Raw genomic sequence first — 89,855 nt, forward strand, 5'->3', positions numbered from 1 at the left:
ACGAGAAGAAGTAGCCGTTGTTGGTGCCGGTCTGGTTGGTGGTCACGGCCGCGTCGGCGGTGCCGGGCAGCATCATGACCGCGGCCGCCGCTATGACGCAGGCACGGCTGACGCGCCGCCAGATGCGGCCGCGTACGCGGCTCTCCGAGCGGGCTAGGGCTTGGTTCATTGCGCGCTTCCTCCTGGTGAAGGCCTGCGGAGGCCGGGCAGCGTGGTACGACCCCATGGGGCTCGCCGGTGGCCGGAGTGACGGCTACCGCGCGCCGGTGTCGCACAACGCGGCGGGGTTGCCGGTCGCAGTGCGGGCGACGACCGGAGGCCCGGGTCACGGTGGGTGCCCGGGGTCGACAGCGCATGAGGTCCGTCGGCGGCGACAGTGTTCGTCCGAGCCCGTCGTGTTGTCAACGATCACCGAAAGATCCCGAAACAGGGATCGCGGTCAAGGCGGTCATTTGGCCTGCACGATGGTCGGACGCTGGTCATTGAGATCATGACCGGCCTGTGAAAGTTTCGGGGGGTCGTGAGCCCGGCCGGCCGCGGAGGCGCGCACGTTTCTCCGCGGCCGGGCGCGGGCTCACGTCCACGCGACCGCCGGGGGACGGGCCCGGCCGCCGGTGTCGCCCCGCGGTCCCTGCGAGGTCAGAAGAGCTTGATCTCCGGAACGGGCAGGTTCAGCTGCCGCGGGCCGTGCCACTTGAGCTTGTCCTTCGGCACCTCACCACCGGCGAGCGGAGTGCTGAGCACCAGCGGGAGGAGCACCTTGCTCTTGGCCAGGTCGACGGTGACGCCGGCCCCGGTGGCCGCCTCGCCGCTGTAGGTCGCGTCGGTGCCGGCGATGACGAGGGCCAGCCGGTGGCCCTTCTTGAAGACGTAGTCCTGCGGCAGGGTCTTCCACTCGACCTTGGCGTACGTCCCGGGCTCCAGCGGGGACGGCTCGCTGAGCGACTCGCGGTTCTGCGCGTCGATCCAGCCGCGGGCGACGATCTCCAGAGGCCGGGTGGCGACGTTCGTGGCCACCTTCTTGTAACAGCCGTCGTCGGCGGCCGTGCTCTCGCCGTGGCAGCTCTCCTCGGTGAGCGTGCTGATGCCCTGGCCGCGCCGCCAGTCCACGCGGGTGTCGTCGCCGAAGTCGACGAGGAGGGCCGTCAGGTTGGAGGTCGGCCTGTCGAGCGCGACGCGCAGGTCCACGACGGGCGTGCCGGACAGGCGCAGGTCCAGCGGCAGCTCGCCGGTGGTGAACGCGACCCTCCCCGGACTGGCCGTGCCGACGTCGGCCACCATCGCGTCCTCGGACTGCCGGACGTCGGTGAAGGCGGCCGTCTGCCCCTTCTTGGCGGGGATGAGACCGAGCGAGCCGTCGGCCGCGGGACGGAAGGGGACCTTGACGGCGAACGGCGCCGGCCAGTCGCGCTGGGTGATCCAGCTCTGCGGGCCGACCTGCACGTCGGCGCGCGGCTCGGCCATGACGCGGTTGCCGACGCCGAGCAGCCAGCGGTCGAACCAGCGGTGCAGCGTGTCGACCCACAGGTCGCGGCGTCCTTCGAAGTCGAACGGATCCACGTGCTGGTACTGGCCGACCCAGATCTTGCGGGGGACGCCCCGCTCGGCCAGGGCCTGCCACCACGCGGAGAAGTTGTCCGGCTTGACGTTGAGGTCGTTGACCGTGTGCACGGCGAAGACGCTGGCGTGCACCTTGGAGGCGTCGCCCAGCGAGCCGGCGATGTAGTCGCGCTCGGCCCAGAAGGCGTTGTAGTCGCCGGTGTCGTCCCCGTCCTCGGCGTCCATGCGCGCCCGCAGGGCGGCGCACTTGGCGTCGGGGTCGGTGTCGACGACGTTGGACAGCCACGACATGTAGTCGTAGTTGTAGACGACGCCGTTGGAGCGCTGGTACTTGTACCAGGAGCTGATCGCCGAGATCGGGACGATCGTCTCCAGTCCCTTGACGCCGGTGGCCGCCACGGCGTTGGCCAGCGTGCCGTCGTAGGACTTGCCGATCATCCCGGCCTTGCCGGTGGTCCAGTCGGCGACGGCGGGCGTGCCGTCCTCCCGGTAGGCGGCGGCGCGGCCGTTCAGCCAGTCGATGACGGCCTTGCCGCCCAGCACGTCGGCTCGCCCGCCGACGTCCGGGCAGCCGTCCGACTTCGTGGTGCCGATCATGTCGACGTTGAGGACGGCGTAACCGCGCGGCACGAAGTAGTTGTCGTAGAACAGCGGGAACCTGGCGAGATCGCCGGCGGCGTCGTAGACCTTCCGCTCGGCCTCGTTACCGCGGCCGGAGTTGTCGTAGTACGGGCTCTCGTCGATGATCACCGGTACTTTGAGGCCCGGGCCCGACTCCTTGGGCCTGATGATGTCCACGCGGACGCGGTCGAGCCTGCCGTCGGAGTCGCTGTCGACGCTCGACTCGACGAACACGTGCTCGCGGACGGCGTCTGCGTAGGAGAAGACCGGTTGGCTCCGCCCCTGCTCCACGGTGATGGCGGGGGTGGCGGTGGTGGCGGTGGCCGCGTTGGCGGGTGTGCTGCCCACCATGACCACGGCGAAGCCGATGAGGGCGGCGCGTATGTGCGGCAAGCGGTGCCTCCAGGAGGTAGGGAAACATCCGCAATCTCCATGAGTGTCCGCATTGTCGACAAGATTCGTTTATGCGATCGACATCGCCTTGGTCCTGCCATGTGACATGGTCTTGGCGCCCCGCATGCCGTCAGGGAAGGCCGTCGGTGGTGCGGGAGACGAGGTCAAGGTAGTCCTCGCGGGTCAGCGTGCGCAGGGTGAACGCCATGCCCTGCTCCGAGGCGAAGCGGTGGGCCTCTTCGGATCCCAGGGGCCGGGAAGGTGCCGCAGAGGCTTGTCGTTCCCGCTCATGATGAAAAGCCCGGACACGGTCGCGTACCGGTAGACGAGGAGGCTCGCCGCCTCACCCGGCGCGGGACCAAGGGGGAGCCGGTCGTGGACCATCGGCCGGCCGGGCCAGACACGTAGCACTCCCTCGTCCCTGACGGAGAGGTTGGGGCCGCCCGGCGGGCCGAGGATCTTGCCGCGACCGGCCCGCCTGCGGTGCCACGCCCGGTGCGCGGGCCGCAGGACGATCAGCAGGGGACTGAAGAAGATCGCCAGCCACTTGACCTCCAGCACGTCCAGCAGGAACCTGCCGATCATGCTCAGCCCGCGCCAGCCGAGCCAGCCGACCGTCGAGGCGAGGGTGGCCATCACCACCAGGCCCGCCGCGCCCGCCGCGTACATGGCGATCTGCCGCTGCTTGGGCGTCAAGCGGGGGGGGGGCGGGCCGGGGACGAAGCGGCTCGAGCCCGGGGCGCGCCCGGCGAGGACCGCCCGCACCTGCGCGGGCGCCGCCTCCAGGGCGCTCACCACCGGTATCCCTGCCCTGGCCGCGAGGGCCGCCACCTCCGTGCTCGGCCACATGCCCGGGATGTCCAGCAGCACCAGCCCGTCGGCGTCCAGCGCCGCGAGCCCGTTGACCTGTTGCGCGGCCTTCTTCCCCTTGCCGTCGAGGATCATGCGGTCGTGCCGGTAGTGGTACAGCGCGGCGGGCGTGACCCGGGATGAACGCCCCGAGGAGGAGTCGGTCACCACCAGCTTCCCGGCCTCCGCGTCCCAGGTCACGACCAGAGGGGGAGCGGGCGAGCCGAAGAGCGTCCCGCCGCCGGGCCGGAGCTCTGCCTGCGGCACTAAAGCAGGATCTTCACGACCGTCCATCGCCACCCCGGCACCATCGGAACGACCTCGGCCCCCGCGACCGACCCTCCTCAAGAATCTACGCCGCCACCCCACCCAGCGCGACCGTCAGACCCGCCGAAGCCCACCGGGCGTGGTGGAGGGGCTCGGACCGCTCGAGCTCGCCGCGCGGGCGGAGGTCGCCTTGAACCTCGTGGGCGGGGAGACCGAGCTGTCCGTCGTCGATCTTCTGGAGCCGCGGGTCAGCATTCGATGACGTTGACGGCCAGGCCGCCGCGGCTGGTCTCCTTGTACTTGTCGAGCATGTCGCGTCCGGTGTCGCGCATGGTCTTGATGGCCTTGTCGAGGGCCACGAAGTGGCGGCCGTCGCCGCGCAGGGCGATGCGGGCGGCGGTGATGGCCTTGATGGAGGCGACCGCGTTGCGCTCGATGCAGGGGATCTGCACCAGGCCGCCGATCGGGTCGCAGGTGAGGCCCAGGTTGTGCTCGATGCCGATCTCGGCGGCGTTCTCGACCTGTTCGGGGGTGCCGCCGAGCGCCTCGGTCAGGCCCGCGGCGGCCATCGAGCAGGCCGAGCCCACCTCGCCCTGGCAGCCGACCTCGGCGCCGGAGATGGAGGCGTTCTCCTTGAAGAGCACGCCGATCGCGCCGGCCGTGAGCAGGAAGCGCACGACCCCGTCGTCGTCGGACTGGGGCGTGAACCGGTCGTAGTACGTCAGCACGGCGGGGATGATGCCGGCGGCGCCGTTGGTCGGGGCGGTGACGACGCGGCCGCCGGCGGCGTTCTCCTCGTTCACGGCGAGGGCGAACAGGGTGACCCAGTCCATCGCCTGGAGGGGGTCCTTCTCGGGGGCCTCGCTCTGCAGGCGCCTGAGCATCTGGTTCGCGCGCCGCTTGACCTTCAGGCCGCCGGGGAGCACGCCCTCCTTGGCGGTGCCCCGGCGCACGCACTCGGACATGACGCTCCAGAGGTTCAGCAGATCTGCTCTGATCTGCGCCTCGGTGCGGCCGAAGGCCTTCTCGTTCTCCAGCATGAGCCCCGAGATCGACAGCCCGGTCTCGGAGCAGTGGCGCAGGAGCTCGGCCCCCGTGGTGAACGGGTACGGCAGCTCGGTGTCGTCCTGCTTGATGCGGTCGGCGCCGGTGGCGTTCTCGTCCACCACGAATCCGCCGCCCACCGAGTAGTAGACCTTCTCGCGGACCGGCTCTCCTTCGGCGGTGAAGGCGGTGAACCGCATGCCGTTGGGGTGGTGCGGCAGCGAGATCTTGCGCTCGAACACCAGGTGCTCGCCGATGACGAACGGGATCTCGCGCGTGCCGTACAGCTGGACGGTGCCGGAGGCGCGCATGCGCGCGAGCCGGTCATCGACGGTGTCCACGTCGACCAGCTCGGGTTTCTCGCCGGACAGGCCGAGCAGCACCGCCTTGTCGCTGCCGTGCCCCTTGCCGGTGAGGCCGAGCGAGCCGTACAGGATGACCTCGACCCGGGCGGTCTTCTCCAGGAGCCCGTCCTGGTGCAGGCCTCGGGCGAACTTGTGGGCGGCCGCCATCGGGCCGCCGGTGTGCGAGCTGGACGGCCCGATGCCGATCTTGAACAGGTCGAAGACGCTGATCGCCATTGATCTTCCGTCCTTGGGAACGTGTCAAGCGGGAAATGCCCGGACGAACGCGGGCTACGCATCTGTGCGCATTCGCGTGCGCCGGCCGGTCGGGCGGCCGGCCGGCGACGGTGGTCGGGACGGACGAGGAAAGGTCAGGAATCGGAGGTCGTGAAGGTGGTGTACTCCTCGGCGGTGAGGAGCTCCTCGGGGGTGCCCTCAACGCGGACGCGGAACAGCCAGCCGTCGCCGTAGGGGTCGGAGTTGACCAGCGAGGGGTCGTCCACGACGGTCTGGTTGACCTCGACGACCTCGCCGGCGACCGGCGCGTAGATGTCACTGACGGACTTGGTGGACTCGACCTCGCCCACGGCGTCGCCCGCCTCGACGGTGCCGCCCGCCTCCGGCAGCTGGACGAAGACCACGTCGCCCAGCGCCTCGGCGGCGAACGCCGTGATGCCCACGGTCACGGTGAGGCCGTCGTCGAGACCGGCCACCCACTCGTGCTCCTTGGTGTAGCTGAGCTCCTCGGGAATGCTGCTCACTTGCTCCTCCGGTAAAAAGGCAGGTCAATCACGTCGACCGGTTCATGGCTACCACGGATGTCGACCGCCAGGCCCTCGGACACGTTGGTGTCCACGTAGGCCATCGCGATCGGCTTGCCGAGAGACTGCGAGGGTGCGCCGCTGGTGACCTCTCCAACGACGGTGCCGTCAGTCAGCAGCACCACAGGGTAGCCGTGGCGCGGCACTCGGCGGCCCCGCGCGACCAGGCCGGTGAGGCGCCGTCGCGGAGGGACGTCCTTGAGCGGCGCGAGCGCCGCGCGGCCGACGAAGTCGCCGGCCTTGTCGAACCGCACGACGCGGCCGAGGCCGGCGTCGAAGGGGGTCAGCCCGGCGTCCAGCTCGTTGCCGTACAGCGGCATGCCGGCCTCCAGGCGCAGGGTGTCGCGGGCGGACAGCCCGGCGGGGCGCAGGCCGTAGGAGTCGCCCGCCTTGGTGAGCTCCTGCCACAGCGGCACGGCGTCGCCGGCGGCGACGAACAGCTCGAAGCCGTCCTCGCCGGTGTAGCCGGTGCGGGCGATGAGCGCCTCGACGCCGGCGACGGTGCCCGGCAGGCCCGCGTAGTACTTCAGCCCGGGCAGGTCGGCGTCGGTGAGGGTGCTGAGGATCTCTTGGGCGTGTGGCCCCTGTACGGCGATCAGCGCGTACTCGGCGGAGCGGTCGCGGACGCCGGCCTGGAATCCCTCGGCGCGCTGGGCGAGTTCGGCGGCCACCAGCTCGTAGTTGGAGGCGTTGGCCACGACGAGGAACTCCTCGGCGGCCAGGCGGTAGACGATCAGGTCGTCGAGGACGCCCCCGTTGGGGGCGCAGATCATGGTGTAGCGGGCCCGGCCGGGCTCCAGTGCCGACAGGTTGCCCACCAGCGCGTAGTCCAGCGCCTCGCCGGCCTGCGGGCCGGTGACGAAGATCTCGCCCATGTGGGAGAGGTCGAACAGCCCGGCGGCCGTGCGCACCGCGTTGTGCTCGGCGGACTCGCTGCCGTAGCGGAGCGGCATCAGCCAGCCGGCGAAGTCGGTGAGCGTCGCGCCGAGGCTCTCGTGCACCTCGCGGAGCGGTGTTGGTCGGGACATGATGCGCACCTCAGACAGGGTTGGATGAGAGCATCCTCCCCCTCTGTCATCGGTGCCTGAGAGTTTCGCCCGGGTTTTACCGGACTTTCACCTTCGGCGAGGCTCCGTGGAGAAGCCTGCTTTCCAGAGATCACCTGGCCCGCGCGGTCCTTTGCCTTGTGAGGTTCGCGGGGAGGACTTGCTCCTTCAGGGGTCCTGACCGGATGTCAGGACGCTCTCCCGCACGGGATCACCGGTGTTCTCGCACACCCTACCAATGCCGGTCGCCCGCCGTCGCGGCGGCGACGAGCGCCTCGAACAGGTGACCTTCCTCGCCCGCCTCGGGGTGCCACTGCACGGCCAGCGCGAAGGGGTGGCCGGTCAGCTCCACGGCCTCCACGGTGCCGTCGTCGCAGGTCGCCGACACGGTGAGGCCGTCGCCGAGCCGGTCGACGGCCTGGTGGTGGTAGTGCGCCGCGTCGATCTCGTCCTCGCCCAGCACCTTGGAAAGGACGGTGCCCGGCGCCGGGCGCACCGGCAGGTGGCCGAACTCGCCCGGCGCGGGGGAGTGGCCGCCGTGGCCGACCACGTCGGGAAGGTGCTGGTGCAAGGTACCGCCGAGGTGGACGTTCAGGACCTGCATGCCCCGGCACACGCCGAGCAGCGGCATCCCCTCTTCCAGCGCGGCGCCGACCAGCTCGAACTCCGCCTCATCACGAAATTGCCGGATATAGCCGGTCTGCTGGTGCGGCCGCTCGCCGTATCTGGCCGGGTCGACGTCGCCGCCTCCCGCCACGATCAGGCCGTCGAGCCGCCCGGCCAGCGGCGCCGGGTCGCCCGCCGGGGGCAGGATGACCGGCTGGCCTCCCGCCCGCACGACGTGCTCGACGTAGGTGTACGGCAGCAGCGCCGCCGGCGTCCGCCAGACCGTGAAGGCGGCGGGCTCGACGTAGCAGGTGATGCCGATGACGGGTCGCGACATGGGCGCCAGGCTACAGCGGGGTCACGTAGGCGCCGGAGATGCCGCCGTCCACCAGGAACTCCGCGCCGGTGATGAAGCTCGCGTCGTCGGAGGCCAGGAACGCGGCGGCGGCGGCGATCTCGGAGGCCTCGGCGAACCGGCCCAGCGGGATGTGCACCAGACGCCGCTGAGCCCGCTCGGGGTCCTTGGCGAACAGCTCACGCAGCAGCGGCGTGTTCACCGGCCCCGGGCACAGCGCGTTGACCCGGATGCCCTCGCGCGCGAACTGCACGCCCAGCTCGCGGGACATCGCGAGCACGCCGCCCTTGGAGGCGGTGTAGGAGATCTGGGAGGTCGCCGAGCCCATCACGGCCACGAACGACGCGGTGTTGATGATCGACCCCTTGCCCTGCCGCCGCATGTACGGGATGGCGTGCTTGCAGCAGAGGTACACGCTGGTCAGGTTGACGTCCTGAACCCGCCGCCAGGCGTCCATGCCCGTGGTCAGGATGGAGTCGTCGTCGGGCGGGGAGATGCCGGCGTTGTTGAAGGCGACGTCGACGCTCCCGTAGGTGTCGAAGGCCGTGCCGAACATCCGGGCGACGTCGTCCTCGCTGGTCACATCGGTGCGGACGAAGATCCCCCCGACCTCTTCCGCGATCTTCGCGCCGCCCTCCTCGTCGAGGTCGGCGCACACGACCTTCGCGCCCTCCTCGGCGAAGCGGCGGGCCGTGGCGAGGCCGATGCCCCCCGCCGCACCCGTGATGACGGCGACGCGGTCGTGCAGACGTTGCATGGTGACGAACTCCCTGAGTGGTGGATTCCCCGATGTCGCCTCCGGCGCCGGAGGAGTCAGTGGGCGATGAAGACGTTCTTGGTCTCGGTGAAGGCGGCGAGCGCGTCCGGGCCCAGCTCGCGGCCGAGTCCCGACTGCTTGAAGCCGCCGAAGGGGGTCCAGTAGCGGACCGACGAGTGCGAGTTGACCGACAGGTTGCCGGCCTCGATGGCGCGGGCCATGCGGAGGGCGCGGCCCACGTCCCGGGTCCAGATCGACCCGGAAAGCCCGTACGCGGTGTCGTTGGCGATCTGGACGGCCTCCGCCTCGCCGTCGAACGGGACGACGCTGACCACGGGCCCGAAGATCTCCTCGGTGAACGCGCGCTCGTCCAGCGAGTCGTGCGTGAGCACCGTCGGCGGGTACCAGAAGCCCTTGCCGGCCGGGCACGTCCCCTGGAAGCGCGGGACGCCGGTCACGAACGAGGCCACCCGTTCACGATGGCCGGCGCTGATCAGCGGCCCCATGTCGGTGCCGGGGTCGCGCGGGTCGCCCACGGTGAGCCCGCCGACCGTCGTGATCAGCCGGTCGAGGAACTCGTCGAACACCGGCCGCTCCACCAGGATGCGCGAGCGCGCGCAGCAGTCCTGGCCGCTGTTGTCGAAGACCGCCGAGGGCGCGGTCGCCGCGGCCCGCTCCAGGTCGGCGTCCGCGAAGACCACGTTGGCGCTCTTGCCGCCGAGCTCCAGCGTGACCCGCTTGACCTGCTCGGCCGCCCTGCCGGCGATGAGCTTGCCCACCTCGGTCGACCCGGTGAAGACGATCTTGTTGACGCCCGGGTGCCGCACGAGCCGGGCCCCCGCGACCTCCCCTGCTCCAGGCAGGACCTGGAGCACCCCCTCGGGGAGGCCCGCTTCGAGAGCCAGCTCGGCCAGCCTCAAAGCCGTCAGCGGAGTCCATTCGGCGGGTTTGACGATGACGGTGTTGCCCGCCGCCAGCGCCGGGGCCGCACCCCAGGTCATGATGACCATGGGGAAGTTCCACGGCACGATCACGCCGACGACCCCGAGCGGCTCGGCGAAGGTGATGTCCACTCCGCCCGGCACCGGGATCTGCTTGCCGTGATTGCGTTCAGGCGCCCCCGCGTAGAAGTGCAGGACGTCGCGGACGTTGCCCGCCTCCCAGCGGGCGTTGCCGATCAGGTGGCCGGCGTTGGCCAGCTCCAGCGAGGCCAGTTCGTCGCCGTGCCTGTCGACCAGGTCGGCGAAGCGACGCAGCAGCCGGGCGCGATCGCCGGGGGAGACCTCCCGCCAGGCGGGGAACGCCTTCCTGGCGCGCTCCACCACGCGGTCGGTCTCGGCCAGGTCGGCGAGCTCGACATCGGCGAGCACGTCCTCGGTGGCAGGGTTGATGATCTTCATTTCACATCCGCTCGAAACCGCGGAACAGCTCCCAGTCGGTGACGGCCGCGTCGAAGGCGGCCAGCTCGACCCGGGCGTTGTTGGCGTAGTGCTCGACGACCTGCTCCCCGAGCGCGTCCCGGGCGATCTTCGACCCCTCCCACAGGACCAGCGCGTCCCGCAGGGTGGTGGGCACGGTCGCGGCGCCGGCGGCGTAGGCGTTGCCAGCGTAGGCCTCCTCCAGCGGCAGCTCGTGCTCGATGCCGTACAGCCCCGCCGCGATGAGGCCCGAGACGGCCAGGTAGGGGTTGACATCGCCGCCGGGCACGCGGTTCTCCACGCGCAGCGACGGCCCGTGCCCGACCAGGCGCAGGGAGCAGGTGCGGTTGTCCACGCCCCATTTGACCGCCGTCGGGGCGAAGCTGCCGGGCACGTAGCGCTTGTAGGAGTTCACGTTGGGCGCGAAGAGCAGCGTCAGCTCGCGCATCGCGGCGAGCTGCCCGGCGATGAAGTGCTCGCCGAGCCGGGACAGCCCGTGCGGCCCGTCGCCGGCCATGACCGGCTCGCCGTCGTCGCCGCGCAGAGAGATGTGGATGTGGCAGGAGTTGCCCTCGCGCTGGTTCGGCTTGGCCATGAAGGTGACCGCCATGCCCTCCTGGGCGGCGATCTCCTTGGCGCCGTTCTTGTAGATCGAGTGGTTGTCGCAGGTGGTGAGCGCCTCGGCGAACCGGAAGGCGATCTCGTGCTGTCCGAGGTTGCACTCGCCCTTGGCCGACTCGACGTACATGCCCGCGCCCTCCATGCCGAGCCTGATGCGGCGCAGCAGGGGCTCGACGCGCGCGCCGCCGAGCAGGGAGTAGTCGACGTTGTACTGGTTCGCCGGGGTCAGGTCGCGGTACGCCTTGGACCAGGCGCTCTCGTAGCTGTCGTTGTAGACGACGAACTCGAGCTCGGTGCCCACGTACGCGGCCCAGCCGCGCTCGGCCAGCCGGGCCGTCTGCCCGCGCAGGATCTGCCGCGGCGAGGCGGCGACGTCGGCGCCGTCCTCCCACACCAGATCGGCCATGAGCATGGCCGTGCCCTCCTGCCACGGCACCTTGCGCAGCGTGGACAGGTCGGGACGCATCACGAAGTCACCGTAGCCCCGGTCCCAGGACGACATGGTGTAACCGCCGACGGTGTTCATGTCGACGTCCACGGCGAGGAGGTAGTTGCATCCTTCCGCGGCGTGGTGCAGGACCTCCTCCAGGAAGTACCGCGCGGACAGCCGCTTGCCCTGGAGGCGTCCCTGCATGTCGGCGACGGCCAGGAGCACGGTGTCGACCCGCCCGGCGGACACCTCTTCACGCAGTCGGTCGACGGTGAGCACCGCGCCTCCTTCTCGCAGAGGTCTGGAAACAGACCATTGGAGGCATGCAAGCACCAGCGGCCGCCCCCCGTCAACGGTCCGACAGCACCCGAGCCGCCGAATGGACTAATCTCGAACCATTGAGGCCGGTTCTGGGGAGGACGTGATGGACGGGCTCGTCGCGCTCCTGCGTCCCGTCCGCGCCGGCAACGCCTTCGAAGAGACCGTCGAACGGCTGCTCCAGGCCATCAAGCTCGGCGTCGTCGCGCCCGGCGACAAGCTCCCCGCCGAGCGCGAACTGGCCGTCCAGCTCGGGATCAGCCGGGTCACGCTGCGCGAGGCCATCCGCGCCCTCCAGGAGGCCGGCTACCTCGACGTGCGGCGCGGCAGGTACGGCGGGGCGTTCGTCGTCTACGAGCCGCCGCGGCCGCGTCAGGGCGACCTGCGCCGGGCCGTCAACCTGATGGGCGCCGGCGAGCTGGACGACGCGCTGACCTTCCGCATGGCGATCGAGTGCGGCGCCGCCCAGGTGCTGGCGGCCACCGACCTGTCCGAGGAGCAGCGCGCGACCCTCCAGCGCAGGCTGGCCGACGTCAACGACGCGGCCCCCGCCGACTACCGGCGGCTGGACACGGCCTTCCACCTGTCCATCGCCGAGCTGACCGGGTCGTCGCTGCTCGCCTCGGCCGCCGCCGACGCGCGGCTGCGGGTCACCGACCTGCTCAACGCCATCCCGGTGCTCGGCCCCAACATCGACCACGCCGCCGCGCAGCACGCAGCGATGGTCGCGGCCATCCTCGCCGGCGACCCCGAGGCCGCGCGGCACGCCGTCGTCGAGCACCTTGACGGCACCGCGGCCCTGCTGCGCGCCTTCCTCGCCTAATGGGAGTTAGCGGGTCGGCGGCTGACCCCCTCCCGCCAGCGGCGACACCGCCGAGGGCACCGGGCCGCCTTTCCGATCGTCTGACAGGGGGAGGGAATCGACGGGACGGATGGCACGGCCCGGTGGATCAACGACCGCGGGGCCGTACGTAGCATCGGTAGTGGGGGATGCCTGTGGAAGTCTGGTTTCACGAACGGATCATCGACACCGGACGGCTGCCGCTCTTCTGCTTCCTGACGGCGCTGATCGTCACGTTCGTCTTCACCCGCGCCAACGTGCGGCTGATCCGGGCCAGGGTCGGCTGGTTCCGCAACGTCAACGTGGGCGACGTCCACGTCCACCACGTCGTGTTCGGCGTGGTCCTCATGCTCTTCGGCGGCGTCGCCGGGCTGGTCACCGCGCAGCTGTCCTCCGGCTGGTACGCGTTCACCGCCGCGGTCTTCGGGGTCGGCGCGGCGCTGGTGCTCGACGAGTTCGCGCTCATCCTGCACCTGCGGGACGTCTACTGGTCGGAGGAGGGACGCACGTCGGTCGACGCGGTCTTCGTGGCGATAGCGGTGACGCTGCTCCTGCTGCTGGGCCTGCGTCCCTTCGGCTGGGAGGTGCCCGAGCCCTCGCCCGCCGGCCGGTGGTCGGCGGGCCTGCTGCTCCTGCTCAACCTGGTGCTCGCCGTGGTCACGCTGCTCAAGGGCAAGATCTGGACCGGGCTGGCCGGGCTGTTCCTGCCGCTCCTGCTGATCGTCGGCGCGGTGCGCCTGGCGCGTCCCGGGTCGCCCTGGGCGCACTGGTTCTTCTCACCCGGCTCCCGCCGGCCGAGGCCGTCCAAGATGGCGAAGGCGGTCCACCGCGAGATCCGCTGGCGACGCCCGGTGATCAGGGCGAAGATCGCCGTCCAGGAGTTCGTCTCGGGTCGCCACGACCTTCCGTCCGTCTGGAGCGGCAGGACCGGCGAGGCGGCAAGGACGGCGGAGGCGGCAAGGACGGCCGAGACGCCCAGGACCGCTGAGACGCCCAGGACCGCTGGGACGTCCACGCCCGGCGAGGCGGCGAAGAGGGGCGAGACGGCGGGGCGGCCGTGGGCGAACCCGTGATCGCGGGCGCGGCGAGCGCGCCGGCGATCATGGGTGCAGGTGGGTCAGCAGGCGCCTGACCTGCTCGGCGTAGTGGTCGGTGAAGGTCGGCGAAGCCGGGTCGGCCTCGCACAGGACGCGCACCAGATGCGGGAAGGCCACCCCCGCGCTCGACACGGCGAACAGCGCCAGGAGCAGGCAGGCGGGGTCGATGTCGGCGGGGAACTCGCCGTCCGCCTGGCGCCGCCGCATGTCCTCCAGATCGCGCCGCAGGTCTTCCGCGAGCTCCGGCGCCACGGCGCCGTCGGTCAGGCCCTCCCACATGAACATCTTGCCGAAATCGCGGTTGCGGGCGTTGACCTGAACGTAGGCCGCGGCCAGATCAGGGAGCGAGGTGGCGGGGTCGGCGAAGGCGCTCTCGGTGTTCTGCCACCGGTTGGTGAGCTCGCGGTAGAGGCCCTCCTTGCCGCCGAAGTAGTACGAGATGAGCTGCTTGTTCACGCCCGCCCTGGCCGCGATCTCGCTCACCCGGGCGCCGGCGAATCCTTTGGCGCCGAACTCCTCGATGGCGGCGCGCACGATGCGCTCTTTGGTGCGCTCGGGGTCGCGCTGCCGCTCGGCGGGGGCACGTCTCATGGGGTCACGCTAGCACTCTCATCCTCGCGGGTGATTTTCTCATCCTTATGGTTGACACAATTAGCCATACGGTTGATAGTCGGTCTTATGAGTCTTCGCATAGCGGTGATCGGCGGTGGCGTCGGCGGCCTCTGCCTGGCACAAGGACTGCACAAGGCGGGCGCCGACGTGACCGTCCACGAACGCGACCGCACCCCCGGCGACCGGCTGCAGGGATACCGCGTCCACATCGACCCCAACGGCGCGCGAGCGCTGCACGACTGCCTGCCCCCGCGGCTCTGGGAGACGTTCGTCGCCACCACCGGCGCGCGCGGGCAAGGCCTGGCCTTCCTCACCGAGCAACTGGAGGAACTGCTGCTGCTGCCGGTGCCGCCCTCAGGCGACCCCGTCGACGACCACCACTCGGTCAGCCGCATCACCCTCAGGCAGATCCTGCTGTCGGGACTCGAGGAGGTGGTGCGGTTCGGCAAGACCTTCGAGCGCTACGAGCGGGAGCCCGGCGGGCGCACCCGCCTGTTCTTCCAGGACGGATCCAGCGACGTGGCCGACATCGTGGTCGGCGCCGACGGCGGCAACTCCAGGGTCAGGAAGCAGTACCTGCCGCACGCCAGGCGCGTCGACACCGGGATCATCGGCATCGCGGGCAAGTTCGCGCTGACGCCGGACACCCGGGACATGATCCATCCCGGCCTGTACCAGCGGGCCAACAGCGTCATCCCGCCGAAGGGCGCGGGCCTGTTCTGCGCGCCGCATGACCTGGGGGAAGGGCCGGAGCCGCCGTACGGCGAGATCGGCGGCACGGACAGGGAAGGCGCCCTGTACGACAACACCGGCAGCTATGTCCTGTGGGCGTTCGCCGCGCGGAACGAGCGCTACCCGAGGAACATGGCCGAACTGCCGGGTGAGGAACTGCGCGGCACCGTGGCGGGCCTGATGAGCACCTGGCACCCGGACCTGCGCAGGCTCGTCACCATGTCCCACCCCGACACCGTCTCGCTGCTGCCGATTCGCACCTCGGTGCCCGTCGGCCCCTGGCCCGCGACCACGATCACGCTGCTCGGCGACGCCGTCCACAGCATGACTCCGATGCGCGGCGTCGGCGCCAACACGGCCCTCCGCGACGCTCACCTTCTCTGCCGCGCGCTGACCGGCGGACGAGACCCGGTCGAGGCGATCGCCGCCTACGAGGCCGAGATGCGCGAGTACGGCTTCGCCGCCGTCCGCGACTCCATGCGCGCGGCCAGGCAGTTCGTCGGCGGCGGCACTCTGGCCAGGCTCGGCTTCAAGACGTTCCTGCGCACCGCCCGCCGCTACCCCGCCTTCAGAAGGAAGGTCTTCTCCTGACCCGCTCCCGTCCTGCGCCTGTCGTCCCGCGCCTTGTGCCGTCCGGCCGCCGTCTCAGGCGTTGGCGCGCCCACGCGCGGCGGCTCGGACGGCCGCCGACCTGCCCGCCGCCATCGGCCACGCATGGACCGTCGATTGCGGGGGAGTGGGCAGGGGCCAACGTTGATCGGGTGAGGAGGCGAAGCACGATGGGATTCATGGACAACTGGAAGCTGCTCAAGCTCAAGGCCCGTGTGAAGCGGGGGTTCGGCGCCGGCACCGGCAACCGCACCATGGCCGCCGAGGCCCGCACCGAGGAAGCCGAGGCCCGGCTGCTGCAGACCCGGGACGAGCTGGAGGAGGTCGCCCGGCAGATCCGCCGCGAATACGGCGTCCGCCGCTGACCGGCCGCCCGCCTTTCGCCCAGCGCTCCGCTCAGACGGGGAGCAGGGCCAGGAACGAGGCGACGACCTGCCGGATGTCCTCGCGGGCCAGATCCACGTCATGGCCTCCGGCGGAGAGGTAGGTCGTCACCGGATGGCCGGAGGCCAGCAGGGCGTTGCTCAGGTCCAAGGTCTGAGTCGGCGGCACGGTGGCGTCCTCATGGCCGTGCAGCAGCAGCACCGGCACCCCGTTGCCCACATGATTGGCCGGGGTCACGTCCGCGGTGGCCTCGTCGCCGGGGGCCGGGGCGTGGCCGAGCAGCCGCGCCCACGGGCTGCCGGCGTCGCGGCCCTCGGGCCAGTCGGCCGCCAGCGGGTCCACCGGAGCGGCGCAGGCGATCACGGCTGCGATGTCGCCGGGCGCGTCGACACCGCGAAGACCCAGGTGAAGGGCAAGATGGGCGCCCGCCGAAGTGCCGGCGACCAGCAGCGGGACGCCCGGACGCTCGGCGCGCACCTTACGCGCCGCCGCCCGCACGTCGTCCAGCTGTGCCGGCCAGGTCGCCTCATGGCTCAGCCGATAACTCGCCGCGAAGACGTCGAGCCCGTGAGCGGAGAGAATCTCGCTCGAACGCTCGCCGGCGTTCCGCTCCATCCACGCTCCGCCGTGCAACCAGATCAGTGCCCGCTTCATGCCGGGATCCTACGGCTCCCGCCAGGGGGCCACGCGTCGCCTGTCAGCAGGGGGCACGCGCCACTTCCCGGCAGGGCGCCACGCGTCGCCTGTCGGCAGCGGGTACGCGCCGCTTCCTGGCAGGGTGCTACGGGTCACCGGCCAGTCTCCGGCCGGCGGGCGGGCGTCAGACGGCGCCGGCGAGGCCTCTGACGGCGAGGCCGGCGCCGAGGAGGACGACCGTCGTCGCGGTGCCGATCGGGGCCAGGCCGGCGATCCGGCCGGCCAGGCCCTTCCGGGTGGCGGCGAGCGTGTCCAGCCGGTTCGCCAGCTTCACGAGCAGCAGCCCGGTGGCCGTGAGCGTGGCCGCCATCCCGAGGCCGTACGCGGCGACCAGGGCGACACCGAACCACGTGCGCCCGAGCGCGGCCGCGCCGAGCAGGACGATCAGCGCCGACGGACTCGGCACCAGGCCGCCCGCCACGCCCAGCCCGATCAGCCCCGCCCGCCCATGCCGGCGCTCGTGACCCCGCGGGTGTCCGTCACCGTGCGAAGGACGGTCGCCGTGCTCAGGACCTTCCCCTTCCCCTTCCCCGTGCCCGGGGCCATCCTCACGCCGGTCCGCGGTCCCATCCCCGGGTCCGTGAACGTGCCCGAAACCGTGCCCGTGCCCGTGCCCGTGGCCGTGGCCGTGGCCGTGGCCATGCCTGTGGCCGTGGCCATGCCTGTGGCCGTGGCCATGCCCGTGGCCATGTCCGTGGGTACCGGGGGTGCGGGTGGCGGACCACAGGAGGCGCAGGCCCACGGCGGCGATGAGGAGTCCGCTGGCCAGACCGAGCCAGGACAGCACCGACTCCCCGGCCACGGAGGAGAGCGCGCTGATCACCAGGCCCACGACCAGCACACCGGCGGTGTGCGTGGCGGTGACCGTGGCGCCGACGACCACCGCGTCGCGCGGGCGGCCCCGTCGTCCGGCCAGGTAGGCGGCCATGACGGTCTTGCCGTGCCCCGGGATCAGCGCGTGCCCGGCGCCGAGCGCGACCGCGAGCAGCACCGCCAGCAGGCCGAGCGGGACGGTGAGCGTCGAGGCGCCGATGAGGCCGGTGAAGGTGCGGTCGAGCCCTGCCAGCCAATCGCCGATCGGCCCCGGAAGGACCGGCCCGCCCAAGGCCGGGGACGCCCCGCCCGGGTTCAGGGCGCCGGGTCCTCCTGAGGACGGCGAACCGGAGCCGGCGGGCGCTTGGCCGCTCTGCCGGGCCGAGCCGGCGGACCGGCCGGCCTGGTCGGCGGGGCCGGCGGGCCGGCCCGCCGGATCGGCGGCGGCGGCGGAGGATCGGCCCGCCGGACCGGTGGCGGCGACGCGCAGCGTGACCGAGCGCTGGTCGAGGGGGGCGGTGAGCAGATCGCCCGGGTAGGCGCGCAGCTGCCGGCTCACGCTGACCGAGGGCACGCCCGGCCGGTCCAGCCCCACTCCCTCGGCCACGGCGGTGATCTCGCGCCAGCCGATGCGATCGCCGAGGAAGGAGTCGGTGAACGCGACCGAGGACGGCGCCGTGACGTCGGCCTGCGCCCACAGGGCGCACGTCAGGCGGCTGGTCCGCAGGCCGCCCTGCCCCGCCTCGTACGCGTAGGAGGCGGCGCCGACCCGCCACGGCACCGCCGTGCCGCCCACCGTGAGCCGCTGGGCGCGGGCCAGGCCCGCGCACGTCTCGGCCGCGTGCGCGGCACGTTCCGCCGGGGAGGCGGCGCCGGAGCGGTCGGTGTCGACCTGCGCCGCGACCTGCAGGGTCGGCAGTTCGGCGTAGTCGACGATGGCCGTGTTCTCGACCCGCCCGGGGGCGATCCTCAGCCCGTCGTAGTGGTTGACGGTGAAGTTCCCGAGCGGGTGGGCCGCCACGACGGCGGCCAGGACAAGGGCGATCATCGGTACCTCGCGAGAACGGGAAGGGCAGGGAAGGAACCTCGCGCCCGGCCTCTCACGAGGGCGGCGTGCCCGGTTCGGGCGGCGTGGCGTGGCGAGGCGGTCATGACGGTCTGGCCAGGGCCGGCAGGGCAGGGGAGAAGCGAGGGTTGACGGACGTGGCTCCGGCGAGCGGGCGGGCGGCGGAGCCGCGGCCGAGCGCGTGCTCGATCGCGCCGCGGTGGTAGCGGGCCAGGGCGTTGCGCCACCCTCGTGCGGTGGCCTTCACGGCGTACGGCAGGGCTTCGCGCGACCTGCCCGCCTTGTGCAGTGCCCAGGCCAGCGCGTCGGCGGCGGCCATGTTCGGGTTCCTCGCGTACTCGGCCTCGGCGTGCCGCACGGCCACGGCGGGAGAACCGTGGTCGGCCTCGAACTCGGCCCAGGTGAGGTCGTCGCGGACCCCGCCGGCGGCCATGAGCCGCCTTTGCGCCTTCAGCAGCGCCCACTGCCCGCCGGGGTCCCTGCCGAGTTTCCGCAGGACCTCGCCGTACTCGACGATGTACTGCGCGAGGGGGAGGCGGGCGACCACGGCGGCGTACCCGTCGGCGGCGCGGTCCGGCCGCCCGGCGAGCGCCTCGGCGCGGGCCTGGCCGGCCAGGGCGGGGACGAAGCCGGGGAAGGCGCGCAACGCCTCCTGGTACATCCGGCCGGCCCGCGGCAGCTCGCCCGCGCGCAGCGCCAGCTCGCCCAGGTAGTAGCGGCAGTAGGCGACGTCCTCGGGGGCGAACGCGTCGCCCAGGGCCGCCTCCAGCAGCCGCCTTGCCTCACGGACGTCCCCGCGCAGCTCGGCGTCGTAGGACGCGCGGGTGAAGGAGGCGACGCCGGGCTTCAGGTCCATCATGCGCCGCACGGCCTCGGTGGCGCCCGCGTAGTCGCCGAGCTGGGTGCGGGCGTCGGCCAGCACGCCATAGGCGGCGGCTCCGTAGGGGTTGGCCGCGACGGCCCGCCGCGCCAGCCGCACCGCGTCCGCGAACTCGTGGCGACCGGCGGCCAGTGCGGCGCGCCCGGTGAGGACGGCGGGGTCGTCCGGGGCCAGGGCGGCCGCCCGGCGCAGCGCCTCCTCGGCCCGCGCGTACGACGACGGGTCGGCGGTGACGCGCGCCTGCTCCACGTACGCGACGCCGAGTGACGCCCACGCCTGGTGGTCGCCGGGGAGCCTCTTCAGCCGTTCTGCCAGGTTCATGACGGCCGCTGCCGCCCCCGCGGGCGTGCGCGGGACCTCGCCGGGCGCGACGGCGGCCGGGGCCTGGCCGGCGGCGACGGGGCCGGTGGGCGAGGCCTGCGCCGAGGGCAGCAGGGTCGCCGCGGCCGTGACCGCCAGGGCCGCCGCGAGGGCGCCCGCCCCCGTGAGGGCCGCCGCGCGCAGGCCGCCGCGGCGGCGATGGCGATCGAGACGGGACATGGTGATTCTCCTGGTCTGTTCACGGGGTGACGGAAGCGGTCCTCGCCGGCTCCGCGGCCCGGGGCCGGCGGCGGGGAGGGGCGGCGAGGCGGCGGGGGGTCGCCGGCCTCGTCGCGAGGGGAGAGGTGCGCGCCTGAGGTCCGGTCAGCGCTGGTTGACCGCGGCCGAGCCGGGCAGCGGGATGTAGGGGAACTTCGCCTGGAACGGCCTGTCGTTGGCGTCGACCTTGTCCCCCGCGGCCAGGGCGTCGACCAGCTTGCCGGTCAGCGCGGCGCCCTCGACGGCCTGGAGCGAGATGTCCACGACGTCGTCGCCGAGGCGGCGGCCGTTGGGGAAGCCCTGCAGGTCGCCGGCGAGCACGCCGAGCCGGTTCGGGGCACGCGTCACAGGGACCGCCATGTTGAGGCGGAGCATCTCCGAGGGCCGGAACGCCCGCGGGTCGGCGTCCTTGTTGAGGATCTGCGAGTTGAGGTCGGCCTTGATGGGGCCGTTGGCCTTGGCGATGCCGGTCAGGAAGATCTCGACCAGGTCGGCGCGCGGCGTCTTCGGAGCCGGGATCTTGTAGATGCCCTCGATGAGCTTGGGCAGCTCGGGGTTGGTGACCCGCTTGACGACCGCCGGGATGCCGGCGTCCTTGTCGGGGGAGATCGAGTTGAAGGTGTCCTTCAGGGCGGCGGGGACGACGACCTCGTTGACCAGCGGGTTGCCCAGCCGCGACACCTGCTTGTACCCGGTCGGGCTCCACTTCTCTGTGGTGGACCAGACGCCGATCACCGGGTTGCGGCCGGCGTCGCCCTTCAGCGCCACCTCGTCCTTGGGCACCTGGATGGCGATGCTGTGGACGTTGTAGCCCCTGGTGGTGTCCTGGCCGACCTCCGACAGGTCGCCGCCGTAGAGCAGGTCGAAGACCCGTAGGTCGAGGAAGAACGCCTCGTCGGCCTGGCCGGCGAAGGTCTGGCCGCCGCCGGGCAGCTTGCGCACCGACTGGGCGCGCAGCGTGCCGTAGTCGGGCATGGACGCGGCGCCGGTGTTGCTCGGCGCGACCACCCCGTCCTTGATCACCGTGGTCCATCCGTCGCGCGCCGTGAACTTCTTGAGCGTGTAGCGCTGGCGGAACAGCAGGTTCTCGTCGTCGAGCGAGGTGACCGGCCCGTTGTTGTACAGGAAGGTGGAGGTGCCGCGACGGTCCTCGTCGCGGAAGGTCCACTGGTAGGTGACGTCCGGCAGTCCGTTGCCGTTGCTGTCGATCTTGATGTTGTAGCGCGACCTGGTGTCGAAGGTGTAGAAGTTCGGCCCGCCGGTCGGCTCCTCGAACGGGATCCAGTTGGCGATGAGCGTGACGGTGTCGGGCTTGTCGGGGCTGACGAAGGCGTACACGTCGGTGTTGTCGTTGCGCGGGTCGCCGGCGATGAGCGGCGCCTCGCGGTGGGAGGACGCGCCGCCGGGCTCGGGGCGCAGGAGGGTGAGCGAGGAAGCGGCCACCACCCCGGCGACCCCCAGTGCCAGCAGGGCTCGCCGGTTGATCCGGAGCTCCATGTCGTCATGATCCTTTCGGCCACCGGTCGCGTCGCGACCGGGCGTTGATCCGTGGGAGAGAGGTCCGGCCGGGTCCTCGTGGGGTATACGGGGCCGTGGCGTCTCCGGATTGGCCGGTTCTCGCCCGGAGTTCCGGGCGGCGGGATGAGGACGGCGTTCTCCTGCGTTGTCGATCCGGGGATGGCCGCCCCGGGGGCTGGAGGTGAAGGTGGAGGACCGGCTCGGACAGCTGATCGGGGACAGGCGTCTTTCACCTGTGCAGAGGCGCATCGCGCATTACCTGAGCGAGAACCTCCACGACGCGATCTTCCTTTCGAGCGTCGAGTTGGCCGAGCGGGCCGGCGTGAGCCAGCCCTCGGTGACCCGGTTCGCCATCGCCCTGGGCTTCGCCGGATATCCGGAGTTCCGTCACGCGCTGCGTCCCCTGGTGCTGGGCGGCGACGGCGACGGCGCCGCCGACCCCGCGCCGTCGCGGGCCGGCGGCGGAGCGGGCACGGGGCGGTCTCTGTTCGAGATGGTCGACAGGGAGATACGCAACCTCGCGGCCGTCCGCGACCGCCTGGCCGGCGGCGTCCCCGCGCCCGGCCGGCCGGCCGACGGGCTTTCCGGGCGCATCCGGGGGCTCGGCACGGCGCTCGCGGCCTGCGAGCCACTGCCCGTGCTCGGGCTCCGCGTGTCCTCCGGGCCGGTCATGACGTTCTCCTACCACGCCCGGCGCATCCACCCCGACGTGCGGCCGCTCGTCCACGGCGGATCCGAGCTGACCGACGGCCTGCACGCGGCGCGCCGCGCGGGGGCCGAGTGGCTGCTGGCCATCGTCCTGCCCCGCTACCCGGCGGAGGCCGTGCACGCCCTCGAGTACGCCGCCAAGCTGGGCCTGCGCACGGCGGTCATCACCGACCGGGCCGAGGTGCCGTTCCCCGCGGACGTGGTGCTGCACGCGCCGGTGGAACCGGCGGGGGAGGAGAGCGTCTGCGACTCCCACGCGGCGCCGCTGACGGTGGCGATGCTCCTGCTGGAGGCCATGGCCGCGGCGGCGCCGCTGCGCACCCGCGCCCGGCTGGAGGAGGACGAGCGCATGAGCGGCCAGACCGGAGTCTTCCTCCAGCCCTGACGCCCGGTCTCCCCGCCGTGACGCGCTTCACGTGCTGACGCCGCGGTTCCCGGGCCGTGACGCGCTCTCCGGTCTGACGCCCCCGGCCCTCCTCAGCCGGCGAGGCGGCGCATGGAGGCGACCGACCATCGGACGGTGACCAGCGCGAGCACGAGCATGAGCGCGAAGGCGAGCGGGATGGAGCCATCGGACAGATCGCCGCGGAACAGCGCCCGCCCGGCCTCCACCGTGTAGTAAAGCGGGTTGAAGGCGGCGATCGCCCGTATCCAGTCCGGCGCCAGGGACATCGGGAGCAGGATGCCGGTCAGCAGGACCAGCGGCAGCGCGAAGAACTGCAGGATCTGCGACATCCCGTTCTCGTCGCGCAGCGCGAGCGCCAGCCCGTAGGACAGGCCGGAGGCGAAGACGCCGATCATCGCCATCAGCACCACCATGATCGCCAGGCCGGGCAGGCTCGGGCGCATGCCCATCATCAGGCCGAGCGCCGCGATCAGCAGGGCTTGGACGACCAGGACGACGACGTCTCTGAGCGTGCGTCCGAGCACGATGGCCGGGCGGCTGGCCGGGCTCACCGCGAGCCGTTCCAGCACGCCCGCGCGGATCTCGTTGATCATGCCGAAACCGACGAAGAGCGACCCGAAGAGCGCGATCATCACCATCGTGCCGGGGGTGAACTGCCGCAGGGTCTCGGCCCTCGGCACGCCCGGAGTGGTGTTGGCCAGCAGCGGGGCGAACAAAAGCATGTACAGCAGCGGTTGCAGGATGCCGAAGAGCGGCCAGATCGGATTGCGGGCGGTGTTCCTGAGTTCGTAGCTCAGGAACAGTGCGGTGTGTCTGAGCATGGCGGGGCTCCGATGGGAGGGGCGAAGGCGGGGGAAGGTCAGGCGGCGTCGCGCAGGGAGCGACCGGTCTTGTGCAGGAAGACGTCGTCGAGGGTCGCGCGGTCAAGGGCGATCGACCGGATGACCAGCGCGCTCTCCTCCAGGACGCGAAGCAGGTGCGGCAGCGCGTGCTCGCCGTCGTCGAGGTAGATGCGCAGCAGGTCGTCGTCCACCCGCACCTCGCGCGTGTACGGCAGCGCCTCGACCGGCCCGCGCGCCCGCCCGGCCTCGGTCTCCGAGGGCAGCCGCAGGGTCACCACGTCCGCGGCGACCTCCCTCTTGAGGTCGGCGGGGGTGCCTTCGGCGACGACGACGCCGTGGTCGACGATGGCGAGCCGGTCGCAAAGCGCGTCCGCCTCGTCGAGGTAGTGGGTGGTGAGCAGCACGCTGGTGCCGGAGGCGCGCAGGAGCCGGATGCGGTCCCACAGGTTGGCGCGGTTGTGCGGATCGAGCCCGGTCGTGGGCTCGTCCAGGAACAGCAACGGCGGCCGGTGGATCAGCCCGAGGGCGATGGCGACGCGGCGTTTCTGGCCGCCCGACAGCGTGCGCGCGGGCCGATCGGCGAACTCGGTGAGATCGAAGGCGGCGAGCGTCTCTTCGACGCGGGCGGCGGTGCCGGCCTTGGAGACGCCGTTCAGGCGGGCGGCGAGGATCAGGTTCGATCTCGGGCTGTTGAGCTCGTCCACGCCGCCCGCCTGGCTGACGTATCCGATGCGCTCGCGGATCTTCCGCGGCTCGGTGGCGAGATCGTGCCCCGCGACCCGGGCGGCGCCGCCGGTCGGGGTGATCAGCGTGGTCAGCATGCGGATCGTGGTGGTCTTGCCCGCGCCGTTCGGCCCGAGAACGCCGTAGATCTCGCCGGTGCGGACGGCGAGGTCGACGCCCTTGACGGCCTCCACGGTCTGTGCGCCCTTGCGGCCGCGAGCGGTGAAGGTCTTGCTCAGGCCTTCTGCCGTGATGATCACGGTGGGGTCCCTTCGATGCGGGAGGGGATGTGCGGTCGCTCCGCGGGGGCCGCGAAGCGGGTGGCCGTCCGCCGCGGTCCGCGAGTGGTCATCCGCGGGCGGGCGGCGGTGGAGATCACGGAAGCTCGTCGCGGTCGACCTTCTCGATGGCCTGCTCGACCCATTCGAGCTGGGCGCGGATCTGCATGCTGCCGAGCAGCACGGTCTCGTCGACGTGGCGGGCCGCGCCGTGGGCCCTCTTGGCGGCCAGGGCGCGCTCGTTCATCGTCAGCAGGGTCTTGAGCTGGTCTCTGCGCGCGGTGAGCGCCGCGGTGAGGTCGGCTTTGGACATGTGGTTCATGAAGGTGAGCGCCACCTGGAAGGGGTCGACGATGGGCTTGAACTGCCACCAGAACTCCTCGAGCAGGCGGTGGAACTCGCGCCTGCCGTCGTCGGTGACGGCGTACACCGTCTGGCCGCCCTTGCCGCTTTCGACGATCTCCAGCAGCCCTTCCTTGGCCATCTGGCCGAGGCCGTGGTAGATCGAGCCGAAGGCGACGTTCGCCCAATGCTGCGCACCCCAGAGCTCGAGCGTCTGACGGACCTTGTAGCCGTGCATGGGGCCGCCGAGGAGCACGCCGAGGATCAATGTGCGAGTAGCGGACATATACAAGTTTGTACTCAAATTTGAGTGGACAGTCAACCGGCGCCCGCCTTCCCTCGGCCGGCGCTCGCACCGGCCGGGCGCTCGCACCGGTCCGGCGCTCTCATTGGCCGGGCGGCCGGTGCCGTGGCCCCGTTGTTCCGCCGTGCGGGGGCCGCGCCTAGGGTGAGGCGCATGACGGCACGACCTGGCGCACTGATCACCGGAGGCTCCCGCGGGGTGGGCGCGGCCATCGCCCGGGCCCTCGCCCCCACGCACGACCTGCTCATCGGCGGGCGCGACGGCACCGCGCTGCGCGCCGTCTGCGACGAGCTGGGCGCGCGGCCATGGCCGGTGGAGCTGACCGACGAGCGGGCCGTGGCCGAGGCGGCGGCCGGCGTCGAGCGCCTCGACCTGCTCGTGCACAGCGCCGGCGTGGCGCGGCTCGGCGCGATCGCCGATGTGCCGACGCGGGCGTGGCGCGAGTCGATGGAGGTCAACGTCATCGCCGTGGCCGAGCTGACGCGCCTGCTGCTGCCGGCGTTGCGCGCCCTCCGCGGCCACGTGGTTCTGATCAACTCCGGTGCGGGGCAGCGCGCCAACGCCGGCTGGGGAGCCTACGCCGCGAGCAAGTTCGCGCTGCGGGCCTTCGCCGACGCGCTGCGGCAGGAGGAGGAGCCGCACGGCGTGCGCGTGACCACGGTGTACCCGGGGCGGGTGGACACCGACATGCAGCGCGAGGTGCGCGATCACGAGGGCGGCGCGTACGAGCCCGAGCGGTACCTGCTGCCCGAGTCGGTCGCGCGGGCGGTGCACGCGGCGGTGACGGCCGGCGCGGACGCCCACATCACCGAGATCACCGTACGGCCCGCGGCGGGTCCTGTCGCATAAACGTCATTTCATGCGACGTCAATAGATTCATTCATATATCGGGACATACGTTGACTTTTCCCTGGACATGTTGAGGGAGTGTCGGACCTTTCCTACTGGTGTGAGCTGGCCTGGGTGCATCCCGGTGAGGCGGTCGAGGGGGTTCTCGTCCGGGTGGAGGGCAGCCGCATCTCCGAGGTCGTGCACGGCGTCGCCGCAGCCCCTCAGGGAGCCGTGCGCCTGTCCGGCCTGACGATGCCCGGCATGGCGAACGCGCACTCCCACGCCTTCCACCGCGCCCTGCGCGGGCAGGCCCAGGGCGGCACCGAGGGGTTCCAGGCGTGGCGCGAGCGCATGTACTCGGTGGCGGCGCTGCTGGACCCCGACACCTATCTCGACCTGGCCAGGGGGACCTTCGCCGAGATGGCGCTGGCGGGCATCACCTGCGTCGGCGAGTTCCACTACCTGCACCACGGCGAGGGCGGCCGGCCGTACGCCGACCCCAACGCGATGGGCCACGCCCTCATCCAGGCGGCCAGGGAGGCGGGCCTGCGCATCACCCTGCTGGACGCCTGTTACCTGACCGGCGGCATCGGCGCCGCCCCGAACGACACGCAACTGCGCTTCGGCGACCGCGACGCCCACCAGTGGGCCGCGCGGGTGGACGCGCTGGCGGGCGAGTACGCCGGCAGCGACGACGTGGTGATCGGCGGAGCCGTCCACTCGGTGCGCGCCTGCCCGCCCGAGCAGATGCCCGTGGTCGCCGAGTTCGGACACCGCCGGGCCGCGCCGGTGCACGCCCAGGTCTCCGAGCGGCGCACCGAGAACCGCCACTGCGTCGAGACCTACTGCGCCACCCCGGTCCAGGTGCTGTACGAGCACGGCGTCCTCGGGCCCCGCACGACGGCCGTGCACGCCACCCACCTGTCGGACGTGGACGTGGCGCTGCTCGGCGGCACCTCCACCCACGTCTGCGTGTGCCCCACCACCGAGCGGGACCTGGCCGACGGCATCGGCCCGGCCCGCCGGCTGCACGACGCGGGGTCGCCGGTCACCCTGGGCAGCGACAGCAACGCCATGATCGACCTGTTGGAGGAGGCCAGGGCGGTCGAGCTGGGCGAGCGCCTGACCACAGGGCGGCGCGGTCACTGGACGGCCGCCGACCTGCTGGACTCGGCCACGATGGTGGGGCAGGCCTCGCTCGGCCACCCCGACGCGGGGTTCATCGTCCCGGGGGCGTGGGCCGACCTGGTCTCGGTGCGGCTGGACTCGGTGCGCACGGCGGGAGCGGGCAGCGGCTGCCCGGCCGAGACCGTGGTCTTCGGCGCCTCGGCCTCCGATGTGCACTCGGTCGTGGCCGGCGGCCGGCGGGTGGTCGCCGAGGGCGGCCACATTCTCGGCGACATCGGGACGATGCTGGCCGGCGCCATCTCCACCCTGCGGAAGTGACCGCATTTCCCCTGCGTCGAGCGGCTTTTCCGGCGGGCGAGTTTGCGCCTCTCAGGAGCGAACTCATACCTGAGGAGGAGCCCGGAAACCATTCTCCGGTCGTATCTCTTTAGGGAATCTTTGCCTTGGACTGGACGTTGATCCGGCAAAGAGGGGGAGAGCGTGTCGCACCGGTCATCGACGGCCGGAGGGGCGGGCTCCACCCGCACACCACTGCGGGCGTGGCGAGACGAGGTGCCATCGAATGGCAAGGCCGACGGGGAATCGGACGCATGACCAGCAGTCTGCTGAGAGGGACCTTCTGGGCACCTACCTGGCCGAGATCGGGCGGGTGCCTCTGCTCAGCGCCGACCAGGAGGTCGAGCTGGCCAAGCGCATCGAGGCGGGTCTCTACGCCGAGCAGCTGCTGGACGGCGGCGAGCCCGAGCCGAAGACCGCGGGAGCCCTCGACGAGGAGCTCGAACGGCTCGCGGTGTCGGGGCAGCGCGCCAAGGACGAGTTCATCCAGGCCAACCTCCGCCTGGTGGTGGCCGTCGCGAGGAAGTACTCCGGCAGGGGGATGCCGCTGATCGACCTGGTGCAGGAGGGGAACCTGGGCCTGGTCAGGGCGGTGGAGAAGTTCGACTACCGCCGGGGGTACAAGTTCTCGACCTACGCCACCTGGTGGATCCGCCAGTCCGTGGGCCGCGCCATCCACGAGCAGGCCAGGCCGGTGCGCCTGCCCACCCACGCCGGTGAGCAGATGACCCGCCTGATGCGGGTCCGCCGCGACATGATGGCCGAGCTGGACGCCGAGCCGACGGACGCCGACCTCGCCGAGGTCCTCGACCTGCCGATCGAGCGGGTGCGCGAGCTGCGCCGCTGGGCATCCGACCCGGTGTCGCTGCAGCTCGGCGTGGGTGACGAGGACGAGACCGAGCTCGGTGACATGATCGCCGACGACACGTGGGCCGATCCTGAGCAGCAGGCCATGGACACTCTCGAGCGCGAGCGGCTGGAAGACTGGCTGCAGGACCTCGAAGGCCGCGCCCGCGAGATGTTGCGTTGGCGTTACGGCCTGGTCGACGGTCGCGAGCACACCCTCACCGAGGTCGGCGAGCGGTACGGCATCGGCCGTGACCGCGCGCGGCGCATCGAGCGTGACGCCCTCGCGCGCCTGCGCAAGATGGCCCAGGCGGCCGCCTAGCCCGGGCCGGGCACCCCGTCGCGGCGCGTCGTTAGGGACGCGCCGATATCGTTTAGACGACCCTCCGAAACGTGGCCGAAACATCGCTGTCGCGAGTTTCACGTACGTGAAACACGCCAGGTCCAGACCTGAAACGGCAGAAGAACACGCTTTCGCCCAACGTCAGTGTGCAGCCGGTCAATGGAGCCCTGGAGCGCCCACTGCGGGAGAAAACGGCCACACGCCATTTGTAAGGGAGGGTCGCATCGAATGAAGATCGATAGCGGCACCACAGCCTGGATGCTCGCGGCCACCGCGTTGGTGCTGCTGATGACTCCTGGCCTCGCGTTCTTCTACGGGGGCATGACCAGGGCGAAGAGCGTCCTGAACATGATGATGATGTCGTTCGTCAGCATCATCACGGTAACCATCGCCTGGGTGATCTACGGGCACTCGCTCGCGTTCGGTGCGAACGGCAACGACTTCCTCAACAAGTTCGTCGGCGGACTCGGCGACCTCGGGCTGCAGAGCCTGGTCGACACCGCCACCAAGGAAGACGGCACAGGCATGCCCAGCCTGGTGTTCTCCGCCTTCCAGCTGACGTTCGCCATCATCACGGTCGCCCTGATCAGCGGTGCGATCGCCGACCGCGCCAAGTTCGGCGCCTGGGTCGTCTTCTCCGTCGTGTGGGCGACGATCGTCTACTTCCCGGTGGCGCACTGGGTGTGGGGCGGCGGCTGGCTGACCCAGCTCGGCATCGAGGACTTCGCCGGCGGCACGGTGGTCCACGTCAACGCCGGTGCGGCGGGTCTCGCGCTCGCGGTGGTGCTGGGCAAGCGCAGCGGCTGGCGCAAGGACCCGATGCGGCCGCACAACCTGACCCTGGTGCTGCTGGGCGTCGGTCTGCTGTGGTTCGGCTGGTTCGGCTTCAACGCCGGCTCCGAGCTCGCCGTGGACGGCACCGCGGGCCTCGCGTTCATGAACACCCAGGTCGCGACGGCGGTCGCCGCCGGCGCCTGGATCCTGGTCGAGAAGCTCCGCGACGGGCACTCCACCACGCTGGGCGTCGCCTCCGGTGCGGTCGCCGGTCTGGTGGCCATCACCCCGGCCTGTGGTTTCGTCGACCCGTGGGCCGCGATGGTCATCGGCGCCATCGCCGGTGCGGTCTGCGCCTACGCGGTGGGCCTGAAGTACAAGCTCGGCTACGACGACTCGCTCGACGTGGTGGGCGTCCACCTGGTCGGTGGCGCGCTCGGCGCCATCTCCCTGGGCTTCTTCGCCGCCTACCCCTTCCTCGAGCCGCAGGCCAAGGGCTTGTTCTACGGCGGCGGAGTGACCCAGCTGGGGCGTCAGATCCTCGGCCCGGTCGTCGTCGGGCTCTACTCCTTCGTCCTTGCCTGGATCATCGGCAAGATCATTGACAAGACGATGGGCTTCAGGGTCACTGAAGAGGACGAGGTCACCGGCATCGACATCACCACCCACGCCGAGACCGGCTACGACCTCGGCTCCGTTCACGCTTCCGGCGTCGCCGCGTCGGTGAACGGCCCAGTCCCATCAGTGGCGAAGAAGGTAGACGCATGAGGCTCATCACAGCGGTGATCAAGCCATTCAAACTCGACGACGTCAAGGCGGCTCTCGAGCAGTTCGGCGTCAAGGGCATGACGGTCAGCGAGACCAGCGGTTACGGCCGGCAGCGCGGCCACACCGAGGTCTACCGCGGCGCCGAGTACCAGGTCGACCTGGTGCCCAAGGTCCGCGTGGAGGTCCTCACCGAGGAGGAGGACGCCGAGGACGTCATCGACGTCATCGTCAAGGCCGCCCAGACGGGCAAGATCGGCGACGGCAAGGTCTGGTCCGTGCCCGTGGAGACCGTGATCAGGGTGCGCACGGGAGAACGCGGACCGGAGGCCCTCTAACCGGATGATGAGAGGCGACGCTCGCTCATATGCCGCGGCCCGCAAAGAGCGGGCCGCGGACATCGACCGCTGGCTGGCCGACCTCTTCCGCACGGCGTGTCCGCAGCCGCACGGAGGCCGGGAAGGCCGCAACGGGCTCGGGGGGGCCAAGAGCGGGTTCTCCTCCGCTGATGAACGCGGCGCCGGCGCCTCCCTCGGGGGGCCCGGCGCACCGCCCGCGGGGGCCGGCGCGGTCCTTTCGGGCACCGGCATCGCATTGCTGGCAGTCGGCAGCCTGGGCCGCGCCGAGCTGGCCCCGGGCAGTGACCTGGACCTGGTGCTGCTGCACAACGGCCAGGACGACATCGGCCGCATCGCCGACCGCATCTGGTACCCCATCTGGGACTCCGGCCTCGGGCTCGACCACTCGGTGCGCACGGTCGAAGAGGCCACCAAGGTGGCACGCGAAGACCTCAAGGCGGTTCTCGGGCTGATCCAGGCCCGTCACATCGCCGGCGACCCCGAGCTCACCAGAGCGGCCCGCGAGGCCGTGCTCGCCGAGTGGCGGGCCGACTCCCGGCGCAGGCTCGCCGAGCTGCACGAGTCGGCGGACAAGCGCTCCGAAGCCTCCGGCGAACTGGCCTTCCTGCTCGAACCCGACCTCAGGGACTCCCGCGGCGGCCTGCGCGACGTGCAGGCCATGCAGGCCGTGGCCGCCGCCTGGGTCGCCTCCGCGCCCGGTCCGCGGGTCCGCGAGGCCTACGAGTTCCTGCTGGACGTGCGCCACGGGCTGCACCTGGTCACCGCCCGCGGCGCCGACCGCCTGGTGCTGCAGGAGCAGGACGCCGTCGCGGGGGCGCTCGGCCTGCTGGACGCCGAGGCCCTGATGCGCCGCCTCGCCGAGGCGGGACGCACGGTCTCCCACGCCTTCGACGCCACCTGGCGCACCGTCGACCGGCTGCTCTCAGGGCCGGCCCCGCGCGGCCGGCGCCCGCTCGCCGACGGCGTGGTCGAGCATGGCGGCGAGGTGGTCCTCGCCCGCGGCATCAACCCCAAGGACGACCCCATCCTGGTGCTCAGGGCGGCGGCCGCGGCCGCCGAGGCCGGCCTGCCGATCGCCCCCGCCACCGTCTCGGTGCTCGCGGCCCAGTCGCCGCCGCTGCCGGTGCCCTGGCCCGACGAGGCCCGCGACGCGCTGGTCGCGCTGCTCGGGGCCGGGCGCGCCGCCGTGCCGGTGTGGGAGGAGCTCGACCAGGCGGGCGTCATCGTCCGGCTCATCCCCGACTGGGAGCGCGTGCGGCACCGTCCGCAGCGCAACCCCGTCCACCGCTTCACGGTCGACCGCCACCTCATCGAGACGGCGGCGGGCGCGGCGTCGTTCACCCGTGAGGTGTCCCGGCCCGACCTGCTGCTCATCTCTGCCTTGCTGCACGATGTGGGCAAGGGCTGGCCGGGCGACCACTCGACCACCGGCGAGATCGTCGCCAGGGACATCGGCGCCCGCATGGGCCTGGCGCCGGCCGACGTCGAGACGCTGGCCACCGTGGTCCGCCACCATCTGCTGCTGCCCGAGACCGCCACCCGGCGCGACCTGGACGACCCGGTGACGATCTCCCGGGTCGCCGAGGCGGTCGGCAGCCGCGAGGTGCTGGAGCTGCTGGCCGCGCTCGCCGTCGCCGACGGCAACGCCACCGGTCCGGCCGCCTGGAACTCCTGGAAGGCGTCCCTGGTCTCCGAGCTGGTCCGCAGGGTGCGGTCGGCGCTGTCGGGCAGCCCGCCGGCGCCCGCGCCCTCGCTGTCGCCGCAGCAGGCGTCCCTGGCCAGGCACGGCGGCGGCGCGATCCGGGTCAACGGCGGAGCGGTCACCGTGGTCGCGCCCGACCGGCCGGGCCTGCTCTGGCGGGCGGCCGGCGTGCTGGCGGCGCACCGCATGGTCGTGCGTTCCGCCTCGGCCGCCTCGGCGTCCTCCACCGCGGTGATCGAGTTCGCGGTGATCCCCGAGTACGGCACGCCGCCGGACCCGGCCACCCTGGAAGCCGATCTGCGCCTGGTGCTGGCCGGCCGCCTGGACATCGAGCAGAGGCTGGCGCGGCGCACGCGGTCGGTCCGCCCGGCGCGGGTCCCGGTCGCCCCTCCGAGGGTCAGCCTGGTGGACGACGCCTCGCAGACGGCCACGGTCGTCGAGGTCCGGGCGCACGACCGCCCCGGGCTGCTGTGGCGCATCGGGCGCGCCTTCGGCGAATGCAACCTTGACGTGCGCGCCGCGCGCGTGGAGACTCTCGGCGCGGAGGCGGTCGACGTCTTCTATGTGGTCGACAGATCCGGTCAGCCCATTACGGACGCCGCGCAACGGGTGCAGGTTCGCGAGCACGTGCTCGCCGCGCTGCGCTGACCGCCCGGTCGCGCGCTGAATACTGTCCTGAATCTGCAGGTCAGCGGGCATGGACCGCTCCACGATTCATAACAATTGCGTCGGGTGTGCCGGTTCCGTCGTCGGTAATGGTGACCTTGTGGTCGAATTGTCCCGGTTATGTCCTTATCAGCCATGCCGTCATCCATGCATGGAAGAGCGCAGGGGGTGGCGCGAGCATGATGGAACCCGAGACCCAGGCGAAACCCCGCTCTGAGGCCGGTACTGGCGCGAAGCGGCGCAGGCACGCGGGCGGGCAGGGGAGCCAGAACGGTCCAGGCGGCCAGCATGTGCAACGCGGCCGGCGCGGACCGGCACGGTTCGCGCCACGCCACTGGCGAGTGCCCGCGCGCCTGACCGCGCTCATCCTGGTGCCCACGATCGTCGGCGTCCTGCTGGCGGGCCTGCGCGTCGTGTCCTCGATCGACAGCGTCGCCGCCTACCAGCGCAACGCCGCCGAGGCCACGACCGCCGTCCATCTGCGCGAACTCGCCTTCCAGCTGGGATTGGAACGCGACAGGTCGATCTGGTTCCAGACCACCCGCCAGCAGCGGGCCGCGCTGGTCGACCAGCGCGCCGTCGTCGACGCGGCCGTCACCAAGGTCCGAGGCGACCTCGCCGCGATCGACTCCGAATACGGAGTGCGCGCCGTCCAGGACGCACAGCAGGTCCAGAACCGCCTGGACACCATGGCGGTCATCCGCAAGGGCGGCCAGCCGGCCAAGTTCACCGACATGGTCACCGCGCTGCTCCGGCTGCACGACGAGATCATCCAGACCAGCGAGGACCCGCAGCTCATCGGTGACCTGCGCGGGCTCAGCGCGCTCGCCCACGCCAAGGAGGAGGCCTCCCAGCAGCGCGGCACCCTCATCGGCACGCTCGCGCGCGGGCAGCGGTTCACCGCCGAGAAGCTGGAGGACTTCATCGCCGCCCGCTCGCGGCAGAAGACCGCGCTCGCGACCTTCAGCGGCGAGGCCGGCGCCGACAACGGCCGGCTGCTGTCCTCCACCCTCCAGGGCGAGCAGGTGGTCAGGGCCGAGCTCACCAAGTCGTGGGCGATCGCTCTGGCCTCCCGGAACCTGCCGGTGCGGGCGAACGGCGCCGGTGGCGGCGCCCCCGCGGTCAAGCAGTGGTTCGAGGACAGCACCAAGACCATCGACCTGCTCCAGCGGGTGGAGCGCCAGGTCGCCGCGAGCGTCGCCACCCGCGCCGCCGCGCTGGAGTCGGCCGAGCGGCGCAACGCGATCATCGCCGGCGTCCTCATCCTCGCCCTGATCCTGCTGGTGCTGGCCACCACGGTGCTCATCGCCCGTTCGCTGGTGCGGCCGCTGCGCCGCCTGCGCTCCGAGGCGCTGGAGATCGCCGGTTTCCGCCTGCCGGCCGTCGTGCGGCGGATGCGCGAGACGGGCGACGTCGCCGAGGCCGCCGACGTCCAGCCGATCCTCGTGGGCACCCACGACGAGATCGGCGAGGTCGCGACCGCGTTCGACGAGGTCCACCGGCAGGCCCTCCGGCTGGCGGCCGAGGAGTCCCAGCTGCGCGGCAACGTCAACGCGATGTTCGTCAACCTCTCACGGCGCATCCAGACCCTCGTCGAGCGGCAGATCTCCCTCATCGACGGCCTGGAGCGCGGCGAGCAGGACGGCCCGCGCCTGGCCGACCTGTTCAAGCTGGACCACCTGGCCACCCGCATGCGCCGCAACAGTGAGAACCTGCTGGTCCTCGCCGGGCACGAGGCCGCGCGCAAGCGCAGCCAGCCCGCCAAGCTGGTGGACGTGGTCCGGGCGTCGCTGTCCGAGGTCGAGGACTACGAGCGGGTCAGCGTCAAGGTCCACCGCAACGCGGCCATCGCCGGGTACGCGGCCAACGACGTGGTCCACCTGGTGGCCGAGCTGGTCGAGAACGCCCTGGCCTTCTCGCCGCGCAACACGCGCGTCGTGGTGTCCAGCAGCATGATCGAGGGCGGCGGCGCGCTGCTCGCCGTCAGCGACTCGGGCATCGGCATGACGGCCGAGGAGATCGCCGAGACCAACCGCAAGCTGGCCGACCCGCCGGTCGTGGACGTCTCGGTGTCGCGCCGCATGGGCCTGTTCGTGGTCGGCCGCCTCGCCCTGCGCCACGACATCCGCGTGCAGCTGCGGCGCGGCGACGCGGCCGGGCTCATCGCCATGGTGCTGTTCCCGCCGCAGCTCATCTCCGTGTCGGCCGGGCGGCCGCTGCTGCCGCAGCGAGACGCGGCGCAGGAGACGCCCTCGCCCGCCTTCGGCGGCTCCGGCCGGTCCGCCGGCGGGTCCTCCGCCTACGACGAGGGCGAGCCGTTCTCGGCCTTCAACGGCCGCGGCGCGGAGCCCGGCGCCGGATCCACGCCGCTCCCCAACGGCACCGGGCCCATGCCGGTCTCCAACGGCACAGGGCCGACGCCCGTGCCGAACGGCGGCGGGCCGCACTCCTATCCCGGCGCGTTCCAACCGGTCCGCAACGGCACCGGGTCGCCGTTCGGCTCACAGACGGGCGACCTCGGGCAGGGGGCGCCGGGCGGCGCCTTCGGCGGCCCCGCTCCCGGAGGCACGGGGCCGGTCCCCGGCGCCGCCGGACCGGGTCACGGAAAGGGCGCGCGGGGCGACGAGCCGGTCTTCGGTGCGGCCCGGGGCGACGAGTTCGTCTTCGGGGCGGCAAGCGCGGACGACGAGGCCGGTTTCGGACCCGTCGGCCCCTCCACGGGCCCCTCCGGCCCGTCCGGTCCCGCCACGCCGTCCGGATGGCCGGCCGCGTCCGCCGGTCCGGCCACGGGCTCCTCCGGCCCCGCCGCCGGGCAGGCCGGGCTGCCGGTGCGCTCGCCAGGCCTGCACACCCAGGCCGATCCGCCGACCGCGCCCTTCACGCCCGTGATCCCGAGCGCCGCCGGACCGGGCACGGGTCCCGCCGGCCCGGGCACCAACCCCGCCGGGCCCCGTGCGGGCGCCTTCGGGGCGAGCCCCGCGGACGCGCTCGGCCCGCGCACCGGCCCCGCCGGACCGCACACCGGGCCGGCCGGGCTCGGCGGTCCGCGTCCTGAACACCTCCAACCGCGTCCGGCGGCGCCCGTGTCCGGCGCCGGCGAAACGCCGCTGGAGCGCGGCGACGAGTTCCTGCCGATCTTCGCCTCCGTCGAGTCGGCGTGGTTCCGCCGTCCCGATCCCCACGAGATCGCCACATCCCGGGGACAGGCCGAGGCCGGCACCGAAAAGGGCGCGGCGACGGCCGGGTCCGAGCGCGGCGAGCGGACGGCGGGCACGGCAGGTCCGGAAGGTCCGGCGAAACGCCGTGAGGCGGCGCCGGAGCCCGCGCGACCTGCCGCCGAGGCGGCGGCGTGGGGCTCCACGGCCGACTCCGGATGGCAGGCCGCCGACGCGGTGAAGGAGCCCTCCCTCGGGGGCGTCACCGCCGCGGGGTTGCCCAAGAGGACGCCGAAGGCCAACCTTGTGCCCGGGTCGGTCTCCGGCCCGCCGGCCTCGGCGGCGGCGGGCGGGTCCGCACCTCCGTCCCCGCCGGTGTCCGCCGAGCTGATCCGCGCCAGGATGTCGCGCTTCCAGCAGGGCATCCAGCGGGGCAGGGCGGACATCACCGAAGCGACGTCCAGCAACACCGACAGCGACAATCCCTGACCCACTTGACCGACGCGGCACTGAATGAGGAGGGCCCGTGATCGACCTGAGCCACGAGGCACGCAGGTTCGACTGGCTGATCACCGAGTTCGTCAGCGGGACGCCGGGCGTCGCGCACGCGGTCGTCGTCTCGGCGGACGGCCTGCGGCTGGCGAACTCCGAAGGCTTCCCGCCTGACCGCGCCGACCAGCTCGCGGCGGTGGCCGCGGGCCTGCTGAGCCTGACGGTGGGCGCCTCCCGCGTGTTCGACGGCGGCGGCGTGACGCAGACCGTCGTCGAGATGCAGTACGGCATCATGCTGGTCATGGCGATCAGCGACGGTTCCTGCCTGGCCGTCCTTGCGTCGCCCGACTGCGACATGGGCCTGGTGGCCTACCAGATGACGCTGCTGGTCGAGCGCGCGGGCCAGGTGCTCACCCCCGCTCTGCGCGCCGAGTTGCAGACCTCCAGGATCCGGTGATGCTCAACGGTGACGGGACCGAGGACGAGCCCCTCTTCCGTCCGTACGCCGTCACCGGGGGCCGGGCAGAGCCGAGTTACCACCTCGCGATGGAAACTCTGGTCTCATCGGCCCCCATAATGGGCGATGATTTGTCCCTGCTCACTCCCGAGCAAGAAGCGATCATCGTGCTCTGTCGCTCCGTCCGTTCGGTCGCCGAGATCTCCGCGTTGCTGCGGGTGCCGCTCGGCGTGGCCCGCGTGCTGATCGCGGACATGGCGGACGAAGGTCTGGTACGCCTGCATCTGCCACGGCTCGACCAGGGACAACCAGACCACAACCTGCTTGAAAGGGTTCTCAGTGGACTTCGCAGGCTCTAGCCGGGGCCCGGCGCTGACGTCGACGAAGATCGTCGTCGCCGGCGGGTTCGGCGTCGGCAAGACCACCTTCGTCGGCGCGGTGTCGGAGATCCTCCCGCTGACCACCGAAGCGGTCATGACCGACGCCAGCGCCGGCATCGACGACCTGGGTCTGACCCCGCACAAGACCACGACCACGGTGGCGATGGACTTCGGCCGGCTCTCGCTGGACCAAGACCTGATCCTGTACCTGTTCGGCACGCCCGGACAGCACCGCTTCTGGTTCATGTGGGACGACCTGGTGCGCGGCGCGATCGGCGCCGTCGTGCTGGTCGACACCCGCCGCCTGGCCGACTGCTTCCCGGCCATCGACTACTTCGAAGAGGCCGGTCTGCCGTTCGTGGTCGGCATCAACGGCTGGGACGGGCACTACCCTCACGTCGAGCAGGAGGTCCGCGAGGCGCTCACCCTCGCCCCGCACATCCCGATCGTGCGCACCGACGCGCGCTCCAGGGACGCCGTGAAGTCGACCCTGATCACGCTGGTCGAGTACGTCCTGACCCTCAGGTCGGCGTACGGTCGCACCAGCTGATACCCGGCGTGCGGCGCGTCAGGCGGTCGTCTCGGACCACCACGACGCCGCCACCAGTTCGGCGACGAGGGTCTCGGTGAGCAGGGCCACGCCGGGGTCGGCGTCGCCCGCGTACCTGAGCGCGTGCGCGCCCTCGACCGCGCCGCCGACCGCCAGTACGGTCGAGCCGCGCTGCCGCACCCACTCCATGGCCTGCTCGTCGTAGCGCGAGCCGGGGAACAGGATGGCCCGGTAGTCGAGGGTCTTGGTGAGGTACACGTCCACGTGCGCCCAGTCGCCGGTCTCGCACGCGTCGGCGGGGCGGCGCGGCCCCTCGCGCAGCATCAGCGCCGACTGCTCGGCCGAGGACAGCCGTTCGGCGGGGGCGACGGTGTAGACGCCGTGCGGCCCGTCGAGCAGGGTGAGCGCGTCGGCGAGCCATGCGCCCCTGCGGTCCAGCAGGTCGGCGCTCGCCTCGGCGGCGCGGCGCACCAGCCCCGGGACGTCCGCCTTGACCCCGGTCAGCCGGGCCTGCAGCGCCAGCAGCAGCGCCAGCGTGTGCTGGAAGGTGCGGCAGGAGACGCCGCCGCGTTCCTCGCCCGCCGCCATGTCCGCCACCAGGTCGGCCCCCTCGGTCACGGGCGAGCCGAGGGTGTTGGTGAGGGCCAGGACGGTGGAGCGCCCGCGATGGCGGGCGAGCGCGTCCAGGGTCTCGCGGCTCCCGCCGGTGGCCGAGATGGCGACGACCAGAGTGTCACGCGCGGGCGGGTGGCCGATCGCGGCGGAGGCGTACTCGGCGACCGCGTCCACGCCGGCCGCCCGCAGCCGCAGGGCCGCCACCCCGGCGGCGTACCGCGAGCTGCCCATGCCGAGGAAGACCACCCTCCGCACGTCCTCGGGCACCTCCTCGAACGGATCGCGATCCGCCAGGGTGGCGGCCAGCGCCGAAAGGGCGGCCGGCTTGGCCTCCAGATCGGCCAGGTACAGCTCGGGGTTCACGCGATCTCCTCGGCGGGCGACGGGGCGGCGGTCTCGGTGGCGGCGGCCGCGCGGGACGCGCCGGCGCGGGCGGACGGCGGAACGTCCGGGAAACGGCTGCGCAGGACGCCCATGGGGGCGTAGCGCCAGCGGGGGAGGTGCAGGGCCGCGTAGATCAGCTCGCGGCACAGCTGCTCGATCTCGAACGCGCCGAGCAGCGATTCGTCGAGCAGCCCGGCCATGCCCCGCGTGGCGAGGGCGTCGCGGTAGGCGGACAGCAGCGAGCCGCGCGCGGCGGCGGCCCACGCGAGGGCGCGCGACGGGGCGGCGCCGCGCCGCCGGACCGCCACCTGGGCCACGTGCTCCAGGCTGGTGGCGAGCTGGGCGAGGTCGCGGGCGGCCGGCTGGAACGGGTCGGCGCCGGTCACGGTCGGGTTGCCGTCGAAGTCGACCACGGCGTACCCGTCGCGCCAGCGCAGCGTCTGGCCCACGTGCAGGTCGCCGTGGATGCGGATGAGCGGTGTGCCGGACACCTCGCCGAGCGGCGAAAGGCGGCCCGCGAGCGCGGGCGCGTGCCGGGCCAGCCAGGCGCCGTCCTCGCCGCCGGTGAGCTCAAGGGCGCGCGTCAGGGCGTCGCCGGCCCGGGCGGCCCATCCTCCACCCGGCTCCGCGGCCCGTACGGGGCCGGGGAAGGCGGGCGAGGGGGTGGCCATCGCCGCGTGCAGGCCGGCGGCGAGGCGTCCGAGGGCGGCGGCGAAGGCGGTGCGGCCGGCCTCGGCCTCGTCCACGCACCACTGCCAGCCGTCCGCGGCGTCCGGCAGGTAGGCGGTGACCAGGGCGACCAGCCGCTCGCCGCCGCCCGGCGGGCGCGCCGTGAGCGCGGCGTACGGCAGGGCGGTCTCGGTGAAGCCGACCGAGGTCAGGTGGGCGAACATCTCGGGGGCGGGCTGGGGGAGCGGCGGGGGCGGCGTGAGCCACTTGACCACGACCCGTTCGTCCACGACCACCGAGTGGTTGGTCTGGTCGACGTCGAACCCGCGCTCGCCCGCCGTGGCCCGCACCGCCGGCAGCGGGTGGAACGGCACGACCGTGAGGCCGCCCGGCGGGTCGTCGCCACGGGACAGGGCGGCGACCAGGGCCGCGGTGGCGCCGTCGCCGGCGACCGGCGTTCCACCGTGCGACGCCGGGCCGTCAGGTTCTGTTGAACTCAGATTCAACTCAGCAACCAAACTACGAGCTAACAATGTCCGGGAAAGTCTTGCTCATGTTGATCTGTGCTGCAACACTCCTGCTTTGGTCTGCCGTGCGAAGGTCAGGCACCGCGGTCTTTTTCGTACCACAGAACCTTGAATCCCTAAGGAGTAGCGGCCGTGTCCCGAACCCGGTACGCCCGTCATCTTCCGGTCGCGGCGGTCGCCGCCGGTCTCGCTCTCGCCCTCGCGGCGTGCGGGGGTGGCGGTTCGACGAGCGCCGACGGCGCCGCGCCGAGCGCGGCGGCCGACGAGCTGAACCCGAACGCCGACCTGAAGAAGCAGTCGGTCACCATCACCATCTGGGACGGTTACAGCCCGAAGGACCTGCCCGAGCGGGTGAAGCAGGACAGCAAGCTCGGCTTCGACCTGAAGACCACCCTCCACGCCACCAACGAGGAGGCGATGGCCAAGCTCACGGCCGGCACCGACAGCGGCATCGACGTGGCGTTCGTCTCCGGCCAGTACGCGCAGGCGCTCAACGAGCAGGGCCTTCTCGAGCCGCTGCACCCCGAGCTGATCCCGAACCTGGCGAACCTCTACCCTGAGGCGGCCCAGATGTCCTTCGACAAGGGCAACAAGTTCTCGGTGCCCTACACCTGGGGCACGACGGGCATCTGCTACCGCACCGACCTGGTGAAGACCAAGCCGACAAGTTGGAACGATCTCCTGAACCCCGCGCCGGAGCTCAAGGGCAAGGTCACGATGATGACCACCGAGCGCTGGCTGGCGCTGCCCGCCCTGAAGGCCGTGGGCGCCTCGATCAACACCACCGACGACAAGCAGCTCGCCCAGGCCAAGGACACACTGCTCAAGGCCAAGCAGGCCGGCATGCTCTACGACGACACCACCTTCGGCGCCAAGCTGGAGAAGGGTGAGGCCGCGCTGGTCGAGGCGTGGGACGGCTGGTGCCCGACCACCAACCCGAAGATCAAGTTCGAGGTGCCCAAGGAGGGCAGCGACCTCTGGTCGGACACCATGGTGATCATGAAGACCTCCAAGAACAAGGAGGCCGCCCACGCGTTCATCAACTACATCCTCGACCCGTCGGTGCACAGCTGGGTGTCGGAGAACATCCTGTACAAGGTGCCGAACAAGGCCGCCATGGACCTGCTGAACGCCAACAACAAGGACCTGGTCGCCAAGAACACCCCGCTGCAGATGACCCCGGCGGAGCTGCTCAAGGGCGAGTCCATCGTCGACCTCGGCGAGGACTCCGGCAAGTACACCCGCCTGGCCACCGAGATCTCCGCCAAACAGTGACGGTCTCGCGTTGACTACCGAGCACGAAATCGTACGATCCGGCGCGGCGGCCGCCCCCTCCACGGGGCGGGCGCCGCGCCGGCCGCGGGCCCTGGGCGGGCTCGCCGCGCGCCTGGCGTTCCTCGGCCCGGGGCTCGGCTACCTGATCGTCCTGCTGCTCGTGCCGCTGGCCCTGGTGCTCAGCTACACGATCTTCCGGCGGGGCAGGTTCGGCGGGGTGGTGTACGAGGCGACCGCCGAGAACTTCACCCGCCTGTTCGACCCCCTGTACCTCGACGTCGTCGTCCAGTCGGTGCGGACGGCCACGCTGACGACCGTGGCCGCGCTGCTGATCGGTTACCCGACGGCGTACGTGATCGCCGGGCTGCCGCGCAGGTGGAAGACTCTCGCGCTGGTCGCGATCGTCCTGCCGTTCTGGACGAACTTCCTCATCCGGGTCTACGCCTGGGTGATCCTGCTCAGCGGGCCCGGCCTGGTGAACGAGGCCCTCACCGGCATCGGCCTGATCGACAAGCCCCTTCAGCTGCTCTACAACCAGGGCACGATCGTCACGGGCCTGCTGTACTCCTACCTGCCGCTGATGATCCTGCCGCTGTACGCGGCGATCGAGCGGCTGGACCCCCAGCTGCGCGAGGCGTCGGCCAACCTCGGGGCGCGGCCCGCGCGCACCTTCTGGTCGGTGACGCTGCCGCTCACCCTGCCCGGCGTCCTGACGGGGTGCGTCTTCGTGTTCGTCCCGTGCCTCGGGAACTTCGTGATCCCCGAGATCCTCGGCGGAGGCCGTTCGATCTTGGTGGGGAACCTGATCAGGGACCAGTTCCTCAAGGCCCGCGACTGGCCGTTCGGCTCCACCCTCGCGCTCGCGGTGATCGCCGTGCTCGTCCTGCTGCTGTTCCTGCAGGCGTGGGCGTCGCGCGCCTACGGCGGGACGGAGGGCCGTCGTGCCTAGGCGCCGGCTGATCTACGTGCCCTTCTGGGCCACCTACGTGTTCCTGTACACACCCATCGTCGTGCTCGCCGTGATGTCGTTCAACGCCGGCAAGTCGCCCTACGCCTTCGAGGGCTTCAGCCTGAAGTGGTACGGCGAGCTGGCCGCCGACGACACCGTCAGGCACGGGCTGGTCAACACGCTGATCGTCGCCGCGGGGACGACCGTGCTGTCCACCGTGCTCGGCACGCTGCTCGCGGTCGGCATGGCCAGGCACGCGCGGTCGCGCCTGCTGGACGCGCTCGGCCTGCTGCCGGCCGTGCTGCCGGACCTGGTGCTGGCCATCGGCCTGCTGGTCTTCTACGCGGCGGTCAAGATGACGCTCGGCCTGCACTCGGTGATCCTCGCGCACTCGGTCTTCGGCATGGCGTTCGTCGCCGCGGTCGTGCGCACCCGGCTCGCCCACGCCGACACCTCGCTCGAGGAGGCCTCCCGCGACCTCGGCGCCTCGCCGCTGACCACGTTCACGCGCATCACGCTGCCCACCCTGGCCCCCGGCATCGCCGCCGGGGCGCTGCTGGCGTTCACGCTGTCCATCGACGAGTTCGTGATCGCCTTCTTCACCGCGGCCCCGACCGAGCCGACCCTGCCCATCGTCATCTACTCGATGGTGCGCTTCGGGGTCACCCCTGAGATCAACGCGCTGGCGACGATCCTGCTCGCGGTGAGCTTCACCGTGGTCATCGTCGCCCAGCGGATGACCCGACTGACGGAGTCCCTGTCATGAGCGCTGTACCCGAGGCCCCCGCCGTGCCCGCGACGCTGGTGGGCATCGAGGGCGTCTCCCGGCGGTTCGGCGAGGTCACCGCCCTCGACGACGTCTCCCTGGACATCCGGCAGGGCGAGTTCTTCGCCCTCCTCGGCCCGAGCGGGTGCGGCAAGACCACGCTGCTGCGCATCCTCGCCGGGTTCGACGCGCCGGACGCCGGCGCCGTCACCCTGGACGGCGCCGACCTGCTGCGCCTGCCGGCCCACCGCCGCCCGGTCAACCTGATGTTCCAGTCGTACGCGCTCTTCCCGCACATGAGCGTCGCCAAGAACATCGCCTACGGGCTGGAGCGCGAGCGCCTGCCCCGCGCCGAGATCAGGTCCCGGGTGGAGGAGGTGCTCGCCACCGTCGGCCTGACAGAGCAGGCCGGCCGCCGGCCCCAGCAGCTGTCCGGCGGCCAGCGGCAGCGGGTCGCGCTCGCCCGGGCCATCGTCAAGCGGCCCCGCCTGCTTCTGCTGGACGAGCCGCTGTCGGCGCTGGACAAGAAGGTGCGCGCCGAGATGCAGCTGGAGCTCAAGCGCCTCCAGCACGAGGTCGGCATCACCTTCGTCGTGGTCACCCACGACCAGGAGGAGGCGATGTCGCTCGCCGACCGCATCGCCGTCATGCAGGCGGGACGCGTCCAGCAGGTGGACGCCCCCGTGCGGCTGTACGAGCGGCCCGCCACGCCGTTCGTCGCCGGGTTCATCGGCGCCAACAACCTCTTCGAGGGCACGGTCGCCGGTGGCGGGCTGGCCGTCCCCGGCCTCGGCACGCTGCCCGCGCAGGGCGGCTTCGCGGCGGGCGCGCCCGCGCTGCTGGGCGTGCGGCCGGAGTCGGTGCGCCTCGGCGAGACGGGCATCCTCGACGGGCTGGTCGCCGACGTGAGCTTCTACGGGGGCGTGTCGCACATCGCGGTGCGGGTGCCCGGGCACGACCGTCCGATCTTGGTCGCGGCCCCCGGCCCGACCCGGGTGCGGGCCGGGGCCGAGGTGAGAGTCGGCTGGTCGGCGGCCGACGCCGTGCTGATCGCCAGGTGAGGCCGATGAGCCGAGACGAGGCGCGGCCCCGGCAGGGGTCAGGAGGCGGGCTCCAGCGCGTGGCCGGTGACGGTCCTGGCGTAGCTCAAGATGAGCTCGGCCGCCTCCCCGGGACCGATCACCGGGTGCCGCGCGGTGATGCGGTAACCGTAGGCGTCCTCCAGCGCGACCAGGTTGCGGGAGATCGTCAGCGAGTCGCCGACGAGGGTGAACACTCCGAGCGCCGCCCCGGTGTCGAGGATCGACTGGTACATCGCCACCTGCCGGTCGTACAGGGTGGTGAGCAGGACGGCGTACACCCTCTTGCGGGCCGCCGCGCCGCCCAGCTCGTTGAGCAGCCGCACCCCGGGGTCGTCCGGGCCGACCGGCAGCCCGGAGCGGATGGTGACCAGGAGCTTCTGGACGGGGTCGCTGCACTGCGCGATGCGCTTGACGCGCAGCTCGTAGAAGCGCTCCATGCCGGCGTGGTGGGCCTCCACCAGCAGTTCGCTCAGGTCGGGGTAGTGGTAGAGCACCGCCCCGGACGTCAGCCCGGCCTCCTCGGCGACGTGGTTGAGATGGACCCCCTGGGTGCCGTGACGCAAGATCGCCCTGCGGGCGGCCTCGATGAGGTCGACCCGCCGGTCGGCCCGGCTCTTGCGCGAGCTCATGCCGCCTCCTATGCCCCGTTGTTGAACCTGAAGTTTAAAGCCACGCATCCCCTCTAGGCCATGGAAACCTGGTCTTTACCCCCCTACTCGTCAACGATTTGAACAACTATTCAAAAGCGATGGAGCATCGATGGCCACCATTCTGTTCATGCCGGAGAGCGCCTATGGGCCGACGAACAACTGCGTCGGCATCGGCGACATCCTGCGCCGCCGGGGGCACCGCGTCGTCTTCGCGGCCGAGGCGTCGTGGAAGGGGAAGCTGACCGCGCTCGGCTTCGAGGAGGACCTGGTCGACCTGGCACCGCCTGCCGAGGAGGAGCAGGACGCCGGCCAGTTCTGGAAGGACTTCATCCGCGACACCGCGCCCGAGTACCGCAAGTCCACCCTCGCGCAGCTCGAGACCGTCACCAAGCCGATCTGGGACGCCCTCATCGACGGCGTCAAGTACTGCGAGCCGCGGCTCAAGGCGATCATCGAGCGGGTGAACCCCGACGTCATCGTCGAGGACAACGTCATCACCTTCCCGGCGCTGCTGACGGCGGGCAAGCCGTTCGTGCGCATCGTCTCGTGCAACCCGCTGGAGGTGAAGGGCGAGGGCGTGCCGCCGGTGTTCAGCGGCCTGCCCGCCGCCGACGGCGGCGAGTGGGAGGCGTTCCGGGCGGAGTACGACCGCACCCACCGCGAGATCTGGACGGCCTTCAACGAGTGGGTCGTGGAGCAGGGCGCGCCGGCGCTGCCCGAGCTGGAGTTCATCCACGAGGGCGACCTCAACCTCTACGTCTTCCCCGAGATCGCCGACTACACCGACGCCCGCCCGCTCGGCCCCTCCTGGCACCGCCTGGACTCCTCGGTGCGCGAGACCGACGAGCCGTTCGAGCTGCCCGCCTCGATGGCCGGCGGGGAAGGCGCGCTGATCTACTTCTCCCTCGGCTCGCTCGGGTCGGCCGACGTCGAGCTCATGCAGCGCGTCATCGACGTGCTGGCCACCACGCCGCACCGCTACATCGTCTCCAAGGGCCCGCTCCACGAGGAGATCAAGCTGGCCGGCAACATGTGGGGCGCGGAGTTCGTGCCGCAGACCAAGATCATCCCGCTGGTCGACCTGGTGATCACGCATGGCGGCAACAACACCACCACCGAGGCCCTGCACTTCGGCAAGCCGATGATCCTGCTCCCGCTGTTCTGGGACCAGTACGACAACGCCCAGCGCGTCGACGAGCTGGGGTACGGCGTGCGCATGTCCACCTACGCCTTCGCCGACGAGGAGCTCGTGGGCGCGCTGGAGCGGCTGCTCGCCGACACCGGGCTGCGCGAGCGCCTGGCCGAGGCCGGCGAGGAGATCCGCCGCCGGGACGGCCTGCGCAAGGCCGCCGACCTCATCGAGGCGACGGTCGCCCCCGCGGCCTCCGCCTGACGTTCCACGACGCCGGCCCCCGTCCCGCGACGCTCGCGGGCCGCGGGGCCGGTGGCTCCGCCGGAAAGAGAAGCACATGATCCAGACCCCCATCGACCCCGCCACGGGAGCACCGCTCGCGGAGGTGCCCGACTCGACGGCGCAGGAGGTCGCGGGCGCCGTCCGGTCCGCGCGGGAGGCCTACCTGCAGTGGTCGCAGGCCACGCCCGCCGAGCGCTCGCGCGTCCTGCTCCGCCTGGCCGACCTGGTGGAGGCCGACGCCGACGAGCTGACGCGGCTGGAGGTGACGCAGACCGGCAAGCCCGCCACCGTCTTCCGGGACGGCGAGCTGCCGTTCGCGGTGGACAACCTGCGCTTCTTCGCCGGCGCCGCCCGCTCGCTGGAGGGGACGGGCGCGGGCGTCCTGAGCGCCGGCTACACCTCGGTGCTGGTGCGCCGCCCCGTCGGGGTGGTCGCCTCCATCGCCCCCTGGAACTTCCCGCTGGTGATGGCGGTGTGGAAGCTCGGCCCGGCCCTGGCGGCCGGGAACGGAGTGGTGATCAAGCCGGCGCCGCAGACGCCCGGCACGACGCTGCGCCTGGTGGAGCTGGCCGCCAAGGCGGGCCTCCCCGACGGGCTCCTGCGGGCCGTCACCGGCGACGCCGAGGTGGGGGAGGCCCTGACGGCGGACCCCGGGGTGGACATGATCAGCGTGACCGGCTCGACGGCGACCGGCCGGTCGGTCATGCGCGGCGCGGCGGGCGACCCGGCCGCCGGGCGCTCCGGGCTCAAGCGGGTGCACCTGGAGCTCGGCGGCAAGGCCCCGGCGCTGGTGTTCGCCGACGCCGACCTGACCGAGATGGCCAAGGGCGTCGCCATGGGCGCCACCTACAACACCGGGCAGGACTGCACGGCGGCGACGCGCGTCTACGCCGAGCGCGAGGTGTACGACCAGGTGGTCGAGGCCCTGCGGGAGGCCATGGCGGCGATCACCCCCGGTGATCCCTGGGATCCGGCGACCGACATCGGGCCGCTGATCTCGGCCGGCCACCGCGCGCGCGTGCACGGGTTCGTCGAGCGCGCCCTGGCGCACGGCGCGCGCCTGGTGACCGGCGGCGCGGTGCCGCAGGGGCGCGGCTTCTTCTACCCGCCCACGCTGATCGCCGGAGCCGCGCAGGACAGCGAGATCGTCCAGGGCGAGATATTCGGTCCGGTGATCGTCGTCCTGCCGTTCTCCGGCGAGGACGAGGCCGTGCGGCTGGCCAACGACACCCCCTACGGCCTGGCCTCCTCGGTGTGGTCGCGCGACGTCGGCAGGGCGCTGCGGGTGTCGCACCGGTTGGACGTGGGTGTCACCTGGGTGAACGATCATCTGCCGATCGCCTCGGAGGCTCCGCACGGCGGGGTGAAGGGCAGCGGGTTCGGCAAGGACATGAGCCAGGAGGCGGTCCAGGAGTACTCCGTGACCAGGCATCTCATGATCAAACACGCGCTCCCCGAGGCGCGAAACGGCTTCCGGCCCGCATAGTTACGGAAGCGAGTTGGCGGATTTATACCTAGAAGTACCGATTTGATGTGGATTGTCCATACATGTTCTGTTGGCCGATCTGGTAGGGGTGTGCTGCAATTACCATCGCCTGATGGATGTCTCGGACGTCTCATGCGCCTCGCGCGTGACGTACCCCCCTGCACGCCAGGCTCGGTGAGAGGTTGCGAAAATCAGTGAGGATCCAAGAACCTCGGGGCGACTCGGGGCGAAATGACCGTGTGGAGCGGTCCGAGCCACCCGTGGCACGCACTCCTCAGACGGGTAGCCGGCTGCGGCTGAAGAACTGGCGTGTGCGGTCCCGCCTGATCGCCCTCATCATCGTCCCGACGATCGTCGGCGTCATCCTCGGCGCGGTGCAGCTCACCAACGCCGTGGCCACATCCACCGAGTACAGCCGCCTCACGGAGGTGGCCACGCTCGTCCAGAAGATCGACGTCCTGGTGCACGAGGTCGACCGCGAACGCGACCTCACCGCCTGGTACCTCGCCGAGGGACGCCGCCAGGCGCGCCTGAAGAAGGTGCGGGCCCAGCAGGCCGTCGTGGACCGCGCCAGAGAGCCGGTGCTCGCCGCCGTCTCCGCCCTGGACTCCTCGCACACCGCGCGTGTCCGCGCCGAGGCCCAGCAGATCCGCCGCTGGCTCGAAGGACTCCCCGGCCTCCGCGGCCGTATCGCGAGCGGCGTCCCCTCGCGAGCCGCGCTCGGCATCTACTCCAGCCTCATCAACGTCCTCACCTCGATGCAGGGCGAGCTGGGCGCGTCCGGCAAGGACCAGCGCCTGTTCGGCGACGTCATCGCCCTCAACGCGCTCAGCCGGGCCAAGGAGGAGGTCTCCCGCCAGCGCGGCCTCATGACCGTCGGGCTCACCACGCTCGGCACCATCGGCGGCGGCTTCGACTACGACGACTTCGTCGACTTCCCCGGCTCCTGGAGCCGCCAGCAGAGCGAGACCGCGACCTTCCTGGCGGAGGCCCAGCCCGCCGACGTCAAGTTCTACAACGAGACCGTCCGCGGGCAGCAGGTCGACAAGGCCGACTGGATGCGCGCCCTGGCGCTGGCGCAGCTGCGCCAGTTCAAGGAGATCCAGGACCTCGACCCGATCCGCCGCGACGACACCACCATCTGGTACACCTCCACCAGCGCCGTCGCCGACCGCATGCGCAAGGTCGAGGAACGGCTGGTCGACTCGGTCGTCCGGCAGAGCCAGGCGCTGCAGCAGGAGGCCGGGCGGCAGGCGTTCATCTCCGGCGCGGTGATCCTCGTCCTGCTGCTGCTGGTCCTGATCATCACCGCCGTGGTCGCGAGCTCGCTGACCCGCCCGCTGCGCCGCCTGCGCGCCGAGGCGCTGGAGATCGCCGGCAGCAGGCTGCCGCAGACCGTCCAGCGGCTCCGCGAGAGCGGCGACGCCACCCAGAGCTCCGACGTCGTGCCCATCGGCGTCGACTCCCGGGACGAGATGGGAGAGGTCGCCCGGGCCTTCGACGAGGTCCACCGCGAGGCGATCCGGCTGGCGGGCGACGAGGCGCGCCTGCGCAGCAACGTCAACGCCATGTTCGTCAACCTCTCCCGCCGCAGCCAGACCCTGGTCGAGCGCCAGCTCAGCCTCATCGAGGGCCTCGAGCAGGGCGAAGAGGACGAGACCCGGCTCGGCAACCTGTTCAAGCTCGACCACCTGGCCACCCGCATGCGGCGCAACAGCGAGAACCTGCTGGTCCTCGCCGGCCAGGAGACCGCCCGCAAGTGGAGCGACCCGGTGCCGCTGGTCGACGTCTGCCGCGCCTCCTTGTCGGAGGTGGAGGGCTACGAGCGCGTCGACGTGCGCGTCCAGTCCTCCACCGCCGTCATCGGCCAGGCCGTCAACGACGTCGTCCACCTGGTCGCCGAGCTGGTCGAGAACGCCGTCTCGTTCTCCCCCCGCGAGACCAAGGTCGTCATCACCAGCAACCGCGTCGACGGCGGCGGGGTGATGGTGGCCGTCAGCGACAGCGGCATCGGCATGACCGCCGACGAGGCCGGCGAGGCCAACTGGCGCCTGGCAAACCCGCCGGTCGTCGACGTCTCCGTCTCCCGCCGGATGGGCCTGTTCGTGGTCGGCCGGCTGGCGCTGCGCCACAACATCAGGGTGCAGCTCAGGCAGCAGGACGGCGGCGGTCTCACCGCCATGGTGATGATTCCCGAGGCGCTGCTGTCCACCCCGGGGGCTCCGCGGATCCCCGGCATGCCCGCCGAGACGGCGGCCGCCGGCCAGTTCGGCGCGCACGGCCAGTCCTCCCCGTTCGGCGCCGAGGGCTTCCCCGCCCCCGCCGGCTTCGACGCCTCCGGCTCGCGGGGGATGCGCGCTCCGGTCTTCGGGTCCGACGACCCCGGGGTGGTCGCGGCGCCGGGCCCGCTGAATCGCGGCCCCTTCGAGCGCGGTCCGTTCGAGCGCGACCCCTTCGAGCGCCCTCCGCTGCCCACGCGCGACCCGTTCGAGCGCCCGGCCGCGGCCCAGGGCGGCGCGTTCGGCGTGACGCCGACCGGCGGACGCGCCGACCGCGGGCCGTTCGACCATGACAGCGCGTCCATGGACGAGCTGTTCGACCGCTACTTCGACCCCCACCCGCCGATCGACACCCCGTGGCCCGCCGACCTGCCCGCTCCGGGGAGCGCAGGCGAGGCGGCGCCGTCGTGGTCGTCGGAACTGGCCGACCAGGAGACCGCCTCGTGGCCGGCCATCCCGTCCGGTCCGGTGACCGGCGGCCTCGGCGGACCGGTGAGCGGCGGCCCCAGGGGTCCGGTGACCGGCGGCGGCTCTCTGATGGGCGGACCCGTGACCGGCCCGTCCGGTCCGGTGACCGGCGCGGGAGTGGAGGCGCCGAGGCGCTCCTTCGGGGCGGTGCCCGACGACCACACCGGTCCGCTGCCGGCGATCCACAGTTCACCGCTCGACGGTTCCGAGGAGTTCCTGCCGATCTTCGCGGCGGTCGAGTCCGACTGGTTCCGCCGCACCGACCTGGAGCCGGCCCCGCACGAGAGCGCGGCCCGGCCGTCGGAGGAGCCGGCGCCACCTGTGAGGTTCGAGGCCGAGGAGGCCTTCGTGGCGGAACCGGCCGAGTCCAGAGGCTGGTCCTCTCCCGCCGACGCGGGCTGGCAGGCGGCCCAGGCGGCGAGCGACCCCTCACTCGGCGGCGTGACCTCCTCGGGTCTCCCCAAGCGGGTGCCCAAGGCGAACCTGGTGCCGGGAACGGCGGACTCAGGCCCGTCGGTCTTCACCCCGCAGCCCGCGCTGTCCCCCGACCGGGTGCGCAGCCGCCTGTCGAGTTTCCAGCAGGGCGTGCGGAAGGGGCGGGCCGTCGCCCGCGGCGAGCAGAACGACGACTTTGCCCCCAATTGGAATGATGACCGCAACAAGGAGGACTCGTGAGGGAGCTGAGCCAGGCCGCCCGTGGAGTCAACTGGCTTATCACTGACTTCGTCAACAACGTCCCGGGTGTGGCGCACACCGTCGTGGTGTCGGCCGACGGGCTCCCACTTGCCTACTCGGAGGGGTTCCCGAAGGATCGGGCCGACCAGCTCGCGGCGGTGGCCGCGGGTCTGATCAGCCTGACGCAGGGCGCCTCCCGGGTGTTCGAGGGCGGTGCGGTCACCCAGACCGTGGTGGAGATGCAGCGGGGTCTTCTGCTGATCATGTCGATCAGCGACGGCTCCTGCCTGGCCGTGCTCGCCGCGGCCGACTGTGACATGGGTCTGGTGGCCTATCAGATGACGTTGCTGGTGGAGCGTGCCGGTCAGGTGCTGACCCCCGCCGTGCGTGCCGAGCTGCAGGCATCTCAACCCAGGTGAGGGGCCGATGACAGGAGGACGCTGTGGCACGCCACGGCTGGACAGATGAGGGCGATCCGCTGAACGGCGGCTCGTCGTACCCGCCCGTCGAGGACGTCCGCCGGTTCTCCGGCGCGGCGGCCCCGCTCCCCAAGCCCGAACCGGTGGAACGCAGTTCCCTGGTCCGGCCGTACGCGATGACCGGGGGCCGCACCGCCCCCAAGACCTCGCTCGCCATGGAGGCGCTCGTCTCCTCCTCCACATCGTCACATCAAGATCTGTCGACTCTCACTCCGGAGAAGCAGGCGATCAGTACGCTGTGCCGTCAGGTGCGGTCGGTCGCCGAGATCGCCGCGATGCTGCGCATGCCCCTCGGCGTGGCTCGCGTCGTGATCGCCGACATGGCGGCCGAGGGCTTGGTCCAGGTGCACCACCCGCAGCTCGAGACGGGGAAGCCGGACCTCAACTTGCTCGAAAGGGTTCTCAGTGGACTTCGCAGGCTCTAGCCGGGGCCCGGCGCTGACGTCGACGAAGATCGTCGTCGCGGGCGGGTTCGGCGTCGGCAAGACGACCTTCGTCGGCGCGGTGTCGGAGATCGTCCCGCTGACCACCGAGGCGGTCATGACCGACGCCAGCGCCGGCATCGACGACCTGGGCCTGACGCCGCACAAGACCACGACGACCGTCGCCATGGACTTCGGGCGCGTCTCGCTGGACCAAGACCTGATCCTGTACCTGTTCGGCACGCCCGGACAGCACCGCTTCTGGTTCATGTGGGACGACCTGGTGCGCGGCGCGATCGGCGCCGTCGTCCTCGTGGACACCCGCCGCCTGGCCGACTGCTTCCCGGCCATCGACTACTTCGAAGAGGCCGGTCTGCCGTTCGTGGTCGGCATCAACGGCTGGGACGGGCACTACCTCCACGCCGACGAGGAGGTCCGCGAGGCGCTCACCCTCGCCCCCCACATCCCCCTGGTGCGCACCGACGCCCGCTCGCGCGACTCGGTCAAGGGCACCCTCATCGCGCTCGTCGAGCACGCTCTGACGATGCGCGTGGCCGTTCCCGGCTGGGGAGGCCGCTGAATCTCCGCCGCGACCGCTCGCGCGTCCCGGCCGCGCCGCCCGCACGGCGGCGCGCCCCATGCGAGCGGTCGTCCTCGCGGACGGACGTGAAAAAGGGGACGCGGCGCCGGTGACCCGGGCCGCGTCCCTTTTTCGTGCGCGGACCTAGCCGTGCGCGGGCCGGTCCCCGTCCGCGGGGGGATGGCCCTTGCCGCGCACCAGCCGGCCGACCTCGGCGCGCAGGTGCACGAACGCCGGCAGCTCCCGGGTCGCGATCTGGTCGCGGGGGAACGGCAGGTCCACGGCCAGTTCGCCCGCCACCCGCGCAGGCGACTTCGACAGCACGACGACGCGGTCGCCGACGTACACGCTCTCGTCGATGTCGTGGGTGATCAGCAGGATGGTCATGCGGTGGTCCTCGCGGACCTTCAGCACCAGGTCCTCCAGATCCTCGCGGGTCTGGGCGTCCACCGAGCCGAACGGCTCGTCCATGAGCATCAGCGAGGGGCGGTAGGCGATCGCGCGGGCGATCGCCACGCGCTGCTGCATGCCGCCGGAGAGTTCCCAGGGGTACTTCCCGGCCGCGTTGGGCAGGCCCACGGCGGAAAGCGCCTCCGCGGCGGCCGCGCGGCGTGCCGCGCGGTCCTTGCCGCGCCTGCGCAGCGGCAGGGCGACGTTGTCCTCGACCGACATCCAGGGGAACAGCGACCTGCTGTAGTCCTGGAAGACGACGGCCAGGTCTCCGGGGGTCTCCGCGATCTCGGTGTCGCGGATGCGGATGTGGCCCTCGGTGGGCTTGAGCAGCCCGGCGATGGAGCGCAGCAGCGTGGACTTGCCGCAGCCGGAGGGGCCGACGACGCTGACCAGCTCGCCCTCCGAGACCTTGAGGTCGATGCCTCCAAGGGCTTGGTGGGCCTTCGGGCCTTCGCCGTACGTGTGACGCAGGTTGACGACATCGAGCACGATGGTTCCTCAGGTTGTCTGCCGGGCTCGCCGGTGCCAGGAAAGGACGTGGCGTTCCACGATGATGAACGACGCGTTCAACGTGTAACCGAGGATGCCGAGCAGTACCACGCCCCCCCACATCCCGGGCAGGTCGAAGCCCTGCTGCTTGAACAGGATCAGAAAGCCGATGCCGTTGACCGCGCCGACGAGCTCGGAGACCACCATGAGGATCACGGCTATCGACAGGCTCACCCGCATCCCGGCGAAGATCTTCGGTGCCGCGGAGGGCAGGATGATGCGGAAGAACCGCTGTGCCCGGGTCAGCCCGAAGACCTTGGCGGTGTCGGCGTGGATCCCGTCCAGATAACGGGCGCCGTCCACGGTGTTGATCAGGATGGGCCAGACCACCGTGTAGACGATGGTGGCCAGCTGCATCGGCGTGCCGATCTTGAAGATGATGATGAAGAGCGGGATCAGCGCGGGCGGGGGAGTGGCCCTGGCGAACTCCACGATCGGGTTGACGTAGTCGTAGAGGGTGGAGGAGCGGCCGAGGGCGATGCCCAGGGTGATGCCCACCAGGCAGGCGATGATCCACCCGCTGAACAGCCTGCCGAGGCTCGGCAGGAAGTTGGCGATCGCCTCCTCGGTGAGGAACACGTGGCTCGCCGGGCCGGAGAACCACAGCTCGTACATCCGCACGACGATCGCGGACGGCGGCGGGAAGTAGAACGCCTCCGCCTGCCGGGTGACGAACTCCCACGCGATGATCGCGACGGGGATCAGCCAGACCCGGGCGACCACGGCGGCGACCGAGCGCCGCCGGTCGCGCGCGGCGCCCGGCGCGGCCGGCCCGGCGCCGCCCTGGAGGTCCTCTGGGGCGGTCGTGACGCTCACGCGGCGCCTCCGGACTTCACGACGTGCCATCGGAACGCCCAACCCTGGACGCGCATCAGCAGCGTGTTGGCGAGAAGGCCGAGCGTTCCCGTCCACACCGTGGCGGCCAGCACCAGGTCGGTGCGGAAGCCGGCCTGGGCGCGGATCATGTAGGTGCCGATGCCGTCCACCCCTCCTGCCAGCAGCTCGGCGCTGACGGTGACGATCAGGCCGATTGAGGCGGCGATGCGCACGCCGGTGAGGACGAAGGGGGCCGCGCTGGGCAGCGAGACCCGGGCAAGGACCGACAGCTTCCCGAAGCCGAAGCTGCGTAAAGTCTCTTTGGCCATGGGATCGACGTCCCGCAGGCCGTACATGGTGTTGATGAGGATGGGCCAGATGGCGGCGTACACGACGATCGTCATCTTGATGCCGTGGTCCCAGGCCATGAGCAGCGTGACCAGCGGGAGCAGGACGATCGAGGGGATCGGGCGCATGAACTCGATCAGCGGCCGCACCGCCAGTTCGGCCTTGGGCAGGCTGCCGAGCAGCAGGCCGAGGGGCGTGCCCACCAGTACGGCGATGAGCAGTCCTCCGCCCCACACCACCAGCGTGCCGCTCAGGTAGGACAGGAACTCGGGGTCGATCAGGAGCCGGGCGGCGGCCGGGAGCACGGTGGAGACCCGCGGCAGCAACGCCGGGTCCACCAGTCCCGACCGCCCCACCAGCTCGGCGACGACCAGAAGGCCCGCGACGCCGACGGCGCCGCGGACCACTCGTGCGTGGATCATTGAGGCAGCGGCACCAGAAGCGGGGCCACGTCGACCTTGCCCTTGAGGAAGCCGTACTCCAGCATCAGGTCGGACACCCGCTGGATGCGCGTGGCGTTCAGCGACGTCGGGAAGACACCGAGCTTCATGACCGCGGCGACGTCCGGCTTGATCTGGGTGTAGTCCGGCAGGACCGCCTCGACCGCCTTGCGGTCGGACGCGGCGACCTGCTGCCCCTTGAGGATCGCGCGCTGGAAGGCGGCCATGGTCTTCGGGTACTTCTTGGTCCACTCGGCGGTGGCGGCCCACCCGGCGATCGGGAAGTCGGCCATGGCGCCGGTCATGGTGTCGGCGAGCACGACGGCGCCGTTCTCACGCTGGATGTTGGTGAGGAAGGGCTCGGGGAGCCAGGCGGCGTCGATCTCCCCGGCCAGCAGCTTGGCCGGCATCTCGGGGAAGGCCAGCGGAACCCACTGGATGCTCTTGATGTCGATTCCGGCCGTCTTCAGGGTGGCGCCCACCGCGAGCTGGCCGACGCTGTTCGGCGCCGCGATGGAGATGCGCTTGCCCGCGAGCTCCTTGATAGATTTGATCTTGGAGTCCTTGGGCACGACCAGGTCGATGACGTCCGGGCCGGCCTGGTAGGCGTCGGCGACGACGCGCCAGTCCCCCGCCTTGGCCTCCTGGGAGGAGACGATGGAGAAGTACGCGAGCGCGGCGACGTCCAGGCTGCCGTTCATCAGCTTCGGCAGGGTGGCGGCGGTGCTGGGAGTGAGCTCCGTCTTGACCGTCAGCCCTTCTTCCTTGAAGAATCCCCGCTTCTGGGCGATGTAGACGGCCGAGTGGTCGGCGATGGCCGAGGTGGAGACGTTGATAGTCGTCTTCTCGAGTCCGCCGGCGTTGGCCGGCGCCGCCGAGGAGTCCTTGCCGTTACTCCCGCAGGCCGCTAGCGCGAGGGCGGCCAGCGCGCCGATGACGAAGGTACGACCCCTAAGGCTTCTCATCTGAGGTGTCCTTTTAGTTGTGGGGGAAGAGTGCCGAGCCCGCCTCTGGGGAAGGCAAAGGTGGCATGGCGAGCGTGAAGCCTAGCGGAGGAAGATCTGCTCTCACATTAGTTCGTGCCCTATGTCATGAAAGTTGTAAAAAAATCTATTTTGTTATCAAATATGGCATATGTCCCATTTTGGGCTTTTGGAACGATGTACAGGCCGGTGAACGCGAGGAATGGCGCGCCTGGACACCGCCCTGGGGCGTGATCTCGCACGGACCCTTGGCCGGCGATCCGTCCTGGCCGAATAATCGTTTGGACCGTTCTAATTACCCATAGCTATTGGTCGACCTCGTAGGCTTATGCTCCAATTGCCCCTTGACTTGCCACGTGTAACACCCGCGTGGCCTTCCCCCCATGAAGCAGACCAGCTGGCGAGAGGTTGCGACCAGTGAGGACAGCAACAATCGAGAGCGGTCGCCGTACCACGCCGGACGCAGCCCAACCGCCTTCGGAATCGGGTGCGCCCACCGACCAAGGACCCAAACCCGCAAGGTCGATGGCTCTGCGTAACTGGCGGGTGCGAACCCGTCTCATCGCGCTCATTCTGGTGCCCACCACCGTGGCCGTTCTGCTCGGTGGTCTCCGAGTGGCCACCTCCATCCAGAGCGCCACCGAATATGAACGCGTCCGGACGGTCGCTGAGTTCGTCACCACTCTGAGCGACCTTGTCCACCAGCTCGACCTCGAACGCGACCTCACGGGCAGGTTCGTCGCCAACGGTCGCCGTGGAACGCAGGCGCGGCTGCTCATCCGCGAGCAGCAGAACGCCGTCGACGTCGCCGCCCAGAGGGTGCTCGACCGCAAGGAAGCCGTGCTTCCCGCCCTTGGCGACATCGGCGGGCAGGAGTTCAACCGGGTCCTCGACCGCCTGTCCGAGCTGCACACGCTGCGCGACATCACCGTGAACTCCCAGCTGCCGCCGCTGCCGAGCATGCAGAAGTTCGACCTCGTCATCGACGACATGCTGACCGTGTTCGACGAGACGGCGCGAGGCGGCAACGAGGCGCTGGCATCCAGCTCGGCCGCCTTCGCGGCCGCCGCGAGGGCCGCCGAGCAGGCCTCCCGCGAACGCGGGCTCCTCTCGGTCGCGCTGATCGCCCGCGCGTTCGACAAGGCCACGCTGAGCGCGTTCGAGACCGCGCGCTCCCAGGAGGCCAGCGAGACGAACTCGTTCCTGTTCCGTGCCACGCCGGCCGAGCGTCAGGCGTACTCCGACACGGTCAGCGGCCGGCAGGCCGACGTGGCCGCCGCGCTGGTCCAGCGTGTGCTCTTCCTCACCCAGCAGCGTGAGGAACTGAGCAACCTCGGCGGCGGGCGCAGTGACGTCGAGTACTGGTTCGTGGCCTCCAGCGACAGGCTGAACCGCATGCACGAGGCCCAGCGGACGTTGGGCCGTTCCATTGTCGAGCGTGCGTCGGAGCTCGCGCGCGCCGACCAGAGCCAGGCCGCCGTCAACATCGGCGTCGTGGCCCTCCTGCTCATCCTGGTGCTGGTCATCACCACCGTCATGGCGCGGTCCCTGGTGAGCCCGCTGCGCCAGCTCCGCCGCGAGGCACTGGAGATCGCCGGCCGCCGTCTGCCCGAGATGGTGCAGAAGCTGCGCGAGTCCGAGGGCAACACCGGCCCGCCCGAGGTGCGGCCGATCGGCGTCGGCTCCACCGACGAGGTCGGAGAAGTGGCCAGGGCCTTCGACGAGGTCCACCGCGAGGCGATCAGGCTCGCGAGCGACGAGGCGCAGCTGCGAAGCAACGTCAGCGCCATGTTCGTCAACCTCTCCCGGCGCACGCAGACCCTCGTGGAACGCCAGATCACCCTGATCGACGGCCTGGAGCAGGGCGAGCAGGACGACAAGCGCCTCGGCGACCTGTTCCGCCTGGACCACCTGGCGACCCGCATGCGCCGCAACAGTGAGAACCTGCTGGTCCTCGCGGGGCAGGAGCCCGCCCGCCGGTGGAGCCAGCCGGTGCCCCTGCTGGACGTCACCCGGGCCTCGCTCTCGGAGGTCGAGAACTACGAGCGGGTCGCGATGAACGTCCCCGGCGGCGTCTCCATCGTCGGCCAGGCGGTCAACGACGTCATCCACCTGCTCGCGGAGCTGGTGGAGAACGCCATCTCCTTCTCGCCGCGCGAGACCAGGGTCAGCGTCACCGGCAACCGCATCGACGGCGGCGGCGTGATGATCTCGATCACCGACGCCGGCATCGGCATGACCGACGAGGAGCTCGCCCAGACCAACTGGCGGCTCGCCAACCCGCCGGTCGTCGACGTGTCGGTCTCCCGGCGCATGGGTCTGTTCGTGGTCGGCCGGCTCGCGCTGCGCAACGGCATCCGCGTGCAGCTGCGGCGGCACGACACCGGCGGCCTGACCGCGATGGTGCTGCTGCCCGAGTCCCTCATGGGCATGCCCACCCACCCGGGCGCGGGCGCTCCGTCCGCGGGGTCGCAGCCGTACGCGGGGGCTCAGGCGCCCGCCTGGTCCGCCATGGGTCAGCCCGCGGGACAGGGCATGTTCGGCGCGACTCCGCAGGCCAACGGCGCCTTCGACGTGCCGACCGGCGCCGGCGCCTACGGCGGGTCCTTCGCCGAGGCCGGGGCGTTCGGCGGACCCAACGGCGCGGGCCCGATGGGCCCCACCACGGGCGGCGGGTTCGGCGGGCCCAACACCGGCCCCGGCGGGTTCGGCGGCCCGGCGACCGGCTCCGGCGGCTACTCGGGTCCGCCCAGCGGCTCGGGCGGGTTCTACGGCCCCGGGTCCGGCGGCTTCGGCGGGCCTCCCACCGGCCCGGGCTACGGCGGCCAGCCCGGCGGTCCCGGCTCGTTCGGCGGCCCGCCCACCGGCGGCGGGTACGGCGGCCCCGCCTCGGACGCCTTCGGCGCCCCCACCGGCGGGTCGGGAAGTTTCAGCCCGTCCCCCTTCGGCGGCCCGGCCACCGGCCCTAGTTCCTACGGCGGCCCCTCGACGGGAGCCGGTTCCTACGGCGGCCCCTCGGCGGGGCCGGGCTCGTTCGGCGGTCCGTCCGCGGGCGCGGGATCCTTCGGCGGCCCCCCCAGCGGGGCGGGCTCGTTCGGCGGCCCCCCCACCGGTCCCGGCCACTCGGGGGAGACGCCCGGGCGCCTGCGCCCGCGCCGTTACGACTCCTCCGACCTGGACGCCGTCACCGGCCCGCTCCCCGCCGTGCACTCCTCTCCCATGGAGCAGGAGGAGGAGTTCCTGCCGATCTTCGCCTCGGTGGAGTCGGCGTGGTTCCGCAGGGTGGACGGCGAGCAGGACAAGGAGAAGGATTCCACCGGTTGGCAGCAGGTCCCCGCCGACGCCGGCTGGCAGGCGGCGGCGGTCGTCCAGGAGCCGGTGCGAGACGGAACCACGGCCGCGGGCCTTCCCAAGCGCGTGCCCAAGGCCAACCTGGTGCCGGGAACGGCGGGTACGCCGGAGGCCGCGGCGTCGCCGCCGCCCGCCATGCCGGCACTCTCGCCCGACCGGGCGCGCAGCCGCCTGTCGAGCTTCCAGCAGGGCATCCGGCAGGGCCGGGCGGTCGCCCGTGGCGAGCTGAGCGAGGACGAAGTGGCGTTCAATGCCGAGCTGCGGCGCATACAGGGCGACAAGGAGGACAAGTGAGAGAGCTGAGCCAGGCCGCCCGTGGAGTCAACTGGTTGATCACCGACTTCGTTCGGGGCGTTCCGGGTGTGGCGCACACAGTGGTGGTCTCCTCGGACGGGCTGCCACTCGCCTACTCGGAGGGGTTCCCGAAGGATCGGGCCGACCAGCTCGCGGCGGTGGCCGCGGGTCTGATCAGCCTGACGCAGGGCGCCTCCCGGGTGTTCGAGGGCGGTGCGGTCACCCAGACCGTGGTGGAGATGCAGCGGGGTCTTCTGCTGATCATGTCGATCAGCGACGGCTCCTGCCTGGCCGTGCTGGCGGCTCCCGACTGTGACATGGGTCTGGTGGCGTACCAGATGACGCTGATGGTCGAGCGCGCTGGGCAGGTGCTGACCCCCGCCGTGCGCGCCGAGCTTCAGGCGTCGTCGCCGCGGTGACCTCCATGGGCGGCCCGGGTTGGGAGGACGGGTTACGACGCTACCAACAGGAGCCGTCGTCACCGGTCCGGCCCTTCACGGTCACAGGCGGGCGCACGACGCCGCGTACGCACTTGGCCATGGAGACGCTGGTTCATTCCACGATTCCGCCATACCAAGATATTTCCGGCTTGATCCCGGAGTACCAGGCGATCAATTCGTTGTGCCGCCAGGTGCGTTCCGTGGCCGAGATCTCCGCGCTCCTCAGGGTCCCGCTCGGCGTGGCCCGGGTGCTGATCTCGGACATGGCCGGGGAAGGCCTCGTCCAGCTGCACCAGCCGCAGCTCGATGCCGGCAAGCCGGATCTCAACTTGCTCGAAAGGGTTCTCAGTGGACTTCGCAGGCTCTAGCCGTGGCGGGTTGACGTCGACGAAGATCGTCGTCGCCGGCGGGTTCGGCGTCGGCAAGACGACCTTCGTCGGCGCGGTGTCGGAGATCGTCCCGCTGACCACCGAGGCGGTCATGACCGATGCCAGCGCGGGCATCGACGACCTGGGTCTCATTCCACAGAAGACCACCACGACGGTCGCCATGGACTTCGGGCGCGTGTCGCTGGACAGCGAGCTGATCCTCTACCTGTTCGGCACGCCCGGACAGCACCGCTTCTGGTTCATGTGGGACGACCTGGTGCGCGGCGCCATCGGCGCCGTCGTGCTGGTCGACACCCGCCGCCTGGCCGACAGCTTCCCCGCCGTCGACTACTTCGAAGAGGCGAAGCTGCCCTTCATCATCGGGCTGAACGGATGGGAAGGGCAGTACCCGCACAACGAGGAAGAGGTGCGCGACGCTCTCACCCTCTCTCCGCACATCCCCATCGTCAGGACCGACGCCCGGCAGCGGGAATCGGTGAAGAGCGCCCTTATCTCCCTGGTCGAGCACGCCTTGACCATGCGGGTGTCGGTGCCCGGCTGGCGGAGCTAGCGACGTCCGGCCTCCCAGCCTTCCGTTCGATACGCGTGACCGGGCCGCGGAGCGGATAGGCTGGGAGGTCGAGTCGCAGACGCGAAGACCCCGGACGACCCGTAGCGCAGAGGCTGGCCAATCACGTGTTCGAGACGCTTTCAGACCGGCTGACATCGGTCTTCTCCTCCCTGAGGTCCAAGGGGAGGCTGTCCGACGCCGACATCGACGCGACCTGTCGAGAGATCCGCATCGCCCTCCTCGAGGCGGACGTCGCGCTCCCGGTCGTCAAGGACTTCGTGTCCCACGTCAAGGAGCGCGCGCGCGGAGCGGAGGTCTCCCAGGCGCTCAACCCCGCCCAGCAGGTCGTCAAGATCGTCAATGACGAGCTGGTGCAGATCCTCGGCGGCGAGACCCGCCGGCTCAGGTACGCCAAGACGCCTCCGACCGTCATCATGCTCGCCGGCCTCCAGGGCGCCGGCAAGACGACCCTTGCGGGCAAGCTCGCCCGCTGGCTGCGCGAGCAGGGCCACGCTCCGCTCCTGGTCGCCGCCGACCTGCAGCGGCCCAACGCCGTCCAGCAGCTCCAGGTGGTCGGCCGGCGCGCCGAGGTCGCCGTCTGGGCGCCCGAGCCCGGCAACGGCGTCGGCGATCCCGTCGAGGTCGCCCGCGGGTCGGTCGACCACGCCCGGCGCCAGCAGCACGACATCGTGATCATCGACACCGCCGGCCGCCTCGGCATCGACCAGGAGCTGATGAAGCAGGCCGCGGACATCCGCGACGCCGTCGGCCCCGACGAGGTCCTGTTCGTCGTCGACGCCATGATCGGCCAGGACGCCGTCACCACGGCCCAGGCGTTCATGGACGGCGTCGGGTTCGACGGCGTGGTGCTCACCAAGCTCGACGGCGACGCGCGCGGCGGTGCGGCCCTGTCGGTGCGGCACATCACCGGCCGCCCGATCATGTTCGCGTCGACGGGCGAGAAGCTCGAGGACTTCGACGCCTTCCACCCCGACCGCATGGCGTCCCGCATCCTCGACATGGGTGACATCCTCACCCTCATCGAGCAGGCCCAGCGCACCTTCGACGAGGACGAGGCCGCCAAGATGGCGGGCAAGCTCGTCTCGGGCGACGGGTTCACGCTCGACGACTTCCTCGAGCAGATGATGATGGTCCGCAAGATGGGGCCGCTCAAGAACCTCCTCGGCATGATGCCCGGCATGGGGCAGATGCGCGACCAGCTCAACCAGGTCGACGAGCGCGACCTCGACCGGGTCGCCGCCGTCATCCGCTCGATGACCCCGGCCGAGCGCCAGGATCCGAAGATCATCAACGGCTCGCGGCGCGCGCGCATCGCCCGCGGCTCCGGCGTCACGGTGACCGAGGTCAGCAGCCTCGTCACCCGCTTCTTCGACGCGCAGAAGATGATGAAGCAGGTGGCCGGCGGCATGGGCATCCCGGGCATGCCCGGCGGCCGCAAGGGCAAGGCCGCGCAGAAGAAGCCCAAGAAGGGGCGCAGGGTCAGCGGGGACCCCCGCAAGGCCGCTCTGGGCAAGGCCGGCGCCGCCAACGGCGAGTCCGGGGCGCCGCAGCTCCCGCCGGGCCTCGGCGGCCTCGGCGGCGGCACGCTTCCGCCCGGGCTCGAGCTCCCGCCCGGCTTCGACCCCTCCAAGTTCCGCCTCCCCGGCCAGAAGTGACCGCCCGGCCAGAAGCCGACGGCGCCCCGTCCGGCCGCACCGCCGGGCGGGTGACACCCCTGGGCGGCGGGCGGGCCGGGCTGGTGACGCCCCCGGCGGGCGGGCCGGGCGGCCGATCCGCCGGGCCGTGAGTCGCCTCTGATACGCCGCCAGGCCCGCCGATCGGGCGCCAAGACGGCGTCGATTCGGACAGGCGCCGAATCATCTGGCAGAATGACATGTTGGAACACCGTGACCGTGGGTGCCCTCTCACCCCCGCGCGTCACGGCTTGTCCCGCGGGCGGTCATCACGTCGTGCCCCACTCGGCGAGACGCCCGCTCACCCACGCGCGAATCCAGGAGAGACCACACCCGTGGCAGTCAAGATCAAGCTCAAGCGGCTCGGCATGATCCGCAACCCGCAGTACCGCATCGTCGTGGCCGACAGCCGCACCAAGCGTGACGGCCGCGCCATCGAAGAGATCGGCCTGTACCACCCGAAGGAGAACCCCTCCTTCATCCAGGTGAACTCGGAGCGCGCGCAGTACTGGCTCGGCGTCGGCGCTCAGCCGACCGAGCCGGTCCTGAAGATCTTCAAGCTCACCGGCGACTGGCAGCAGTTCAAGGGCGAGCCCGCCCCGCCGGCCCTGCTGGTCGCCGAGGCCAAGGCCGACCGTCACGCCATCTACGAGGCCGCGGCCAAGGAGGCGCTCGCCGGTGACACCACCACCGGCAACGCCACCACGCAGCGCAAGCCCAAGAAGGCCGTGAAGGCCGACGACACCACCACCGCCGCCGCCCCGGCCGCCCCGGCCGAGCCGGCCGCTGAGGAGAAGCCGGAAGGCGAGGCCTGAGGTGCTTGAGGAAGCCCTCGAGCATCTGGTCAAGGGCATCGTCGAGCACCCGGACGACGTCCTGGTCCACCCGCGCCGCATCCGCAGCGGGCGTGTCCTGGAGGTCCGGGTCCATCCCGACGACCTCGGTAAGGTCATCGGCCGCGGCGGCCGCACGGCCAAGGCGCTTCGCACCGTCATGAACGCCTTGGGCGACGGCAAGTACGTCCGGGTCGACCTGCTCGACCTGAACGAAGCCCGGTAACCAGACCGCAGAGGCCACCACCTCTGGACAGGGGACCCCCCGGCGACCGGGCGGTCCCCTGTCGCGTTGCGGCGGCCCCGTCCCGGCGGCCGTCACATCCGCCACCTCTTAAGGAGCAGCGACGTGCAGTTGGTCGTCGGCCGCATCGGCCGCCCCCACGGCATCCGTGGTGAGGTGACCGTCGAAGTGCGCACCGACGACCCGGACGCGCGCTTCGCCCCCGGCAGCACCCTCGCCACCGACCCGCCGGGCGCCGGTCCGCTGCTCGTCGAGAGCATGCGCTGGCACAAGAACATCCTGCTGCTCGGCTTCGACGGCGTGGGCGGCCGCGAGGGCGCGGAGGCGCTCCGCGGCACCATGCTCGTCATCGACTCGGCCGAGATCCCGCCGTCCGACGACCCCGACGAGTTCCACGACCACCAGCTCATCGGCCTGTCGGTCGTCACCACCGGCGGCGAGGCCGTCGGCGAGATCGTCGACGTCCTCCACCACGGGCAGGACCTGCTGGTGATCAGGCGGGGCGGCGACGAGGTGTTCGTCCCGTTCGTCAAGGCCCTGGTGCCCGAGGTCGACCTGGCGGCCAAGCGCGTCGTCGTCGACGCGCCTCCCGGCCTGCTCGACCCCGAGGAGACGCCGTGACCGGCCGGCGGCCGGCGGCGTGCGGGCGGTGAGCATGCGCGTCGACATCATCTCGATCTTCCCGGAGTACTTCGCCCCGCTCGACGTCTCCCTCATCGGCAAGGCGCGGCACAAGGGCCTGCTGGACATCCGGCTGCACCAGCTGCGCGAGTGGACCCACGACGTCCACCGCACGGTCGACGACACCCCGTACGGCGGCGGGCCCGGCATGGTCATGAAACCCGAACCCTGGGGACAGGCCATCGACGCCGTCATCGCGGAGGAGAGCACGCCGCCCCGGCTCATCGTCCCGACCCCGAGCGGGCGGCCGTTCACCCAGGAAGTGGCCCTGGAGTACGCCAAGGAGCCCTGGCTGCTGTTCGCGCCCGCCCGCTACGAGGGCATCGACTCGCGTGTCATGGCCGAGTACGGGCCGCGCCTTCGCGTCGACGAGGTCAGCATCGGCGACTACGTCCTGGCCGGGGGAGAGGCGGCGGTGCTCGTCATCGTCGAGGCCGTCGGGCGTCTGCTGCCGGGCGTGCTCGGCAACGCGGGCTCGGTGGCCGACGACTCCTTCGCCCCCGGCGCCATGGCCGGCCTGCTCGAAGGGCCCGTGTACACCAAGCCTCCGGTGTGGCGCGGGCACGAGGTGCCCGCCATCCTGCTCTCGGGCAACCACGGGGCGATCGCCCGCTGGAGGCGCGACGAGGCGCTGCGCCGCACGGCCGCCAAGCGTCCAGAACTGGCCGCGCGGCTGGCCGGCCAGGCCCTGGACAAGCGCGACCGCGAGGTCCTCGACCAGGTGTCCCACCCCGGCGACGCGCCCGCGGCCGAGACCACCTGAGACCGTCGCCGAGGCCGCGGTCCGACGCCCGCCGTGGCCGCGGCTCGATGCTCGTTGTGGCTGCGCTTCGACGCTCGCCGGCGCCGTGGCTCGACGCCCGCCGTGGCCGCACGAGACCTTCGCCAAGGCCGGGACGGCCGCCGGGCCGTCGCTTCGTTTCGCTTCCCGGCGCAAGATATGGCAGACTGAATCGCTGCTGCCAACTGCCCTGCGGTTGGCGTGGCCGGCCCGGCACACGGCCCGGCCTCAGAGACATATTCAGCCCAGTGCTCGTGTCTTCCTCGCCGCCATGCCCAGCGCATGGCCGGGCGGACCTCCGAGCGCTCGCTTAAATCGAGGAACCGCTGTCATGCACACGCTGATCCAGGAGCTTGAGAAGGCCTCCACACGCAGTGACATCCCGAGCTTCCGCCCGGGTGACACGCTCGAGGTCCACGTCCGCGTCGTCGAAGGCAACCGGTCCCGCATCCAGGTCTTCAAGGGCTTCGTGCTGCGTCGCCAGGGCGGCGGCGCGCGTGAGACTTTCACCGTCCGCAAGGTGAGCTACGGCGTCGGCGTCGAGCGCACCTTCCCGGTGCACAGCCCCGTCATCGAGAAGATCGATGTCGTGACCCGCGGTGACGTCCGCCGGGCCAAGCTGTACTACATGCGCGACCTGCGCGGCAAGGCGGCCCGCATCCGCGAGAAGCGCGACGCGCTGCCCACCGGCAAGTAGCCCGGGCGCCGCAGTGGCCCGCACCCGCCAGGGATGCGGGCCATTTTGCTGAGCCTTTTCCGAGGCCTTCCCCGAGGCTCGCGCCCACGGCGCCGCCTCCCTGGTGCCGGGCTCGTTCCGGCGACGGGCCGCCTTTTCGGGGCGCGGAGTTCTTTGGACGTGATGCCGAGTCGGCGACCCGTCGTGGACCGTGCATCATTTAGGCTCGACAGCGATGACTAAGGATGGCCAGGGGGCCGGCGGTCCGCGCCGCCCCGTCGAGGACGAGGTAGACGTGGTCGCGGAAGACACCAAGCCGTCCGCCAAGGGCGGCAAGGAGAAAAAGGGCTCGTTCTGGCGTGAACTCCCGGTCCTGGTGGTGGTCGCGCTGGTCCTGGCGCTCATCATCAAAAGCTTCGTGATCCAGGCGTTCTACATCCCGTCGGAGTCCATGGAGAACACCCTGCTCGTCAACGACAGGGTGCTGGTCAACAAGCTCGTCTACCACACCCGTGACATCGAGCGCGGCGACATCGTGGTGTTCTCCGGCGTCGACTCCTGGGCCAACGAGGTGGACATCCCCGCCCCGTCCAACCCGGTCGCGGGGTTCTTCCGCTGGGTCGGCACGGCCTTCGGCGTGGTCCCCGGCGAGAAGGACTACATCAAGCGCGTCATCGGCCTGCCCGGCGACAAGGTCAAGTGCTGCGACGCCAAGGGGCGCATCACGGTCAACGGCGTCCCCCTCGAAGAGCGGGCCTACCTGTATCCGGACGACCAGCCGTCGCAGAAGTTCTTCGAGATCAAGGTCGAGAAGGACCGCCTGTGGGTGATGGGCGACCACCGTTCGGTCTCGCTCGACTCGCGTTCCCACCAGGGTGACCCCGGTGGCGGCGCCATCCCTGTGGACAAGGTCGTCGGACGGGCGTTCGTCATCGTGTGGCCGTTCTCGCGCGCCACGACGCTGCCCATCCCCGACACCTTCAACCAGGCGGCCTTGAAGTCCGTCGCCATGGCGGGCGGCTCCGCTCCGCTGCTGCTCGGCTTCGCCGGGGCGTTCCCGCTGATGGCGGTGCGCCGCCGGTGGGTCGTCCGCAGGGCGCGACACCGCTCCGACTGACCGCGCGCCTTCCGCGCGCGTTCCGGCCGCCGGGCTCACACCGTCGTCCGCCGCGGCTTCGACGGCGGCCGGCGCTTTCCCCCGAGCAGATGAAGGAGACAGGGCCGCTTCCCCCGGGCCTACCGGCGCCGGGGGCGCCCCGCGATTCCGATGAGCGTCACAGAGGACAAGCCGGAACCACACGAGCCGGTCCCCGCCCAGCACAATGCCGAGCCCGCAGTCCAGGCCGCGGCCGCCAGGGCGGCCGCCGGGCCCGGGGACACGGTCAAGGCCGGGGGCGCCGCAGCAGGGGAGGCCACCGGTTCCGCGGAGCTCGCGGAGCCCGCGGAGCCCGCGACACCGGACGCCGGCGACCGGCAGGACGGTCCGGGAGCCAAGGGGAAGAAGAAGTCCAGCTGGCGAGAGTCGATCGTGCTCGTGCTCGTCGGGGTCCTCGCCGCGGTGCTGGTGCGCCTGTTCGTCCTCGACTCCTTCTACATCCCTTCGGAGTCCATGGAGGACACCCTGTTGATCAACGACAGGGTGGTCGTCAACCGGATCACCGGCGACATCGGGCGCGGCGAGGTCGTGGTGTTCAAGGGCTGGGACGGCACCACGCTGATCAAGCGGGTCATCGGCGTCGGCGGTGACAAGGTGAAGTGCTGTGACGCCAAGGGACGCATCACCGTCAACGGCGTCCCGCTGAACGAGGAGTCCTATCTCAACCCGCAGGACTACCCCTCCCAGGAGAAGTTCGACGTCACCGTGCCCGAGGGCCGGCTGTGGCTGATGGGGGACCACCGCGCCGCGTCGGAGGACTCCCGTGCGTTCAAGGGCGATCGGGACCACGGCACCATCTCCACCGGCGACGTGATCGGCAGGGCCTTCGCGCTCTACTGGCCGCTGTCCCGCATCACCATGCTCCCCGTCCCCGAGACGTTCGCAAAGGTGCGATAACGTACCCCTCTTTCCGATTGGGGCGTAGGCTGGTGGTCATGGTCGCGCTCGCATCGCCGTTCACCGGCCAGGGGGCTCGACTCTCCCGCGGGTCCGTTCCCTCGCGGCGGGGCGACGACCCGCCTGCCTCATGACGATCCTCTTCCGCCCGCGCCCGAGCGTCGTGCGCCGGGACTCAGGGCTTTACGGCTACGAGCGGGCGCTCGCGCGCCGGGGGCTGTCCCCGATCGCCGGTGTGGACGAGGCCGGCCGCGGAGCGTGTGCCGGGCCGCTCGTGGTCGCCGCCGTGGTGCTGCGGTCCGAGATCGACGGCCTGGCCGACTCCAAGCTGCTCACCCCCGCCAGGCGCGAGGTGCTGCACGAACGCATCCTCGCGACGGCGCACGCGGTGAACGTCGTCGTGACGCCGCCCGACGAGATCGACGCGCGCGGGTTGCACAAGTGCAACATCGCCGGGATGCGGCGGGCCGTCGCCGGACTGGGGTGCGATCTCGGGTACGTTCTGATCGACGGGTTCCCGGTGCCCGGCCTGCCCGCGCCATCGTTGGCCGTGTGGAAGGGCGACCAGGTCTCGGCGTGCGTGGCGGCCGCGTCCATCGTCGCCAAGGTGACCAGGGACCGCATGATGACCTCGCTGGACGATCTCTATCCCCAGTACGGCTTCGCCGAGCACAAGGGGTACGTCACGGCCGGTCACCGGCGCGCTCTCGCCGCCCACGGCCCCAGCCCGCATCATCGGTTCTCCTTTGTGACGGTGAACTCGGTGGTGCGGTCAGGAGCGGGTGCCGAGATAGGCGACAATGAAATGGGGGCCGGTGTCCTCTGATGGGCGGCACCAGGGGAGGAAGGGAAGTGGAGGACCGGCATGAGCGCAGAGGATCTCGAGAAATACGAGACCGAGATGGAGTTGCAGCTCTACCGGGAGTACCGCGATGTGGTCGGTCTCTTCACCTACGTCGTTGAGACCGAGCGGCGCTTCTATCTGACCAACTCCGTTGATCTGGACGTTCGCACGGCCGAGAACGGCGACGTCTTCTTCGACGTCAAGATGCAGGACGCCTGGGTCTGGGACATGTATCGCCCGGCACGGTTCGTCAAGAACGTCCGCGTGGTGACGTTCAAGGACGTCAACGTCGAGGAACTGGCCAAACCAGACCTCGAGATGCCCAAAGAGGGCTTCTCGAACTAGCTCCGGCGACACCGCGCGCTGCGCCTGCCCTCGACCAGGGCAAGCGCAGCCCACCGGCACCACTCGCCCACCCCTCGCCTCGGCACCACCCGCCCCGCCCCTCGCCTCGGCACTACCTCGCCCAGGCCCCGCCGTTCCGCCCGGCCTCACCTCGCCCGGGCCCGCCGTTCCGCCCCGGCTCCCACCTCGCCCCCCTCGCCCTGGCATCACCTCGCCCCGGCACCACCACCCGCCGTCCCGTCCGGGCCACCTCACGCCATCGGCGGCCCCACGCTTCACCACGCACACGCGGAGAACACCTCGACCCGGCACCAAGAGGTGACGGCGGGTGAACCAAGTCGTGCGAGGGCGTACTCGCGGAGAAGATCGCATCACGGCGCCAAGAGGTGGCGGCGGGTGAACCAGGTCGTGCGAGCAGGATGTGCTCACGGAGAAGAGTGCATCGCGGTGCCATGGGGTGACGGGACGTGAACCAAGTCGTTGTGAGCAGGGCGTACCCCCGGAGAAGAGCGCATCGCGGCACCAAGAAGTGACGGCAGGTGAACCGGGTCCCGCGGGCCGGGACGTGCTCACGGCGCACACGCGGCACTAGGCCACCGGCCCGCTGAACTACGCGCCGAGTCGTCGCCGGCGCCATGAACCTGGGTTCGTTTCTCCACAACCCCGAAGTGGGTACTTCATCCTCTCCTGCAGTGGTTCCGCCCTGGTGGGGCGTCGGGAGTGTGACGCCTGAACCTGCATGAGCAGGCCATTTCGCCCTCGGTCCTGGTTTCCGTGGCGCGTGGACGCTCATCCTTCCGTCAGCCCTTTCCACAGAACGCCGTTCGGCGATCTGGGCGGTGCGCGTCACGCGCGAAGGTCGGGGCCGGAGGTGGTCGCATGACCATGGCACACGAGCTTGGACGGCACGGCGAGCAACTCGCCGTCGATTACCTGCGGGCGGCGGGCCTGCGCATCCTGGAGCGCAACTGGTGCTGCGCCGAGGGCGAGATCGACATCCTGGCCCGTGAGGGCCCGATCCTCGTGGTCGTGGAGGTCAAAACCCGTTCCGGGCGCAGCCACGGCTCGGCCTTCGAGGCGGTGACCGCGGCCAAGCTCGCCAAGCTCCGCACCGTCGCGGCCCGCTGGCTCAGCGGCCAGAGCGAGTGGTTCTCCTCCATCCGCATCGACGTGGTCGCCCTCGAGCGCTTCGCCGGAGAGTTCTCGATCCGGCACGACCGGGGGGTGTCGTAGATGGCCGTCGCCCGCACGCGGTGTGTCGCCGTGGTCGGAGTGAGCGGCCACGTGGTGGAAGTGGAGGCCGACGTGGGCCACGGCATCGCCGGCGTCCACCTGATCGGCATGCTCGACACCGCGCTGAGCGAGGCTCGCGACCGCGTCCGCTCGGCCGTCATCAACAGCAGATACCCCTGGCCCGACGCGCGGGTCACCATAAGCCTGTTCCCGGCCAGCCTGCCCAAGCGCGGCAGCCTGTTCGACCTCGCCATCGCGGTCTCGTTGCTGGGAGCCGCCGGGGTGGTCCCCAAGCAGCGCGTCGCATCGCCGTTCTTCCTCGGAGAGCTCGGGCTGGACGGCTCGGTGCGACCGGTGCGAGGGGCCCTCCCCGCCGTACTCGCCGCGGTGGAGGCCGGCGCCGATTGCGTGGTGGTTCCCATGGCGAACGCGGCGGAGGCGTGCCTGGTGCCGGGAGTCACCGTGGTGCCGGTCCTCACGCTCGCCGAGCTGGTCGAGAACCTGCGAGGCGGGGACGCGGCCGGCATGCCGGTCATGCGCGAGGTGGAGGAGCCCGCGCCGAGCGCAGGCCCCGACGCGACCGGGCTTTCGCCTGATCTCGCCGATGTCGCGGGCCAGGCCATGGCCCGCCGGGCCCTGGAGGTATGCGCCGCCGGGGGGCACAACCTGTGGATGCTGGGACAGCCCGGCACGGGCAAGACGATGCTGGCCGAACGCCTGCCCACCTTGCTGCCTCCTCTCGATCGTGACCAGGCGCTGGAGGTCACGGCCATCCATTCGGTCGCAGGCACCCTGCCACCGGGGCGCCCGTTGCTGCGGCATCCGCCGTTCATGGCGCCGCATCACACGGCCACCATCGCGGCGATCGTCGGCGGCGGCAGCGGCGTCATCCGTCCCGGAGCCGTCTCTCTCGCCCACCGGGGCGTGCTCTTCCTCGACGAAGCTCCAGAGTTCCCCGCGCGCGTGCTCGACTCACTCAGGCAACCGCTCGAGTCCGGGCGGGTCACCGTCGCGCGGGCCGCGGGCACGGTCACGTTCCCGGCCCGATTCATGCTCGTGCTCGCCGCCAATCCCTGTCCCTGTGCCCAGCCGTCCACCCCGGAAAGTCCCTGCCAGTGCACGCCTCACCAGCGGCGGCGCTATCTCACCAGGCTCTCCGGGCCACTTGTCGACCGCATAGACGTCAAGGTGCGGCTCGCCCGCTCCACACGGCGCGAGCTGCTGTCCGACCGCCAGTTCATCGAACCGAGCGCGGTGGTGGCCGAGCGCGTGGCACTGGCTCGCGAACGCACCCTCAAACGGCTCGCGGGCACTCCGTGGAGGTGCAACGCCGAGATCCCCACGGGGGCGCTCCATGCCGACTACCGCCTCCCCGCGCCGGCGATGTCCCCCCTCTACCGCTGCCTGGACACCGGAGAGCTGAGCGCCCGGGGTCTCGACCGCGTCATCCGGATCTCGTGGACCCTCGCCGATCTCACGGGCAAGGACAGGCCCGACCTGCCAGAGACCAGCGCAGCCCTGGCCTTATGGCTCGGCACCGAATGACCCTCTCCCGACCAGAACCGCCGCCTCCGAAGCCGCCCGGCGATCCACGCTCCCCCCGGCCCCCACCACCGCCAAAGCCACCAGAGGACCCATGCACCCCCTCACCGCCACCACCTCAACCACCCCCACCACCCCCACCACCCCCGGGCCGACCACAGCCACGGCGACTTCCGGGCCGACCGAAGCCGTCGCGGCGGTCGCCGTGTCGCCCGGGCCCTTCCCCTCGTCCACCGAGCGGTCCGAGGCGGTCACCTCGCCCAGGGGCCCGGATGACCGGCCTTCTCCATCTGAGGACGGAAGGCCGGTCACACTCCAGCGAAACGCCGGCAGGCTGGCGCGGGTCACACTGATGCGCGTCTCCGACGCGGGTGACGGCCTCATGGGCAGACTGGTCGCCGCGTACGGGCCCGAGGGAGCGCTGGGACAGGTGCGACAGGGGCGGCTCGATCCCTGTTTCGTCGAAGAGATGACCTCCGGCAAGAGCAGGCCACCGGATGTCGAGCGCCACCTCAGGGCGTGGCGAGCCCGGCTGCAGGGGGCCGACCCGGTTGCCGACCTCGACGAGGGCGCGCGGCTGGGTGCGCGCCTCATCGTGCCCGGTGACCTGGAATGGCCGACCCAGTTGGACGACCTCGGGCCCGAACGGCCTTTGGCGCTGTGGTTGCGCGGAGACGCCGACCTCCGGTTCTCCTGCCTTCGCTCCGTGGCGGTGGTCGGTTCCCGGGCGGCCACGCCCTACGGCACCCACGTCTCGGCGGAGATGGGCGCCGGTCTGGCGGAGGCCGGCTGGACCGTCATCTCGGGAGGCGCCTACGGCGTCGACGCGGCCGCGCACCGAGGCTCGCTGGCCGGCTCGGCGCCGACCGTCGCGGTGCTGGCGTGCGGCATCGACATCGTCTACCCCGCGGCCAACCATGCCTTGTTCGCGGCCGTTCGCGGCAAGGGGGTGATCGTGAGCGAGTGCCCGCCCGGCGTCCGTCCCACGCGACCGCGGTTCCTCATCCGCAACCGGGTGATCGCCGCGCTGTCCCGGGGCACGGTCGTCGTGGAGGCGGCTCTGCGCAGCGGGGCGCTCAACACCGCCACCCACGCGGTCGCACTGCGCCGCCATCTCGCCGCGGTGCCGGGGCCTGTCACTTCGGAGAACTCAGCGGGTTGTCATCGGCTCATCCGCCGGGCGGAGGCCGTCTGCGTCACCTCGTGCAGAGACGTGATCGAGCTGGTGGGCGCCATCGGCGACGACCTCGCGCCGGAGCCGCGAGGGCCTGTGCTGCCACGGGACTCCCTCGATGACGAGACCCGGGCCGTCCTTGAGTCGGTGCCGGCGCGATCGGGAGCCGGACCGGCGACGATCGCCGTGGCCGCGGGGGTGGACATCCCGACGGTCCTGAGCCGTCTCGGAGCCTTGGCGGCGGCAGGCTACGTGGAACGCGCAGGCCGCGGCTGGCGCCTCCGCCACATCCACTGAACCCAAGCCGCGGGTTGTCATGGCGTGGCGGGCCAGTGGGGGAGGAGGCGCACCTGGCCGAGGGCCACGAGCAGCAGGGGGTCGAGGTAGCGCCGAGTGTGGATCAAGCCCCAGTGGAGGCAGGGGGACGCGCAGTGTGAAGCCGGCCCCTCGATGGTGCCGATGATCTGACCGCGTTTCACCGTCTGCCCGCGCCGCACCTTGGCGTGCACCGGCAGATATGTCGTCCGCAGCCCCTCCGGATGCGTGATCATGACCACGCCTCGGCCGGCGAAGGGTCCCGCGTAGCCCACGACGCCGGGACCGGCCGCCCTCACTCGCTGCCCCGGACGCACGGCGAGATCGGTTCCACGGTGCCCGGCGAGCCAGGGCCGCGACGGCGGAGCGAACGGGCGCAGCACCTGGACCTGCCCGTCCACGGGCAGCCCCCAGCGAAGGTGATCACCCGGGGACCGCGAGGGCGCCGTGCCACCCGGCGCGGCTGCGGCGGGCGGGGTCGAGGCGGAGGGGTGGTGGCGTGGTCCGGTGGTCGAGGCGGTCGTAGTGACCGAGGCGGTCGTGGTGGTCGCCGAGGGCTGGAATGGGGGCGGTGACATGGTGATGAGGGCCATGAGGGACACCAGGGCCAGGCGGGCGATCGAAAGGCGCATGGCAGGAGACTGTCTTCGAACAACGCACCCCGGCTGGACCGAATCTGATTCTGTGCATAACCGGCCACCGATGTCTGGATGACCATGTCGCGGTGGAGCAGGCGTCGGAGTGAGGAGGAGCTGTGGAGGTCGGTGCGATCATCGGTGGGCTCGGAGCGGAGGTCGGGCTCGATCTTCCGGCGGCGCACGTGGTGGGCGATGATCCGGTGCTTCCTTCCGTGTTCCGGGTCGGGACGGCCGCGGCCGCCTGCGTCGGTGCGGTCACCGGCGCCGTCGCATTGTGGTGGCGGAGGTCCGGGATGGCGCCCGAGGTCGACGTCCGGGAGGCAGCGGTCGCGTTCCGGGACGAACGCTACTTCCGCATAGACGGAACGACGCCGGCTCTTTGGGCGCCGCTGTCGGGGGACTACCGGACCGCCGGTGACGGATGGGTGCGGCTGCACTGCAATTTCGACCACCACCGCGATGCCGTACTGCACGCGCTGCGGTTGCCCGAGGGCGCGCAGAGGTCCGCTGTGGCCGCCGCCTGCGCGAGACGCGCGGCATCGGACATCGAGGAGGCGGTGGCGCGGGTCGGGGGTTGCGCGGCCGCCATGCGGAGTCGCGCGCAGTGGCAGGCGCATCCGCAGGGCGTCGCCGTCGGAGGACTCCCGTTGATCGGCCTCCGTCGTCTTGACGAGCCTTCTCCAGGGTCTGCCGCATTCGCCGTTTCCGTCGCACCCGACGGTTTCCCGGGATCCAGCGATTCCCGGCGATCCGACCCTTCGGCGGGGGCCGGTCTCACTTCACTGCCCGGGTCTTCTGCCGGCTCCGGCACGATCGCGCATCCTGGTCCTCCTGACGGCCCCCGGTCGGCTCCGGGGCCTGGTTCTGCCGCGTGGTCCGGATCCGCGGCGGAGTTCGGAGCCTTCGCCTCGGCTGCTGTCTTCGCAGGTGGAGCGGCTCGTGAGGGAGCCGTGGGAGGGGGCGGGCGTCCGCTGGAGGGGGTTCGGGTGCTCGATCTCACCCGGGTGATCGCCGGTCCGGTGGCGACGCGGACACTGGCGGCGTACGGCGCCGAGGTTCTGCGGGTCGGCGCGGCACACCTGCCGGAGGTCCCCGGTCTGGTGATCAGCACGGCGCTGGGCAAGCGGTCCTGCGAGATCGACCTGCGCACCCCGGAGGGCGCGGCCGCGTTCAGAGAGCTGGTGGCGAGTGCGGACGTGGTCGTCCAGTCCTATCGGCCGGGGGCGCTGGCGCGGCTGGGGTTCGGCCCGCGTGAGCTGGCGGCCATGCGGGCGGATGCCATGGGGGCGCGGCGAGGGCTCGTCTGCGTGGACATCTCGGCGTACGGCTCGCGCGGGCCATGGGCGGGACGGCGCGGGTTCGACAGCCTGGTCCAGATGGCCTGCGGCATCGCGCACGAGCAGGGGGAGGGGGCTCGTCCCGTGCCGTTGCCGGCTCAGGTGCTCGACCACGCGACCGGCTGGCTCGCCGCTCTGGGGGCGATCGCTGGGCTGCTTCGCAGCGAGAGGGAAGGCGGGTCGTGGCATGTCGAGCTGTCGCTCGCCCGTACAGCCCTCTGGCTGGACGGGCTCGGCCGGGTCGACGGCATGGCGGCACCCGAGCCGCGGGTCGGCGATCTGCTGGAGGAGATGGAGAGCTCGTTCGGCAAGCTCACCTACGTCCGTGCCCCGGGGGCGGTCGCCGACGTCCGGCCCTTCTGGTCCGCACCCCCGCCCCGCCGCGGAGAGCATCCCCCAACCTGGGTGTAGAGGCGCGCATCCCCCACCTGTACGGAGAAGGCCGGGGCCGGTCTCGTCTGGGAGGGCGCGGGCTGACGCCGGGGCTCGTAGCCAGGCGGCAGAGATCCTCTCACCTGAAGGAGAAGGCTGGGGGCGGTCTTGTTCGGGGAGGGCGCGAGTTGACGTCAGGGCTGGTGGCCAGGCGATCGAGATCCTCCGACCTGGGTGTCGAGGCGAGCATCCACCCAACTGGATGGAGAAGGCCGGGGGCGGTCTTGTTCAGGGAGGGGGTGAGCTGACGCGAGGGCTCGTGGCCAGGCGATCGGAGTCCTTCCCCACCAGTGGCCACCAGGCAGCGGGTCCTCCGGAGAGGCCGAACCGGTGATCAGCGGGCTTGTGCGGCTCCTTCCTGCTCCCCCTGGCGGCCGACTTGAGGGCGCTCGCCGTGGCGTGGCGTCTGGGGGACGCTGACGGTTCCGGGGGGTGCCATGCGGGGGCGAAATCGCGATCATGCCTTGCTCTCACTGTGGGGAACCCCGTGCGGTGGGCGGGGCGCGGCTTGGTTCCGGGTACACTTTTGGTGGCTCGCCAAGCGGGCCGACTTCGCACGCCCACAGGCGATTCGTCCTCTCGGTCCGGGTTTCGATCCGGATGGGACGACTCAGGGCGTCAGGGCGGGAGCCAAAGGCTTCCGCGGACAACCGAGAAACGCGCCCTCGCGGCGCTCTACCCAGGAGGACCATTACTCATGGCCCCCGTCGTCACCATGCGGCAGATGCTCGAGAGCGGCGTCCACTTCGGGCACCAGACCCGGCGCTGGAACCCGAAGATGAAGCGCTTCATCCTCACCGAGCGCAACGGCATCTACATCATCGACCTGCAGAAGTCGCTGTCCTTCATCGACCGCGCCTATGACTTCGTCAAGGAGACGGTCGCCCACGGCGGCACCATCCTGTTCATCGGCACCAAGAAGCAGGCCCAGGAGGCCATCGCCGAGCAGGCCGCGCGGGTCGGCATGCCCTACGTCAACCAGCGCTGGCTGGGCGGCATGCTCACGAACTTCTCCACCGTGCACAAGAGGCTCCAGCGTCTGAAGGAGCTCGAGGAGCTCGACTTCGACAACGTGGCAGGCTCCGGGCTCACCAAGAAGGAGCTCCTGATGCGCCGCCGCGAGAAGGACAAGCTCGAGCGCACCCTCGGCGGCATCCGGGACATGGCCCGGGTCCCGAGCGCGGTGTGGGTCGTCGACACCAAGAAGGAGCACATCGGGATCAGCGAGGCCCGTAAGCTCAACATCCCGGTCGTCGCCATCCTCGACACCAACTGCGACCCCGACGAGGTCGACTACCCGATCCCGGGCAACGACGACGCCATCCGCGCCGTCAGCCTGCTCACCCGCGTGATCGCCGACGCCGTGGCCGACGGCCTGATGGCGCGCGCCGGCGCGACCCGCGGCGACGAGAAGCCCTCCCCCGCCGCCGAGCCGCTGGCCGAGTGGGAGCGCGAGCTGCTCGCCCGCACGGACGAGGAAGCCGCCGCTCCGGAAGCCGCCGCCGAGGCCCCCGCCCAGGAGGACGCCCCGGCAGCTCCCGCCGCGGAGGCCGCGGAGCCCGCCGAGGCTGCCGAGGTCACCGAGGCCGCGGACGCCACCGAGGAGGCCACTCCGGCCGCTCCCGCCGCCGAGGCCGAGGGCACCGAGCAGCAGGGCTGAGGCTCCGTCAGGCCGTACGGGCACCTGCCGTACGGCGAGCAAGTCTCTTCACGGGTGGGTGCGCTGACCAGGGGCGCACCCACCCGATCCACGACGACTCGACGAGGAAAAGACAATGGCTTCCGTGAACATGGCCGACGTCAAGCGGCTTCGTGAGCTGACCGCCGCCGGCATGATGGACTGCAAGAAGGCCCTGGAGGAGTCCGAGGGCGACTTCGACAAGGCCGTCGACATCCTGCGCGTCAAGGGCGCCAAGGACGTCGGCAAGCGCGAGGCGCGCACCGCCTCCAACGGCCTGATCGCCGTCAAGCACGAGGGCGAGTCGCTCGCCGCGCTGCTCGAGCTCAACTGCGAGACCGACTTCGTCGCCAAGGGTGAGCGCTTCCAGGAGCTGGCCGCCCGCGTCGTCGCCCACGTCCTCGCCACCCGGCCGACCGACGTGCCGAGCCTGCTGGAGTCCGAGCTGGACGGCAAGACCGTCAAGGAGCACCTCGACGAGGCCAACGCCGCGCTCGGCGAGAAGATCGAGATCCGTCGCTTCGTCGTGCTCGACGGCGGCTTCGTCGCCTCCTACATGCACAAGACCGACCCGCAGCTGCCCCCGGCCGTGGGCGTGCTGGTGCAGCTCGACACCCCCAACGCCGAGCTGGCCAAGGACATCGCGCAGCACACCGCGGCGATGGCGCCCAAGTACCTCAGCCCCAACTCCGTCCCGGCCGACGTGATCGAGAAGGAGCGCACGGTCTTCGAGCAGATGACCCGCGAGGAGGGCAAGCCGGAGGCCGCCGTCGGCAAGATCGTCGACGGCCGCATCAACGGCTGGTACAAGGACTTCACCCTCCTTGAGCAGGCCTTCGTCAAGGACAACAAGAAGACGATCGGCAAGCTCGCGGCCGAGGCCGGGGTGAAGGTCCTGGGCTTCGCTCGCTACAAGGTCGGTCAGGCATAGGCTTAACCCCGAGAGGGACCTGACCAGCTCATCATCATCACCGAGGAGGCCGCCGTCGTGCAGGAGAACCATCGATCCGCTACGCCGGCGGTCTCGTCGTACGACGGGCCGCTCCGCTGGAAGCGCGTCATGTTGAAGCTGTCCGGCGAGGCGTTCGCGGGCGCCGAGCCACTGGGCATCGACCCTGTGGTGGTCGCCAAGCTCGCCGACTCGGTCGCCGAGGCCGTGCGCGAGGGTGTGCAGGTCGCGGTGGTCGTCGGCGGAGGGAACATGTTCCGCGGCGCCGCGCTGTCCGAGCGCGGCATGGACCGCGCCAGGGCCGACTACATGGGCATGCTGGGCACGGTCATCAACTGCCTCGCCCTGCAGGACTTCCTGGAGAAGCGCGGCGTCGAGACACGGGTGCAGACGGCCATCACGATGCAGCAGGTCGCCGAGCCGTTCCTGCCCCGGCGCGCCATCCGCCACCTCGAGAAGGGGCGCGTGGTCATCTTCGGCGCCGGGCTCGGCTCGCCGTTCTTCTCCACTGACACCTGCGCCGCCCAGCGTGCCCTGGAGGTCGGTGCGGAGGCCGTGCTCAAGGGCACTCAGGTCGACGGGGTCTACGACTCCGACCCGCGCAAGAACCCCGACGCCGTCCGCTTCGACCAGCTCGAGTACAGCGAGGTGCTGACGCGGGGTCTCGGAGTCATGGATGCCACCGCGATCAGCCTGTGCATGGACAACGGCCTGCCCATCGTGGTCTTCGACCTGATGGGTGAGGGGAACATCCTGCGGGCGGTCCGCGGTGAGAAGATCGGCACGCTGGTGAGTCCGGCAGGGAAATAGGGAGCCGCTGTGATCGACGAAACCCTCTTCGAAGCCGAGGAGAAGATGGACAAGGCGGTCGCGGTCGCCAAGGAGGACTTCGCGGCGATCCGCACCGGCAGAGTCAGCCCCTCTATGTTCAACAAGATCAATGTCGACTACTACGGGTCGCCGACCCCGGTGCAGCAGCTGGCCTCGTTCCACGTTCCCGAGGCCCGCATGGTGATCATCCAGCCCTACGACAAGGGTTCGATGACCGCCATCGAGAAGGCGATCCGCGACAGCGACCTCGGGGTCAACCCCGGCAACGACGGCGCGGTGATCCGGGTGGTGTTCCCCGAGCTTTCCGAGGAGCGCCGCCGGGAGTACATCAAGGTCGCGAGAGGCAAGGCCGAGAGCAGCAAGGTCTCGGTGCGCAACATCCGCCGCCACGCCAAAGAGACCCTCGACAAGATGGTCAAGGACGGCGAGGCAGGCGAGGACGAGGTGCGCCGCGCCGAGAAGGAGCTCGACGACCTCACCCAGAAGCACGTCGCCAAGATCGACGAGCTGCTGAAGCACAAGGAATCCGAGCTGCTCGAAGTCTGAGCGCGCAGCGGTTCTGCAAGGTCAGGTTGGGGCGCTTCCACTCCGGTGTCGGCCGTGGGGGAGCGCCCTCGCCGCGTTCGGCGTCCACCGTCCCCCTTCCCGCCACCTCCGGCGGTACTGGCAGAGTGGGTCACCGAACGTGGTCGTCGCACGAGAGTGGGATCACTGTGGAAGGTACGGCGGCGGACGGCACCGGCCCGGCCCGAGGCCAGAGGGCCGGCGCTCGCCCGCCCGGACGCCCGGGAGGCGGCGAGCCCCCGGGCGCCGGAGGCGCCGCCGCGGAGCACGGTGACAGCGCGGGGGGTCCCACGATTCCGGATGACGCCGATTTCCCCGTGAACGGCACCGGCTCGGGCCGGGGCGCGGGCGCGGGTGACGGCGCCGCCGCCCCGAACGGCCCGAGCGGTCCGGGCGGCGACGCCGGCGGCGGCGCGGGAAAGCCCGGGCGCATCCGCACCGGGCGCGACCTGCCCGCGGCGGTCGCGGTCGGGGTGGCCCTGGGCGCCGTGGTCATCGGGTCTCTCTACTTCGTCAAGGTGCTCTTCCTGGTCGTGGTCCTGGCGGCGGTCGGCGTCGGCGTCATCGAGATGGTCCGCGCGTTCGCCGTGCGGGACGCCAAGGTGTCGACGCCGATCGTGCTGGCGGGCCTGGTCGCCATGCTCGCGGGAGCATACTGGGGCGGCCCTATCTGGTTGCTGGGCGCGTTCACGCTGACCGTGCTGGTGCTGCTCAGCGGGCGCATGCTCCAGGGCGCCGAGGGGTACGTCCGCGACGCCTCGGCCAGCGTCCTGACGGCCGTGTACCCCGCGCTGATCGCCGGGTTCGTGCCGCTGATGCTCAGCCATGACGATGGTCCCGACCGGGTGGTCATCTTCGTCGCCGTCACGGTGTGCAGTGACATCGGCGGCTACTTCGCCGGCATCCTCTTCGGCAGGCACAAGATGTCGATCATCAGCCCGAAGAAGACCTGGGAGGGTTTCGCCGGGTCCGTGCTCGCGTGCGTGCTGTGCGGGGCGCTGATGGTCCGGTTCCTGCTTCTGGGCCAGCTCTGGCAGGGCGCCGTGGTGGGCGTCGTGGTCGCCGTCTGCGCCACGCTGGGCGATCTCGTCGAGTCGGTGATCAAGCGCGATCTCGGGATCAAGGACATGGGGAACGTGTTGCCGGGCCACGGCGGCATGATGGACCGTCTCGACTCGCTGCTCGCCACGCTGTTCCCCGTCTGGCTGCTCCTGGCCGTCTTCATCCCCGTCTGACGCTCCGCGCGCGCGTGGCGGCGGGCCGTGCTCAGGGGATTCGTCCCGACAGCGGCAGCGCCTGGTGGCCCTGCTCGGCGACCAGCCCCAGCTCCCGCTCGGTGACCGGCACCAGCCACAGCCACCGCACCTCGTCGCCGCTGAACGCGAACCCCGAAAGGTCCGGCAGCCCCGGCACGGTGTCGACCAGCAGCGCTCCCTGATAGGCGGGGCCGAGGGGGAAGGACGCCGGCTCGCGGTACCAGCGCGCCGTGTGGCCGTGCCCGAGCCAGGTGACCGAGTGCCACGGATAGCGTGCCAGCCACAGGAACAGCTGCGCCGCCTCCGTCGCCTCGCCCCGGGTGGCCACGGCGAGTTCGACGCGCGCGTAGGTGTCCGGCGCGTCGATGTACTGCTCGACCGTGGGCATGCGCTGGCAGCTCATCCCCACCGTGGACAGCACGGTGTACCCGTCCTGCGGGCGTTCGGTGATGCCCACGGCCGGCAGCAGGTCGCCGCCGACGTCCCAATATCGCGCGGCCGGGCCGACCCGGGCGTCCAGGTGGCTCATGACGAACTGCTGGAAGGACGGCCACGCGGCGTCGCCGTGCCGCCACTCCCAGTAGGAGCGGGCCTTGGCGATGCGCGGTGCGAGCCCTTCGAGCGCATCCGCCAGGGGCCAGGCGAACGGCGACTCCCCGACGGCGTCCCTCGCGTACCCGGGCATGCCGCGCTCCAGGTCGGCCCAGCCGGGAATCACCGCGATGAGCTCGCCGTTGCGATACAGGGCGGCGCCGTCGCCCTCCTCGAACCACAGCACTTCCAGCTCGGCGGCCGTGAACGGAGGCGTGCCCTCGGGGACGCGGGTGTTGCCGAGGGGCATGACGGGGGTCTGGCCCGACTCGATGCGCGCCAGGTCGACGGAGGAGGGCGCGGGTCCATGGTTGGCGAGCCACACGGCTCCGTGAATCCCGCCTTCGGCGTCGCGCAGGTAAGCTACCGACGACAACCCGTCGTGCTCGACGGTCACCACACGACTGCCGTAGGGGCTGGTGTCGGTGAGAACGACATCGGTGATGCCCAACGCGCATCCGCCTTTCCGGTGAACGTCTCCCCGTTCGGCTGAGGATCGCAATAGATCACACGGAATGGCTGTCCAATGCAGCTTCCGGCAAACCGTTAAGAGAAGGACATGTCCGCCGAGCTAACCTTTGTCGCCCCCCGACGGGCAAAGCCCTCACGTCACCTGGCCGACCTGTCCATGGCGGAGCGTCGTACGGCCGTCACCGAGCTGGGTGAGAAGCCTTTCCGCGCCGACCAGCTCTCGCGGCACTACTTCGAGCGGCTGACCACCGACCCCGAGCACATGACCGACCTGCCGGCGTCGTCGCGCGACCGGCTGGTGACGAGCCTGATGCCCAGCCTGCTGACCTCGGTACGCGAGATCACCTGTGACGACGGCACCACGCGCAAGACGCTGTGGCGGCTCTTCGACGGGGCGCTCGTCGAGTCGGTGCTGATGCGCTACCCCGACCGCGTGACCATCTGCGTGTCCTCCCAGGCCGGGTGCGGCATGAACTGCCCGTTCTGCGCGACGGGGCAGGCCGGGCTGACCCGCAACATGTCCACGGCCGAGATCGTCGAGCAGGTCGTGGCCGGCGCCCGTGCGCTGGCCAGGGACGAGGTGCCCGGCGGGCCGGGACGGGTGAGCAACATCGTCTTCATGGGCATGGGCGAGCCGCTGGCCAACTACAAGGCCGTGATCGGCGCGGTGCGCCGCATGGTCGACCCCGCGCCCGAGGGCCTCGGCATCTCCGCCCGGGGCGTCACCGTCTCCACGGTCGGCCTCGTCCCCGCCATCGAGAAGCTCTCGAAGGAGGGCCTGCCGGTGACGCTGGCCGTCTCGCTGCACGCCCCGGACGACGAGCTGCGCGACACGCTGGTCCCCGTCAACACCCGCTGGAAGGTCGGCGAGGTGCTGGACGCGGCCTGGAACTACGCCGCCACCACCAAGCGGCGCGTCTCGATCGAGTACGCCCTGATCAAGGACATCAACGACCAAGAGTGGCGGGCCGACCTGCTCGGCCGCCTGCTCAAGGGCAAGCTGGTGCACGTCAACCTGATCCCGCTCAACCCGACCCCCGGCTCCAAGTGGACGGCCTCACGTCCCGAGGACGAGCGGGCCTTCGTTCGCCGGCTGGAGTCGCACGGGGTGGCCGTCACGGTGCGCGACACGCGAGGCCGCGAGATCGACGGCGCCTGCGGCCAGCTCGCCGCCGCGCCGGAGGCCTGAGATCACACATATCTGATCGCGTTCGCCATCAGCGCGAGCAGGAGCAGGGCCCCGGCGCCGATCACGAGCATGCGCCAGAACGCCGCCCACGCGGCCGACTTGGCGGGCGGGATCTTGTCCGCCGCGTCCGCCGCTGCCTTGATCGCCCTGCCCCAGCCCGCCCACGTGTCGACGGCGCGCTGGAAATTGCGCCCGACGATGAACAGGATGGTGGCGATCAGGATGATGATGAGAACGCGGCCGTCCGAACGGTCCATTGGCGTACTCCTGCCGGGGGAAGCGGGATCACGTCCTCCGAACTTATTGCACTCCTTCGCGGGCGCGAGCGGAAACGGCTGAGCGCGTTCCGCCTGGTAGAGGCGAGGGCTACAGAAAGTCGTCGATATATCCGCTTAAACTCCGGCGGGCTGCGCCGAAACGATATGCGCGCAAAATGGCCTTGATTTCCGGCATGCCGGCATGAGTAATGCATGCTGCGTGAAGGCGTCACGAAATGGGCCGCCATTCGCCGTCCGCCGCCGCCCGGCGCCCGCACTCCGCGGGCCCGATCGGCCTCGGGGCGGCTGCGGTGGTATGACTGGTGCCGACCGCGAGACCGATGGGGCAGGAGCGCATGCCGGCTGTTCAGGAAGAGAGCAAGGCGGCCGGCCAGGCCGTGGACATCTACACCGACGGAGCGTGCAGCGGGAATCCCGGTCCCGGCGGCTGGGGCGCGGTGCTGCGCTACGGCCGCACCGAGAAGGAGCTGTACGGCGGTGAGGCGGGGACGACCAACAACCGCATGGAGCTGATGGCCGCGATCATGGCCCTTGAGAGTCTCACCCGGCCGGTCGCCGTCCGCCTGCACACCGACAGCCAGTACGTCCGCAACGGGATCACCCAGTGGGTGCGCGGATGGAAGCGCAACGGCTGGAAGACGGCCGCCAGGCAGCCGGTCAAGAACGTCGACCTCTGGCAGCGCCTCGACGCGGCCACCGCCCGGCACACCGTCGAATGGCTCTGGGTCAAGGGGCACTCGGGTCACCCCGAGAACGACCGTGCCGACGCCCTCGCCCGCCGAGGCGCGGAGCAGGCCCGTTCCTCTCCCGGCGCCGCCCGCCCCGCCTGAGTCCAGGGCGCTTGTGCGGCTTTTTGCGTAGTCGCCCGGACGTGACGATGGAAACCTCGGCTGGAGTCACACCGACCATACGAGGAGGCCGACATGCGCGCCCTGATCCCCGCCAGCCCCCGCCAGTTCGCCGCGGCCTTCATCGAGGGGCTCCGGGTCATCAGCCGCCGCACCCGCGCCTCCTGAGGGCGCGCGACGCGCGACCTGGCCGCCCGGCACCGGGTGTCGAAGGCGGTTGAGCGGCGGCGGGCACGCAATGATGGCAGCGAGTCCATCTGGTCGCCGACAGGAGCCGTGAATGCGCATCGGTGTTGTCTTCCCGCAAACAGAGCTCGGCTCGGACGCGGGCGCGGTGCGCGCCTACGGGCAAGGGGTCGAGGACCTCGGCTTCCGGCACGTGATGGCCTACGACCACGTCGTCGGCGCCGACCCCGCGATCCACCAGGGCTGGAAGGGCCCGTACGACGTGCGCACCACCTTCCACGAGCCGATGGTCATGTTCGGGTACCTCGCCGCGGTGACCTCTCTGGAACTGGTCACCTCCATCATCATCCTCCCGCAACGGCAGACGGCCCTGGTGGCCAAGCAGGCGGCCGAGGTCGACCTCCTCACCGCCGGCCGCTTCCGCCTGGGCGTGGGGCTGGGATGGAACGCGGTCGAGTACGAGGCGCTCGGCCAGGACTTCGCCACTCGCGGCAGGCGCATCGAGGAGCAGGTGGGACTGCTGCGCCGGTTGTGGACCGAACAGACCGTCACCTTCCACGGCGAGTACGACCGGATCAACGGAGCGGGCCTCGCGCCTCTGCCGGTGCAGCGGCCGATCCCCGTCTGGTTCGGCGGGGAGTCACCCCCGGCGTACCGGCGCGCCGGCAGGCTGGCGGACGGCTGGTTCCCGCAGATGTCTCCGGGCCCGAAACTGCAGGAAGCCAAGGCGATGGTGGACGAGGCCGCCGCGCGGGCGGGGCGTGATCCCTCGGCCCTCGGCATGGAGGGCCGGCTCAATTGGCGGGGCGACCCGGATGAGGCGGCCGATCTGGCCCGCCAGTGGCGGGAGGCCGGCGCCACTCACATCGCCGTCAACACCATGAAGGCGGGCCTGGGCTCGGTCGACGAGCACCTCGCGGCGCTGCGGAGCGCGGCCGAGACACTCGGGCTGCGCAGAGACTAGGCCGGTGGCCGGTCCGACGGTCCCCCGGTCCCGGTCCCCCGGTCCCGGTCGCCGGCAGGCGGAGCCCGCCAGGGCCGTGGGCGGTCTGGGAGGAGGCGCGGCGCCGTCAGGCGCGGCAGACGATCTCTCCGTGGAGCACGGTGAACCAGCCGTCTTCGGACGCGCCCCACTCGCGCCACGCCTCACTGATGCGTTCGAGGTCGGCGAGGGTGGCCAGGCCGTACGACACGGCCTGCTCGGCCATGGCCGATCCTGTGACGCGGTCGGCCCACAGGCCGCTCCACCACGCCCGGTCGTCGGGCGTGGCGAAGCACCACACCGAGGCCGTGGCGGTGATGTCGGTGAACCCGGCCTGGCGGGCCCAGGAGAGCAGGCGGCGTCCGGCGTCCGGTTCCCCGCCGTTCGCTCGGGCCAGCCTCCGGTACAGAGCCACCCACTCGTCGAGCACCGGCATCTCCGGATACCAGGTGAAGGCGGCGTAGTCGGAGTCGCGGGCGGCGACCACCCCGCCCGGCCGGCAGGCCCGCCGCATCGCCGCCAGGGCGCCGACGGGGTCGGCGACGTGCTGGAGCACCTGGTGGGCGTGCACCACGTCGAAGGAGCCCTCAGGGTGGGCCAGGTCGTAGACGTCGCCGACCTCGTAGGAGAGGTTGTCAAGGCCCGCGGAGACGGCCGCCTCCGCGGCCCGCGTGATGACGCTCTCGCTCTGGTCGATGCCCACGACGAGCCCCGGGGCGACGCGCTCGGCCAAGTCGGCGGTGATGGTGCCCGGCCCGCAGCCCACGTCCAGCAGTGACATGCCGGAACGCAGATGCGGCAGCAGATACGCGGCCGAGTTGGCCGCCGTCCGCCAGGTGTGCGAGCGCAGCACGGACTCGTGATGCCCATGGGTGTAGACGGCGCGTGAGGCCGGCATGGTCTTCATCTCCTCGGGTGGGCGGATGCGGCGAGCCTAGCTCTCTATCCAGGATTCGAGAAGAATCGTCTCTTATGATGAGACGCCTTGCGGGCACGGTCCAGTGACCGACGTGCGAGGGGCGGGGGGCGCGCGGTGCGGCCGGCTACGGACGCGTGCGGCGGAGGCGGATGTAGGCGAACAGGGCCGCCGCGCACCAGCCGGCGGTGATGGCGGCGAGGCCGGGGAGCGAGCGGCTGAGGAAGTCGCTCTGCCCAGCCGCGCGCATCCAGCCGAGGATCGGGACCGTCAGCCAGATCACGGGCGCGAGGTTGACCAGGAGGATGGCCGCGTACCCGCCGAGCAGGATTAGGGCCGAGGCCGCCGGATCGGGAAGGATCGGCCGGCTGGTCAGCGCCCCGAGAGCGATGCCGGTGAGGAGCGAGAGCAGGTGCAGCGCGAGCCCGCCGAGCAGCACGCCGAGACCGGGCGTCGCGGTGAAGCCGATGGCCAGCGGAACGGCGAGCGCGAGCACGGCCAGCACGGCGTCGACCGCGGCCGCCGCGATCAGGCCGGCCGCCACCTCACGCCCGGGGCGCCCGGCGGCTGTGCCGGAGACCAGCCGCTGCATGTCCGGTTCGGTGTCGAGCAGGCCGCGGGCCGCCCACCCGAAGACGGGGACCAGCAGCGCCGCCGAGTCGGCGTAGGAGGAGAGCTCCTGTCCTAGGTTCACCCGCACGGAGTACAGGACGATCATGATGACCAGCAGGCCGGCGAACGGGTGGATGACGCGGTGCGACCGCACGTAGGCCTCGATCTTGAACCGGGTGAGGGACGCCGTGGGCCTCATCGTGCCTCGTTTCCTTCGGTCCGCACGCCGCGGATCACGGCCTGGTAGCCGTCGGCCTGGAGCTTGCGGGTGACCGCCTCGGCGTCACCGGCGTCCACCAGGATCTCGATGACGGCGGTGCCGGGGGCCGCCGAGGTGAGGACGTCGTGGTCCATCCGGATCACCGTCCCGTCGCCGACGTGGAGCCGCGCGAGTGCCGGGCGCCCGGTGAGGCCGTTCTGGTGGTCGCTGACCACGACGATGCCGCCCGCCGCCGCGACCTCCTCGACGATGCCGGGCAGCTCCGCGCGGGCCTGCGCGTCCAGGCCGGAGAACGGCTCGTCCAGGATGAGCAGGCCGGGCGGCGCCAGCAGGGCCTGCGCGAGGCCGACCTTGTGCGCGCTTCCCTTGGACAGGTCGCGGAGAGGCACGTCGAGGAGCGCCGCCATGCCGAGGCGGTCCACCCAGGGGTCGATCGACGTGGGCGTGAGGCCGCGGACGGCCGCCATGCGGGAGAGGTAGGCGATCACGGTGAACGGCTGCTCGACCGGGAAGATCTCGGGGGCGTACCCGACGACCGGCGGGCGGCCGGTGACGCGGCCCCTGGTCGGAGGCGTGGTCCCCGCGAGGAGCCTCAGCAACGTGGACTTGCCCGCGCCGTTGCGCCCCGTCACCTCGGCGACCGTGCCCGGCGGCAGGTCGAGGTCGACACCGTGCAGGACCCAGGGGGCGCGGCGGGCGTAACGGAAGGAGAGATTCGCGAGCCGCATAGGCGGGCAAGCTTACCGGTCAGCCGCTAACTGCCTGGATTTCCCCATGTCATGCGTTCAGAATGGTAAAGGAGGGGAATAAAGGCCGGGCTGTGAACCTGGAGGATACGGCGTGAACCGCTTTCCACGCGTGCTGGGTGTGCGGACCGGCTATGACCCCGACCAGGTCGACGCGCTGATCCAGCGCATCGAGGCGACCCTCGGCCGCGGCGTTCTGGACGGTCCCCCGATCACGGCGGACGAGATCCGCAACGCGCGCTTCAGAACCAAGCTGGGCGGATATCACGAATTGGCCGTCGACTACGCGCTCGACGCCTTCGTGATCGCGGTGGAGATCCACGGCCAGTCGCCCGTGGCGCCCGGGGTCGTGGAACCCGGGCCGGTTCCGTCGCCCGCCTCTTCCGCGGCACCGTCCGCCTCTTCCACGGTGTCACCCGTCTCTTCCGGGGCGCCGTCCGTCCCCAGGCCCCGCGTCGTCGCCCACCCTGTCGTGGAACCGTCGCGGGAGAAGTCCGCGTTCGAGCCGTTCCGGCCGGCGCGGGCTCGCGAGACGCCGGCTCGCGAGACGCCCAGGGCCGGCTCGCTGTTCGAGCCGGCGACGCCGATGTCCGCCTTCTCCGCACCCCAGGCGGCGCCGGTTCCCGAGAGGACGCGCGCCGCGCCCGCGCCGGCGGCACCGGACGACGACGAGGACGACGCGCCCACTCTGCCGGGCATGCCCAAGGTGACGGCGCAGGGTCCCATCCCAGGCGAGGCCGGCTCGCCCAGCGCGCCCGGCAGGGGAGGCCCTGGTGAGAGCGCCTCAGGTCAGGGAGGTCCAGGCCAGAGCGTTCCCGGCCAAGGCGCTCCCGGTCAGGGAGGCCCCGGTCAGGGTGTATCAGGTCAAGGAGGTCCCGGTCGGAGCGTCCCTGGTCAGGGAGGCCTCAGTGCGGGAGGGCCCGGCGTGCTCGGCGCCGCGGGGACGCCGCCTCCGCCGCCGATGGCGGGGCCGCCGGGGACGCGCATCTCCACGCAGCCGGGGACGGGGTCGTTGGCGGCGGCCTGGCTGGAGGAGCAGGCGACGCGGGTCGAGCGCGTGCTGTTCCGCCCCGCCCGGCTCGGGGCCGGGTACAACGAGGACGAGGTCGACGTCTTCCTCGACCACGTGGTGGCGACCCTGCGTGGGACCAGCGAGCATGCGCTGACGGCCGAGCAGGTCAGGAAGGCCACCTTCTCGACGGTCGTCTTCAAGACCGGGTACGCCGTGACCCAGGTGGACGCGTTCCTCGCGGAGGTGGCGGGCGTCCTCGACCGTCGGGAGGCCCTCGTCGGCGAGCAGGAGCAGCACGTATAGCCCGCCCGCACAGTCCGGATGGCCCGGTACTTCCACGGGCGCTGACCGGTGGACCGCCGTACAGCGGCGCCGATGCCGCCGTACCACCTCCCACCGCTTCGGCGCCGAGCCGGGGGTTCCGAGGCGGAGGTGGCGGTGGAGTCGCTCCAGGGGTCTGGGACGCTCGGGCTGCCGAGTGCGCTCGGGGGTGGGGATGAGCGGTGGGGGCGCTCAGGAGAGCCGGGAGGGGTTCCGAGGCGGAGGTGCGGCGGGCGGCTCGCCCTATGGGTGCTGGGGCGCTCGGGCTGCCGAGTGCGCTCGGGGGTGGGGATGAGCGGTGGGGGCGCTCAGGAGAGCCGGGAGGGTTCCGAGGCGGAGGTGCGGCGGTGGAGTCGCTCCAGGGGTGCTGGGGCGCTCGGGCTGCC

General features: G+C 71.4%; 82 protein-coding genes and 2 riboswitches. Of the genes, 52 read left to right on the forward strand and 30 right to left on the reverse strand.

Features of this window, described 5'->3' with window-relative positions; all coding sequences use genetic code 11:
* Positions 1-639 precede the first annotated feature (639 nt).
* The 9 genes from ACFO60_RS34070 to ACFO60_RS34110 all read right to left on the reverse strand — a co-directional run bounded on the left by ACFO60_RS34070 (position 640) and on the right by ACFO60_RS34110 (position 11,411).
* Positions 640-2,574 carry a Xaa-Pro dipeptidyl-peptidase gene (locus ACFO60_RS34070; RefSeq protein WP_380849136.1) on the reverse strand — a complete coding sequence of 645 codons (1,935 nt, stop codon included), beginning with the start codon at positions 2,572-2,574 and terminating at the stop codon, positions 640-642.
* A gap of 183 nt (positions 2,575-2,757) precedes the next feature.
* Entirely contained in the window at positions 2,758-3,690 is a 933-nt protein-coding gene (locus ACFO60_RS34075; protein ID WP_380849139.1) for a hypothetical protein, read from the reverse strand.
* 248 nt (positions 3,691-3,938) lie between these two features.
* Positions 3,939-5,315, reverse strand: a complete 1,377-nt coding sequence (locus ACFO60_RS34080; protein WP_380849142.1) for an L-serine ammonia-lyase — start codon at positions 5,313-5,315, stop codon at positions 3,939-3,941.
* A 134-nt stretch (positions 5,316-5,449) separates the two neighbouring features.
* Positions 5,450-5,839, reverse strand: coding sequence for a glycine cleavage system protein GcvH (gene gcvH, locus ACFO60_RS34085; protein ID WP_380849145.1), 390 nt, complete (start codon positions 5,837-5,839; stop codon positions 5,450-5,452).
* Positions 5,836-6,927, reverse strand: a complete 1,092-nt coding sequence (gcvT, locus tag ACFO60_RS34090) for a glycine cleavage system aminomethyltransferase GcvT (RefSeq protein ID WP_380849148.1) — start codon at positions 6,925-6,927, stop codon at positions 5,836-5,838. Before gcvT ends, gcvH begins: the two co-directional genes overlap by 4 nt.
* A gap of 33 nt (positions 6,928-6,960) precedes the next feature.
* Positions 6,961-7,061: riboswitch (glycine riboswitch) on the reverse strand.
* A riboswitch (glycine riboswitch) is annotated at positions 7,062-7,159 on the reverse strand.
* A gap of 18 nt (positions 7,160-7,177) precedes the next feature.
* Positions 7,178-7,888 carry a gamma-glutamyl-gamma-aminobutyrate hydrolase family protein gene (locus ACFO60_RS34095; protein ID WP_380849151.1) on the reverse strand — a complete coding sequence of 237 codons (711 nt, stop codon included), beginning with the start codon at positions 7,886-7,888 and terminating at the stop codon, positions 7,178-7,180.
* Positions 7,889-7,898: 10 nt separating this feature from the next.
* Complete coding sequence (locus ACFO60_RS34100; protein ID WP_380849154.1) at positions 7,899-8,663, reverse strand: 3-oxoacyl-ACP reductase; 765 nt, start codon at positions 8,661-8,663, stop codon at positions 7,899-7,901.
* Positions 8,664-8,719: 56 nt separating this feature from the next.
* Entirely contained in the window at positions 8,720-10,063 is a 1,344-nt protein-coding gene (locus ACFO60_RS34105; protein WP_380849157.1) for an aldehyde dehydrogenase family protein, read from the reverse strand.
* Position 10,064: 1 nt separating this feature from the next.
* Entirely contained in the window at positions 10,065-11,411 is a 1,347-nt protein-coding gene (locus ACFO60_RS34110) for a glutamine synthetase family protein (RefSeq protein WP_380849160.1), read from the reverse strand.
* Between the two features lie 145 nt (positions 11,412-11,556).
* On the opposite strand from ACFO60_RS34110, the gene ACFO60_RS34115 reads away from it, so the two are divergent.
* Both ACFO60_RS34115 and ACFO60_RS34120 read left to right on the forward strand, forming a co-directional pair.
* Entirely contained in the window at positions 11,557-12,273 is a 717-nt protein-coding gene (locus tag ACFO60_RS34115) for a FadR/GntR family transcriptional regulator (protein WP_380849163.1), read from the forward strand.
* A 167-nt stretch (positions 12,274-12,440) separates the two neighbouring features.
* Positions 12,441-13,364, forward strand: coding sequence for a hypothetical protein (locus ACFO60_RS34120; protein ID WP_380849166.1), 924 nt, complete (start codon positions 12,441-12,443; stop codon positions 13,362-13,364).
* Positions 13,365-13,391: 27 nt separating this feature from the next.
* Here the strand turns inward: ACFO60_RS34120 and ACFO60_RS34125 are convergent, their stop codons facing one another.
* Positions 13,392-13,979 (reverse strand): TetR/AcrR family transcriptional regulator, encoded by a 588-nt coding sequence (locus ACFO60_RS34125; protein WP_380849169.1) that lies wholly within the window; start codon positions 13,977-13,979, stop codon positions 13,392-13,394.
* Positions 13,980-14,066: 87 nt separating this feature from the next.
* Between ACFO60_RS34125 and ACFO60_RS34130 the strand changes: the two genes are divergently transcribed.
* The gene (locus ACFO60_RS34130; protein WP_380849172.1) at positions 14,067-15,323 is read left to right on the forward strand and encodes an FAD-dependent oxidoreductase; all 1,257 of its coding nucleotides are present in this window, start codon (positions 14,067-14,069) and stop codon (positions 15,321-15,323) included.
* A 197-nt stretch (positions 15,324-15,520) separates the two neighbouring features.
* Positions 15,521-15,706 carry a hypothetical protein gene (locus tag ACFO60_RS34135; RefSeq protein WP_380849175.1) on the forward strand — a complete coding sequence of 62 codons (186 nt, stop codon included), beginning with the start codon at positions 15,521-15,523 and terminating at the stop codon, positions 15,704-15,706.
* A gap of 31 nt (positions 15,707-15,737) precedes the next feature.
* Here ACFO60_RS34135 and ACFO60_RS34140 read toward each other — a convergent pair whose 3' ends face one another.
* The 4 genes from ACFO60_RS34140 to ACFO60_RS34155 form a co-directional block, all read right to left on the reverse strand.
* Positions 15,738-16,379 carry an alpha/beta hydrolase fold domain-containing protein gene (locus ACFO60_RS34140; protein ID WP_380849178.1) on the reverse strand — a complete coding sequence of 214 codons (642 nt, stop codon included), beginning with the start codon at positions 16,377-16,379 and terminating at the stop codon, positions 15,738-15,740.
* 166 nt (positions 16,380-16,545) lie between these two features.
* Positions 16,546-18,282, reverse strand: coding sequence for a nickel/cobalt transporter (locus tag ACFO60_RS34145; RefSeq protein ID WP_380849181.1), 1,737 nt, complete (start codon positions 18,280-18,282; stop codon positions 16,546-16,548).
* 100 nt (positions 18,283-18,382) lie between these two features.
* A complete protein-coding gene (locus ACFO60_RS34150; RefSeq protein WP_380849184.1) occupies positions 18,383-19,720 on the reverse strand; it encodes a tetratricopeptide repeat protein in 1,338 nt (445 codons plus the stop codon).
* Positions 19,721-19,864: 144 nt separating this feature from the next.
* A complete protein-coding gene (locus ACFO60_RS34155) occupies positions 19,865-21,256 on the reverse strand; it encodes a DUF4331 domain-containing protein (RefSeq protein ID WP_380849187.1) in 1,392 nt (463 codons plus the stop codon).
* A gap of 256 nt (positions 21,257-21,512) precedes the next feature.
* Here ACFO60_RS34155 and ACFO60_RS34160 point away from each other — a divergent pair, with 256 nt between their 5' ends.
* Entirely contained in the window at positions 21,513-22,370 is an 858-nt protein-coding gene (locus tag ACFO60_RS34160) for a MurR/RpiR family transcriptional regulator (RefSeq protein ID WP_380849189.1), read from the forward strand.
* A gap of 92 nt (positions 22,371-22,462) precedes the next feature.
* Here ACFO60_RS34160 and ACFO60_RS34165 read toward each other — a convergent pair whose 3' ends face one another.
* The 3 genes from ACFO60_RS34165 to ACFO60_RS34175 all read right to left on the reverse strand — a co-directional run bounded on the left by ACFO60_RS34165 (position 22,463) and on the right by ACFO60_RS34175 (position 24,862).
* Complete coding sequence (locus ACFO60_RS34165; RefSeq protein ID WP_380849192.1) at positions 22,463-23,212, reverse strand: ABC transporter permease; 750 nt, start codon at positions 23,210-23,212, stop codon at positions 22,463-22,465.
* A 38-nt stretch (positions 23,213-23,250) separates the two neighbouring features.
* Entirely contained in the window at positions 23,251-24,216 is a 966-nt protein-coding gene (locus tag ACFO60_RS34170; protein ID WP_380849195.1) for an ATP-binding cassette domain-containing protein, read from the reverse strand.
* A gap of 115 nt (positions 24,217-24,331) precedes the next feature.
* Complete coding sequence (locus ACFO60_RS34175) at positions 24,332-24,862, reverse strand: PadR family transcriptional regulator (protein WP_380849198.1); 531 nt, start codon at positions 24,860-24,862, stop codon at positions 24,332-24,334.
* Between the two features lie 171 nt (positions 24,863-25,033).
* On the opposite strand from ACFO60_RS34175, the gene ACFO60_RS34180 reads away from it, so the two are divergent.
* From ACFO60_RS34180 to ACFO60_RS34225, 10 genes are all read left to right on the forward strand, one after another.
* Positions 25,034-25,729, forward strand: a complete 696-nt coding sequence (locus tag ACFO60_RS34180) for an SDR family oxidoreductase (RefSeq protein WP_380849201.1) — start codon at positions 25,034-25,036, stop codon at positions 25,727-25,729.
* A gap of 78 nt (positions 25,730-25,807) precedes the next feature.
* Positions 25,808-27,157 carry a formimidoylglutamate deiminase gene (locus ACFO60_RS34185; protein WP_380849204.1) on the forward strand — a complete coding sequence of 450 codons (1,350 nt, stop codon included), beginning with the start codon at positions 25,808-25,810 and terminating at the stop codon, positions 27,155-27,157.
* A gap of 244 nt (positions 27,158-27,401) precedes the next feature.
* Complete coding sequence (locus tag ACFO60_RS34190) at positions 27,402-28,343, forward strand: sigma-70 family RNA polymerase sigma factor (RefSeq protein WP_380849207.1); 942 nt, start codon at positions 27,402-27,404, stop codon at positions 28,341-28,343.
* A gap of 249 nt (positions 28,344-28,592) precedes the next feature.
* The gene (locus ACFO60_RS34195) at positions 28,593-29,906 is read left to right on the forward strand and encodes an ammonium transporter (protein ID WP_380849210.1); all 1,314 of its coding nucleotides are present in this window, start codon (positions 28,593-28,595) and stop codon (positions 29,904-29,906) included.
* Positions 29,903-30,241 (forward strand): P-II family nitrogen regulator, encoded by a 339-nt coding sequence (locus tag ACFO60_RS34200; protein WP_354842131.1) that lies wholly within the window; start codon positions 29,903-29,905, stop codon positions 30,239-30,241. Before ACFO60_RS34195 ends, ACFO60_RS34200 begins: the two co-directional genes overlap by 4 nt.
* 4 nt (positions 30,242-30,245) lie before the next feature.
* Positions 30,246-32,612 (forward strand): [protein-PII] uridylyltransferase, encoded by a 2,367-nt coding sequence (locus ACFO60_RS34205; protein ID WP_380849213.1) that lies wholly within the window; start codon positions 30,246-30,248, stop codon positions 32,610-32,612.
* Positions 32,613-32,971: 359 nt separating this feature from the next.
* Positions 32,972-36,274, forward strand: coding sequence for a nitrate- and nitrite sensing domain-containing protein (locus ACFO60_RS34210; RefSeq protein WP_380849216.1), 3,303 nt, complete (start codon positions 32,972-32,974; stop codon positions 36,272-36,274).
* A gap of 37 nt (positions 36,275-36,311) precedes the next feature.
* Entirely contained in the window at positions 36,312-36,734 is a 423-nt protein-coding gene (locus ACFO60_RS34215) for a roadblock/LC7 domain-containing protein (protein ID WP_380826859.1), read from the forward strand.
* A complete protein-coding gene (locus tag ACFO60_RS34220; RefSeq protein ID WP_380849219.1) occupies positions 36,734-37,093 on the forward strand; it encodes a DUF742 domain-containing protein in 360 nt (119 codons plus the stop codon). The genes ACFO60_RS34215 and ACFO60_RS34220 overlap by 1 nt, the downstream gene beginning before the upstream one ends.
* Before the next feature lie 13 nt (positions 37,094-37,106).
* A complete protein-coding gene (locus ACFO60_RS34225; RefSeq protein WP_354842381.1) occupies positions 37,107-37,664 on the forward strand; it encodes a GTP-binding protein in 558 nt (185 codons plus the stop codon).
* An 18-nt stretch (positions 37,665-37,682) separates the two neighbouring features.
* Here ACFO60_RS34225 and ACFO60_RS34230 read toward each other — a convergent pair whose 3' ends face one another.
* On the reverse strand, positions 37,683-38,642 hold the full coding sequence (locus ACFO60_RS34230) for an SIS domain-containing protein (protein WP_380849222.1): 960 nt from the start codon (positions 38,640-38,642) through the stop codon (positions 37,683-37,685).
* Positions 38,639-39,838, reverse strand: coding sequence for a hypothetical protein (locus ACFO60_RS34235; protein WP_380849225.1), 1,200 nt, complete (start codon positions 39,836-39,838; stop codon positions 38,639-38,641). The genes ACFO60_RS34230 and ACFO60_RS34235 overlap by 4 nt, the downstream gene beginning before the upstream one ends.
* 153 nt (positions 39,839-39,991) lie before the next feature.
* Here ACFO60_RS34235 and ACFO60_RS34240 point away from each other — a divergent pair, with 153 nt between their 5' ends.
* Genes ACFO60_RS34240 through ACFO60_RS34255 form a run of 4 tightly spaced genes read left to right on the forward strand, consistent with a single transcriptional unit; the run spans position 39,992 to position 43,910 of the window.
* On the forward strand, positions 39,992-41,134 hold the full coding sequence (locus ACFO60_RS34240) for a polyamine ABC transporter substrate-binding protein (RefSeq protein ID WP_380849228.1): 1,143 nt from the start codon (positions 39,992-39,994) through the stop codon (positions 41,132-41,134).
* A gap of 10 nt (positions 41,135-41,144) precedes the next feature.
* Positions 41,145-42,083 (forward strand): ABC transporter permease, encoded by a 939-nt coding sequence (locus tag ACFO60_RS34245; RefSeq protein ID WP_380849231.1) that lies wholly within the window; start codon positions 41,145-41,147, stop codon positions 42,081-42,083.
* A complete protein-coding gene (locus tag ACFO60_RS34250; protein WP_380849234.1) occupies positions 42,076-42,849 on the forward strand; it encodes an ABC transporter permease in 774 nt (257 codons plus the stop codon). Before ACFO60_RS34245 ends, ACFO60_RS34250 begins: the two co-directional genes overlap by 8 nt.
* Complete coding sequence (locus tag ACFO60_RS34255; protein WP_380849237.1) at positions 42,846-43,910, forward strand: ABC transporter ATP-binding protein; 1,065 nt, start codon at positions 42,846-42,848, stop codon at positions 43,908-43,910. The genes ACFO60_RS34250 and ACFO60_RS34255 overlap by 4 nt, the downstream gene beginning before the upstream one ends.
* Positions 43,911-43,948: 38 nt before the next feature.
* Here ACFO60_RS34255 and ACFO60_RS34260 read toward each other — a convergent pair whose 3' ends face one another.
* Positions 43,949-44,560 carry a TetR/AcrR family transcriptional regulator gene (locus ACFO60_RS34260; protein ID WP_380849240.1) on the reverse strand — a complete coding sequence of 204 codons (612 nt, stop codon included), beginning with the start codon at positions 44,558-44,560 and terminating at the stop codon, positions 43,949-43,951.
* 130 nt (positions 44,561-44,690) lie between these two features.
* On the opposite strand from ACFO60_RS34260, the gene ACFO60_RS34265 reads away from it, so the two are divergent.
* The 6 genes from ACFO60_RS34265 to ACFO60_RS34290 all read left to right on the forward strand — a co-directional run bounded on the left by ACFO60_RS34265 (position 44,691) and on the right by ACFO60_RS34290 (position 52,384).
* Positions 44,691-45,974, forward strand: a complete 1,284-nt coding sequence (locus tag ACFO60_RS34265) for a glycosyltransferase (protein WP_380849243.1) — start codon at positions 44,691-44,693, stop codon at positions 45,972-45,974.
* Between the two features lie 76 nt (positions 45,975-46,050).
* Entirely contained in the window at positions 46,051-47,481 is a 1,431-nt protein-coding gene (locus ACFO60_RS34270; RefSeq protein WP_380849246.1) for an aminobutyraldehyde dehydrogenase, read from the forward strand.
* Positions 47,482-47,741: 260 nt separating this feature from the next.
* Positions 47,742-50,903 (forward strand): sensor histidine kinase, encoded by a 3,162-nt coding sequence (locus tag ACFO60_RS34275; protein WP_380849249.1) that lies wholly within the window; start codon positions 47,742-47,744, stop codon positions 50,901-50,903.
* Entirely contained in the window at positions 50,900-51,322 is a 423-nt protein-coding gene (locus ACFO60_RS34280) for a roadblock/LC7 domain-containing protein (protein ID WP_275411993.1), read from the forward strand. Before ACFO60_RS34275 ends, ACFO60_RS34280 begins: the two co-directional genes overlap by 4 nt.
* 23 nt (positions 51,323-51,345) lie before the next feature.
* The gene (locus ACFO60_RS34285) at positions 51,346-51,807 is read left to right on the forward strand and encodes a DUF742 domain-containing protein (RefSeq protein ID WP_380849252.1); all 462 of its coding nucleotides are present in this window, start codon (positions 51,346-51,348) and stop codon (positions 51,805-51,807) included.
* A complete protein-coding gene (locus ACFO60_RS34290) occupies positions 51,788-52,384 on the forward strand; it encodes a GTP-binding protein (protein ID WP_380849255.1) in 597 nt (198 codons plus the stop codon). Before ACFO60_RS34285 ends, ACFO60_RS34290 begins: the two co-directional genes overlap by 20 nt.
* A gap of 144 nt (positions 52,385-52,528) precedes the next feature.
* Here the strand turns inward: ACFO60_RS34290 and ACFO60_RS34295 are convergent, their stop codons facing one another.
* Genes ACFO60_RS34295 through ACFO60_RS34310 form a run of 4 tightly spaced genes read right to left on the reverse strand, consistent with a single transcriptional unit; the run spans position 52,529 to position 55,955 of the window.
* Positions 52,529-53,326, reverse strand: a complete 798-nt coding sequence (locus tag ACFO60_RS34295) for an ABC transporter ATP-binding protein (RefSeq protein ID WP_380849258.1) — start codon at positions 53,324-53,326, stop codon at positions 52,529-52,531.
* 9 nt (positions 53,327-53,335) lie between these two features.
* Positions 53,336-54,202, reverse strand: a complete 867-nt coding sequence (locus ACFO60_RS34300; protein ID WP_380849261.1) for an ABC transporter permease — start codon at positions 54,200-54,202, stop codon at positions 53,336-53,338.
* On the reverse strand, positions 54,199-54,972 hold the full coding sequence (locus tag ACFO60_RS34305; protein ID WP_380849264.1) for an ABC transporter permease: 774 nt from the start codon (positions 54,970-54,972) through the stop codon (positions 54,199-54,201). The genes ACFO60_RS34300 and ACFO60_RS34305 overlap by 4 nt, the downstream gene beginning before the upstream one ends.
* Positions 54,969-55,955 (reverse strand): ABC transporter substrate-binding protein, encoded by a 987-nt coding sequence (locus tag ACFO60_RS34310; protein ID WP_380849267.1) that lies wholly within the window; start codon positions 55,953-55,955, stop codon positions 54,969-54,971. Before ACFO60_RS34310 ends, ACFO60_RS34305 begins: the two co-directional genes overlap by 4 nt.
* A 543-nt stretch (positions 55,956-56,498) precedes the next feature.
* Here ACFO60_RS34310 and ACFO60_RS34315 point away from each other — a divergent pair.
* From ACFO60_RS34315 to dprA, 17 genes are all read left to right on the forward strand, one after another.
* Entirely contained in the window at positions 56,499-59,618 is a 3,120-nt protein-coding gene (locus tag ACFO60_RS34315; protein WP_380849270.1) for a sensor histidine kinase, read from the forward strand.
* Positions 59,615-60,037, forward strand: coding sequence for a roadblock/LC7 domain-containing protein (locus tag ACFO60_RS34320; RefSeq protein ID WP_248960559.1), 423 nt, complete (start codon positions 59,615-59,617; stop codon positions 60,035-60,037). Before ACFO60_RS34315 ends, ACFO60_RS34320 begins: the two co-directional genes overlap by 4 nt.
* Positions 60,038-60,042: 5 nt before the next feature.
* The gene (locus ACFO60_RS34325) at positions 60,043-60,426 is read left to right on the forward strand and encodes a DUF742 domain-containing protein (protein ID WP_380849357.1); all 384 of its coding nucleotides are present in this window, start codon (positions 60,043-60,045) and stop codon (positions 60,424-60,426) included.
* Positions 60,427-60,436: 10 nt separating this feature from the next.
* The gene (locus ACFO60_RS34330) at positions 60,437-60,997 is read left to right on the forward strand and encodes a GTP-binding protein (protein ID WP_380849273.1); all 561 of its coding nucleotides are present in this window, start codon (positions 60,437-60,439) and stop codon (positions 60,995-60,997) included.
* A 125-nt stretch (positions 60,998-61,122) separates the two neighbouring features.
* Positions 61,123-62,673, forward strand: coding sequence for a signal recognition particle protein (gene ffh / locus ACFO60_RS34335; RefSeq protein ID WP_380849276.1), 1,551 nt, complete (start codon positions 61,123-61,125; stop codon positions 62,671-62,673).
* Between the two features lie 353 nt (positions 62,674-63,026).
* On the forward strand, positions 63,027-63,506 hold the full coding sequence (gene rpsP / locus ACFO60_RS34340; RefSeq protein ID WP_380849279.1) for a 30S ribosomal protein S16: 480 nt from the start codon (positions 63,027-63,029) through the stop codon (positions 63,504-63,506).
* Position 63,507: 1 nt separating this feature from the next.
* Positions 63,508-63,750 carry an RNA-binding protein gene (locus ACFO60_RS34345; RefSeq protein WP_380849282.1) on the forward strand — a complete coding sequence of 81 codons (243 nt, stop codon included), beginning with the start codon at positions 63,508-63,510 and terminating at the stop codon, positions 63,748-63,750.
* Positions 63,751-63,873: 123 nt separating this feature from the next.
* Positions 63,874-64,389 carry a ribosome maturation factor RimM gene (gene rimM / locus ACFO60_RS34350; protein ID WP_380849285.1) on the forward strand — a complete coding sequence of 172 codons (516 nt, stop codon included), beginning with the start codon at positions 63,874-63,876 and terminating at the stop codon, positions 64,387-64,389.
* 34 nt (positions 64,390-64,423) lie between these two features.
* Positions 64,424-65,212 (forward strand): tRNA (guanosine(37)-N1)-methyltransferase TrmD, encoded by a 789-nt coding sequence (trmD, locus tag ACFO60_RS34355; protein ID WP_380849288.1) that lies wholly within the window; start codon positions 64,424-64,426, stop codon positions 65,210-65,212.
* A gap of 349 nt (positions 65,213-65,561) precedes the next feature.
* Entirely contained in the window at positions 65,562-65,927 is a 366-nt protein-coding gene (gene rplS, locus ACFO60_RS34360) for a 50S ribosomal protein L19 (RefSeq protein ID WP_380849291.1), read from the forward strand.
* 214 nt (positions 65,928-66,141) lie between these two features.
* Positions 66,142-67,023: a signal peptidase I gene (gene lepB / locus ACFO60_RS34365; protein WP_380849294.1), complete on the forward strand. Its 882-nt coding sequence runs from the start codon at positions 66,142-66,144 to the stop codon at positions 67,021-67,023.
* A 150-nt stretch (positions 67,024-67,173) separates the two neighbouring features.
* The gene (gene lepB, locus ACFO60_RS34370; protein ID WP_380849297.1) at positions 67,174-67,959 is read left to right on the forward strand and encodes a signal peptidase I; all 786 of its coding nucleotides are present in this window, start codon (positions 67,174-67,176) and stop codon (positions 67,957-67,959) included.
* Between the two features lie 130 nt (positions 67,960-68,089).
* Positions 68,090-68,785 (forward strand): ribonuclease HII, encoded by a 696-nt coding sequence (locus ACFO60_RS34375; protein ID WP_380849300.1) that lies wholly within the window; start codon positions 68,090-68,092, stop codon positions 68,783-68,785.
* A gap of 39 nt (positions 68,786-68,824) precedes the next feature.
* Positions 68,825-69,148, forward strand: a complete 324-nt coding sequence (locus ACFO60_RS34380) for a DUF2469 domain-containing protein (protein ID WP_012888569.1) — start codon at positions 68,825-68,827, stop codon at positions 69,146-69,148.
* Positions 69,149-70,027: 879 nt separating this feature from the next.
* Complete coding sequence (locus tag ACFO60_RS34385; protein WP_380849303.1) at positions 70,028-70,381, forward strand: YraN family protein; 354 nt, start codon at positions 70,028-70,030, stop codon at positions 70,379-70,381.
* Positions 70,382-71,926, forward strand: coding sequence for a YifB family Mg chelatase-like AAA ATPase (locus ACFO60_RS34390; protein WP_380849306.1), 1,545 nt, complete (start codon positions 70,382-70,384; stop codon positions 71,924-71,926).
* Positions 71,927-72,305: 379 nt separating this feature from the next.
* Positions 72,306-73,394: a DNA-processing protein DprA gene (gene dprA, locus ACFO60_RS34395; protein WP_380849309.1), complete on the forward strand. Its 1,089-nt coding sequence runs from the start codon at positions 72,306-72,308 to the stop codon at positions 73,392-73,394.
* Positions 73,395-73,411: 17 nt separating this feature from the next.
* Here the strand turns inward: dprA and ACFO60_RS34400 are convergent, their stop codons facing one another.
* Complete coding sequence (locus ACFO60_RS34400) at positions 73,412-74,044, reverse strand: murein hydrolase activator EnvC family protein (RefSeq protein ID WP_380849312.1); 633 nt, start codon at positions 74,042-74,044, stop codon at positions 73,412-73,414.
* A 593-nt stretch (positions 74,045-74,637) separates the two neighbouring features.
* On the opposite strand from ACFO60_RS34400, the gene ACFO60_RS34405 reads away from it, so the two are divergent.
* The 6 genes from ACFO60_RS34405 (at position 74,638) to ACFO60_RS34430 (ending at position 81,076) form a co-directional block, all read left to right on the forward strand.
* Positions 74,638-75,798 carry a CoA transferase gene (locus ACFO60_RS34405; protein ID WP_380849360.1) on the forward strand — a complete coding sequence of 387 codons (1,161 nt, stop codon included), beginning with the start codon at positions 74,638-74,640 and terminating at the stop codon, positions 75,796-75,798.
* A 718-nt stretch (positions 75,799-76,516) separates the two neighbouring features.
* Complete coding sequence (rpsB, locus tag ACFO60_RS34410; RefSeq protein WP_380849315.1) at positions 76,517-77,479, forward strand: 30S ribosomal protein S2; 963 nt, start codon at positions 76,517-76,519, stop codon at positions 77,477-77,479.
* 115 nt (positions 77,480-77,594) lie between these two features.
* Positions 77,595-78,428 (forward strand): translation elongation factor Ts, encoded by an 834-nt coding sequence (gene tsf / locus ACFO60_RS34415; protein WP_380849318.1) that lies wholly within the window; start codon positions 77,595-77,597, stop codon positions 78,426-78,428.
* A gap of 129 nt (positions 78,429-78,557) precedes the next feature.
* Entirely contained in the window at positions 78,558-79,256 is a 699-nt protein-coding gene (pyrH, locus tag ACFO60_RS34420; RefSeq protein WP_380849321.1) for a UMP kinase, read from the forward strand.
* 9 nt (positions 79,257-79,265) lie between these two features.
* Entirely contained in the window at positions 79,266-79,823 is a 558-nt protein-coding gene (gene frr, locus ACFO60_RS34425; protein ID WP_380849324.1) for a ribosome recycling factor, read from the forward strand.
* A gap of 335 nt (positions 79,824-80,158) precedes the next feature.
* Complete coding sequence (locus tag ACFO60_RS34430; RefSeq protein WP_380849327.1) at positions 80,159-81,076, forward strand: phosphatidate cytidylyltransferase; 918 nt, start codon at positions 80,159-80,161, stop codon at positions 81,074-81,076.
* Positions 81,077-81,107: 31 nt separating this feature from the next.
* On the opposite strand, the gene ACFO60_RS34435 is transcribed toward ACFO60_RS34430, so the two are convergent.
* Positions 81,108-82,139 carry a suppressor of fused domain protein gene (locus ACFO60_RS34435; RefSeq protein ID WP_380849330.1) on the reverse strand — a complete coding sequence of 344 codons (1,032 nt, stop codon included), beginning with the start codon at positions 82,137-82,139 and terminating at the stop codon, positions 81,108-81,110.
* Positions 82,140-82,247: 108 nt separating this feature from the next.
* Here ACFO60_RS34435 and rlmN point away from each other — a divergent pair, with 108 nt between their 5' ends.
* Positions 82,248-83,348, forward strand: coding sequence for a dual-specificity RNA methyltransferase RlmN (gene rlmN, locus ACFO60_RS34440; RefSeq protein ID WP_380849333.1), 1,101 nt, complete (start codon positions 82,248-82,250; stop codon positions 83,346-83,348).
* Between the two features lie 2 nt (positions 83,349-83,350).
* Here rlmN and ACFO60_RS34445 read toward each other — a convergent pair whose 3' ends face one another.
* Positions 83,351-83,605, reverse strand: a complete 255-nt coding sequence (locus ACFO60_RS34445; protein WP_380849336.1) for a hypothetical protein — start codon at positions 83,603-83,605, stop codon at positions 83,351-83,353.
* Positions 83,606-83,961: 356 nt separating this feature from the next.
* Between ACFO60_RS34445 and rnhA the strand changes: the two genes are divergently transcribed.
* Positions 83,962-84,456: a ribonuclease HI gene (rnhA, locus tag ACFO60_RS34450; protein WP_380849339.1), complete on the forward strand. Its 495-nt coding sequence runs from the start codon at positions 83,962-83,964 to the stop codon at positions 84,454-84,456.
* Between the two features lie 298 nt (positions 84,457-84,754).
* Positions 84,755-85,624, forward strand: coding sequence for an LLM class F420-dependent oxidoreductase (locus ACFO60_RS34455; RefSeq protein WP_380849342.1), 870 nt, complete (start codon positions 84,755-84,757; stop codon positions 85,622-85,624).
* Between the two features lie 106 nt (positions 85,625-85,730).
* Here the strand turns inward: ACFO60_RS34455 and ACFO60_RS34460 are convergent, their stop codons facing one another.
* From ACFO60_RS34460 to ACFO60_RS34470, 3 genes are all read right to left on the reverse strand, one after another.
* On the reverse strand, positions 85,731-86,540 hold the full coding sequence (locus ACFO60_RS34460) for a methyltransferase domain-containing protein (protein ID WP_380849345.1): 810 nt from the start codon (positions 86,538-86,540) through the stop codon (positions 85,731-85,733).
* A gap of 145 nt (positions 86,541-86,685) precedes the next feature.
* Positions 86,686-87,369: a hypothetical protein gene (locus tag ACFO60_RS34465; RefSeq protein WP_380849348.1), complete on the reverse strand. Its 684-nt coding sequence runs from the start codon at positions 87,367-87,369 to the stop codon at positions 86,686-86,688.
* Positions 87,366-88,118 (reverse strand): ABC transporter ATP-binding protein, encoded by a 753-nt coding sequence (locus ACFO60_RS34470; RefSeq protein ID WP_380849351.1) that lies wholly within the window; start codon positions 88,116-88,118, stop codon positions 87,366-87,368. The genes ACFO60_RS34465 and ACFO60_RS34470 overlap by 4 nt, the downstream gene beginning before the upstream one ends.
* A 112-nt stretch (positions 88,119-88,230) precedes the next feature.
* Here ACFO60_RS34470 and ACFO60_RS34475 point away from each other — a divergent pair, with 112 nt between their 5' ends.
* Complete coding sequence (locus tag ACFO60_RS34475; protein WP_380849354.1) at positions 88,231-89,451, forward strand: DivIVA domain-containing protein; 1,221 nt, start codon at positions 88,231-88,233, stop codon at positions 89,449-89,451.
* Positions 89,452-89,855: the final 404 nt, after the last annotated feature.

This window comes from Sphaerisporangium dianthi (assembly GCF_042654065.1).
GTDB lineage: Bacteria > Actinomycetota > Actinomycetes > Streptosporangiales > Streptosporangiaceae > Sphaerisporangium > Sphaerisporangium dianthi.

Bases quoted from the DNA above. Each gene is read 5' to 3' on its own strand.
- ACFO60_RS34080 (WP_380849142.1), bottom strand. From the start codon at position 5,315: ATGGCGATCAGCGTCTTCGACCTGTTCAAGATCGGCATCGGGCCGTCC.
- gcvT (WP_380849148.1), bottom strand. From the start codon at position 6,927: ATGTCCCGACCAACACCGCTCCGCGAGGTGCACGAGAGCCTCGGCGCG.
- ACFO60_RS34095 (WP_380849151.1), bottom strand. From the start codon at position 7,888: ATGTCGCGACCCGTCATCGGCATCACCTGCTACGTCGAGCCCGCCGCC.
- ACFO60_RS34100 (WP_380849154.1), bottom strand. From the start codon at position 8,663: ATGCAACGTCTGCACGACCGCGTCGCCGTCATCACGGGTGCGGCGGGG.
- ACFO60_RS34105 (WP_380849157.1), bottom strand. From the start codon at position 10,063: ATGAAGATCATCAACCCTGCCACCGAGGACGTGCTCGCCGATGTCGAG.
- ACFO60_RS34115 (WP_380849163.1), top strand. From the start codon at position 11,557: ATGGACGGGCTCGTCGCGCTCCTGCGTCCCGTCCGCGCCGGCAACGCC.
- ACFO60_RS34120 (WP_380849166.1), top strand. From the start codon at position 12,441: ATGCCTGTGGAAGTCTGGTTTCACGAACGGATCATCGACACCGGACGG.
- ACFO60_RS34125 (WP_380849169.1), bottom strand. From the start codon at position 13,979: ATGAGACGTGCCCCCGCCGAGCGGCAGCGCGACCCCGAGCGCACCAAA.
- ACFO60_RS34130 (WP_380849172.1), top strand. From the start codon at position 14,067: ATGAGTCTTCGCATAGCGGTGATCGGCGGTGGCGTCGGCGGCCTCTGC.
- ACFO60_RS34135 (WP_380849175.1), top strand. From the start codon at position 15,521: ATGGACAACTGGAAGCTGCTCAAGCTCAAGGCCCGTGTGAAGCGGGGG.
- ACFO60_RS34140 (WP_380849178.1), bottom strand. From the start codon at position 16,379: ATGAAGCGGGCACTGATCTGGTTGCACGGCGGAGCGTGGATGGAGCGG.
- ACFO60_RS34145 (WP_380849181.1), bottom strand. From the start codon at position 18,282: ATGATCGCCCTTGTCCTGGCCGCCGTCGTGGCGGCCCACCCGCTCGGG.
- ACFO60_RS34150 (WP_380849184.1), bottom strand. From the start codon at position 19,720: ATGTCCCGTCTCGATCGCCATCGCCGCCGCGGCGGCCTGCGCGCGGCG.
- ACFO60_RS34155 (WP_380849187.1), bottom strand. From the start codon at position 21,256: ATGGAGCTCCGGATCAACCGGCGAGCCCTGCTGGCACTGGGGGTCGCC.
- ACFO60_RS34165 (WP_380849192.1), bottom strand. From the start codon at position 23,212: ATGCTCAGACACACCGCACTGTTCCTGAGCTACGAACTCAGGAACACC.
- ACFO60_RS34175 (WP_380849198.1), bottom strand. From the start codon at position 24,862: ATGTCCGCTACTCGCACATTGATCCTCGGCGTGCTCCTCGGCGGCCCC.
- ACFO60_RS34180 (WP_380849201.1), top strand. From the start codon at position 25,034: ATGACGGCACGACCTGGCGCACTGATCACCGGAGGCTCCCGCGGGGTG.
- ACFO60_RS34190 (WP_380849207.1), top strand. From the start codon at position 27,402: ATGGCAAGGCCGACGGGGAATCGGACGCATGACCAGCAGTCTGCTGAG.
- ACFO60_RS34195 (WP_380849210.1), top strand. From the start codon at position 28,593: ATGAAGATCGATAGCGGCACCACAGCCTGGATGCTCGCGGCCACCGCG.
- ACFO60_RS34200 (WP_354842131.1), top strand. From the start codon at position 29,903: ATGAGGCTCATCACAGCGGTGATCAAGCCATTCAAACTCGACGACGTC.
- ACFO60_RS34205 (WP_380849213.1), top strand. From the start codon at position 30,246: ATGATGAGAGGCGACGCTCGCTCATATGCCGCGGCCCGCAAAGAGCGG.
- ACFO60_RS34220 (WP_380849219.1), top strand. From the start codon at position 36,734: ATGCTCAACGGTGACGGGACCGAGGACGAGCCCCTCTTCCGTCCGTAC.
- ACFO60_RS34255 (WP_380849237.1), top strand. From the start codon at position 42,846: ATGAGCGCTGTACCCGAGGCCCCCGCCGTGCCCGCGACGCTGGTGGGC.
- ACFO60_RS34260 (WP_380849240.1), bottom strand. From the start codon at position 44,560: ATGAGCTCGCGCAAGAGCCGGGCCGACCGGCGGGTCGACCTCATCGAG.
- ACFO60_RS34265 (WP_380849243.1), top strand. From the start codon at position 44,691: ATGGCCACCATTCTGTTCATGCCGGAGAGCGCCTATGGGCCGACGAAC.
- ACFO60_RS34270 (WP_380849246.1), top strand. From the start codon at position 46,051: ATGATCCAGACCCCCATCGACCCCGCCACGGGAGCACCGCTCGCGGAG.
- ACFO60_RS34305 (WP_380849264.1), bottom strand. From the start codon at position 54,972: ATGATCCACGCACGAGTGGTCCGCGGCGCCGTCGGCGTCGCGGGCCTT.
- ACFO60_RS34310 (WP_380849267.1), bottom strand. From the start codon at position 55,955: ATGAGAAGCCTTAGGGGTCGTACCTTCGTCATCGGCGCGCTGGCCGCC.
- ACFO60_RS34315 (WP_380849270.1), top strand. From the start codon at position 56,499: ATGGCTCTGCGTAACTGGCGGGTGCGAACCCGTCTCATCGCGCTCATT.
- ACFO60_RS34325 (WP_380849357.1), top strand. From the start codon at position 60,043: ATGGGCGGCCCGGGTTGGGAGGACGGGTTACGACGCTACCAACAGGAG.
- trmD (WP_380849288.1), top strand. From the start codon at position 64,424: ATGCGCGTCGACATCATCTCGATCTTCCCGGAGTACTTCGCCCCGCTC.
- rplS (WP_380849291.1), top strand. From the start codon at position 65,562: ATGCACACGCTGATCCAGGAGCTTGAGAAGGCCTCCACACGCAGTGAC.
- lepB (WP_380849294.1), top strand. From the start codon at position 66,142: ATGACTAAGGATGGCCAGGGGGCCGGCGGTCCGCGCCGCCCCGTCGAG.
- lepB (WP_380849297.1), top strand. From the start codon at position 67,174: ATGAGCGTCACAGAGGACAAGCCGGAACCACACGAGCCGGTCCCCGCC.
- ACFO60_RS34375 (WP_380849300.1), top strand. From the start codon at position 68,090: ATGACGATCCTCTTCCGCCCGCGCCCGAGCGTCGTGCGCCGGGACTCA.
- ACFO60_RS34380 (WP_012888569.1), top strand. From the start codon at position 68,825: ATGAGCGCAGAGGATCTCGAGAAATACGAGACCGAGATGGAGTTGCAG.
- ACFO60_RS34385 (WP_380849303.1), top strand. From the start codon at position 70,028: ATGACCATGGCACACGAGCTTGGACGGCACGGCGAGCAACTCGCCGTC.
- ACFO60_RS34390 (WP_380849306.1), top strand. From the start codon at position 70,382: ATGGCCGTCGCCCGCACGCGGTGTGTCGCCGTGGTCGGAGTGAGCGGC.
- dprA (WP_380849309.1), top strand. From the start codon at position 72,306: ATGGGCAGACTGGTCGCCGCGTACGGGCCCGAGGGAGCGCTGGGACAG.
- ACFO60_RS34400 (WP_380849312.1), bottom strand. From the start codon at position 74,044: ATGCGCCTTTCGATCGCCCGCCTGGCCCTGGTGTCCCTCATGGCCCTC.
- ACFO60_RS34405 (WP_380849360.1), top strand. From the start codon at position 74,638: ATGCGGAGTCGCGCGCAGTGGCAGGCGCATCCGCAGGGCGTCGCCGTC.
- rpsB (WP_380849315.1), top strand. From the start codon at position 76,517: ATGGCCCCCGTCGTCACCATGCGGCAGATGCTCGAGAGCGGCGTCCAC.
- tsf (WP_380849318.1), top strand. From the start codon at position 77,595: ATGGCTTCCGTGAACATGGCCGACGTCAAGCGGCTTCGTGAGCTGACC.
- pyrH (WP_380849321.1), top strand. From the start codon at position 78,558: ATGTTGAAGCTGTCCGGCGAGGCGTTCGCGGGCGCCGAGCCACTGGGC.
- rlmN (WP_380849333.1), top strand. From the start codon at position 82,248: ATGTCCGCCGAGCTAACCTTTGTCGCCCCCCGACGGGCAAAGCCCTCA.
- ACFO60_RS34445 (WP_380849336.1), bottom strand. From the start codon at position 83,605: ATGGACCGTTCGGACGGCCGCGTTCTCATCATCATCCTGATCGCCACC.
- rnhA (WP_380849339.1), top strand. From the start codon at position 83,962: ATGCCGGCTGTTCAGGAAGAGAGCAAGGCGGCCGGCCAGGCCGTGGAC.
- ACFO60_RS34455 (WP_380849342.1), top strand. From the start codon at position 84,755: ATGCGCATCGGTGTTGTCTTCCCGCAAACAGAGCTCGGCTCGGACGCG.
- ACFO60_RS34460 (WP_380849345.1), bottom strand. From the start codon at position 86,540: ATGCCGGCCTCACGCGCCGTCTACACCCATGGGCATCACGAGTCCGTG.
- ACFO60_RS34465 (WP_380849348.1), bottom strand. From the start codon at position 87,369: ATGAGGCCCACGGCGTCCCTCACCCGGTTCAAGATCGAGGCCTACGTG.
- ACFO60_RS34470 (WP_380849351.1), bottom strand. From the start codon at position 88,118: ATGCGGCTCGCGAATCTCTCCTTCCGTTACGCCCGCCGCGCCCCCTGG.